At 45.1% G+C, this 115,343-nt stretch carries 112 protein-coding genes, 1 tRNA gene and 1 pseudogene; 60 read left to right on the top strand and 54 right to left on the bottom strand.

Annotated elements, in window-relative coordinates; genetic code table 11:
- Positions 1–96: 96 nt before the first annotated feature.
- Entirely contained in the window at positions 97–771 is a 675-nt protein-coding gene (gene radC / locus A9E74_RS00575; RefSeq protein ID WP_069294730.1) for a RadC family protein, read from the bottom strand.
- A gap of 326 nt (positions 772–1,097) precedes the next feature.
- Here radC and A9E74_RS00570 point away from each other — a divergent pair, with 326 nt between their 5' ends.
- The 3 genes from A9E74_RS00570 (at position 1,098) to A9E74_RS00555 (ending at position 4,534) form a co-directional block, all read left to right on the top strand.
- A complete protein-coding gene (locus A9E74_RS00570) occupies positions 1,098–1,811 on the top strand; it encodes a hypothetical protein (protein ID WP_069294729.1) in 714 nt (237 codons plus the stop codon).
- 77 nt (positions 1,812–1,888) lie between these two features.
- Positions 1,889–2,950 (top strand): hypothetical protein, encoded by a 1,062-nt coding sequence (locus A9E74_RS00565; protein ID WP_069294728.1) that lies wholly within the window; start codon positions 1,889–1,891, stop codon positions 2,948–2,950.
- 576 nt (positions 2,951–3,526) lie between these two features.
- Positions 3,527–4,534, top strand: a complete 1,008-nt coding sequence (locus tag A9E74_RS00555) for a YihY/virulence factor BrkB family protein (protein ID WP_069294726.1) — start codon at positions 3,527–3,529, stop codon at positions 4,532–4,534.
- Between the two features lie 97 nt (positions 4,535–4,631).
- Here the strand turns inward: A9E74_RS00555 and A9E74_RS00550 are convergent, their stop codons facing one another.
- Both A9E74_RS00550 and A9E74_RS00545 read right to left on the bottom strand, forming a co-directional pair.
- The gene (locus A9E74_RS00550) at positions 4,632–4,952 is read right to left on the bottom strand and encodes a YdhR family protein (RefSeq protein WP_069294725.1); all 321 of its coding nucleotides are present in this window, start codon (positions 4,950–4,952) and stop codon (positions 4,632–4,634) included.
- A 112-nt stretch (positions 4,953–5,064) separates the two neighbouring features.
- Entirely contained in the window at positions 5,065–5,832 is a 768-nt protein-coding gene (locus A9E74_RS00545; protein ID WP_069294724.1) for an SDR family NAD(P)-dependent oxidoreductase, read from the bottom strand.
- A gap of 167 nt (positions 5,833–5,999) precedes the next feature.
- On the opposite strand from A9E74_RS00545, the gene A9E74_RS00540 reads away from it, so the two are divergent.
- Positions 6,000–6,284, top strand: a complete 285-nt coding sequence (locus tag A9E74_RS00540) for a winged helix-turn-helix transcriptional regulator (RefSeq protein WP_218104266.1) — start codon at positions 6,000–6,002, stop codon at positions 6,282–6,284.
- Positions 6,285–6,367: 83 nt separating this feature from the next.
- Here the strand turns inward: A9E74_RS00540 and A9E74_RS00535 are convergent, their stop codons facing one another.
- From A9E74_RS00535 to A9E74_RS00505, 7 genes are read right to left on the bottom strand one after another with little or no spacing between them, the layout of a single operon-like run.
- On the bottom strand, positions 6,368–6,634 hold the full coding sequence (locus tag A9E74_RS00535; RefSeq protein ID WP_069294722.1) for a TonB-dependent receptor: 267 nt from the start codon (positions 6,632–6,634) through the stop codon (positions 6,368–6,370).
- A 55-nt stretch (positions 6,635–6,689) separates the two neighbouring features.
- Entirely contained in the window at positions 6,690–7,175 is a 486-nt protein-coding gene (locus A9E74_RS14460; RefSeq protein WP_218104265.1) for a c-type cytochrome, read from the bottom strand.
- Positions 7,153–7,611 (bottom strand): c-type cytochrome, encoded by a 459-nt coding sequence (locus A9E74_RS00525; protein ID WP_069294721.1) that lies wholly within the window; start codon positions 7,609–7,611, stop codon positions 7,153–7,155. The genes A9E74_RS14460 and A9E74_RS00525 overlap by 23 nt, the downstream gene beginning before the upstream one ends.
- Entirely contained in the window at positions 7,604–8,146 is a 543-nt protein-coding gene (locus tag A9E74_RS00520) for a methylamine dehydrogenase light chain (RefSeq protein WP_069294720.1), read from the bottom strand. The genes A9E74_RS00525 and A9E74_RS00520 overlap by 8 nt, the downstream gene beginning before the upstream one ends.
- Positions 8,147–8,176: 30 nt before the next feature.
- On the bottom strand, positions 8,177–8,773 hold the full coding sequence (gene mauD / locus A9E74_RS00515; protein WP_069294719.1) for a methylamine dehydrogenase accessory protein MauD: 597 nt from the start codon (positions 8,771–8,773) through the stop codon (positions 8,177–8,179).
- 7 nt (positions 8,774–8,780) lie between these two features.
- Positions 8,781–9,317, bottom strand: coding sequence for a MauE/DoxX family redox-associated membrane protein (locus A9E74_RS00510; protein ID WP_069294718.1), 537 nt, complete (start codon positions 9,315–9,317; stop codon positions 8,781–8,783).
- Positions 9,314–10,486: an amine dehydrogenase large subunit gene (locus tag A9E74_RS00505; protein ID WP_069294717.1), complete on the bottom strand. Its 1,173-nt coding sequence runs from the start codon at positions 10,484–10,486 to the stop codon at positions 9,314–9,316. Before A9E74_RS00505 ends, A9E74_RS00510 begins: the two co-directional genes overlap by 4 nt.
- 392 nt (positions 10,487–10,878) lie before the next feature.
- On the opposite strand from A9E74_RS00505, the gene A9E74_RS00500 reads away from it, so the two are divergent.
- The 4 genes from A9E74_RS00500 to A9E74_RS00485 all read left to right on the top strand — a co-directional run bounded on the left by A9E74_RS00500 (position 10,879) and on the right by A9E74_RS00485 (position 13,791).
- Complete coding sequence (locus A9E74_RS00500) at positions 10,879–11,433, top strand: LysE family transporter (RefSeq protein WP_084002784.1); 555 nt, start codon at positions 10,879–10,881, stop codon at positions 11,431–11,433.
- 64 nt (positions 11,434–11,497) lie between these two features.
- Entirely contained in the window at positions 11,498–12,961 is a 1,464-nt protein-coding gene (locus tag A9E74_RS00495; protein ID WP_069294715.1) for a phospholipase D family protein, read from the top strand.
- Positions 12,962–13,099: 138 nt separating this feature from the next.
- The gene (locus A9E74_RS00490) at positions 13,100–13,357 is read left to right on the top strand and encodes a DUF1488 family protein (RefSeq protein ID WP_069294714.1); all 258 of its coding nucleotides are present in this window, start codon (positions 13,100–13,102) and stop codon (positions 13,355–13,357) included.
- A 161-nt stretch (positions 13,358–13,518) separates the two neighbouring features.
- The gene (locus tag A9E74_RS00485; RefSeq protein ID WP_069294713.1) at positions 13,519–13,791 is read left to right on the top strand and encodes a TehB family protein; all 273 of its coding nucleotides are present in this window, start codon (positions 13,519–13,521) and stop codon (positions 13,789–13,791) included.
- 20 nt (positions 13,792–13,811) lie between these two features.
- Here the strand turns inward: A9E74_RS00485 and A9E74_RS00480 are convergent, their stop codons facing one another.
- From A9E74_RS00480 to A9E74_RS00465, 4 genes are all read right to left on the bottom strand, one after another.
- Positions 13,812–14,978 carry an ABC transporter ATP-binding protein gene (locus tag A9E74_RS00480; RefSeq protein ID WP_069294712.1) on the bottom strand — a complete coding sequence of 389 codons (1,167 nt, stop codon included), beginning with the start codon at positions 14,976–14,978 and terminating at the stop codon, positions 13,812–13,814.
- Complete coding sequence (gene modB / locus A9E74_RS00475) at positions 14,975–15,640, bottom strand: molybdate ABC transporter permease subunit (protein ID WP_069294711.1); 666 nt, start codon at positions 15,638–15,640, stop codon at positions 14,975–14,977. The genes A9E74_RS00480 and modB overlap by 4 nt, the downstream gene beginning before the upstream one ends.
- 17 nt (positions 15,641–15,657) lie before the next feature.
- On the bottom strand, positions 15,658–16,425 hold the full coding sequence (gene modA / locus A9E74_RS00470) for a molybdate ABC transporter substrate-binding protein (protein WP_069294710.1): 768 nt from the start codon (positions 16,423–16,425) through the stop codon (positions 15,658–15,660).
- Positions 16,426–16,525: 100 nt separating this feature from the next.
- On the bottom strand, positions 16,526–16,888 hold the full coding sequence (locus A9E74_RS00465; RefSeq protein ID WP_069294709.1) for a winged helix-turn-helix domain-containing protein: 363 nt from the start codon (positions 16,886–16,888) through the stop codon (positions 16,526–16,528).
- Between the two features lie 224 nt (positions 16,889–17,112).
- Here A9E74_RS00465 and A9E74_RS00460 point away from each other — a divergent pair, with 224 nt between their 5' ends.
- The 4 genes from A9E74_RS00460 (at position 17,113) to A9E74_RS00445 (ending at position 21,122) form a co-directional block, all read left to right on the top strand.
- Positions 17,113–17,433 carry a hypothetical protein gene (locus A9E74_RS00460; protein WP_069294708.1) on the top strand — a complete coding sequence of 107 codons (321 nt, stop codon included), beginning with the start codon at positions 17,113–17,115 and terminating at the stop codon, positions 17,431–17,433.
- Positions 17,434–17,651: 218 nt separating this feature from the next.
- Positions 17,652–18,971, top strand: coding sequence for a ferredoxin reductase family protein (locus A9E74_RS00455; RefSeq protein WP_069294707.1), 1,320 nt, complete (start codon positions 17,652–17,654; stop codon positions 18,969–18,971).
- A gap of 121 nt (positions 18,972–19,092) precedes the next feature.
- A complete protein-coding gene (locus A9E74_RS00450; protein ID WP_069294706.1) occupies positions 19,093–19,389 on the top strand; it encodes a DUF1840 domain-containing protein in 297 nt (98 codons plus the stop codon).
- A gap of 167 nt (positions 19,390–19,556) precedes the next feature.
- The gene (locus tag A9E74_RS00445; RefSeq protein ID WP_069294928.1) at positions 19,557–21,122 is read left to right on the top strand and encodes a cation:proton antiporter family protein; all 1,566 of its coding nucleotides are present in this window, start codon (positions 19,557–19,559) and stop codon (positions 21,120–21,122) included.
- Positions 21,123–21,265: 143 nt separating this feature from the next.
- Here the strand turns inward: A9E74_RS00445 and A9E74_RS00440 are convergent, their stop codons facing one another.
- Together A9E74_RS00440 and A9E74_RS00435 are read right to left on the bottom strand one after the other, a co-directional pair.
- A complete protein-coding gene (locus A9E74_RS00440) occupies positions 21,266–24,382 on the bottom strand; it encodes an efflux RND transporter permease subunit (RefSeq protein WP_069294705.1) in 3,117 nt (1,038 codons plus the stop codon).
- A 32-nt stretch (positions 24,383–24,414) separates the two neighbouring features.
- Positions 24,415–25,584, bottom strand: a complete 1,170-nt coding sequence (locus A9E74_RS00435) for an efflux RND transporter periplasmic adaptor subunit (RefSeq protein ID WP_218104264.1) — start codon at positions 25,582–25,584, stop codon at positions 24,415–24,417.
- Positions 25,585–25,751: 167 nt separating this feature from the next.
- Here A9E74_RS00435 and A9E74_RS00430 point away from each other — a divergent pair, with 167 nt between their 5' ends.
- On the top strand, positions 25,752–26,339 hold the full coding sequence (locus A9E74_RS00430) for a TetR/AcrR family transcriptional regulator (protein WP_069294704.1): 588 nt from the start codon (positions 25,752–25,754) through the stop codon (positions 26,337–26,339).
- A gap of 114 nt (positions 26,340–26,453) precedes the next feature.
- Here the strand turns inward: A9E74_RS00430 and ycaO are convergent, their stop codons facing one another.
- The 3 genes from ycaO to A9E74_RS00415 all read right to left on the bottom strand — a co-directional run bounded on the left by ycaO (position 26,454) and on the right by A9E74_RS00415 (position 29,009).
- Positions 26,454–28,196, bottom strand: a complete 1,743-nt coding sequence (ycaO, locus tag A9E74_RS00425; RefSeq protein WP_069294703.1) for a 30S ribosomal protein S12 methylthiotransferase accessory factor YcaO — start codon at positions 28,194–28,196, stop codon at positions 26,454–26,456.
- A 148-nt stretch (positions 28,197–28,344) separates the two neighbouring features.
- Positions 28,345–28,545: a DUF3185 family protein gene (locus A9E74_RS00420; RefSeq protein WP_069294702.1), complete on the bottom strand. Its 201-nt coding sequence runs from the start codon at positions 28,543–28,545 to the stop codon at positions 28,345–28,347.
- Positions 28,546–28,574: 29 nt separating this feature from the next.
- A complete protein-coding gene (locus A9E74_RS00415; protein WP_069294701.1) occupies positions 28,575–29,009 on the bottom strand; it encodes a GlcG/HbpS family heme-binding protein in 435 nt (144 codons plus the stop codon).
- A gap of 223 nt (positions 29,010–29,232) precedes the next feature.
- On the opposite strand from A9E74_RS00415, the gene A9E74_RS00410 reads away from it, so the two are divergent.
- From A9E74_RS00410 to A9E74_RS00355, 12 genes are all read left to right on the top strand, one after another.
- Positions 29,233–29,544 (top strand): hypothetical protein, encoded by a 312-nt coding sequence (locus tag A9E74_RS00410; RefSeq protein WP_069294700.1) that lies wholly within the window; start codon positions 29,233–29,235, stop codon positions 29,542–29,544.
- Between the two features lie 95 nt (positions 29,545–29,639).
- Entirely contained in the window at positions 29,640–30,902 is a 1,263-nt protein-coding gene (locus tag A9E74_RS00405) for an acyltransferase family protein (protein WP_069294699.1), read from the top strand.
- Positions 30,903–30,976: 74 nt separating this feature from the next.
- Positions 30,977–32,566 carry a glucan biosynthesis protein G gene (locus tag A9E74_RS00400; protein ID WP_069294698.1) on the top strand — a complete coding sequence of 530 codons (1,590 nt, stop codon included), beginning with the start codon at positions 30,977–30,979 and terminating at the stop codon, positions 32,564–32,566.
- A gap of 143 nt (positions 32,567–32,709) precedes the next feature.
- Positions 32,710–34,050: a tRNA (N6-isopentenyl adenosine(37)-C2)-methylthiotransferase MiaB gene (gene miaB, locus A9E74_RS00395; RefSeq protein WP_069294926.1), complete on the top strand. Its 1,341-nt coding sequence runs from the start codon at positions 32,710–32,712 to the stop codon at positions 34,048–34,050.
- A gap of 21 nt (positions 34,051–34,071) precedes the next feature.
- Positions 34,072–35,046, top strand: a complete 975-nt coding sequence (locus A9E74_RS00390) for a PhoH family protein (RefSeq protein WP_069294697.1) — start codon at positions 34,072–34,074, stop codon at positions 35,044–35,046.
- Complete coding sequence (gene ybeY / locus A9E74_RS00385) at positions 35,043–35,507, top strand: rRNA maturation RNase YbeY (protein WP_069294696.1); 465 nt, start codon at positions 35,043–35,045, stop codon at positions 35,505–35,507. The genes A9E74_RS00390 and ybeY overlap by 4 nt, the downstream gene beginning before the upstream one ends.
- Complete coding sequence (locus A9E74_RS00380; RefSeq protein WP_069294695.1) at positions 35,504–36,373, top strand: CorC family transporter; 870 nt, start codon at positions 35,504–35,506, stop codon at positions 36,371–36,373. The genes ybeY and A9E74_RS00380 overlap by 4 nt, the downstream gene beginning before the upstream one ends.
- Positions 36,373–37,884: an apolipoprotein N-acyltransferase gene (lnt, locus tag A9E74_RS00375; RefSeq protein WP_069294694.1), complete on the top strand. Its 1,512-nt coding sequence runs from the start codon at positions 36,373–36,375 to the stop codon at positions 37,882–37,884. Before A9E74_RS00380 ends, lnt begins: the two co-directional genes overlap by 1 nt.
- A 6-nt stretch (positions 37,885–37,890) precedes the next feature.
- Positions 37,891–39,342: a TrkH family potassium uptake protein gene (locus tag A9E74_RS00370; protein WP_069294693.1), complete on the top strand. Its 1,452-nt coding sequence runs from the start codon at positions 37,891–37,893 to the stop codon at positions 39,340–39,342.
- The gene (locus A9E74_RS00365; RefSeq protein ID WP_069294692.1) at positions 39,343–39,918 is read left to right on the top strand and encodes a class I SAM-dependent methyltransferase; all 576 of its coding nucleotides are present in this window, start codon (positions 39,343–39,345) and stop codon (positions 39,916–39,918) included. It abuts the gene before it with no gap.
- A gap of 124 nt (positions 39,919–40,042) precedes the next feature.
- The gene (rpmE, locus tag A9E74_RS00360) at positions 40,043–40,243 is read left to right on the top strand and encodes a 50S ribosomal protein L31 (RefSeq protein WP_014705308.1); all 201 of its coding nucleotides are present in this window, start codon (positions 40,043–40,045) and stop codon (positions 40,241–40,243) included.
- Between the two features lie 28 nt (positions 40,244–40,271).
- Positions 40,272–41,747 (top strand): M48 family metalloprotease, encoded by a 1,476-nt coding sequence (locus A9E74_RS00355; RefSeq protein ID WP_084002782.1) that lies wholly within the window; start codon positions 40,272–40,274, stop codon positions 41,745–41,747.
- Positions 41,748–42,034: 287 nt separating this feature from the next.
- Here the strand turns inward: A9E74_RS00355 and A9E74_RS00350 are convergent, their stop codons facing one another.
- Entirely contained in the window at positions 42,035–44,431 is a 2,397-nt protein-coding gene (locus A9E74_RS00350) for a penicillin-binding protein 1A (RefSeq protein WP_069294691.1), read from the bottom strand.
- 188 nt (positions 44,432–44,619) lie between these two features.
- On the opposite strand from A9E74_RS00350, the gene A9E74_RS00345 reads away from it, so the two are divergent.
- From A9E74_RS00345 to A9E74_RS00310, 8 genes are all read left to right on the top strand, one after another.
- Positions 44,620–45,678: a pilus assembly protein PilM gene (locus A9E74_RS00345; RefSeq protein ID WP_069294690.1), complete on the top strand. Its 1,059-nt coding sequence runs from the start codon at positions 44,620–44,622 to the stop codon at positions 45,676–45,678.
- Entirely contained in the window at positions 45,678–46,238 is a 561-nt protein-coding gene (locus A9E74_RS00340) for a PilN domain-containing protein (protein WP_069294689.1), read from the top strand. Before A9E74_RS00345 ends, A9E74_RS00340 begins: the two co-directional genes overlap by 1 nt.
- Positions 46,239–46,240: 2 nt before the next feature.
- Entirely contained in the window at positions 46,241–46,828 is a 588-nt protein-coding gene (locus A9E74_RS00335; protein WP_069294688.1) for a type IV pilus inner membrane component PilO, read from the top strand.
- On the top strand, positions 46,825–47,385 hold the full coding sequence (locus A9E74_RS00330; protein ID WP_069294687.1) for a pilus assembly protein PilP: 561 nt from the start codon (positions 46,825–46,827) through the stop codon (positions 47,383–47,385). The genes A9E74_RS00335 and A9E74_RS00330 overlap by 4 nt, the downstream gene beginning before the upstream one ends.
- Before the next feature lie 53 nt (positions 47,386–47,438).
- Positions 47,439–49,541, top strand: coding sequence for a type IV pilus secretin PilQ (locus A9E74_RS00325; RefSeq protein WP_084002780.1), 2,103 nt, complete (start codon positions 47,439–47,441; stop codon positions 49,539–49,541).
- Positions 49,542–49,625: 84 nt separating this feature from the next.
- On the top strand, positions 49,626–50,159 hold the full coding sequence (gene aroK / locus A9E74_RS00320; protein ID WP_069294685.1) for a shikimate kinase AroK: 534 nt from the start codon (positions 49,626–49,628) through the stop codon (positions 50,157–50,159).
- A complete protein-coding gene (gene aroB / locus A9E74_RS00315; protein ID WP_069294684.1) occupies positions 50,159–51,244 on the top strand; it encodes a 3-dehydroquinate synthase in 1,086 nt (361 codons plus the stop codon). Before aroK ends, aroB begins: the two co-directional genes overlap by 1 nt.
- Before the next feature lie 8 nt (positions 51,245–51,252).
- Positions 51,253–52,920 (top strand): SPOR domain-containing protein, encoded by a 1,668-nt coding sequence (locus A9E74_RS00310; protein WP_069294683.1) that lies wholly within the window; start codon positions 51,253–51,255, stop codon positions 52,918–52,920.
- Here the strand turns inward: A9E74_RS00310 and A9E74_RS00305 are convergent.
- From A9E74_RS00305 to A9E74_RS00285, 5 genes are read right to left on the bottom strand one after another with little or no spacing between them, the layout of a single operon-like run.
- A complete protein-coding gene (locus tag A9E74_RS00305; protein ID WP_069294682.1) occupies positions 52,895–54,073 on the bottom strand; it encodes a pyridoxal phosphate-dependent decarboxylase family protein in 1,179 nt (392 codons plus the stop codon). The genes A9E74_RS00310 and A9E74_RS00305 overlap by 26 nt on opposite strands.
- On the bottom strand, positions 54,070–54,645 hold the full coding sequence (locus tag A9E74_RS00300; protein WP_069294681.1) for an amino acid kinase family protein: 576 nt from the start codon (positions 54,643–54,645) through the stop codon (positions 54,070–54,072). The genes A9E74_RS00305 and A9E74_RS00300 overlap by 4 nt, the downstream gene beginning before the upstream one ends.
- Positions 54,646–56,034, bottom strand: coding sequence for an aminodeoxychorismate synthase component I (pabB, locus tag A9E74_RS00295; RefSeq protein WP_342670152.1), 1,389 nt, complete (start codon positions 56,032–56,034; stop codon positions 54,646–54,648).
- Between the two features lie 6 nt (positions 56,035–56,040).
- The gene (locus A9E74_RS00290; RefSeq protein WP_069294680.1) at positions 56,041–57,084 is read right to left on the bottom strand and encodes a hydantoinase/oxoprolinase family protein; all 1,044 of its coding nucleotides are present in this window, start codon (positions 57,082–57,084) and stop codon (positions 56,041–56,043) included.
- Positions 57,077–58,075, bottom strand: coding sequence for an ATP-grasp domain-containing protein (locus A9E74_RS00285; RefSeq protein WP_176718887.1), 999 nt, complete (start codon positions 58,073–58,075; stop codon positions 57,077–57,079). Before A9E74_RS00285 ends, A9E74_RS00290 begins: the two co-directional genes overlap by 8 nt.
- 22 nt (positions 58,076–58,097) lie before the next feature.
- Here A9E74_RS00285 and A9E74_RS00280 point away from each other — a divergent pair, with 22 nt between their 5' ends.
- A complete protein-coding gene (locus tag A9E74_RS00280; protein WP_069294678.1) occupies positions 58,098–58,793 on the top strand; it encodes a HisA/HisF-related TIM barrel protein in 696 nt (231 codons plus the stop codon).
- Between the two features lie 41 nt (positions 58,794–58,834).
- Here the strand turns inward: A9E74_RS00280 and fae are convergent, their stop codons facing one another.
- From fae to pilG, 14 genes and pseudogenes are all read right to left on the bottom strand, one after another.
- Complete coding sequence (gene fae / locus A9E74_RS00275) at positions 58,835–59,353, bottom strand: formaldehyde-activating enzyme (RefSeq protein ID WP_069294677.1); 519 nt, start codon at positions 59,351–59,353, stop codon at positions 58,835–58,837.
- Positions 59,354–59,470: 117 nt separating this feature from the next.
- Positions 59,471–60,348 (bottom strand): annotated as a pseudogene (locus A9E74_RS00270) (triphosphoribosyl-dephospho-CoA synthase).
- Positions 60,338–61,264 (bottom strand): RimK family alpha-L-glutamate ligase, encoded by a 927-nt coding sequence (locus A9E74_RS00265; RefSeq protein WP_069294676.1) that lies wholly within the window; start codon positions 61,262–61,264, stop codon positions 60,338–60,340. The pseudogene A9E74_RS00270 and the gene A9E74_RS00265 overlap by 11 nt, the downstream one beginning before the upstream one ends.
- Before the next feature lie 9 nt (positions 61,265–61,273).
- On the bottom strand, positions 61,274–62,257 hold the full coding sequence (mch, locus tag A9E74_RS00260; RefSeq protein ID WP_069294675.1) for a methenyltetrahydromethanopterin cyclohydrolase: 984 nt from the start codon (positions 62,255–62,257) through the stop codon (positions 61,274–61,276).
- Between the two features lie 78 nt (positions 62,258–62,335).
- Positions 62,336–63,562, bottom strand: coding sequence for a multifunctional CCA addition/repair protein (locus A9E74_RS00255; protein WP_069294674.1), 1,227 nt, complete (start codon positions 63,560–63,562; stop codon positions 62,336–62,338).
- Positions 63,563–63,571: 9 nt separating this feature from the next.
- Entirely contained in the window at positions 63,572–65,512 is a 1,941-nt protein-coding gene (locus A9E74_RS00250; RefSeq protein ID WP_069294673.1) for a transglycosylase SLT domain-containing protein, read from the bottom strand.
- 9 nt (positions 65,513–65,521) lie between these two features.
- Complete coding sequence (locus A9E74_RS00245) at positions 65,522–66,007, bottom strand: chemotaxis protein CheW (protein WP_069294672.1); 486 nt, start codon at positions 66,005–66,007, stop codon at positions 65,522–65,524.
- Between the two features lie 17 nt (positions 66,008–66,024).
- Positions 66,025–68,883, bottom strand: coding sequence for a hybrid sensor histidine kinase/response regulator (locus A9E74_RS00240; RefSeq protein WP_069294671.1), 2,859 nt, complete (start codon positions 68,881–68,883; stop codon positions 66,025–66,027).
- 92 nt (positions 68,884–68,975) lie between these two features.
- The gene (locus tag A9E74_RS00235) at positions 68,976–71,513 is read right to left on the bottom strand and encodes a FimL-related protein (protein WP_069294670.1); all 2,538 of its coding nucleotides are present in this window, start codon (positions 71,511–71,513) and stop codon (positions 68,976–68,978) included.
- A 28-nt stretch (positions 71,514–71,541) separates the two neighbouring features.
- On the bottom strand, positions 71,542–72,153 hold the full coding sequence (locus tag A9E74_RS14855; protein ID WP_281198072.1) for a methyl-accepting chemotaxis protein: 612 nt from the start codon (positions 72,151–72,153) through the stop codon (positions 71,542–71,544).
- Between the two features lie 26 nt (positions 72,154–72,179).
- Complete coding sequence (locus A9E74_RS14850) at positions 72,180–72,803, bottom strand: methyl-accepting chemotaxis protein (RefSeq protein WP_281198071.1); 624 nt, start codon at positions 72,801–72,803, stop codon at positions 72,180–72,182.
- Between the two features lie 24 nt (positions 72,804–72,827).
- Positions 72,828–73,376, bottom strand: a complete 549-nt coding sequence (locus A9E74_RS00225; RefSeq protein WP_069294669.1) for a chemotaxis protein CheW — start codon at positions 73,374–73,376, stop codon at positions 72,828–72,830.
- Complete coding sequence (gene pilH, locus A9E74_RS00220) at positions 73,373–73,744, bottom strand: twitching motility response regulator PilH (RefSeq protein WP_069294668.1); 372 nt, start codon at positions 73,742–73,744, stop codon at positions 73,373–73,375. The genes A9E74_RS00225 and pilH overlap by 4 nt, the downstream gene beginning before the upstream one ends.
- A gap of 7 nt (positions 73,745–73,751) precedes the next feature.
- Positions 73,752–74,159 carry a twitching motility response regulator PilG gene (gene pilG / locus A9E74_RS00215; RefSeq protein WP_281198070.1) on the bottom strand — a complete coding sequence of 136 codons (408 nt, stop codon included), beginning with the start codon at positions 74,157–74,159 and terminating at the stop codon, positions 73,752–73,754.
- A 280-nt stretch (positions 74,160–74,439) separates the two neighbouring features.
- Between pilG and gshA the strand changes: the two genes are divergently transcribed.
- Positions 74,440–75,714: a glutamate--cysteine ligase gene (gene gshA / locus A9E74_RS00210; RefSeq protein ID WP_069294666.1), complete on the top strand. Its 1,275-nt coding sequence runs from the start codon at positions 74,440–74,442 to the stop codon at positions 75,712–75,714.
- A 23-nt stretch (positions 75,715–75,737) separates the two neighbouring features.
- On the opposite strand, the gene A9E74_RS00205 is transcribed toward gshA, so the two are convergent.
- The 3 genes from A9E74_RS00205 to A9E74_RS00195 all read right to left on the bottom strand — a co-directional run bounded on the left by A9E74_RS00205 (position 75,738) and on the right by A9E74_RS00195 (position 79,232).
- Positions 75,738–76,880 carry an FIST signal transduction protein gene (locus A9E74_RS00205; protein ID WP_069294665.1) on the bottom strand — a complete coding sequence of 381 codons (1,143 nt, stop codon included), beginning with the start codon at positions 76,878–76,880 and terminating at the stop codon, positions 75,738–75,740.
- A gap of 206 nt (positions 76,881–77,086) precedes the next feature.
- Entirely contained in the window at positions 77,087–78,529 is a 1,443-nt protein-coding gene (gatB, locus tag A9E74_RS00200) for an Asp-tRNA(Asn)/Glu-tRNA(Gln) amidotransferase subunit GatB (protein ID WP_069294664.1), read from the bottom strand.
- A gap of 46 nt (positions 78,530–78,575) precedes the next feature.
- A complete protein-coding gene (locus A9E74_RS00195; protein WP_069294663.1) occupies positions 78,576–79,232 on the bottom strand; it encodes a histidinol-phosphatase in 657 nt (218 codons plus the stop codon).
- A 147-nt stretch (positions 79,233–79,379) separates the two neighbouring features.
- Between A9E74_RS00195 and A9E74_RS00190 the strand changes: the two genes are divergently transcribed.
- Positions 79,380–79,892 carry an RNA pyrophosphohydrolase gene (locus tag A9E74_RS00190; RefSeq protein ID WP_084002776.1) on the top strand — a complete coding sequence of 171 codons (513 nt, stop codon included), beginning with the start codon at positions 79,380–79,382 and terminating at the stop codon, positions 79,890–79,892.
- On the opposite strand, the gene argA is transcribed toward A9E74_RS00190, so the two are convergent.
- Entirely contained in the window at positions 79,889–81,184 is a 1,296-nt protein-coding gene (argA, locus tag A9E74_RS00185; protein ID WP_069294661.1) for an amino-acid N-acetyltransferase, read from the bottom strand. The genes A9E74_RS00190 and argA overlap by 4 nt on opposite strands.
- A 121-nt stretch (positions 81,185–81,305) precedes the next feature.
- On the opposite strand from argA, the gene ilvD reads away from it, so the two are divergent.
- Positions 81,306–83,159, top strand: coding sequence for a dihydroxy-acid dehydratase (gene ilvD, locus A9E74_RS00180; protein ID WP_069294660.1), 1,854 nt, complete (start codon positions 81,306–81,308; stop codon positions 83,157–83,159).
- A gap of 72 nt (positions 83,160–83,231) precedes the next feature.
- Here ilvD and A9E74_RS00175 read toward each other — a convergent pair whose 3' ends face one another.
- From A9E74_RS00175 to A9E74_RS00160, 4 genes are read right to left on the bottom strand one after another with little or no spacing between them, the layout of a single operon-like run.
- Positions 83,232–85,016, bottom strand: coding sequence for an ABC transporter ATP-binding protein (locus A9E74_RS00175; RefSeq protein WP_069294659.1), 1,785 nt, complete (start codon positions 85,014–85,016; stop codon positions 83,232–83,234).
- Between the two features lie 60 nt (positions 85,017–85,076).
- Positions 85,077–85,838 carry a heme ABC transporter ATP-binding protein gene (locus tag A9E74_RS00170; RefSeq protein WP_069294658.1) on the bottom strand — a complete coding sequence of 254 codons (762 nt, stop codon included), beginning with the start codon at positions 85,836–85,838 and terminating at the stop codon, positions 85,077–85,079.
- 8 nt (positions 85,839–85,846) lie between these two features.
- Positions 85,847–86,908 carry a FecCD family ABC transporter permease gene (locus A9E74_RS00165; protein ID WP_069294657.1) on the bottom strand — a complete coding sequence of 354 codons (1,062 nt, stop codon included), beginning with the start codon at positions 86,906–86,908 and terminating at the stop codon, positions 85,847–85,849.
- Positions 86,905–87,777, bottom strand: a complete 873-nt coding sequence (locus A9E74_RS00160; RefSeq protein WP_069294656.1) for a heme/hemin ABC transporter substrate-binding protein — start codon at positions 87,775–87,777, stop codon at positions 86,905–86,907. The genes A9E74_RS00165 and A9E74_RS00160 overlap by 4 nt, the downstream gene beginning before the upstream one ends.
- A 226-nt stretch (positions 87,778–88,003) precedes the next feature.
- Between A9E74_RS00160 and A9E74_RS00155 the strand changes: the two genes are divergently transcribed.
- Genes A9E74_RS00155 through A9E74_RS00145 form a run of 3 tightly spaced genes read left to right on the top strand, consistent with a single transcriptional unit; the run spans position 88,004 to position 90,986 of the window.
- Positions 88,004–90,016, top strand: a complete 2,013-nt coding sequence (locus A9E74_RS00155) for a TonB-dependent hemoglobin/transferrin/lactoferrin family receptor (protein WP_069294655.1) — start codon at positions 88,004–88,006, stop codon at positions 90,014–90,016.
- 14 nt (positions 90,017–90,030) lie between these two features.
- A complete protein-coding gene (gene hutX, locus A9E74_RS00150) occupies positions 90,031–90,432 on the top strand; it encodes a heme utilization cystosolic carrier protein HutX (RefSeq protein ID WP_069294654.1) in 402 nt (133 codons plus the stop codon).
- Between the two features lie 8 nt (positions 90,433–90,440).
- A complete protein-coding gene (locus A9E74_RS00145; protein ID WP_069294653.1) occupies positions 90,441–90,986 on the top strand; it encodes a HugZ family pyridoxamine 5'-phosphate oxidase in 546 nt (181 codons plus the stop codon).
- Between the two features lie 45 nt (positions 90,987–91,031).
- On the opposite strand, the gene A9E74_RS00140 is transcribed toward A9E74_RS00145, so the two are convergent.
- The gene (locus A9E74_RS00140; protein WP_069294652.1) at positions 91,032–91,709 is read right to left on the bottom strand and encodes a TIGR04211 family SH3 domain-containing protein; all 678 of its coding nucleotides are present in this window, start codon (positions 91,707–91,709) and stop codon (positions 91,032–91,034) included.
- A 154-nt stretch (positions 91,710–91,863) separates the two neighbouring features.
- Here A9E74_RS00140 and A9E74_RS00135 point away from each other — a divergent pair, with 154 nt between their 5' ends.
- Positions 91,864–92,304, top strand: a complete 441-nt coding sequence (locus A9E74_RS00135) for an arsenate reductase ArsC (protein WP_256369469.1) — start codon at positions 91,864–91,866, stop codon at positions 92,302–92,304.
- A gap of 1 nt (position 92,305) precedes the next feature.
- Here A9E74_RS00135 and A9E74_RS00130 read toward each other — a convergent pair whose 3' ends face one another.
- From A9E74_RS00130 to A9E74_RS00115, 4 genes are all read right to left on the bottom strand, one after another.
- Positions 92,306–94,096: a GGDEF domain-containing protein gene (locus A9E74_RS00130; RefSeq protein ID WP_069294651.1), complete on the bottom strand. Its 1,791-nt coding sequence runs from the start codon at positions 94,094–94,096 to the stop codon at positions 92,306–92,308.
- A 137-nt stretch (positions 94,097–94,233) separates the two neighbouring features.
- Complete coding sequence (locus A9E74_RS00125; RefSeq protein ID WP_218104263.1) at positions 94,234–94,827, bottom strand: inorganic diphosphatase; 594 nt, start codon at positions 94,825–94,827, stop codon at positions 94,234–94,236.
- Between the two features lie 25 nt (positions 94,828–94,852).
- Positions 94,853–95,803: a ParB/Srx family N-terminal domain-containing protein gene (locus A9E74_RS00120; RefSeq protein ID WP_069294649.1), complete on the bottom strand. Its 951-nt coding sequence runs from the start codon at positions 95,801–95,803 to the stop codon at positions 94,853–94,855.
- Between the two features lie 105 nt (positions 95,804–95,908).
- A complete protein-coding gene (locus tag A9E74_RS00115) occupies positions 95,909–97,363 on the bottom strand; it encodes an OprO/OprP family phosphate-selective porin (protein ID WP_069294648.1) in 1,455 nt (484 codons plus the stop codon).
- Between the two features lie 228 nt (positions 97,364–97,591).
- Between A9E74_RS00115 and A9E74_RS00110 the strand changes: the two genes are divergently transcribed.
- The 3 genes from A9E74_RS00110 to groL all read left to right on the top strand — a co-directional run bounded on the left by A9E74_RS00110 (position 97,592) and on the right by groL (position 100,171).
- A complete protein-coding gene (locus A9E74_RS00110) occupies positions 97,592–98,047 on the top strand; it encodes an FxsA family protein (RefSeq protein WP_069294647.1) in 456 nt (151 codons plus the stop codon).
- Between the two features lie 147 nt (positions 98,048–98,194).
- Positions 98,195–98,485 (top strand): co-chaperone GroES, encoded by a 291-nt coding sequence (groES, locus tag A9E74_RS00105; RefSeq protein ID WP_069294646.1) that lies wholly within the window; start codon positions 98,195–98,197, stop codon positions 98,483–98,485.
- 57 nt (positions 98,486–98,542) lie between these two features.
- Positions 98,543–100,171, top strand: a complete 1,629-nt coding sequence (gene groL, locus A9E74_RS00100; RefSeq protein ID WP_069294645.1) for a chaperonin GroEL — start codon at positions 98,543–98,545, stop codon at positions 100,169–100,171.
- An 82-nt stretch (positions 100,172–100,253) separates the two neighbouring features.
- On the opposite strand, the gene A9E74_RS00095 is transcribed toward groL, so the two are convergent.
- Both A9E74_RS00095 and A9E74_RS00090 read right to left on the bottom strand, forming a co-directional pair.
- Positions 100,254–100,622 (bottom strand): DUF6164 family protein, encoded by a 369-nt coding sequence (locus tag A9E74_RS00095; RefSeq protein WP_069294644.1) that lies wholly within the window; start codon positions 100,620–100,622, stop codon positions 100,254–100,256.
- Between the two features lie 65 nt (positions 100,623–100,687).
- Complete coding sequence (locus A9E74_RS00090; protein WP_069294643.1) at positions 100,688–101,311, bottom strand: alternative oxidase; 624 nt, start codon at positions 101,309–101,311, stop codon at positions 100,688–100,690.
- Between the two features lie 156 nt (positions 101,312–101,467).
- On the opposite strand from A9E74_RS00090, the gene glnE reads away from it, so the two are divergent.
- From glnE to A9E74_RS00010, 16 genes are all read left to right on the top strand, one after another.
- On the top strand, positions 101,468–104,281 hold the full coding sequence (glnE, locus tag A9E74_RS00085) for a bifunctional [glutamate--ammonia ligase]-adenylyl-L-tyrosine phosphorylase/[glutamate--ammonia-ligase] adenylyltransferase (RefSeq protein WP_069294642.1): 2,814 nt from the start codon (positions 101,468–101,470) through the stop codon (positions 104,279–104,281).
- Positions 104,282–104,313: 32 nt separating this feature from the next.
- On the top strand, positions 104,314–105,243 hold the full coding sequence (locus A9E74_RS00080; RefSeq protein ID WP_069294641.1) for a branched-chain amino acid transaminase: 930 nt from the start codon (positions 104,314–104,316) through the stop codon (positions 105,241–105,243).
- Between the two features lie 46 nt (positions 105,244–105,289).
- Positions 105,290–106,039, top strand: coding sequence for a YebC/PmpR family DNA-binding transcriptional regulator (locus A9E74_RS00075; RefSeq protein WP_069294640.1), 750 nt, complete (start codon positions 105,290–105,292; stop codon positions 106,037–106,039).
- A 12-nt stretch (positions 106,040–106,051) separates the two neighbouring features.
- Complete coding sequence (gene ruvC, locus A9E74_RS00070; protein WP_069294639.1) at positions 106,052–106,591, top strand: crossover junction endodeoxyribonuclease RuvC; 540 nt, start codon at positions 106,052–106,054, stop codon at positions 106,589–106,591.
- Positions 106,588–107,184, top strand: a complete 597-nt coding sequence (ruvA, locus tag A9E74_RS00065; protein ID WP_069294638.1) for a Holliday junction branch migration protein RuvA — start codon at positions 106,588–106,590, stop codon at positions 107,182–107,184. Before ruvC ends, ruvA begins: the two co-directional genes overlap by 4 nt.
- A 2-nt stretch (positions 107,185–107,186) precedes the next feature.
- Entirely contained in the window at positions 107,187–108,200 is a 1,014-nt protein-coding gene (ruvB, locus tag A9E74_RS00060) for a Holliday junction branch migration DNA helicase RuvB (RefSeq protein WP_069294637.1), read from the top strand.
- Entirely contained in the window at positions 108,200–108,604 is a 405-nt protein-coding gene (ybgC, locus tag A9E74_RS00055; protein ID WP_069294636.1) for a tol-pal system-associated acyl-CoA thioesterase, read from the top strand. Before ruvB ends, ybgC begins: the two co-directional genes overlap by 1 nt.
- Positions 108,594–109,262: a protein TolQ gene (gene tolQ / locus A9E74_RS00050; protein WP_069294635.1), complete on the top strand. Its 669-nt coding sequence runs from the start codon at positions 108,594–108,596 to the stop codon at positions 109,260–109,262. Before ybgC ends, tolQ begins: the two co-directional genes overlap by 11 nt.
- Before the next feature lie 15 nt (positions 109,263–109,277).
- Complete coding sequence (gene tolR, locus A9E74_RS00045; RefSeq protein WP_069294634.1) at positions 109,278–109,724, top strand: protein TolR; 447 nt, start codon at positions 109,278–109,280, stop codon at positions 109,722–109,724.
- 5 nt (positions 109,725–109,729) lie between these two features.
- Positions 109,730–110,857 carry a cell envelope integrity protein TolA gene (tolA, locus tag A9E74_RS00040; protein ID WP_069294633.1) on the top strand — a complete coding sequence of 376 codons (1,128 nt, stop codon included), beginning with the start codon at positions 109,730–109,732 and terminating at the stop codon, positions 110,855–110,857.
- Between the two features lie 12 nt (positions 110,858–110,869).
- Positions 110,870–112,168 (top strand): Tol-Pal system beta propeller repeat protein TolB, encoded by a 1,299-nt coding sequence (tolB, locus tag A9E74_RS00035; RefSeq protein ID WP_069294632.1) that lies wholly within the window; start codon positions 110,870–110,872, stop codon positions 112,166–112,168.
- Positions 112,169–112,189: 21 nt separating this feature from the next.
- Positions 112,190–112,756, top strand: coding sequence for a peptidoglycan-associated lipoprotein Pal (gene pal / locus A9E74_RS00030; protein ID WP_069294631.1), 567 nt, complete (start codon positions 112,190–112,192; stop codon positions 112,754–112,756).
- Between the two features lies 1 nt (position 112,757).
- A complete protein-coding gene (ybgF, locus tag A9E74_RS00025; protein ID WP_069294630.1) occupies positions 112,758–113,585 on the top strand; it encodes a tol-pal system protein YbgF in 828 nt (275 codons plus the stop codon).
- 22 nt (positions 113,586–113,607) lie between these two features.
- Positions 113,608–114,249: a 7-carboxy-7-deazaguanine synthase QueE gene (gene queE, locus A9E74_RS00020; protein WP_069294629.1), complete on the top strand. Its 642-nt coding sequence runs from the start codon at positions 113,608–113,610 to the stop codon at positions 114,247–114,249.
- Entirely contained in the window at positions 114,246–114,914 is a 669-nt protein-coding gene (queC, locus tag A9E74_RS00015; RefSeq protein WP_136555357.1) for a 7-cyano-7-deazaguanine synthase QueC, read from the top strand. The genes queE and queC overlap by 4 nt, the downstream gene beginning before the upstream one ends.
- Positions 114,915–115,054: 140 nt before the next feature.
- Positions 115,055–115,130: transfer RNA gene (locus A9E74_RS00010), tRNA-Lys, on the top strand.
- Positions 115,131–115,343: the final 213 nt, after the last annotated feature.

Genomic DNA, 115,343 nt, shown 5'->3' with positions numbered 1-115,343 from the left:
TTTTACAATTTCAAAAGCATAACGATCTGTGTGCCAACAAAAATGGGTGATATGCATTAATGGTGTGGCAAAAGCCTTATTTTCAATCGACTTGCTCTAACAATGTCCCAATTCAGCCAGTGAAGTGGTTTCAGCATCACCAACAATAATATGATCCAGAACCCGAATATCCACCAGCTCCAAAGCACTGCGTAAACGCTTGGTGATTTGAATATCCGACTGACTCGGCTCCGCCACACCAGAAGGATGGTTATGAGCAAAAATCACTGCAGCAGCATTATGTTTTAACGCCTGCTTCACCACTTCACGCGGATACACACTAGCCCCATCAATCGTGCCACGAAACAATGGCTCAAAACTGATCAGCCGATGCCGAGTATCGAGAAACAAACAGGCAAATACTTCATGGGGAAAATGCCGTAACTGACGTTGCAGATAAAGTCGGGTGGTAGCAGCATCGGTAAAGGCATTGCCCCGAGTCAGAGTTGACTCAAGATGCCGACGACTCATTTCCAACACGGCCTGTAACTGTACAAACTTCGCTGTCCCCAAACCATGTTGCTGACAAAAGGTGTGATGGTCTGCCTCCAGCAATGCTCTTAAGCCACCAAAATCAGCAAGCAGTTTTCGAGCTAAATCCACAGCCGAAATTCCGGTAACACCCGTTCGAAGAAAGATAGCCAACAACTCAGCATCCGATAATGCTGCCGCCCCAGCTTGAAGAAGTTTTTCACGCGGCCGTTCATCTGCCGGCCAGTCCTTAATTGCCATGATTCGCTCCCTGCGATTTTGGATTTTAATGAAGCTTAAATTTAACGATGGCGAATCATAAATACAAAACGAGATTTGTGATTCTGTGACTGGTGCGAGTAGTTGTGATGATTGGAATAAAGCAAGTATCTGCTCCAAATCACTAATAATTAATCGTGAATGATTCACGATTAATTTTTTCGGGTATAGTCGGAGAAAATAAGATATTTGATTTCAATTAGTTAATAAAGTCAGATGAAATTGAAAAAATAATTATGATTCACGTTAAATTATTATGTCGCAGACATCATTAACTGACTGTTATTTTTCCTTGAGAATTCGCTACGGTGACTGAAGATTTCAAATCACAGGCCCATAAATACGAGGTGACCAGAGAAGCTTTTCGCTCTAAGGCGAGGCATGATTTCCTGTCTCTGCACGAAAGTGCAAATGAGCTCATCATAACGCTCAATGAGACCGTTGCGAGGCATATGTTCTTTGTAAGCGGCAAATCTTGGAGTCATATAGAGAACGGCGACTATTTCAGCAAACTAATCGTCTCTTTTACCAGAACACATTTCATTCTATATGATTTAATAGTTTGCAATGAGCTTGTGGATGCGTCAGTACTATTCAGAAAGCAGCTTGAGCTTGTAAGCAGACTGGTGGAATTGGATAGTAAAATTGAGCTCTCAAAGCTTCTTAAGAAAACTCCAAAAGTAAAACATTTAGAATTTGATCTTAACAGGCTCTATACAGACTATACGGAACTGGCTCACTCATCGGTTTCTGACAAAATGGAACTACTTGGGAGAAAAGAGTTTGAGAACGGTTGGTTCACTACAGTCTTCCCAGAGTTCAGTGAAAACAGCTATGTTAGCTTCTACCACCTGTTTCTATTAGTTTCTCAGTACCACTATTGGATTGCAGAGAAATATTCAGTCTGGTTCGATGACTACAAAAAAGAAGACGATTGTGCCATTTACACTAAATGCTACGAAGCATTTAATGAGGTTTACTATGAAAATCCAAAGTTTAGTAGCATTGGCCGCAGGAATTAAAAACATAACAAATAAAGCAAGCCGACGCATATATGCGGCTTCTTTAGGCGTTAGAGAAAGGCACAGGCATCATTAATATGGCAGCCAGAGACCCGAATGTTACGGCTAGGAATAAGTCGATACAGGCGATGAAAGAACAGCTACGTTCTATATTGCCAGAAGCGCTCGCTGAGTCCGAGAAAGAAAGTGAAGCTTCGATAAATGCGTTTATCGGCCACAGAGCTGACGATTTTTTAGATCTGAAACATGACGTAATTACTACTCCAGAGGATTACATCCATAAGTGGCTACAAGGGATGAAATCGTTTGAAAATCCTTTCAAATCAGACATTCAAAAGCTACTTGAAAATTCCAAGAATAAGAACTTTAGAAAGTATGTACATATATTTTTAAAGAGAAGTTTTCTCAAACATTATAATGAACTGCATAGAGCTCGGCCGCATGTCGACGATTCAGAAATTTGGTTTGGCGTAAACGATGCGCATTATGGGCTTTTCGTCACTCCGCGTTGGAATGGAAGCGAATGGGAAAATGATAAATCAGAAATCAGAACCGTATCTTTCAAATATTGGACCATCGGCCATGTTTTGAAAACAGGGCTATGTGCACCTGATGATCCTGAAATATATGTGTTTGATAGCGTTAATGAATACCTTAATTTTTTCAAAGCGCAGGTCAGGCTTACGAAATCTAGTTATCAAAAAGCTATAGCATCAAATTACATAGAGTATGTTAAAGCGTCTAAAAAACCAGAAGATGTTCCTCTTCTTATACCAGAGCTCCGTTATGACGGATCAGGGAGAAAGCACGTATATAGACTGGATTTTTTTACTGTCAATCCATTCACTATGGAAAAAATTGGATTCGAGATATCCCCATGGTCAACTCACGGGAAGCTTACTGGAAAGGACAAGACTCTAATCAAGCTTAACAAAGAAGCGCTAGCTAATTTTGAGCGCGAAATGAAAAAGATCCGTGATTATTTCAAGAAGTTTAAGATTCCGATTTTTCATTTTACAGACTCTGATTTGGTTGATATAGACAAAGTATGGAGCGAAATCAAAGAACATTTGAATCCTGGATCTCCTCCTTTGCAGTTAGAGATGAGTATGTTTTCAGAGTATTTTGGTGATCTCTGACAATCGGTTCCTGTGAGGGATCAAAAGGGTCAGATCAAATTGAAATTTTATCTGACCCTTTTGGTTTCTTTTAACAGACTGTTATGGGTATATTCATGAAAGATCCAATAGCAATAGATAAAGTATTCGTACAGTTGCCAAACGAACCTCTGCGTGAGGTCACCATTCAGATTGGGCGCCCTTTTAAGGATTCCGAATATCCGGACGAATGGCTTTGCCCGGCCTCGCTGGAGCCTCTTCACTCGAACTTACTGCCTGCACGCTCCAATTCGGCTTTTCAATCACTGTGCCTGGCTAACGCTCGGATATTAAATTTATTACATGAAGTCTTGGGGCAAGGTGGTTCGGTTTGGCTGGAGCCAGACGCACCTTTTCCATTTGAGGCTTACGCTTTCGGTGTAGCCGTAAGCTTACCTAATAGATATAGTCGATGAGGGATGGACAGTAGTCTACCCAGTCAAGGATGCAAACTTGATTTTCATTCGGCCACTATCAAGGGGTCAGCCAACTTGATTTAACAAGGTAGAAGTAAATAATCACTACCAATCTATAAGATGTCAGCAAAAAAGGAGCGTTATGCCAAAAGATGACATCACGCCGCATCAAGCAGAAACATCGTCTGACGATAAACGCGGGCGACGAGCCAGCAACCCGACTGAAATCTCTTGGCGAGGATGGTGGGAAATTAGCCGCCGAGTCATCAACAATGTGAATCAACACGATATTTCACTTCTCGCAGCTGGCGTAGCGTTATTTATGATGTTGTCAGTCTTTCCGGCGTTGAATGTAGCCGTTTCGCTTTTTGGACTTTTTTCGTCACCTGTAAACATCATTTCCCAAGTGGAACCGTTTCGGCAACTATTGCCCGAACAGGCATTTGATATCTTTACCGATCAACTTACCAAGCTAACGGATACTGATGGAGCTGCCTTTAACTTAACGCTGGTCGTATCGCTGCTAGTGTGGCTTTGGGTGGCGCGCAAAGCCGCGATGGCGCTCATTAAGGCGTGCAATATTATTTACAAAGAACATGAAAAGCGCCCGTTTTGGAACCTGATGCTGGTGTCGCTTTTATTTACGGTGGTAGGTATTTTCAGTGTTGTGGTTTTAGCGTTACTCGCCATTTTGTTGCCCATCCTTCTTAGCATGATCCCCTTGGGCGAAACGTTGGAAACCTTGTTGAGAACATTACGTTGGCCAATTCTGGCGATGATATTCATTCTCGTACTTGAGTGCATTTACCGCTACGCACCCAATAGAAAAAATGCAAAATGGCGCTGGGTCAGTGTAGGCGCGGTCATTGCGACCATGCTATGGCTTTTGGCTTCTTTCGGTTTTACTGTCTATGTGCAGAATTTTTCTAATTACAATGAAACCTACGGTGCTATTGGCAGCGTGATCGTTCTCATCTTGTGGTTTTATATCACGGCCTTTGTCGTGCTGCTGGGAGCCGAGATAAATGCCGAGATGGAACATCAAACAGAAGTCGACTCCACGGTCGGTGAAGACAAGCCAATGGGCAAACGCGGTGCATACGTAGCGGACACTGCCGGAGCAGAACCTTCAGAAGAGAAGCAGCAATAAACGACAGTGATATTTAGGGCAGAGCGAAACTCAATTATCTTAGAACGGATATGAATTATTACTCTGTCCCCAGGTTTTCGATTGACCGACATGTCTGTCAGCTAATGAAGAAGGGTGAGTTCATATCTTTGCTCGCCTCGGCCACCACATCCCCATCAAACAGTTTGACGCTTAAGCTGGTGTTTGCAGTCTTGGCAAAGTCAGCCAACATGCCTTGCGCATAGGCACGGGCGCTCTCAACAGAATCGAATTCGTAGAAACCACCGACGGAATGGTTATTGATACCGCTTAACCAGGTTTTGCTTCGCATTCCCGGTACGGTATGCATAGCTTGATTGATCTCCTGCCACAGCTCCTCGGTGAAAGGTGCGGATAATTGAAGCTCGGCATATAGAAAAACACGGCTTGGCTGGGTCATAGTTGGCTCCTTGGTTAACTATTTGGGTCCAGGTTAAAACGCAAAATCACCTTAGAATGAATTTGAATTATTACGCTGAACCCACATTTTTCGCTCATTTTTCATACTGGAGTTAGTTTCGTCCAGCAATTACACCACCATCCACATCCCAAATGGCACCGGTTACCCAGCTTGCATCACTGCTGAGCAGGAAGCTAATCGCATGAGCAACATCTTCGGCAGTGCCGATCCTGCCAATCGGATGAAAGCTATCGAATGTAGCAAGCGTTTCATCGATTTCACTCGGTTCAATGAAGGATTCATAAATTGGAGTCTTTACAACTGCAGGTGAAACCGCATTGACCCGGATATTCTTATCAGCCAGTTCCATCGCCATATGTTGTGTCAATGCATGTAAACCGGCTTTAGCCATGGAATAAGCTGATGACGGCGTGGCTTTGATAGCTTGTTTTGCCCACATTGAACCAACATGCACAATAGAACCGCCACCATTTGCGACCATGTTTTTGGCGACAGCCTGAGAGATGAAGAATGTCGCACGGTTTAGCTCAAGATAAGTGTCGTAATCCTTACTCTCATGTTCAAGAAAGGATGTTGGTTTGAACTTGCCCGCTGCATTTACAAAATATTGAATATGGCGGTCGTGATTTGCCACAAAATCAATTATGCGTTGAACATCGCTGGCTTCGTACAAGTCTGCCTGTAGGGTTTTAATGTGGCCCATTCCAAAGAGATCATGCTTGGCCGCCTCCAATTTCGAAGATGAGCTACCAATAATTAGTGTATGAATGCCGCGTTTGAGCAATTGCTTTGCAGTTGCTAAACCCATTCCACTTGAGCCGCCTACGATCAAAGCCAAAGGACTGGTCATGTTTTCCATCTGATTACCTCCACGGGTAAATATTAAGGTGTGGACATAGGTTATGAAATTCGTAGACTATTGAAAATTAGGCACAAATTGGTGCCTTAGGTACTTTTTGGTACATCTTTATGAAAGCAAAGGGAAAAATATTTTTGAGGAAATCAGCCCCCGAAAAAAGTGCTCGTATGGTTGAGACCATTTACGGTTGCAAGTGGTCTCTGACGGTTTATCAACTACTGGCTAATGGCATCAACCGGCCTGGTGCAATGGTTCGTAACGTTGAGGGCTTAACAACCAAGGTGCTCAATGAATGCCTGAGAAAGAATGCAGAGTTTGGTATTTTGGAGCGTGTTAACTACAACGAAACGCCACCCCGTGTTGAATATAAGGTCACCGAGTTCGGCACCAAATTTCTACGTATTCTTGATGAGCTTGAAAAACTCCAAAGCGAAATTGAATGTGACATATAACAAGGCAGTGTGGCCGCCAGTTTGATTTTTGTGATTTAGAAATAACCCACGAACACGTTAATGTCCGCGGGCGCTGTTTAAAATTAAAACCCTGCTCTCAGATTAAGTGAAACACTACGGGGTTCACCATAAATGTTGTAGCTGTTTAGCCCGCGGATACGTTCATAATAGTGACGATCTGTAAAGTTATTTACAGCAAGTGTCAGGCCGGTCTTCTGAGTGATGTCATAACCCAGCTGAGCATTAAAGACAGCGTAGCAACTACCTTCCTTCACCTCTTTGACTTCAACTTCTCCAGCAGCCAGAGAAAAACCGGGATTGGCGAGATCGTTGAAGGCACGGTGTGACATCACGGGTACGGAACATCACTTATTTCTGAGGCTGAACTTGAGTTTTTAACAGCAGTTACGGCCAAGGATAGTCAGCTACTGTTTTACCTTCTTGTTTGTATTGATCAGCAATTTCCCGGCGGTAGCTGACCACATCAGCAATATCTACTGCACGGAGTTGGTTAACTTCTTCTTTGGTGAAGGGTGTGTAATCGGCGGTTTTATCGCCCCAAAGCTCGACGATGTAATTCATCACTTCGGCGATTTCTGTTGAGTTTAAGCCAGAGCTGACTACGCCCGGCACATGCATAAGATAGGTACGGCCTTTGGTGTCAGAGGTGAAAACGTTTATTAACTGTAACGGCGGGATTCCGCCTGCTGCTGAGCCTGTGCCATCCATCGCATGACATCCGGCACACTTTAAAATATAGCTTGTGGTGGCATTGTAACGAGCCGATTCGGCAAGCACGGGTGAAATTGAAGGAATGGCTGTTAACGCCATTAACCACCATAACAACCTGATGCGTTTGCCCGTCATATTACTTTTGTTCGCGTATCGCACGCAGCTCTTTGTGCGACAGCGGTGTGGCTTTCAATTTATCGATAAGGACAACATCCGGTAATGCGTCGCTGCCGTTTAAGGTGGTGAGAACATACTCCGCTATTTTGACCAATTCCTCACTTTCAACCATCGATTGGGGCGGCATGACCATGGCTTGATATTTGATACCGTCAACCGTAATAGTCCCGCTCAATCCTGCTGTCATGACGCCAGCAATATATTCATTACCTTTTGAACCTAGCCGTTGCCATAACTCAGCGTTTTGCAGTGGCGGTGCCAATCCCGGTATGCCGACGCCAGCATCGCCATGGCATGCAGCGCAGGTATTCGTAAACAAGTCTGCACCGCTTACTTCTGCTGCCCAAATGTTTGGCGTAGTAGTGAGCAGTACCAATGCTGAAGCAACAACATGCCGAAAGTGTTTTCTGTTATTCATCGACGATACCCACCAGCAGGGCGACTGTGCAGTAATAGCCTTTGTTGTCATTGGCCATACACCAGTTAATATCGTTATGCAGGCCCATCCGATATCCCGGCCGTTCATCTTGGCTGGTAAAGCAGAAGGTGCTACCGACTAGAGCCGCTTTACCACAGCAATCATTGTAAGAAACCAGGTAATCCTTGCCGTCATCCGGGTTAAGACAAGTGCCTACCCAGGCGACTTTTGAGGCATCTGAGCCGGGAGGGCATGAGGTGTTGGTGCCACCGGAGTCATTACACAACGTGCCATCTAACGCGCAGTAACGCCAATAATCGCAGGAAGTTTCATCAAATACCGAGGAGCCATCCGAGGCATAAGCCTTACCCATTGAGCGATCAAACGGTAATACAGGAAACAGCGCACTGGCTACCATTAAACCGCCGACCTTCGACAAAAAACCTCTTCGGCCATGCGTCTCTGCACTTTTACGGGCTTGCTTTTCTGCACGGCTATCCAGGATTTGGAGCATTTTTTCAAGTTTAGTGAACATGGATGTCTCCTTGGTCTAAATGGTTATTTCTTAACTAATCGTGTGTTGCTTAGCTAACTCTTGAATAGAAGCAAAGCCCGTTTCTGCTGCATTAAATAAGCTGTCGAGTTGTTCGCGGGTGTTGACCAAACCTTTGGCGAGCACCACACCTTCACTGTTAAGCAACACAGCGAACGGCAGGCGTGAAACACGATAGGTCGTGCCTAACGGCTGAGACAGCACGTATGGGAAATTGGTAATAGCGTGTTTTTCAATGAACTCAAGGTGTTTGGTGGCTTCACCGTCGCTGGCTAACACGATATTGAGCCAGCTACCTTCAGCACTCTGAATCGATTTAATTGCCGGTAACAGCTTGTTACAGATCGGACAGGTCGGTGATAAGAAAAACACCAGGGTGCTTTTATCACCTTTATAGCCAATCTTAACGTCACCGCCATTTAAGCTGGTTAAATCAAAGCTCGGGCTGGCAGCACCAATTTGTGGGCCAGAATCGTTAATCATCGCGCCGATAGGCGAGATCCGTTCAAACAAAATGCCGATTTGTCGAGCCATGGCAAACACCATAATCGTTAGCACAATCACGATGATGGAGAGAAGCGCGACGAGGAAAATGAGTGTATTAATCATGATGTTGTTACCGATTTAAAGTTTGTGAGTGGTGGAAGTTGGCCAGCAGTTTTTCAGCGATGATGAACATGAGAAACAGCAAGGCACCACAACTAACCGATACGAAGGTATCGATCATGTTTATGTCGGTGGGGTGGGCGAACAGCGCCGGTAACGCTATCAATATAATCAGGCCGTTCCGGAGCACCAGGTCATAAGATAAAAACATCACTGGACCACCACAGCCACACTCAATCTGCGTATTGCCGCGGCGGATATTAATCAGCATTGCCAGGGCGTAGATGGATAACAGAGCAATGGCTGCCACAGTGGCAATTCCATTAAAGGCAGGAATGATTAAGCCCAAACTAATGGCAATCTCCAGGCCAATCAGGCCGTAAGTTGTGGCTTTAACCGATTGTTCTGGGACGAGGTCGTAATTGTTTACGTAACCGGAAAAGCGATCTACATCCAATAATTTGTGCAATACGGAAATAACAAACAGCAGCACCAGAAAGGTGGTGCCGGTTATCGCCATCAGATGCACTAGCTGATCGACATTCATTTGTCAGCAATCCAGACGATGTCGTAATGGCCAACATCTTCGGCAATGTCTTCTTGCAGAGTGGCTGCAAAGTCGGCTTTAGGATCGATGGTGAAGCGATAGACCACGCCAAGTTCAGAGTCATGGGCAAATAAAATAGGATCTTTACCATCGGTAACGGCAAGTGAAGAGATACCGGAGTCTTCTATATCAACCGGCATACGTGAAACCACTTTTTTACTATCGAGGCTTATAGTCCAGATTTCTTCAGCACCATTTTTATGACTGCCGTTATAAGCCTTAGAATGCATTGTCATAAAGACCACATTATTGGCTTTGTTATACGTCATAACCGCAACGCCACCCGGAGCCCATTCACCTTCAACGCCTTCTACATAAGAAAATTTATCAACCAGACTAGGTTTTTCATCAGCATCAGAAACGCGGTACAGATTACCGTTGAAAGAGGTGAGAACAAGATCGTTATCTACACGTAAAACATGCACATAAACCGGGTCATCATCTGCATCAAATACTTTGGCACTTTTAACCGGATTATTGACCTTGCCATCTGCAGAAAAAGAATAGCTGGTGACCGTACCATCCCCACATAAACTGCTAAAGCGGTTACCTTTTAATGCAGGATAAATGCCCACACAACCAGGATGTGGGATTTCAGTTAGAACTTCGCCTGCTTCCATATCCACCACAGTGACAGAGGTTGCTGGCGTGGCATTTTGCACATAGGCATATTTACCATCAGCTGAAAATTCAAGGTAACTCAGCTGTGGAGCTGACTGAGCCATTTTCGGTGACAGGATGATTTCACGTTTTTTGACTAAGCTCTTGGCATCAAACTCTTCCAAAACCGATTCTGTCGGGCCGGACATAATTCGTTTGGCATACACCGAAGCTGTGTAAGCCGACTTACCATCTTTACTCATGGCAAATTGAGAGACTACGCCAGCGCTCAAGCTGCCTTTAATCGATGTGAGATCTTCTGCGGATCGAATATGCACCCAGCTGGCACCATCCCAACTTTGATCCAAAACAAAGATACTTGGGCCGGGGGCAATGCTCGGTTCCACGGTTAATACTTCAGGGACGAACTCATCTTCTGCATAACTAAACGTGGTGCTTATTGAGCCGAGTAAGCCCAAGCTAAGCATCAACACACTTTTATAGCGCATGATTTATCTCCCAATTAACTGAAAATGATGATTTTTATTGGGATGAGCACTAAATATGCCAATGTGTTCAGCTGGATTTTCTTAAGATGAAATATCTATAACAAACTGATTTTTAATAAGATAATTTATATTTTGGTTTGCATATTGTTTTTTCCTGCAAGGACGGAGGACATTTTTATGCTTTATTAATGTGCATCAAGCGAAAGTCATGCACTTTTTTTGGTGGCAGGAACTGCACTAAATGCAGTTTGAACACTAAACTGTCGAGAGCGGGACCCATTTAAAGATAGGAACTGTAAATGATTACCTGTTATCTCAATTATTTTTGAGTAACTTCTTAATACAGAATGCTCCTGCTGATTTATCATGTGAAAGATGACTAGCCCACTTTTATTTCTATTTGCCACTGTAATTCTGTTGTTACGCCCGGCCCGACCAATACTTTGTTATGGGCTTCCGGGGCAGTGGTGGGCGTACGTCAATCCTTGCCATTGTTGATGGGGGAGTTATTGGGTTATCTCAGCGCAATTCTGCTGATTCTGATTATTTTTGAACCGATCATTGAGCAGTTTCCTTTGTTTCAGCCGCTGCTAGCTGTGATCCTTGGCCTCTATATTATTTATTTGGCTATCAGCATGTGGCGCCGAGCCGACCATATCAGTGCTACAGCTGAACTGATCACCTTTAAAAAAATCTTTCTAGTGACGTTTTTAAACCCAAAAGCCTTTGTGTTTGCCTTAACGCTTATCCCTATTGGCCATAATCAGATGCATTGGTATTTTGTCGCTTTGGCGGCAAGCATCATGTTTATTGGCTTGAGCTGGGTAGTGTTTGGCTACCTTGTGGGATCAGTCGCTGGGCAACACAACTTAAAGCTGTTCAATCGGTTCTCAAGCGTCATTTTGACCGGGTTTGCAGGATTTATCGTGATATCGGCGTGGCAATAAACTTGGTTTAACACGCAATTAAAATGGATTTAGGTAAGCGAGTGGCAAAAAGGAGCACCACCCCATGACAGAGTTAAATTCCAACGAAGGAACACATCGCCATCATCGGTTAGGAGCGAGGCTGCTCGCTCTAATAGTGCTCTGGTTATTGGTTATTGCGATTTACCAAGTTTATAAACCGTTGCCACAAGGTTTGGATTTTTCGCCCGCGGAGCGATCTGCTACTGAAGTTCAGTTTCTGGCTGACCGGACATATACCAATGCTGATGGCGAACGCCAGATGGATCAGCAAATATTTGATGCCGTGCTGGAGATGATTGCCGGTGCCCGTCGTTTGGTGCTGGTGGATATGTTCCTATTCAATGATTTTCAGGGGCAAGTAGCTGAGACGCATCGTAATCTATCTGACGAATTAACCGATACACTAATCGCCCAGAAACAACGCTACCCGGAACTGGATATCTGGGTGATCACTGATCCGCTTAACAGTGTTTATGGCGGGCTTCCTTCCCGGCATTTTGAGCAACTGGAAGCGGCCGGTATTCCAGTTACTTTGACCGATTTGACTCGTTTGCGTGATAGCAACCCGGCATATTCTGCTTTCTGGCGTTTATTTATCCAGCCCTTTGGCAATAGCGAGGGTAAGCTGTTGCCCAATCCTTTTGGCGAGGGTCGAGTTTCACTGCGTAGCTATCTTGCGATGCTTAATTTTAAAGCCAACCATCGCAAACTGATCATTGCTGATGACGCTCATGAACTGACGGCGTTGGTTACCTCAGCTAACCCTCATGATGGCAGCAGTGCGCACGGCAATGTGGCGTTACGTTTTCATGGCGATGCAGCCTGGGATTTGTTTGAAAGCGAAGCGGCCGTGTTGAAGTTTTCTGGCGAACTGGTTCCGATACCGGAGTTAGTGCAAATATCCAATTCGGCAACCAACGGGCTTACTGTTCAAGTGGTCACTGAACGGGCTGTTGAGCGGGCGGCCTTAGATCTGATTGATAAAGCCAAACCCGGAGAGCAACTGGATATGGCGATGTTTTATTTGTCTGACCGACAGATTGTGAAAGCTCTGAAACGAGCAGCTGAGCGGGGCGTGAAATTACGGGTATTGCTTGATCCAAATAAGGACGCTTTTGGTCGGGAGAAAAATGGTGTGCCCAATCGTCCGGTAGCACATGAATTGATGCAAGCCGGCGTGACCGTCCGGTGGTGCGATACTCATGGCGAGCAATGTCATGCCAAATGGTTGATGCATCGTGATGTTGATGACCAAACAACGATGTTGCTTGGCTCTACCAACTTTACTCGACGAAATCTGCATAACCTTAATTTGGAAACCAACGTGATCCTGCGCGGTTCTGCTGATGCTGAACCTATACAACAAGCTGAGCAGTGGTTTGAAGAGCGTTGGAACAATCTGAACGATCGTAACTACAGTGTCGACTACACCACCTATGCCGATGAAAGGCTTTGGCCGCGTATGCTTTATCGCTTTATGGAAGCGACTGGCCTAAGCACTTTTTAACGTGATTTTAGAATGCATGCGAAAAATCATCGTGATTAACATCAGTTAACGCGTCGGTTGGAACAATCTGTCACTTTTATTCTCTATGTTTTATGTCGAAATAATTTTCAGAAACCTTAATTAACCCAAGGAGACGTTATGGATATCGACTTTACGAGTGATTATGTGGTGAATGACAACGATGTGACGTTTTTTGCCATTGTGGATAATCAAACGGTGGCATGTATTGTTTCAAAAGCAGCTTTACTTGAGCTGACTAACCCTGACGATGAAGATGAAGCTGAGACGTTATTTCTGGATCATCAATATAAGTTCGAAGAGATTGCTGAAGGCATGATTCGCAATCATCAAGCGGTGGATGGTGAAGTGCATATTACGAGTACCGAGCTTTTATAAGGCTTGGCTAAACCCTTCTTTCATCGGCGTTGTTGACTCTCACAGCTTATAAATGCAGCTTTATATAAATGAAAGTTATATAGTGGCTATGAAATCGCGCCTGATTGAATTTACCGTTCAATAGACTTTTCAGGCTCCATCCGAACAATGAGAGGCTGACGATGAAATCACTACCAGACACTGTTGTTTCCTATAAACGCACCCCTGAGTTTGATGAGGAGTCAATTCCTGAAGGTTTGTTAAAGAATCATCAAACTAAAGCTGATGTTTGGGGAAAAATCGTCGTATTGAGCGGACATCTGCTTTACACCATTCATGAGCCATTTGAAGAAATTACTTTGGATATCAATACCTTTGGTGTGGTTGAGCCAACTGTTTTACATCAGGTGAAACCTGTTGGTTCCGTGCGGTTTTATGTAGAGTTTTATCAGTAACACAAGTTAGATAGGGGCTTTCAGGCTTTGTTTATTTTGAGCCTGTTTTTGCCCTGACCATCCGCTCGAATCGGCATGACATGTACCAAACTTAAATCCAAGCGGATCCCCAGCTTGGTTCCAACAGGCAGGTTTTTGCGAAAGGAACCCGATAAGGTCAACACAAATTCAGCTCCGGGTACTTCTTCAATAGTTAATGTCAGCAGGTTGATTTCACCTAAATGTCTGGATTCCGTCACTTCGGCATGAAAGTCATTCTGTTGAGAAATTTCATTTTTTTTAATCAAGCTGATGCCATCACTTGGAATTACCCAGTTGACCGGCTGACCTTCAGGTAATCGACCCTTATCACGCACTTGTAAAACAGGTTGTTGGGCAACGCTTAAACCTTGCCCTTTCCAACGCAATAACCCTTGCCCGGATTGCTCTGATGGTCCAATCCATTCCCCCAGAAAACGATTATGTATACCGACCAGATCAGCCACTCGAGCATTACGTGGTGCATTGTAAATATCCGACGGCGTGCCTTGCTGCAGAATTTGGCCGTTATCGATCACAACTAATTGATCAGCCAACATTCGCGCTTCGTTTAAATCATGGGTGACTAAAATAATCGGAATGGCTAATTCACGACGTAAATCTGCCAGCAATCGATAAAGACTTTGACGATTCATCTGATCTACTGCTGAAAAGGGTTCATCCAATAGCATCAATTTGGGTTCACGGGCTAATGCTCGGGCAACGGCGACACGTTGTTGCTGACCGCCCGATAAATCTGCTGGTTTACGGTGTTGTTCTGCATCAGTTAACCCCACGTGATCCAGCCAGCGTTTAGCTTGTTTTATCCGTTCAGCTTTGGGCAAATGCAACAGGGGTAATGACACATTTTCAATCGCATCAAAATGCGGCATCAGCGCGTAGTTTTGAAACACCATGCCGACATGACGACTTTGAGGAGAAAGACAAATATTCTGCTCGGTATCGCACCAGACTTCGTCGCCGACAATTACTTTGCCCTGCTGCGGTTGCATTAAACCTGACAACATCCGTATTAATGAGGTTTTGCCTGCTCCTGACGGGCCGACCAATGCTAATAACTGCCCGGATTCACATTGAAAGTAGCCTTTTATCGGCATCGGCAATGTTTGTTCAATCGAAACCTGCAGGGCCGGAGAATGTTGCGTCATCGTTTAACCGCCAATCGTGCCGAAGCAAAAAATGACGCGACTACTGCGGTCAACGACAAGAGCAATAACATCATCGCCATTTGATTTGCCCCGTCGAGATCAAATGACTGCACTCGATCATAAATCGATATGGCGATGGTTTTGGTTTCACCGGGAATACTGCCACCGACCATTAAAACCACACCAAACTCGCCCATGGTGTGTACAAAGGTTAAAACCATGCCGGATAAAATACCGGGCCAGGCCAATAGCACTTCAATACGCCAGAAGCTTTGCCATTTGCTTAAGCCACTGACCGCAGCAGCTTCGCCTAATTCCCTAGGGATAGATTCAAAGGCACGTTGAATTGGTTGTACCAGGAATGGGATATTAAAAATCACCGAAGCAATCACCAAACCTAAAAAATTAAAGGTCAGTTGAAAGCCAAAAGTCTCGGCGAACCATTGGCCGAACGGCGAGCCACCTCCCATAGAAACCAGCAGGTAATAGCCTAAAACCGTCGGGGGTAATACCAATGGCAAAACCACCAGGCCTTCTATCCAGGCTTTATAACGAACCTCGGTATGCGCCAGCCAGCGACCTAGTAACAGCCCAAACGGCAGCAAAATCAGCAAGGTTACAAAAGCCAGTTGCAGCGAGAGTATTAACGCCTGCCAATCCATCTTATAAAAGTCCGCAATTAGGCATCGGGCATCGCAAAGCCATAACGCACCATGATGTCTTGTGCTGGTGGTGTGGCGAGAAAGTCATAGAACTGTTGTGCCATTGGCGGGGCATCTTTTATCACCACCATGCGTTGAATAAGTGGCTGATGCCAGTGCTCGGGGATCAATTCAAACTCACCTAATTTGGCAACTTGTGGGGCAAGTGCAAGAGATAACGCAATAATGCCGCCTTGGGTGGATCCAGAAGTGGCAAACTGGGCGGCCTGAGAAATGTTTTCTCCATAAACCAGCTTTGGTTGAATGCTCTGCCACAGCTCGGCATATTGCAAAGCTTCCATTGCCCGCGTTCCATAGGGAGCATGTTCAGGGTTAGCGATAGCGAATTTCTTTAATCGACCATCTGTTATAGCCTTGGTTAAATCAGTCAGTTCGCCATCGGCTTTTAACGGAGATTGATGCGGCACCATAATGCCAATGCGGCCAATAGCGTAGATGCGACCTTGATCTTGAGTTTTACCGGCTTTAGCTAATTCAAATACAAAATTTTCATCTGCTGACATAAACACATGAAATGGCGCGCCTTGCAGGATCTGGGTTTTGAAGTTGCCGGACGAACCGAACACTAAACGTAGTTGCTGACCGGTTTGCTGCTCAAATAAAGCGGCGACTTCTTCGATTGCAAATTTGAGATCGGATGCCGCTGCTACGGTAGCTCTTTCAGCCATAGCCTGGGTCGAAAGCAGCACGATAAAAAAACTGGCAATTAATTTAAAAGACTTCATGGTGTCCTGATTAATGGGGCTGCTTTCGTTAGGCCTGTTGAGACATAACGCTCAATATAATGCATGTGATTTATGACAACAACTTTGCGAAGGATTGAGACTAATCGGCTAAGGCGCGAACGGCGGCTAATTCTTCGGTGGCTTGTGCATTAAGGCGTATTTCAAGAGCATCATATTTCTCCACCAGCTGCTGGCCGAGAAGGGTTAACGAAGTGCCACCGCCACCTTTGCCACCACTGGTGGTTTCAACCACCGGTTTACCAAAACCCTGATTCAGCGAATCAATCAGCGCCCAGGCTCTTTTATAAGGAATACTGAGTTTTCTTGCTGCTGCAGCAATCGATTTCAGTTCCGCGATAGCTCGTAATAAATCGATCTTGCCAGGACCAATAGCCAAGCCTTTGCCCAGATATATTCTGGGACGTACTAGAATGACATTATTTGTTTTGGGTGTTGATTGCATAGCGCTAGCCTAAACAAAAGCGTAGGTGAAGGCCAGAGCCTTTGTCACTCTCTAACCAGAGCTAAATGTATGTTAAAGCCAAGCTGATTTTTCTGGTCTTTAATAGACATTGTTGTTGGGTGGTAAACCGCTGATAATGGCGACATGGGGCTTGTTTATCTTTTAGCGCCACAACAAAGGCGGCTTTAAAAAATAACCAAGCCCTCATTAACATGGAGATAACAATGAAAATAATTGCTTTGATCGTTAGTTTGTCAGTAGTCGCTTTAGTTTCCGGCTGTGCAGTCAAAACTACAGGAATAAAAAAAGTCGGCCCGGATACCTATACGGTTTCTGCTGACCATGTGAACGCAACACCCGCTAAAGCTTCTGTATTGGATCAAGCTGGTGAATATTGTGCCAGTCAGGGTAAAGAACTGTTGGTCACTAAAATCTTAAAACGTCAAAAAGTAAAATATTTTTACGATGCAACGTTCCTGTGTCTGGATAAAGGTGACCCACGTCTGGTCAGCCCAGAATATGAAACAACAGTTGAGCCTAGATAATTACCTAAATCGTTGATCAAAACTAAACCCGGTAGTGAAGTGACTGCCGGGTTTAGTTATTTAAAAACCTGAGTTTGATGTCTGTTAACGACGGCTATTAGCAATATGCTTTAGAGTTGTTTAAGGTTGATTGAAGCAAATCCCTCTATTGCCTCTTCATTTACATTTCTTCATGCCGGTCCGCTTGCATCCACTCACCCTGAATCGGAGTGTTTTATATGCCGATAAACCCCATCAATATTGTTCTTTGGCTAGTGCTTTATTTGGTGATCGCTTTGCTGCCGATGATGATCGCCATGGGCATTGATCGCCCGGAGCCACGAGATCTCATGGTTGAAATGGGATCAATGCTCGGCTTATTAGGACTGGGCATGCTGGCAACTCAATTAATTATTTCGGGTAGACATCGCTGGTTTGCCGGCAATGTCGGGCAAGACAATTTGCTGCAGTTTCATCGACGCACCGGCATTGCTGCGTGGTTATTTATCCTGGCACATCCGGTGTTATTAATTGCTGGTGATCAGCAGTTTATTGCCTGGTTAGATCCGCGAGAAGACTGGCTCCGTGCAAGTGGTGTGATTGCATTAGCTTTGGCAGTGACGGCATTAATTATCAGTTCGTTATGGCGAAAAGAACTTGGTTTGCAATATGAAACATGGCGAACCGTTCATGCGAGTTTGTCGTTATTTGTTGTCGCAGGTGGGTTAGGTCATGCCTTGATGGGCAAGCACCATACCGAAGGTTTATTAACTCAAGCCTTGATTATTGCTGTGATCGCGATTCCGTTATTACTATTACTGGAAACACGTTTATGGCGACCTTATCAGTTACAAAAACGACCTTGGCGGGTGGTTAAGTCTGATGAAATGAGAGCGGATTCGAACGACTTGATTTTAGTCGCTGACGGTCATTCGGGAATGAAATTTACCCCCGGCCAATTTGTCTGGCTGACGATGGGGGATTCACCGTTTTCGACACAACAACATCCGTTTTCAATGGCATCAAGTGCAACAAATCCAGAAAGATTGGAGTTTGTCATTAAAGAAGTCGGTGATTTCACCCATCATTTATCCAAAGTTAAAGCCGGAGATAAAGCTTTTCTGGAAGGACCATACGGAGTGTTTTCGTTAGATCCTAATGCGAAACGCCGTGCTGTTTTTGTGGTGGGTGGCATTGGCATCACCCCCGTGTTGTCGATGATTCGCAGTCGATTGGCAAAGGAGAATTACACTCCGATGTGGCTGATTTATGCTAATAAGTCAGAAGATGAAATCATTATGCGAGAAACGCTGGAGGCATTTACCCAAAAACTTCCATTTACATTCGCTCATGTGCTGTCAGATCCTTCTGATGATTGGATGGGAGAAACGGGGTATGTAGATGGTGATTTGCTAGATGAATACCTGCCGGAAGATGCTGACGATATAGATTATTTTGTCTGCGGACCACCACCGATGATGGATCTGGTGGAGCCTGAACTGCAAAAACGTGGTGTGAATGCTCGGCGCATTTATTCTGAACGCTTTGATTTAGTGTAAGGAAATTTTATGTTGCATATCTATGCTCGACGAATCGGTAGTGTGGTTTCCGTCGTTTTATTAATCATTACACTAGCAGTGGCCTGGCTGTTCGCAGGTTAAAAAAATAAGGAAGAAAACCATGATCGTAACGTTTAGTTCGAAAGCCTCAGCGAATATCACGATGTTAGGTGATGTAGCAAAAGATATGCTGAAAATAATGGGCCATAGCGGCACCGTTCCTGGCGCGTTTCAGCCTCAGGATTTGCCACGTGCATTAGAGAATCTACAAAAAGCCGTTGATTCCAGTGCAGCTGCAGATCAAGATCCTGAGGACGGCGAATTCAAACCAGGCCTGTCACAACGTGCATTGCCGTTAATTAATCTGTTAAAAGCAGCAATTGACGCCAATGTCGATGTGATGTGGGACGGTAAATAAGATCTGTCTTTGAATACGAGTTACATCAACTATATTTGCTGGTGGAGAAAGTAACAGATCTATCAAATAGTTTAGATTCGACTGAATTGGGATTTTGTACGGTATGATTCCCCTGAATAAATATGCCGATTGGCTTTCAATCGGCATTCAGACTGGGGAGTTATACAGTGGAACCGGCTTATTTTATTTACGCTTTTGCAGGTGGTTTGCTGGCAATGATTTTGCGCCTGCCACCACTGGCCGGTTTTCTTGCAGCAGGGTTTTTACTCAATTATTCAGGCTATGAACTGACCCCGACCCTCAATGCCATCGCCAATCTCGGCGTCACTTTATTACTATTTACCATCGGCCTTAAACTCAATATCCGCACTCTGCTGCAGTCCGAAGTATGGGGCGTGGCCAGTTTGCATATCACCCTGTCCAGCCTGTTATTTGTATTGATCATCGGCTTGCTCAAGTTTGGTGGCATTGTGCTCATGCAATCTACCGATTGGACCGCCATTCTCATTTTGGCCTTTGCCTTGTCGTTTTCCAGTACCGTATTTGCCGTCAAACTGCTTGAAGAACGCAGTGAAACCCAATCGTTTTATGGTCGGGTGGCGATAGGTATCTTGATTATGCAGGATATTTTTGCGGTGGTTTTCCTGTCTGCCACCACCGGCAGTCTGCCATCCGTATGGGCTCTGGGTTTATTTCTGCTGATTCCTGCAGCGCCATTTTTACGGAAAATTTTGGACCGCTTAGGTCATGGTGAGATGCAGGTATTGTTTGGCTTTGTCTTAGCATTGGTGCTGGGTTACAAACTGTTTGAGATGGTGGGGCTGAAAGGCGATCTGGGTGCGTTGATTATGGGGATTCTGCTGGCACCGCATAAAACCTCGGCCAGTCTGGCGCGTTCATTATTCAATATTAAAGAACTGTTTCTGGTTGGTTTTTTCCTGTCAATTGGGCTGACCGCATTACCTAGTTGGGAACATGTAGCTTTGGCCCTGTTTTTACTAGTGTTGCTTCCATTGAAAACGGTGTTGTTTGTGCTGATGTTCCCACGTTTTAAATTACGAGTACGTACCTCGGTGTTAACCTCAATGACGCTGACCAATTACTCAGAATTCGGGTTGATTGTGGCAGCTCTCGCGATGACGCAAGGTTGGTTGAGCAGTGACTGGCTGGTGATTTTGTCGTTATCAGTTGCGATGAGTTTTGTGGTGGCAGCTATTTTGAATAACTATAACGAGCGTCTGTATCAATTAAGCCGAGGTCGATTAGATGAAGTGCCTGCTGCGGATTTACATCCGCATGACAAACCGATTGAGCTGAATGGTGCTCAGGCTGTCATTTTGGGTATGGGCAAGATTGGTCGGGGTACCTATCAACGGTTGCAGGATAAATATAATTTAAATGTGTTGGGTATCGATAACGATCAAAACAAAGTTGAACGTTTAAGCGAGCATTATCAAATCGTTGAAGGCGATGCGGTAGATTCGGATTTCTGGGACAAATTATTGGTGAGCGATCAAGTTCAACTGGTGGTGTTGGCGATGCCACATCATGCCGGGAATGTGTATGCACTTGAACAACTGCGAGGCCGCGATTTTAAAGGCCGTGTGGCGGCCATTGTCGAATATCCCGATGAAGTAGAGCGCTTAAAAGCCTTAGGGGCGGATGAAGTATTTGAAGTATACGAAGGTGCAGGTTTGTCGCTGGCAGACCGAGCGATGCAGGAGGTTTATTAGGTCGTTTTAAAGTTAGTAACATAGGAGAGGAAGTTTAAACTTCCTCTCCAGAATCTGAGCCAGGTTAAAGGCTCGTGTCATATCATTTGAACTGTTAGAAATTGTTTTAAGAACCAGCCAGTTTTTCGTCGAGATGAATTGGTTTATCTTTGTTTTTTTCGCTTCAGCTTAGACATAGTGGTTAAAACCCAAACAAAAAATATTGGCACAAACACCACGCCCAAAAATGTCGCACTTAACATTCCACCAATAACTCCGACGCCCAAAGCTTGTTGGCTGGCTGCACCAGCACCACTCGCTAATGCTAATGGCACGACACCTAATATGAATGCCAGCGAAGTCATAGTAATAGGACGAAAGCGGAGTTTTGCCGCTTCAACGGCTGATTCAATAATCGTATGACCCTCAGCCCGTAGCTCTTTGGCAAATTCCACAATCAAAATGGCATTTTTTGCTGACAAACCAATAATGGTGATGAGGCCGACTTTGAAATACACATCATTGGGCATGCCAAGGATTGTTACGGCAAGTACCGATCCTAATGCACCAATTGGCACAATTAACATCACTGAAATCGGTATGGACCAACTTTCGTATAGGGCCACCAGCAAGAGGAATACGACTAAAATCGCCAGTGAGAATAGAAAAGGTGCTTGAGCCCCAGCAGCTTTTTCTTGATAAGAAAGTCCAGTCCATTCAAAGCCAATCCCTTGAGGCATTTCAGAAACAATGCGTTCAATTTCAGCCATCGCTTGGCCTGAACTATAAGTTGGTGCAGCATCTCCAGCAATCTGGACAGATGGATAGCCATTGTAGCGGGCAACTTGTACCGCCCCATTTTCCCATTCTGTGGTGACAAAGGCGCTAAAAGGCACTTGCACACCATTGCTATTTTCTACATTTAGCCGGGAAACATGTTCTGGTGTCATGCGTGAGTTAATGTCCGCTTGAATGACGACGCGCTGTAGACGGCCTGTATTGGCAAAATCACTCACAGTGGCTGATCCAAAAGCAGTGGAGATGACATTGTGAATAGATTCTATTTTGATGCCCATGGATTGCGCTTTCTCACGATCGATGTTGATTCTCAATTGCGGAGATTCTGGTAACCCTTCCATCATGGCGTAGGCAATCGTGGGAGAGCTGTTTGCTTTTGCAAGTAATTCGTCTCGAGCGTTTAATAATGCTTCGCGTCCTAATCCTGCTCGATCCTGCAAGCGCAAAGAGAAGCCGCCGGAATTACCTAGTCCTTCAATTGCAGGTGCCATCACCGCCATGACGACACCATCACTCACATCGGCAAACTCCTGATTGACCGCGTCAGTTTCATTTTTGGCAGATTGCCATTTATCTCGCTCAGACCATTCTTTTAATGTGGGAAATAAAATGCCAGCGTTATCCCCCATGCCGGAGAAACTAAAGCCCATTACGGAGAACACATCCTGCATGGAATCTCGATCGATTAAAAAGTTTTCCAGTTGCTGAATGGTCGTATCAGTACGCGAATAAGTTGCGCCCGAGGGTAATTGAACATCCACGATAAAATAACCTTGATCTTCTTCTGGCAAAAAAGACTCTGGCAACTGGCTGTAAAAATAACCTAAGGTGAGAACCAGGCCGAGGTAAATGACCATATATCTTCCGGTTTTTTGTACAAAGTTACTGTTCAGCCAGACATATTTTTTAGTGAGCCAACCGAATGTGTTATTAAACCATCCAAAAAAGCCTTTCTTTTCTTCGTGATGTCCTTTTGGAATAGGTTTTAATAATGTGGCGCATAAGGCCGGTGTCAGGCTGAGCGCGAGAAAACCCGAAAACAAAATTGATACAGCAAGTGCTAGCGAGAACTGTTGGTAAATCACACCAACGGAGCCATCCATAAATGCAAGTGGTAAAAACACGGCTGAGAGTACAAGGGTGATCCCCACAATGGCGCCTGAAACCTGCTTCATCGCTTTTCTTGCTGCATCTTTAGGCGATAAGCCTTCTGTTGCCATCAGGCGTTCAACGTTCTCAACAACGACTATTGCGTCATCGACTAAGATACCAATCGCAAGGACCATACCGAACATGGTCATCATGTTTATGGAGAAACCTAAAAGCGACATCACCGCAAATGTGCCAAGCAAACATACCGGCACAACAATTGTCGGGATCATCGTATAGCGGATATTTTGAAGGAACAGGAACATTACCAGAAACACCAGAACCATGGCTTCAAGCAAGGTATGTATAACCTTTTCAATCGCGACCTTAACGAACAAGGATGTATCGTAGGGAACAGATGCTTCAATATCGCTTGGCAGATTTACCGAGAGCTCCTCAAGGCGCTTTTTTACCGCCTCTACCGTTGCAATTGCGTTTGCACCAGGCGCTAGCTGAACAGCACCGGCGACAGCTTGTTTACCATTCAAGCGGGTTTCAAAATTGTAATCTTGTCGACCGATTTCAAGCTTGGCAACATCAGATAATCGCACAATAGAACCATCTCTATTGGCTCTTAGGATAATTTGTCCAAACTCCTCTGGTGTGTCGAGAGTACCTTTAACGAGCAGTGTTCCAGTGAGCTCTTGTTCAGATAAGCTGGGTCGACCACCAAAACTACCGGCTGGAACTTGCGCGTTCTGTTCGGTGATAGCAGCGGTTATATCTGCCATGGAAATATTAAAGCCTCGCAATTTCTCAGGGTCGATCCATACCCGCATCGCTGCTTCTGAACCGAAATATTGGACCTTTCCGACCCCTGGTACTCGGCGTATTTCATTATTGATTTGGCGTGTTGCTACTTCGGCAAGACCGACAATATCTTTGTCAGTGTCATCACCTTTGTAAGTCAATGAATAGATCATTAAAAAACCGGCGTTCGCTTGCTCAACCTGTAGACCTTGGCGTATCACTTCAGCAGGTAAACGAGCCTCGGCGGTTTTGATTCGATTCTGCACATCAACTTGTGCCATGTCAGGGTCAGTGCCCGGTTCGAAGGTTACGCTTATTTCAGCCACACCATTTGAATTGCTAGCCGAATCGTAATAGAGCAAATTTTTTGCGCCATTGAGTTCTTCTTCAATGATATTGGTCACCGTCTCAACCAACACCTGTGCTGAAGCACCTGGATAAGTGGCAGTAATCATGATTTGTGGAGGCGCCACGACAGGAAACTGCGAAACAGGTAATGATGGAATTGCTAACAACCCAGCAAGAGCAATAAAGATGGCCACAACCCAGGCAAAGTTGGGACGTGAAATAAAGAAATTTGACATGGTTTATCCCAGGTAATCAGCTAAATATCAGTTCAGATTTTGGTGGAGGGTGTGGTGTTTCTTTCAGCTTTCGCCGTTTCTAGCCGGGGGATAACTGTATCGTTGGGCATAACGGCGCTTGCGCCGCCAACGATTATGCGTTCACCTGCATTCAGCCCATTTAAGATATGCCATTCACTACCATGCATTGCGCCAGTTTCCACTAAACGGGCTTCAACAATATTGTCCTGACCAACGACGAGTACCTGAGGTTTACCATCTGTACTGCGGCTGATGGATCGTTGCGGAATTAAAACAGCTTGAGGATAAATACCTTGCTCAATTTGAATGCGAACGTACATGCCGGGAAGCAGCACTTTGTCACTGTTAGAAAAACGACCGCGAAGTGAAACCTGATTACTTGTTTGATCTACACCAATATCTGAGAACAACAGATGACCTTCACGTGTTCGGGTGCTGCCATCTACCGTTAACGTGATAATGGCATCACCACTTTCATTTGTTGATAAACGGCCATCCTCAATCGCTTCACGGGTTTGAATAAGCTTTTCAATAGATTGAGTGAAATCGACAAAAATGGGATCAAGCTGCTGAATGGTTGCCATAGGTGTCGCTTCACCTTGACCAACCAACGCGCCTTCAGTGACAAAAGCACGCCCAATTCGACCGGAGATAGGCGCTCTTACGGTGGCATAGTCTAAATTCAGCTTAGCTGTTTCTATATCGGCTAATACGGATAATTTTGCGGCTTGAGCACTTTTATAGGCAGTTTGCGCCGTATCGAATTCTTGCTGACTGATGGCCTGCTGTTCGATTAACGATTTATATCGTTTGACGATAGTTTCTGCATTGAATAAATCTGCTTCTGCTTTTGCAAGCTCGGCCTCTGCGCGGGACAACACCGCTTTGAAAGGTGCTGGATCAATTCGGAATAAAACTTGTCCTGCTTTTACCTCCGCACCTTCTTCAAATTCCCTTTTCAAAACGATGCCGGCAATTCGAGCACGAACTTCTGCGACTCTAACTGGGATAACTCGACCAGCTAGTTCGTCTGTTTGAGACAATCGCACATGCTGTACTTCGACAACATCCACTTGTTTGGGCTCAACGACAACAATGACTTCGTCTTCTTTGCAGCCAACTAAAGTCATACTCACCAATATTAACGCGGGTAACGCTAGTTTTAACGGTGACATTTTCATCTTATTCCTAAAAAGTTGATCGTCGTAAAGTGTGGGAAAAAACAGATGATACCTAATTGATTCATTTGAATCAATTTTGATTCAAGCAGGGGCAAATGGTTTCTGTATACTTGAAAGTTAATAAAGTTTTATTAAGGTTGAATTATGACTAGAGAGGAAATTTACTGATGTCTGTTACTGAGCAGAGCCCCACAGAATATGACGACATGGAATTTCGCTTTCTGCCTGCATTAGCGCTTGCTTTGGTTAACCAGCCTCGTGCGACCTTGCAAGAATTAGCAAACTCAATAGGAGTCAGTAAAGCCACGCTTTACCGTTTCTGTCCGTCAAAAAAACAGTTGATTGATCGCTTGATATCGCATGTTGCGCTGTATTACATCAACGCGATAAAACGTGCAGAGCTGGATAAAGGCTCCCCACAAGAGGCGCTATCGAGATTAATAAATGCCTATCTGACCAACAAAGAATTTGGAATTTTTATGATGCACAACTGGCGGCCAGATTATTTGGATGAATCCCATCCAGATAAAAGCTGGATTAATGGCCAGGATGCATTAGATGCTTTTTTTCTCCGAGGACAAAAGGAAGGCGCATTCCGGTTAGATATTAGTGCGGCTGCGATGACCGAACTTTTCTATAACATATTGGCAGGATTGATTGATGCGGAACGAAGAGGGCGTATTCCCCGAAACAGTCTCTACCAGCTGATAGAGCTAAGCCTGAATAGCTGTCTTAGCCAACCCTCAAAAACATAGGTGTGCTCAAGTTTATTGGTTACTTGAAAGCCGCCGCTAGAACTAAGCAGCGACTAAGTCATCTATTTAATCGCTGCAGTGAAAGCTAAATTCAAGAACGTTATTGAGGAAAACCTACTTCCAATTAGTACGCTTGGCATGTTGGAGTTTTTCATAACCAGCCAGTAAGGCATTATGTCTTTCAAAACCTTCCAGGCTGAGGCCGGGGCAATGCAGGTTGTGGAATAGTTTTTTACCTTCAACGATTTGAATGCCATCGTCTACATTTTGTTGGCCGTACATTAATGCCAAGCCTTTAGTGTATTCAGCATAATCGCGTTCATCATCCCATTTGATTTCCAGCAATGCTTTTAAACAACGGTAATGCAGAATGGTTTTTTCGCTGGCCTGATCTAGTGCCAGACACCAGTCAATCCAGTCGATGGCTTCTTCGTCTTCCAGCGCCAGATACAACATGGCTTTCAGTTCGCCGAGACGAATCTCTGCCCATAAGGTACCAGGATCTGCAGCCAGGCCAATAAATGGGGCTACCGGGGTTTGGTCGTTATAACCACCTTCATCCAGACGATCCAGAATATCCTGCCATTGTTCAGCATCGCCATCTTTTAAGGTCAGGAAATCCTCGCGGAACAGGGCACCTTCATTATTGTTTTCCCAAACCAGTTCATCGACAGGGTAAATATCTGACATGCCCGGCACCAGAATTCTACAGGCGTAGACATCCAGGTGATTGTAATCGGCAATGTAGATATCAAAACCCAGGTTATGGATGGTATCGCTGAGGAATTTGAATTCATCGGCGGTGGCATCATCGAAGTCCCAATCGACGAAATCAAAATCAGGCGTTTCGCGGAAAAAATCATTGGAGATATAACCGCTGGAGTCGATAAAGTGCATTTCCAGATTGGCAGGTGAGGCGACTTCATCCAAATCAAAAGTCGGTGGATGAAATACATCCAGCTGGTCCAAACCACGGCCTTGTAATAATTCAGTGACAGTACGTTCCAATGCCACTTCAAAACTGGGATGGGCACCAAACGACGCAAACACCGAACCATCTTTTGGGTTAATTAACGTCACGGACATTACTGGAAACTGACCGCCCAGTGATGCATCAGCTACTCGCAGGTGATAACCGTGATCACGCAACTCTTGTAAGGCTTGTTGAATTTTAGGGAAACGGTTTAACACTTCATCAGGTACTTCCGGCAGGCAAAGTCCTTCGGCAATGATCTTGTTTTTCACATAACGTTCAAATACTTCAGACAAACCCTGAACACGGGCTTCATTCTGGGTGTTACCCGCTGACATGCCATTACTGACATAAATATTGCCAATCACATTGACTGGAATGTAACGGATTTCACCATCACGCAAACGTTGGTAAGGTACTGCACAGATACCGCGTTCGCCATCACCGGAGTTGGTGTCAAATAACATATCCGGCGTCAGTTCATTTTCCGGATCAAAGTATTTCCACAGCGATTCATCCATCAAGCCTTCAGGCATTTCATCGCCATCAATATCAAACCAGCGTTCATGGGGATAATGCACAAATTCGCTGTTGCTGTGATGCTCGCCCAGATAGAAATCAGCAAAGAAGTAATTGCAGCTGAGACGTTCAAAATATTCACCTAACGCGCTGGCCAAGCAGGCTTTTTCGCTGCTGCCTTTGCCGTTGGTAAACATCAAAGGGCAGGTTTTATCGCGGATGTGGACTGAATAAACATTACTGACTGGGTTCAACCAAGAGGCCTCTTCAATATCAAAACCAAACGATTTTAATTTGGCCTGCATAGTGGCGATGCTGGTTTCCAGGTCGCTATCTTTGCCTTTGATGAATGTTTGCTCAGTCATGATTGGATACTCGTTTAGATAAAAAAGCCCCCAGTAATGGGGGCTTTTTCAGTTAGCCTGCTTTGGCTTCACATCTTAACAGCTTTGCGGGTTGTGCTTTTTGCATAATTGCCATTACTCGATTTATGAGTCGAAGGCATCTTAATATTTATTTTTTGCCGAGTGCTAAAAAAGCACCCACTACTACAGCTACAGCGCCACCAATGATGAACCACATAGTTTCATCGGTAAAACGGCCGGTAATCGTTTCAGTGACTTGATCGCCTAAAGACTGTGAAGAATTCCAACCGAATACCAGCAGAATAACGCCAACAACTAACAAGATAATGCCTAAAAGTTTGGTGCTCATATTCTCTCTCCATTAATTATTTTATTTGTTTATGTTCTCCACGGATGTTCCGGTAAATCACATACGCCAATGGTTTCAACACCTGCACGGGCGACTAAATCATCGTTTTCAACCGAGCTACCACTGACGCCTATCGCGCCAGACATAAACCCTTCATCATCGACAATCGGTACACCCCCCGGAAAAGTAATCATGCCATCATTGGAGTGTTCAATGCCATACAATGGTTTTCCTGGTTGGGACAGTTGGCCGATTTCTCCGCTAGGCATGCCGAAATAAACAGCCGTACGGGCTTTTTTGATGGCAATATCGATGCTACCAACCCATGCATCATCCATACGATAGAAGGCTTTGAGTGCACCGCCGGAATCCACCACGGCAATGCACATGCGAGTACCTGTTTCTTCGGCTTTTTTGAGTGCGCCATCGATGGCTTTTTGAGCTGCTTCTGAAGTTACGTGCATGGTTATTTCCTTAATTGTTGCCGGATTAGAACTGCTGAGAGTGAAAATTTCTCAACAGATATATTTGTCATGAAATATGATCATGACAAAGATGATTCGTAACAAACTTACAAAAGTTGTTTAGTCGCATAACTAACGAAACATCCCCACTGTAGAACTCAGAGAAATAAGCGCATTAACCTAGAGCAAATGTATTGGTAGAGAATTGATAAAGGATCGTTATATGAAACTTGTTTTATCTTTACTGACCATGATGTTGGCTGGCTTTATGAGTCCGGCGATAGCTGAAGATCGTCGAGCTATTCAACAGCAACTCGATCAAGCTTGCGAGGCTGTGAGATTGGAAAAGCTGCGACCCATCAGAGAAAGGTATGCCGCGGAGTGTGTCGCTGAGTGGGATCGTAGTCAGGAATATTGCGAGCGCTTTTACAGTGACTATGGGAATCAGGGTGGGGATCAGCCGGTATTATTTTATGATTTGCCAGAGTGTGAAAAAGCCTGGAATTATCGGCAATCTTATCGAAATGCCAATTAAATCCAGATCACTGGAACGACTTGTAAAGTGTTTTATTTGAATGGTTTAAGATGCACTGTCTAATATCTTTTACAACAATTTCTCAAGGACACTGAGTGGAACGAGGTGGTAAGGAACATTTTATAGGTTTGGAATGGCTGCGCTTTTTGCTCGGTCTTTATATTGTTATTTTCCACACGCTGCACACTTATAAACTCAAAGAAAAAGTCCCCTGGTTGATGGATATGGTGGGTGTTGGCTTTTTTGCCACCAGCAGTTTCTTTGTGTTATCCGGTTTTCTATTAGCGCATGTATATTGCAGCAATGGCGAATTACGCGAAGCGGCGACCAGTTTTTGGGCCAAGCGATTTTCTAATTTATACCCGCTGCATATTTTTTCTCTGCTGTTAACCTTCACTGTATTAACCATTATCAGTTATCTGGGAATTCCACCGGATGATGTAAAAGCCACTGTGCGGTTTGTGGTGTATGACACCAATGTGGATTTAGGTGAAGCGGGCCGAGCGTCAATAGAGCATTACATGAGTAATGGGGAGTTATTGCTCAACTCGTTTTTACAAGTGTTTATGTTGCAGGCGTGGAATCCTTTTTACCTGACTTTTAATGCGCCGTTATGGTCGATTTCTACCTTGTTTTTCTTTTATCTGACCTTTCCCTTTGCCGCGCCGTATCTGATGCGGGTAAAGCATAAAGTGTTGTGGATTGCGGCATTAATGTTGGTTTATCTGATCCCGCCTTTATTGGTGATTTGGAATGGCGACTATGGAATGCCGTTTACTGGCATGTTGCATCGAATGCCGATTATTCGTATTCCAGAGTTTTTTGCCGGTATTGTCGGTTATGCCCTTTTTCGCCAGATGCGGGATAGTGGACGAGAGCCTACGCCAGTTATTCGAATGCTGATGATTATGTTTGTTTTGTTGTGCTTTTTCGGAGCAATCTGGCTACTTAAGAGTGAGCGTTACTGGTATTTCTTGCTACATAACGGTTTGCTATTACCTGCCCAACTGATGCTAATTTATTTGTGCGCTTTAGCAGGAACACCACGCAGTGAATGGTTTAATAACTGGTCACGTCGACTTGGTGCGGCATCTTTACCGTTGTTTGTCTTACATGTACCGGCTTTTATCTTATTTTCCCGCTCAGAAAAGATTTTCAATGTGATGTCAGTTGAGTGTTTGCAGGACTGGAAAAGCTGTGCGGTGCAGGCAAGTGAACAAACCTTGTCGATTTGGTTTTATCCATTGTTTCTGTTGCTGACCATTATCTTGTGTATCTGGATGATGGAGCGTGCGGTGGTGCCTACCCGTAAATGGATATTAAAACGTTTGCCATTGATGGCCACAAAACAATCTTGATGTTTTTATGCCAATGCCGGCCTAAATTTATACCTAAGTAATATCCATTTTCAGCTTTGATTTGAGGAAATAACATGTCTTATCCCTTAGCTAATCGCTCAGGTCGCTCGTTAAATTTTATCTCGAATGTAGTCGCAATCAGTTTGTTAGTGCTTTCAACCAGCAGCTTTGGTTTTTCGCTGGATGATGTGGCCGAAAAAGCCCAGGCATTGGTCAAACAGGACTACGTCAAACCGCAAAGCAATCTACCGGTTGAGTTCAGTCAGATGCAATTTGCCGATTACATGAAGATTCAGCCAATCGCTGAAAAATTTCACTGGAATGATCAGCAAACACCATTTCGTTTGGCGTTTTATCATCAAGGTATGCACTTTAAAGTGCCAGTAAAAATTAATGAAATCTTGCCCAATGGCATGACGGAAATTACCTATGATCCTGAGGATTTTGCGTTCGGTGATTTATCGTTTGATAAAGCTACGACGTCGAATCTTGGCTATGCCGGTTTCCGTGTTTTATATCCGATAAACAAAGCGGATAAATATGACGAAATCATGAGTGTTTTAGGTGCGAGTTATTTCCGAGTCATTGGTAAAGATCAAGTTTACGGGTTATCCGGACGCGGAATGAATATTGATACTGCGGTATCCGATGACATCGCCGAAGAGTTTCCGGAGTTTCGTGAGTTTTGGATTCAACATCCACAACCTGGCGAGGAAAATCTGGTGATTTACGCTTTGTTGGATTCACCCAGCGCAACCGGAGCTTATCGTTTTGATTTACAACCTGGCGCCAATACGGTGCTTGATGTTGAAGCCAAAGTGTATTTACGCAAACAGGTTAATGAGTTGGGTCTGGCAACCTTAACCAGTATGTTTTTATATGACGGCCGCCAACCACCTAGCCAGCATAATTTCCGTCCACAAATTCATGATTCAAATGGATTGTCGATCCACGCTGGGAATGGCGAATGGATTTGGCGTCCATTGAATAACCCTGATGGTGTATCAGTCAGTACCTGGCAGGTTGAAAGCCCGAAAGGTTTTGGTTTATTGCAGCGTGGCCGTGAATTTTCAAGGTTTCAGGATCTTGATGATTTATACCATTTACGACCTAGTGCTTGGGTTGAAACCAAAAGTGACTGGGGCAAAGGTCGTATCAAACTGATTGAATATCGCACTGCCGACGAAACCAATGATAATGTTGGTGCCTTCTGGATTCCGGATAACCTTCCAGCGTTTGGTGAACCGCTTGATCTAGCCTACCGAATCCATTGGACCTTGGATGAGCCATCACTGGCGGATCCAAATATTGCCTGGGTTGCACAAACCTTACGTTCAGCTGGCGAAGACAAACAGGCAAACCTGATCCGTGATTTAGATGAAACCATTTTATTGCAGGTGGATTTTCAAGGTCCGGTATTAACCGAGCGCGGTGAATATCAGATGCCTGCAACACAAATTAGTATCAGTGAACATGCTGAAATTTTAAGTAGCCACCTGCGGTATAACCAGGCCACAAAAGGCTGGCGTTTGATTATGCGGACGCGAATTCACGATCCTACTAAGGTGGTTGAAATGCGCGCCGCATTGGTAGATGAAAACCAACAGCCCTTATCTGAAACATGGAGTTATCAGATTCCTGTTGGCTATGCTGTAACCCGCTGAAAAACTAATAGAAGGTTCGGCTAAGCATAGACGAGTGATTTGTTTTACGTTGGCATAATTTTGCGTCAACAAAAACAATCACTTGTCTGTACTCTGCGCGCTAAAAAGCGTATGCTGTGCGCCCTTTATCAATAACTGATTTTATGGCCGGAAAACTTTTTATCAGAACCTTTGGCTGCCAGATGAACGAGTATGACTCGAACAAGATGGCCGAGGTGCTTGCTGCGTCGCATCAACTGGAAACAACCGATATCGCTGAAGAAGCGGATGTGTTGTTGCTCAATACCTGTTCGATCCGTGAAAAAGCCCAGGAAAAAGTCTTTCATCAATTAGGCCGCTGGAAACGCTGGAAAGATAAAAAACCACATCTGGTTATTGGCGTGGGCGGCTGTGTAGCCAGTCAGGAAGGTGAAGCAATCCGTAAACGCGCACCGTATGTCGATCTGATTTTTGGACCACAAACTCTGCATCGTCTGCCCACCATGCTGGACGACGTCAGAAAAAATAATAAACCGGAAATTGATATCTCATTCCCGGAAATCGAAAAGTTCGACAATCTGCCTGCACCGAAAGCCGATGGCCCAACAGCGTTTGTCTCTATCATGGAAGGTTGCAGCAAATACTGCACATTCTGCGTTGTACCGTATACCCGCGGTGAAGAAGTCAGTCGCCCTGTTGGTGCTGTGTTACGTGAGATTCGACAGCTGGCCGCTCAGGGCGTACGTGAAGTAAATCTGTTAGGACAAAACGTTAATTCGTATCGCGGCATTATCGAAGATGATGAAACTGCTGATTTAGCATTGTTGATTCATTATGTCGCAGCAATTGATGGCATTGAGCGTATTCGCTTTACTACTTCACATCCGGTGGAGTTTTCTGATTCGTTAATCGAAGCGTTTGCCGAAATTCCTGAATTAGTTAACCATCTGCATTTACCGGTACAGTCAGGTTCAGATCGCATTCTGGCGATGATGAAACGTGGTCATACCGTCGCGCAATATATTGAGAAAATTGAACGGGTGAAAAAAATTCGCCCTAATCTAAGTCTGTCGAGTGATTTCATTGTCGGTTTTCCCAATGAGACTGACGATGACTTTAATGCCACCATGGCACTGATCAATCAAATCGGTTTTGATCATTCATTCAGCTTTATTTATAGCGCGCGTCCGGGCACACCGGCAGCGATGTTTAATGATTCAGTGTCTGATGAAGAGAAAAAACAACGTCTGCAAATCATGCAAGATCGTTTGCGTGAACTGGAAGATGCAGTGAGTGATGCGATGCTTGGCACCGTACAACGGGTATTGGTAGAGCGTGCTGCACATCGTGATGCAGATGAAATCGCTGGCAGAACGGAAAATAATCGGGTGGTTAATTTCCCCGGTGATATGGCGCTGGTGGGCAAGTTTGTCGATGTGCGAATTACTGAAGCACACACCAATTCCTTGCGAGGAGAACTTCTTGCTGATAGCGTTATCCTCTAACTCCTTTTTGGAATCAAATTTGTGGTCACTCCAACTGTAACAGTTGACACGATAAGCTTTGAATTAAGTCCTTCGGACAACCCCCGTTTAGCCAATCTTTGCGGTCACCTGGATGAACATATCCGGATGATGGAGCGCGGATTTGGTGTTGAAATCAATAACCGAGGTGGCAAATTCCAGATCATTGGTAAGCCGGATATTCTCAGTGAAGTTCAGGATGTGATTCATGCCCTGTATGCCGATACGGCCCAATCTGTTTTAGAACCTGAGCAAGTGCACTTAGCGATTCGTGAATCAGGCGGCACCGAAATTACCGGTTTTGAAGAAGAAAAAGAAGTCACCATCAAAACCAAGCGCGGCCTGATCAAAGCGCGGGGTGAAAATCAACAAGCCTACTTACGTCGGGTGATGACTCATGACATCAACTTTGGTGTGGGTCCAGCCGGTACCGGTAAAACCTATCTAGCGGTTGCCTGTGCAGTAGAAGCGTTGGAACGTGATTTTGCCAGACGTATCGTGTTAGTCAGACCTGCAGTTGAAGCCGGTGAGCGACTCGGTTTTCTGCCGGGTGATTTAGCACAAAAAGTGGATCCGTACTTACGGCCATTGTTTGATGCACTCTATGAAATGCTTGGCTTTGAAAAAGTGGCCAAGTTGATTGAACGAAATGTCATTGAGATTGCACCACTGGCGTATATGCGTGGCCGTACTTTAAATGAATCATTTATCATTCTTGATGAAGCGCAGAACACGACTGTTGAGCAGATGAAAATGTTTCTGACCCGTCTTGGTTATAACTCCACTGCTGTAATTACCGGTGATATTACTCAGGTAGATTTACCGGGCTCAGTACGTTCTGGTTTACGTCATGCAATCGAAGTATTAAAAGATGTTGAAGGTATTGGTTTTACCTTCTTCCAGGCCAAAGACGTGGTCCGTCATTCTTTGGTACAAAAAGTTATCTTGGCTTATGAAAAGGCTGAAACAAAGTCGTGAACGTCATTATTGATTTGCAGCAGGCAACTGATGCAGATGTACCGTCTGAACAACAATTTCAACTCTGGGCCAGTGCTGCACTGGCCGAAGTCAACGAAGACTGTGAATTAAGTATTCGCTTGGTGGACGAGACCGAAAGTGCCGAATTGAATAACGATTATCGCGGCAAAAACTCTCCTACCAATGTTTTATCTTTTCCCTTTGAGTCACCTGTGCCGTTAGAGCCTATGTTATTAGGTGACTTGGTGTTGTGTGTACCGGTGGTGGAACGAGAAGCTACCGAACAAAATAAAGCCATTGATGATCATTGGGCACATTTGATTGTGCATGGTTGTTTACATTTACTTGGCTATGACCACATTGAAGACGATGAAGCCGAATTGATGGAATCATTGGAAATTAGTATTTTACAAAAACTTGCTATCAACAATCCTTATATAGAGCAGAGGGTTACATCATGAGTGAGGGACGACCGAGTCGCTCAGACAGTCCAGTTTCCTGGGTGCGAAAATTAAGTAATTTGTTCCTGGAGCCAAAAGATCAGGAACAGCTGATTGAATTGTTACGCAATGCGTCAGAACGGCATATTTTGGATGCCGAAGCCCTGTCGATTGTTGAAGGCGCTTTGAGCGTCTCACAAATGCAGGCCCGCGACATTATGATTCCGCGGTCTCAAGTGGTTATGGTTTCAAGAGATGCTCCGGCAGAAGAAACCCTCAAACTGGTTACCGAAACAGCCCATTCACGTTTTCCAGTGATTGATGATGATCGTGATGATGTCATTGGTATCCTGCTCGCCAAAGATTTACTGTCCGCAGTTGTTAGTTCTGGTGAATTTAATTTTGATTTACGTGAATTGTTACGACCAGCTGTGTTTATCCCTGAAAGTAAACGTTTAAACGTGTTACTCCGCGAATTTCGCGCCCGTCGCAATCATATGGCAATCGTTGTCGACGAGTATGGTGGTGTGGCCGGCATGATCACCATCGAAAATGTTTTAGAACAAATCGTTGGTGAAATTGAAGACGAGCACGATGTGGACGATGATGCGCCGATTCTGCAACGTGATGAAAACACTTTCACCATTAAAGCATTGACTCCCGTCGAAGACTTTAACGAGTATTTTGAAACAGAGTGGAGTGACGATGATTTTGATACCGTCGGTGGACATGTAGTGAATCAATTCGGTCATTTGCCCGGCCGGGGAGAGCAGGTCACCATTGGTCAGTTTGAGTTTACGGTGTTACGAGCAGATAAACGCCGCGTACATTTATTACGTATGGTGATATTACCCGAAGCAACTGATAGCGAAAGCGAAACAGAATAATGACAATCCCCGGGCATAAAGCTTGGCAAGGTGCGTTTGGTAGTTGGGCAGCATTAGTTGCTGGTGCCATTCTGCCGTTAAGCCTGTCACCTTTTCATTTTTATCCGCTAGCCATAATCAGCCTGCTGATCTTGTTTATGAGTTGGCAGCATGTCACACCAAGACAAGCATTTTGGCGTGGCAGTTTGTTTGGCGCCGGTATGTTCGGCGTTGGCGTTTCCTGGGTCTATGTAGCCATCCATGTGTTTGGCCAGGCGAGTGTTTTTCTCGCAGGGTTACTGACAGCCTTATTTGTGGTTGCCTTGGGTTTAATGATTGGCGGGTTGGGCTGGCTACTCAAACGTCTGACCGGACCATTCTTCTCCAGCAAAGATTTTCTGATTTTACTGCCTATAGGCTGGCTATTATTTGAGTGGTTTAAGGCCTGGTTTTTAACCGGTTTTCCCTGGTTGGAAGTGGGCACCGGACAAATTGAAGGTCCGCTTGCCGGCTTTATTCCGTTAATTGGTGTACATGGCGCATCCTGGTTAGTAGCTCTGACCGCTGGGTGTTTGGCTATCGTTATCAGCCAGCGTAAATGGCCACTAATATTGTTGCCCGTAGTCATTTGGGGCAGTGCTTATACTTTGCAATCTGTTGATTGGACACAACCTACTGGTGAGCCGCTCAAAGCAGCATTGATACAAGGCAATGTGCCGCAGGAAATTAAATGGGATCCGCAACAATTGCGTAATACCTTGCAGCTTTATGCTGATTTGAGTCGTCAGAACTGGGATGCTGACATTATTGTCTGGCCGGAAAATGCGGCAACAGCGTTTTACCATCAAATAGATGAAGGCTATCTTGCTCCCTTGGGGCGCGAAGCTCGTGGGCAAAATACTGATATTATTCTTGGCCTGCCGGTGCTGGATGAAAATGGTGACGATTATTACAACAGCATGGTCAGTCTGACCGAAACACCGGTGTTCTATCACAAACGTCACTTGGTGCCATTTGGTGATTATGTTCCTTTTGAAACGCTGCGTGGATTAATAAAGTTTTTTGATTTACCGATGTCAGCTTTTGTTCCAGGTTCTGTCAATCAACCGCAGATGACGCTTGCCGGACAGCCTGTGGGTATCTCAATTTGTTATGAAGATGCATTTTCCTCAGAGGTCCTCGATACCGTGCCGGTGGCAACGATGCTGATCAATGCTACCAATAATGCCTGGTATGGCGATTCGTTTGCCCCGCACCAGCATTTACAGATCTCGCGTAGTCGAGGACTGGAAACCGGCAGACCGATTTTACGGGTCACTACCAATGGTATTTCAGCGTTTATTGACTACAAGGGTAAAATCCAGAATCAAAGTCCTCAATTCGAACAAGCTGTGCTGACTGGGGAAATTCAACCACGAGATGGCAGCACTCCGTATGTTCGTTGGGGACAATGGCCATTGTTGATTAGTACTTTGTTGTTACTGGCCCTATGGGCGTATTATCTTCAACTTCACCGCCGTTTAGACCAATAATCTACTATGCAATTAATGACCATCCAGCGCATTCTGGGCATCTTGCTGAGTTTATTCAGTATTACCATGCTGCCACCTGTGCTGGTTTCCTGGTGGTTTGATGATGGTGCTGCAACAGCGTTTTTGACTGCGTTTGTCATCCTGGTTAGCGTTGGTTTGTTGTTATGGCTTCCTGCCAGAAAACATCGGAAAGAATTGAAGATCCGTGATGGTTTTATCGTCGTGGTGATGTTCTGGATTGCCTTGGGTTTTTCCGGGGCTTTGCCGTTTTATCTGACTGAATCACCACAGATGAGCATTACCGATGCGGTATTTGAGTCGATGTCGGGTTTAACCACGACCGGTGCCACGGTATTAGTCGGTTTGGATACGCTGCCGCAGGCTGTATTATTTTATCGACAGTTTCTGCAATGGTTAGGTGGTATGGGGATCGTGGTTTTAGCCGTGGCCATTCTGCCTTTATTAGGTGTTGGTGGTATGCAGCTGTATCGGGCGGAAACCCCTGGACCGATGAAAGATGCCAAATTAACCCCACGTATTACCGAAACCGCGAAAGCACTCTGGTATATCTATTTAAGTTTAACCGTTGCCTGTGCCATTGCTTATCGCTGGGCCGGAATGACTTGGTTTGATGCTATCGGACATAGTTTCTCTACTGTCGCTATCGGCGGTTTTTCCACACACGATGCCAGCATGGGCTTCTTTAACAGCGCGACTATTGAGATGATTGCGGTGGCATTTATGCTGATTTCGGCGATGAACTTTTCATTACATTTTCTAGCCTGGCGGCATCGTAGTTTGATGCATTATTTGCGTGATTCCGAGTTGAAAGTGTTTCTAAGCATTATGTTTATCATCTCGCTGATCACAAGCGTTTATCTATATTTTACCGGCACTTTTGATGATGGTTGGACCTCAGCTCATCACGGTATTTTTCAGGCTGTTTCAATCGGAACAACAGCCGGTTTTACCACGACAGACTATTATTTATGGCCGGGTTTTCTGCCAATATTATTGTTAATGACCAGCTATATCGGCGGCTGTGCTTTCTCGACCGGTGGTGGTATCAAGGTTATTCGAGCCATGTTGTTGTTCAAACAAGGCTATCGTGAAGTTTTACGTTTGATTCATCCCAATGCGGTATTTGCCATTAAGGTCAATGGTAAAGCGCTACCATCAAAAGTGGTTGGTGCCGTATGGGGTTTCTTTGCCTTATACGTGTTCTGTTTCAGCATCATGCATTTAATGCTGATGGCGACAGGTCTTGACGTGGTAACTTCTTTTTCTGCTGTTACGGCTTGCTTGAATAATTTGGGGCCAGGCCTTGGGGATGTTGGAGCGAATTTTGGGCAGATCAATGACACGTCAAAATGGATATTATGTGTTGCCATGTTGTTAGGCCGTCTGGAAATCTTCACCTTGTTAGTGGTGCTGACACCAGCATTCTGGCGTCGCTAAATGAGCGATATTCAAAATAAATGGGATGAACGCTACCGAGAAGCGGTAGTTAATTATCCAGAACCTGCATTAGTCTTAGAGCAAAATCAGCATTTATTACCCAAACATGGTCATGCTCTAGATCTCGCCTGTGGTTTGGGGGCAAATGCGCTATTGTTGGCCAAACATGGTTTACAAACCCAAGCCTGGGATATCAGCGGTGAGGCACTAACAAAACTAGCAGTCGAAGCAAAACGCCGTCAGCTGGATGTGCTGACCGAAAAGCGAGATGTGTCTGCTGCACCACCGGCAAAAAACAGGTTTGATGTAATTGTAGTCAGTCATTTTCTGGATCGTGTTTTGTGTGCACAACTTGTTGACGCATTAAAACCTAACGGTTTGGTGTTTTATCAGACCTTTTGTCGCAACAAAGTGGAAAACAAAGGCCCGCAAAATCCTGAATTTTTACTGGCTGATAATGAACTGTTGCATTTATTTGCTGGTCTCAAAATCAGAGCGTATCGTGAAGAGAATTTGCTGGGAGACATTACCCAAGGCTGGCGTAATCAGGCCCTGTTAGTGGCTCAAAAGTCTTAATAAAAATAAATACTTATTTAAGGCTTGCTGAAACGATGGCTGATCAGTAGAATTACGCGGTTCAGAAAGGGCAAACGTATTTTGTATGTTTGTCAGGCAAACATTATTATTGGCGAGAACAGATATGAAAGCGGATATCCATCCAGATTATAGCGAAATCAATGTTACCTGCAGCTGCGGTAACAGCTTCAAAACCCGTTCAACACGCGGCAATGACCTGACGCTGGATGTATGCTCAGAATGTCACCCGTTCTACACCGGCAAACAAAAAATGCTTGATAGCGCCGGTCGTGTTGATAAATTCCGTCAAAAATACGGAAAGTAAACTTCCGGGCAATAAGCCGAAGTTACTAATGAACACCATTAAAGCTACATACCAAAGCCTCTGTCGATTGACAGGGGCTTTGTTGTTTTTGGGATTTGTTACGGGTTGTGCGCAAAATCCAGTAACTGGCGGGCAAGACTTTGTGATGTTCAGTGAAAGCAAAGAGCTGGAGATGGGCCGTACTTATCATCCGCAGATCGTCAAAGAATACGGTCTGTATGAAGATGAAGCACTGCAAAGATATGTGCAGGAAGTAGGGCAAAGACTTGCTGTAGTCAGTCATCGTGATGATCTGGTTTATCGATTCACCGTGCTGGATTCGCCGGTTATCAATGCTTTTGCCTTACCTGGCGGCTATATCTATATCACCCGCGGCTTAATGTCTTATCTTAATTCCGAGGCTGAACTGGCCGCCGTTCTAGGGCATGAGATTGGCCATGTTACTGCAAGACACGGCGTCCGTCAGCAAAGTGCTGCTCAAGCGGCTAATCTAGGTTACACACTTGGTGCAATCCTGGTGCCGGGAATGCGTACTGCTGGCGCGCAGGACTTATTTAATATGTTCGGTGGCGCTTTGCTTAGTGGTTATGGTCGAGAACACGAATTAGAGTCGGATCGACTTGGTGCAGAATATCTGGCCCGTTCGGGCTATAACCCTCAGGCTATGATTAATGTGATCGGGGTGTTAAAAGATCAGGCTACCTTTGCTGAAGCAGAAGCTAAAAAGCAAGGACAGGACTACCAGGGTTATCACGGCCTGTTTGCCTCTCACCCGGACAACGATACGCGTTTGCAGGAAGTAGTTAAGGCGGCAGATCGTTATAAAACTTCTGCTCAGGGTGAAGAAGGTGTTGAGCGTTACCTGCAGCGGATTGACGGCATGGTGTTTGGCGATAGCGAGTCCCAGGGAATTCGGTCAGGCAGAAACTTTTATCATGGTGATATGCAGTTTGCTTTGAGCTTTCCAGTTAATTGGCATATCCAAAATAATCCAACCAGTTTGCGTGCGGTGGCTCCACAAGGTTTAGCGATTATTGAGATGGGTGTTTCCGATCTTAATCGTAAACAGACACCGGCGGAATTCATCCGTGACCGACTGAATATTAAAGATCTGAAGAGTGGTGAAGCGATTACCAGTCATGGCCTGCAGGGTTATACCGGTATTGCAGTGGCAGAAGGCAAAAATGTTCGTGTTGCGGTTTTATATCTGCGTGAGCAAGCCTTTATTTTCATCGCCACCACCAAAGCGGCTGGAGATTTTAGTAAGTTTGATGCCAGTTTCCGTGAAACAGTGATGAGCTTTCATGCCTTGCGAGATGACGAAAAACACTTAGCCAAAGCACAGCGTATAGAAGTCGTTAAGGTGGGAAATAATGATAGCTATGCAAACTGGGCGGCCACTACCCGGATCAGTAATAGTCCAATCCAACAATTGCGATTATTAAATGGTCATTATCCAAATGGTGAGTTGAAGCCGGGGCAAATGGCTAAACGTATTCGCTAGTTCAACATTGGTTGCTTTTAAGCTCCCAGAATGCATACAGTTAAAGCTTGATATTCCCCAACAAATACATTGCGAACATTTAGACAGTTGTCTTCACATTGCTGAGTTGAAACTCGCTTGATTGGAGCCAGTTATTCTCATAGTTAAGACCAGTTTATCTTCGCAAATGGTCTCATTGAATTCACTCAGGTTCATTTTTCAAGCAGATAGGCTAGGGCCTTTGAAATGTGAACAGTTAACCAGCTGATTTTCTTCCGGCAGGATGTTGCCGGAAGAAGGTAGGTTTGTCAGAACAAATCAATAAGTGAATCATCCTGGTCAGGTGTGGAACTGCTTCCACCGCGCATCGCAGGCACATTGTCCTTGTGAAAGGTTTCGTAGATGGCATCCGAATCCCCTGGACGAGCCAGTAATCCTGTTTGTGGATCAATCCGAACGGTCACCATATCTACGGGTTGCTCGAAAGCGTGTTGAGGCATATCAGCAAGAGCCACTCGCATAAAATCAATCCACATTGGTAATGCAGCGCGGCCACCAGTTTCGTATCGTCCCAATGTGCGAGGGTTGTCAAAACCCACCCAACCGACAGCGACTAAATCCGGGGTATAACCATTAAACCAAGCATCAAGTTGATCATTGGTCGTACCGGTTTTACCTGCCAAATCGTTTCGATTCAGGCTAAGTGCCTGCCTGCCGGTGCCGAATTTCACCACATCTCGCAACATGCTGTTAACAATGAATGCATTTTGCGGTGTGATGACTTGTTTGGCAGGATAGAAACCTAACAGTTCAGCCTGCATTAAAGCTTCTTCTTCGGATATTGCTTCAGTTGGAACAGCGCAGTTGTCACACACTTTGTGTGGTTTGGTCTGCATTATTACCTCACCCGCGGAGTTTTCTATACGGGAGATAATATAAGGATTCACCAAATGACCGCCATTTGCCAAAGTCGCATATGCACGAGCCATGTCTAACGGTGCAGCATTACCACTACCTAAGGCAACCGAAAGATTGGCCGGAACCTGCTCTGGTGTAAAACCAAAACGTTGCACGTAATCTACGGTGTAGGCAATGCCGATATCTCTAAGCAGACGAATTGAAACTAAGTTTCGCGAGTGAGTGAGTGCTTCCCTCAAGCGGGTTGGGCCGAAAAAACGACCACTATAATTTTCTGGGCGCCAGACATTTTCAAGCCCAGGATCATCAAATACCACTGGCGCATCGTTTACAACCGTTGCCGCGGTGTAGCCTTTCTCCAATGCAGCCGAATACACAAAGGGTTTAAAGCCGGAACCAGGCTGTCGTTTGGATTGGGTGACCCGATTAAATTTGCTGTGAAAGTAATCAAATCCACCTTGCAGTGAAGTAATGGCCCCATCCTCTGATGCTAGCGATACTAAAGCAGCTTGAGCTTCAGGAATTTGGGCCAATTGCCATGAATCTTCTTCTAAGGCGCGAAGATACACAATATCGCCAACTGCCAATACATCAGAGATAGTCTGCGGTCTTGGGCCCATGCTATTGGCACTCAATTGCGGTTGTGCCCAACTGACGGCTGAAAAAGGGAGTTCAATTTGGCCCAAGCGTTTTACAAATACCTGTGCAACATTATTTTCGATACTCAGTACCAAGGCGGGGCTGATAGAGCCAATTATTGAATAATCTTTCAGATGAAGTTCCGAGGCTGCTAAATCCGGTAATTCACTTAGATCAACCTTGGCAACGGCGCCTCGGTAGCCATGGCGTTTGTCATAGGCCAGAAGAGCATCCTGCAAAGCTTTTGTTGATGCTTGCTGATGTTTGGCTTTAATAGTTGTAAATACTCGCATGCCGTTTTCATAGGCTAGTTCGCCATATTCATCAACTATATATGTCCGTACCATTTCAGCAACATACGGGGCATAAACTTCAATTTCACGTCCATGATAGCGGGCACTCACTTCTTCTTTAAGTGCTTCCTGATATTCGGCCTGTGTTATATAGCCGACATCCAGCATTCTTCTCAGTACATAATTCCGCCGATTTAATGCTCTTTCAGGAGAGGTGATCGGATTGGTGGTGGAAGGAGCTTTGGGAAGACCGGCGAGCATGGCCATTTGAGCCAGTGTTAAATCTTCAAGTCTTTTGCCGTAATAAACATCGGCAGCTGCGCCAACTCCATATGAGCGGTGACCCAAGAAGATTTTATTAAGGTATAGAGCGAGGATTTCTTCCTTAGATAAAGTGTTTTCTATTTCAAGCGACAAAATAATTTCATTGATTTTGCGCAAATAGGTTTTTTCGTTACTTAAGAAGAAATTACGTGCTACCTGCATGGTGATTGTACTGCCACCTTGCGCTTTTTCACCGGTAAGCGCTAACGAATAAGCGGCTCGGATCAGGCCTTGATAATCCACTCCAGGATGCTGGAAAAAACGATCATCCTCTGCAGCCAGAAAGGCTTCGATAAGTTTGTACGGAATTTCATCGTAAGTGACTGGTATGCGACGTTTTTCGCCGAACTCAGCCATCAACAAGCCTTCCTCACTAAATACACGTAAAGGAATTTGTAATTGCACCGTGCGCAGTGATTCAGCACTAGGGAGTTTAGGTGACAGAAATAGATAGGCTACAGCGATAAACAGCAGACCAGCTATCAGAAGGGTAAAGCCCCATATTAAAAGGCGTGACACAAGTCGCGACATTGGATTATTTCGTTCGCAAAAAATAAAACCGTAGAGTATATATAAACGTCGTAATAATGCCAGTTAATGACTTTTCGGGAAAATGTCACACTTTTAGTTGTTGACATCCTAGTAATAGTTAATAAACTACTTTAACTTACAAAGGTAAGTGTACTTCACACATCATTTCGATGGAATTGGGGCGATGCATGTTTGGACCTAAAAAATCCCCGTTACTAGGGATAGATATCAGCTCTTCGGTGGTGAAGCTGTTGGAGCTAAATAAACGCGGGGATCGTTACACCGTAGAATCCTATGCCGTCGAACCATTACCTGTAAATGCTGTGGTGGAAGGCCGTATTGAGAATAGTGATGAAGTCGCCGGTGCCATAAAGCGAGCAGTTAAACGCTCGGGTACCAAATCCAAAGATGCGGCTGTTGCCGTCTCAGCCAACTCAGCAATCACCAAAGTGGTTTCCTTTCCTGCATCCATTTCAGAACGCGATATGGAAGAGAATGTGATGTTGGAAGCAGAAAATTATATTCCTTATCCGCTTGATGAAGTACGCCTTGATTTTGAGGTTTTAGGTCCTTCTGCCGCTGATGCTGATGCGGTTGATGTCTTACTGGCAGCCTCACGCCGTGAAAATGTTGATGCCCGAACCACAGTGCTGGAAAAAGCCGGGTTGAAGCCACGCCTGGTCGATGTTGAGGCTTATACAGTCGAAAATGCTTTTTCATTGATTGCCAGACAATTGCCCAATCAAGGTAATGGCTTAACGGTTGCTGTTGCAGATGTGGGTGCGAATGTCACCACCTTACACGTACTGGTTAATGGCAAAATTGTATTTACCCGTGAACAAACGTTTGGCGGCAGAATGCTTACGGAAGATATCGAGCGTTATTACGGGATGTCTTATCAAGAAGCCGGTCGTGCCAAAAAAGATGGCAGTTTGCCTGATGATTATCTCCCCAAAGTGCTTGAGCCGTTTAAACGATCGATGGCGGTTACCATCACTCGAGCACTGCAATTTTTCTTTTCCGCTTCAAGTCAATATCAGTCAATCGACCACATCATAATTGCTGGTGGTTGTGCATCAATAGATGGTGTTGATCAGATTGTCGAGGCTGAAACTGGCACATCTACATCGGTAGCGAACCCTTTTACCGATATGGCTTTAGGCTCCAGAGTTAAAGTCCAGGCTTTGAGTAATGATGCCCCGTCAATGATGATTGCTTGTGGGTTGGCCATGAGGAGCTTTGACTAATGGCACATATTAATCTTCTGCCATGGCGTGAAGAAAAGCGCCAGGAACGGCAAAAACAATTTTATATCGCAATGGGACTAACCCTAGGGTTTGCCATATTGGTTTTTTACTTTTTTACCAGCTATATGAACGGGCTCCTGAATGAGCAAACGCAACGTAATAGCTTCCTGCAACAAGAAATTAGCAAATTAGATATTCAAATCAGAGAAATTCAAGAACTGGAGAAACAACGCGATCAGCTGCTTGCTAGGATGCAAGTCATTCAAGATTTGCAGCAGAGTCGTCCGAAAGTTGTAAAAGTGTTTGATTCCCTAGTTAAAACGGTTCCTGAAGGAATTCATCTTCAAGTTTTAACCCGAGAGGGCGATAAGTTAATTGTGCAAGGTGTGGCGCAAACTAACGCCAGGGTATCGGTATTGATGAATCAACTTGATAAAGATCCGGAATTCACAGAGTCAAAACTCCGTATTGTGCAACGGACATCGTCTCGTGATGATGCCATCCGCCAATTCACCGTAGAAGTGAATGAATCCAAAGCCAGCACGGATGAGGAGCAATAGTCATGGATATACCTTCAATCAATGATATTGACTTCAATGAAAGCGGTGAATGGCCGCTGATAGGCAAAATTGTTGCAGCGATATTGATTTGTGCGGTGATTTGGGGCGCTGGATATTATTTTTTAATCAAAGACAAACGTAGTCAACTAGCGCGGCTGGAACAAACCGAAACTGAATTACGCATGAGCTTTGAAGTAAAACAGAGCAAAGCTGTCAATCTGGAAGCTTACAAAGAGCAAATGAAAGAAATGGAAGTATCGTTCGCTTCCATGTTGCAACAATTACCGAGAAAAAGTGAAGTGGCCGATTTACTGGTCGATATTTCACGCACTGGATTAGTTAACGGTTTGGAATTTGAATTATTTAAACCGGAAGAAGAGCGACCAATAGATTTCTATATTGAATTGCCAATTACCATGCGCGTGACTGGCTCGTATCATCAATTTGCCGAGTTTGTCAGCGGGATTGCTGCCTTACCACGAATTGTGACCTTACATAATTTCAAAATGGGGCCTTTGACGACCAGTGGCAATATGACGATGGATGTTACCGCCAAGACATATCGTTACTTTGATGAGCAAGGGAAATGATGCTGGTGATGAACTTTAATCTGACAATACAATCATTCATCGGTCGACTGTTACTGCTTTCACTGGCGTTAGTACTGACGGCCTGTGATTCAAAAAAAGATAACCTGCAAAATTATGTCGAAGAAGTTAAAGCACGCCAACAAGTAGATATTCCACCGATCCCGGTAATGAAACCATATGAGAAGTTCAGCTACTCGGCAGCTGGCTTACGTGATCCTTTTGTTCCAACCGTGATTGATGTTCCAGAACCTGAGCCTGAACAAGAAGTCCAGGGCGGTGGTGTTCAACCGAATGAAAATCGGATGAAAGAATTATTGGAAAGTTATTCGCTGTCTGATTTGCAATATGTCGGCACGCTGGAGCAAGAAAGTATTTGGGCACTGATTCGGGCACCCGATAGCACGATACATCGAGTTCAAATTGGCAATTACATGGGCATGAACCATGGTCAGATTGTCGAAATCAGTGAAACCTATATGACACTAAAAGAAATCGTAGCTGAAGGGAATGGCTATAACGAACGTGAAACGACAGTACCCGTCGTTGAGATAAATTAAAGGCCAGGATAATGATGAGTAAATACGCAATAAAATTCACACGGCGGCAAGTCATGGCACCCACAGACAAAACAATATTTGAACGGTGGCGGTCGAGCTTGGGTATGCTCTCATTATTGATAGTCAGTGGGTTTGCCTCAGCAAATGAATTACAGTCACTGGATTATTCAACCCTCTCCGGTAATAAAGGACTCATCACCCTGACGTTTTCTGAAGCTGTTGAGGCTCCTGAGAGTTTTGCTACTGATGAGCCGGCTCGAATTGTGCTCGACTTTCGAGGTGTCAGTAATAAATTAAGCGAAACAACGAAACAAATTAACAGCGGACAGACTCGTAGCATTGCTACCGTTGAAGCGGGTGAACGTACTCGCATGGTGATTAACCTGTTACGCAAACTGCCTTATCAAGTCGAGGTGGAAGGTAATGTGGTCAAAGTCATGTTGAATGACAATACTTCCGTTGCAAGTGCCCGCACTGGTTCAGCAGCTTCTGCCCCACAAACTGGCAATGCTGTTACGGACATTGATTTTCGCCGAGGAGAGCAGGGTGAAGCCAGACTGATGGTTGCTTTGCAAAATGAAAACACCTCTTTAGAAGTGCGTCGTGAACGTGGCGATTTAGTGGTCGACTTACCTGGTGTCAATTTGCCTGGCAAGTTGCAGCGTCGTTTGGATGTCATAGATTTTGCAACCCCCGTTCATTTAATTGACAGCATTCAAACCCCGGAAGGTACGCGATTAGTGTTGACCACTACCGGTAAATTCGAACATCTGGCATATCAGTCTGGCGATATGCTGGTTGTTGAAGTAAAACCAGTTGCAGAGCAAAGCTTAGCGGATACTGAGAGCGAGTTTGGTTTTGAAGGTGAAAAGCTCTCGTTAAATTTCCAAAATATTGAGGTTAGAGCGGTATTACAGTTACTGGCTGATTTTAATGGCATGAATCTCGTCACCAGTGACACGGTAACAGGCAATTTAACCTTACGTTTGAAAAATGTGCCTTGGGATCAAGCTCTGGATATCATCCTGAAAACTAAAGGTTTAGGGATGCGTCAGAATGGCAATGTGATGTTAATTGCACCAGCTGCGGAGATTGCAGCTCGTGAAAAACAGGAACTTGAAGCCAGAAAGCAATTAGTAGAACTGGAACCGCTTTATTCAGAAATATTTGAAGTCAACTTTGCTAAAGCAACTGAAATGGCGGCGATTTTAACCACTACTCAGGGACAAACTAGTGCAGGTGGCAGTGCCGGTGGTTTTCTGTCGAATCGTGGTAGCGTGGTGGTGGATCAACGGACCAATTCATTATTGCTGCGAGATACTGCAACAAACTTGGCCGATGTACGCAAATTGATTGAAAAACTCGATATTCCGGTACGTCAGGTGTTAATTGAGTCGCGAATTGTTATTGCGAATAATGATTTTGCCAAAGAGTTGGGTGTGCGTTTTGGGACTTCTGCACGAAGCGGCACTCTGGGTGCAGGTACGTCAGGCTCACTTGAAGGCCTGCAGGTTCCTGCCACCAATAACAACTCAGTAGTGCCAACGAATTCTACTGGTATACGAGGCCAGGATTTGAATGTGAATTTACCAGCCTCCAATCCTGCCGGTACCTTTGCTCTGGCCTTGGCTAAATTGCCTTTAGGTGCTGTATTGGAATTAGAATTGTCCGCGATGCAGGAAGAAGGTAAAGGTGAGATTGTCTCTAGCCCGCGAGTCATTACCTCTAATCAAAAACAGGCGACCATTGAACAAGGTACCGAAATTCCTTATCAAGAAGCTTCATCAAGTGGTGCCACATCGGTTTCATTTAAAGAAGCATTGTTAAAGTTGGATGTAACGCCACAGATAACTCCAGATGATCGCATTGTGATGGATCTGGAAGTTAATAAGGATGAAGTGGGTGCTATTTTCCTTGGGGTCCCGAGTATTGATACTCGAAGTGTTCGTACACAGGTATTGGTGGACAATGGCGAAACGGTTGTACTTGGGGGTATTTATGAACAAACCTCAACTCAATCTTCAACACGTGTCCCATTTTTTGGTGACTTACCGTATGTCGGTTTCTTATTCAAAACGGATTTGAATGAAAATCGTCAACGTGAGTTGCTGGTTTTTGTGACGCCAAAAATTATTAAGGAAGGTATGGATTATTAAATCCAGCTTTTTCAGTTAAGATAAAAAACCGGATCTACTACGATCCGGTTTTTTTTCACGATAAACAGTTGAGTCATTAGTCGCGTGATTTCAGGTAATATATTTCTGGTGGGACCGATGGGGTCTGGAAAGTCGACCATTGGTCGACAGCTTGCTAAGAAGCTGCACCTCAAGTTTTATGATAGCGATCGTGAGATTGAAAAACGCACAGGCGTGTCTATTTCCTGGATTTTTGAAATGGAAGGTGAGGCGGGTTTCAGAGAACGTGAACAAAAAATCATTGCTGAACTCACCGCTATGGAAAATATAGTGCTGGCAACGGGGGGGGGAGCTGTACTTGCTGAAGAAAACCGGCGTAATCTGAAACGCGGTAAGGTTGTTTATCTGGCTGCTTCGGCAGAGCAACTTTTCCGGCGCACCTCACGAGATACTAGTCGGCCCCTTTTGCAAGTAGGCGACCGTCGCCAGCAAATTAAGCTGTTAATGGCACAACGTGACCCTTTATATCGTGAAGTAGCTGATGTGGTTCTACAAACCGGTGATCAGTCTGTTACGCGAACCGTAAATGCAGTGATAAAACAGCTGCAGCAATTAAAAACAAAAGATAACGAATTATGATGAATACACTTCAAGTTGCGCTCGGTGAACGCAGTTATCCTATATACATTGGCGAAGATTTGCTTGCCGAAAGCAGCTTATTTAGTACGCATATCCGAGGCAAAGAAGTATTGATCGTCACTAATGAAACAGTGGCGCCGTTGTACTTGGATGTCGTGAAAACGGCTTTAATTGATTATCGTGTTGAAGTGGCCATATTACCGGACGGTGAACAATACAAAACGCTGGCAGTTATGCAGCAAATTTTTGATCGTTTATTGGAAGCACGTTTGTCCCGTCAGGTGACAATCATAGCGTTGGGAGGCGGTGTTATTGGTGATATGGCAGGCTTTGCCGCAGCATGTTATCAACGTGGGGTGCCGTTTATTCAGGTTCCCACTACATTGCTTTCGCAAGTAGATTCCTCTGTCGGCGGTAAAACGGCAGTAAATCATCCGCTTGGCAAAAATATGATTGGCGCGTTTTATCAGCCGCAGTGCGTGCTGGCTGATACCGCCACATTAAATACTTTGGATGATCGGCAGTTTTCTTCCGGCTTAGCTGAAGTCATTAAATATGGTTTGATTAATGACAGCGAGTTTTTTAACTGGCTGGAACAGAATATGTCATTGCTGATAGCGCGAGATCCGGCTGCACTAGCACAAGCGATTGCGCGATCCTGTCAGGATAAAGCCACGATAGTGGCCGATGATGAACGCGAGCAAGGCGTACGGGCTTTATTAAACCTTGGACACACTTTTGGTCATGCTATTGAGACCGGATGTGGTTATGGACACTGTCTGCATGGTGAAGCCATTGCAATTGGTATGGTGATGGCCGCAGATTTATCCCAACGCATGGGATGGCTCAGTGAAGATAAAGTCACTCGAATTCGGGAAATTATGCTTGCGGCTAATTTACCGGTCGCAGTTCCAGGAAATTTAACTTCGGCAGACTTTATGGACTTGATGTCAGTCGATAAAAAAGTTCAGGATGGACTGATTCGTCTAGTATTGCTGCGCGACATTGGTCAGGCGGTTATTTCCGATGATTATGATGCACCGGCTCTGGCCGAAACCCTGGCAAAATTTACTGCTGGATATTGAGTAATGCCATGAAGGCGGCGGCAGCTGAACCAAAATATATTTCGAGATTAGCGCTTCAGAGCAATCCATTTAAAGCTGAGGTGTCCGATGCTAGTTTGTATCTAGGGCCAGAAATAAAGCAGCGTCTTGATTTAGTGCTCCACCTGCTTAGAGCCAGCGATAAAATTCCGTTACTCTACGGTCCCAAAGGCTTGGGAAAAACGACCGCATTAAAAGCCTTAATGAATCTTGGTGGTGATGACCTGCGTTTTTGTTACATTCAGGCTGAACCGTCGCTAACCATTCAGTTTATGGTCAGCCGATGTCTTCAAGTCTTCGGTGCACCCCAAGAAAATACGCTAGGCAGCAATAATCTCCAGCTGTTACAGCAGCGATTACAACAGCTGCAAGCTTTACAAATTCGACCAATTTTGTTGATTGACGATGTTAGTAAACTGGCTGAACCATTACGTCAGCAATTAAAGATATGGCTTGACTGGCAGCATGCAGATAAATACCTGTGGAGGGCTGTGTTAACAGATGTCGCAGCAGATTCCATCGTGACGGATAATGATCGTTTGCAGTCGTTAATGCTCACCCCGATTCCGCTCGCCGAAACAGCTGCTTATTTGTTACAAAGGTTGCAGGGGGCCGGTTTCAATGGCGATAGTCCTTTTAATGAAAGAGCGTTAGCACGTATTCATCGCCAGTCAGCTGGTAATCCGGCGAAGTTAAATCAAGCGGCACATCAATTTTTATTAGGTCAAGGCAAATCCCGACAGCTGCAACTTCCGCTCAGTTTTAAGCTACCGAAGATCAGCCCTAAAATTAATAAAATCCGCTTTAAATGGAATAAATGGTTTGGTCTCGCTCCTGTGGGTGTTTTACTAGCAGTGGTTCTGATTTATCAGCAACAGATAAACGACTGGTTTGTATCGGATACAGATACCATACAGGATGATTTGTTCGTTAATGAGGATTTAACCGAAGAATTACCCATGGTGGTGGTTAATGAGCCAGAAGAATTAACCAGTGTTGCGGAAGCAGATCGTTTGGAATTACTGGAATTGCTTGATGAACTTGAGCAAACAGTTGAAGCACCTGCAGTAGAAATTCCAGAGTCTGAACTTGAGGCAGAGCTTGAGTCTGTTATACCAGAACCTGAGCTATCCGCAGAAATACTGGAGACAGAGATCATTCCTTCGGAATCAATTACGGCAATTAGTACTAACGATGCTGCACAGAACAATGTCGTAGAAGTCACGGAAGCTGAAACAGCTACGGACGAGCAACAATCAACTTCAAAAACTGAAGAAATTAAACCTGTCGAGTTGATTCCACCTCCTGCCCCAGTATCGAAACCCGACCCATCATTGGTTGATACGACAATAAAAGATAAAGACTGGATCCTACAACAATCCGGGAAGGCTTTTACATTTCAGCTAATGGGCTCATGGGATCGTACTGAAATTGAAAGGTTTGTGAAAAAGCATTCACTCACCGGTAATGTAGCGATTTTTGAGAGTATGCGTGACGATAAAGTCTGGTATGCATTGATTTATGGTGTGTATCCATCGAGAGATGTCGCGATGCGTTCCAGTAAACAGTGGCCATCACCGTTAAATAAAGTCAAACCTTGGTTGCGACGCTTTGATGATGTACAAAAACAGATTACAGAAAGGGCGCCAGATCGCTAATTAATGCATCAGAGCGTGTGGTATGACTGGCAAATACCGCTCGATATACCGATTTTCCAGCCAGTTCCGTTTGCGAAAAAATCCCTTTCTCAACCAAGCCCGACAACTGACTTTGTGGTGCCGTAAAACAGACGATGCCAGTCGGGGAGCCCTGTGCCCACCACCCAGATTGTTGATTGATAAAACTGGCAAATTGACAAGCCTCCTGAAGTTTCGCTTGAATTTGACTGGCTAAACCGGTTTTCCCTAGCGTTTTAATCGTTAACCACAAAGGCAGCAACAGCTCGCCACCATATGACCCCGGTAACACGTCACGAGGTGCTTGGCTTAAATATTGGGTTGAGAAGGGCGTTTTTTTTATCTGGTCTTGGTACATCAATAACCCGCTAGGACGCGGTTGACCTAAACTTTTATGTGGATCAAAACATACTGAATCTGCTTGCCCGAATTGTTGTGCGCTTAGAGGACTGCTGTCAATCAAGCTCAAAAATCCACCCCAGGCGGCATCAACATGAAGCCAGCAGGGTAGTTGCTTAGTGATCTGTTTGATGGCAATTATATCGTCTAGTTGCCCACTGCTGGTTGTGCCTGAGGTCGCCACAATCGCCATCGGCGGCTGTTGTTTACAGGCCATCTCTAGTGCAAGGATGTCAATTTGCTGCAGTGAATTGGATGCAATCAGTTGAAGATCCAACCCCAACATGTCGCAAGCCTTGGCGATAGAGTAATGCGACTGATCGCTGGCATAAACTCGTTTTGAATAATCACCGTATTTTTTCCGTGCCTGCCATAAGGCGTCCAAATTGCCATAGCTGCCTCCGTGTGTGACATGGCCTGATGTTTGTCCAAATAAAGGGCAGAAAAAAGCAAAGATATCGCTTTCAATCATGCTGAGTTCGGGATAGAGCTCTGGCGAGAGTAAATTACCTTGATGTAGACTCGCTAACAGCTGTCCCAATGCCGCAATTTCATCTACAGCAGTCGTCATATGTCCTGCCCAATTGGACTGGCTGTGGCGCTGTGCAGCGAACAAAATACTGTCAACCTGCTTGAGCAATTGCTGCTGTTGCTCAGCAGCCATATTAGTGCGATTTAAAGCTTGGCTTATTAAATCCTGCAACACAGTGGATAACGCAGTTTGTTGATCACTCATCCGAGTACAACACCACTCTTGGGGAAATTATTCAGCTGTTGATAATGAACAAGATAAGTCTCAACTGGATGTTGTTGAAACAGAGCTCTAAAACCCTGGTCGATAACGCCGTTTTCACTTAAAACATTCATCTCACCAGTTGTGACGGGCACGCACTTGATAAGTGCTAATTTGCTCTGAGCGTGTTGCTGGGCAAACCAAAGCGCAAGGCTATCTGAGGTGATGTCCCAGTTCTGCATTAATTCTTCAGCTTGCAATAACTGATCGTCTGGCAACCAGATAGCCAGTTGGCCGCTGGTGGGTGCTTGGGCTGGAGTATTGATGGTAATGGCAGACGGTTGCAATGCATGCAAAATCAGCCCGTATTGTGCCATCGCCAGCAGGGCCATATGGTGTGCATGTTGATCATCAAAGTCATGCAATGCCTGTGCTTCGCGAACCATATCGGCAAAAGGCCCGCCACCAGGAACAATCACTACTGACTCATGCTGCGCGTATTCAGCTAACAATGCTAACCAGGATTTAAGCTCTGCTGTGCGATATAGACTGCCGCCCAGTTTCACAATAAGCATCTAGCGTAAAGACTCCACCAGTGCGAGCATGGCAGCAGCTTTATCAGCCACTTCCTGATACTCAGCCTCAAGTTCAGAATCAGCAACAATGCCACCACCCGCCCAGAACCGCAGGCGATTATCGCTAAATACTAAAGTACGGATAGTGATATTGCTGTCCATATTGCCGTCAAAACCAATGTAAGCAATGCTCCCGCAATACACACCTCGACGTTGTGGTTCGAGTTCTTCGATAATTTCCATGGCGCGTAATTTTGGCGCGCCAGTTATCGAGCCCCCCGGAAAACAGGCGCGTAACAAACCAACGGTGTGTTGATCTGTGGCCAAAGTGCCAGTGATGGTACTGACCAGATGATGAACGGTGGCAAAAGATTCCAGTGCAAAAGGTGTAGGAACTGATATTGAGCCCGGTTCACAGACTTTACCCAGATCATTACGCAGTAAATCCACGATCATCAGGTTTTCTGCACGATCTTTAAGACTATCCTGTAATTGTCTACCAAGTAATCTGTCACGATCTGGATCGCTGAGATCGCGTGGACGTGTGCCTTTAATCGGTTTGGTTTCAACTTGCTTATCTTTAACGCGTAATAAGCGCTCAGGTGAAGAGCTCAATACGGTAGCTTCTGGTGTAGTTAAGAAAGCTGAAAAAGGTGCGGCATTCTGTTTACGTAATTGCTGATAGGCAATCCACGGATCGCCTTCGGCAGCTATTTCGTAGCGCTTCGCCAGATTGACCTGATAACAGTCACCTTCGGTGATGTAGTTTTTAATTTTTTCAAATGCTGTCTGATAAGCCGTTTGATTTAGATTACAGCGTAATTCACCCATAACATTAAAAATAGTTGAGTCTGGTTTTTTTGGCTGTTGCAGTCGGCTTAGTAAATTTGCCCAGTTACGATGAGTTTCAGGATCCAATCCATAACTGACCAACCAACAACGTTGTTGTTGATGATCATTGATAACCGCCCAATCGTAAATACCAACAGCCATTTCCGGGATTTGCTCCGAATCAATGGCAAGCTCAGGCAGCTTTTCAATTCTGCGTCCCAGATCATAACTGAAGTAGCCGATGGCACCGCCACAAAAAGGCAAGTCGCTCAAAGGTTGGGCGTATTGCTGCAGTATGCATTGCAGTAAACCAAAAGGATCATCACAGGATTGTTGACCAGCTGTATCTCGATATTCAATGGTCGTGGTTTGATCGCGGGTTTGCAGGGTAATAAATGGATCTGCTGCGATAATATCGAAGCGGCCATTTTCACCTTCAGTCATTGCACTATCTAGAAAAACTGCCCAGGGCAAATCGCGAATGGCTGCAAACAGAAGATCGCTATCTATTTGATAGGGTAGCTCAGCACATAAAGGCGGTGGTTGAGAAGTCATCATGGTATTTTACGTGAACTGCCTTTGGGCTAGAAGCGCAAGAGCACTGGCCGGTGCGTATGCTGCAGCATTTTCATGCGCTCCTAGCAGGGTATCAAAATCCACATAGGGACGGTGTAAACGGTTAGCTATTATTTTGGCGATAAACCGTCCGCTACCGGCGCCGATTATCGGCGCTTGTTGGTCAAAACCGCTCTGGACAGACAACACCTGTAAACAGGCATTGTGGATCTGCTGTAATTGTTGCTCAGTAAACCACACTGCGACATTGTGCCAGTCTGCTGCAGCAAATAAACCTGCATCGGTGCCCAGCATTCTGGCCAATCTACGTTGACAGTTTTCGAGTTGCCAATCGTTACCGTCAGCACTTTTATCATTTATTTGCGATGCGCTTAATTCTTCCAGAATGCGCCAGCAATCACCCGTGGTTGCAAACACTTCAGCGGTGATGTTTTGCCATTGGCCACGAAAAGGTAATTTCTGACTGACAGCCATCAACGGTGTGCGAATAACACCGGTATAGAGCAGTTCACCACTGCTTAAACGGCCTTGATCATCATAGGCGGTTAATTGAGGGGCAGAGTTTTCGAGAGCGATAATGTCAGTCGTAGTGCTGCCACAATCGATCAAAAGGGCTGTTGAATACTGGGTGGCGACTAATTGTGCACTGGCCAACCAGTTCATTGAGGCGACTTTATCCCAATGAGTTCGAGCTTCCTCCTGACTTATCCAGCCATCCTTACTGAAAACGGATAGCCGATCGGTAGGAAAGTATTCAGACATACAGGACAGAATTTCTGAGACACCGCTCGCTCTGTCAGCAAAGCAATCAGCCAGTTCCCCAGTCATCGTGATCAGTTGCTGATCCAATTCGTTGTTCAAGGTGTCGATGGCCAGCCGGATGTCTTTACGCAAAGCATCTTTACCTAACCACAGTGGACAAGGTAGCTCAATGGCTTGCAACAGTTGGCCATCAGTATCACAACGAACTACCTTTAAATGCGCCCCGCCAATATCCCAACCAGTGAAACAGCCTTTCTCTTGTCTATGCATATTGCGCTTCTTGTTGATCCAAACGTTGTAAATGCTGCCATAACGGCAGAGCAGGGTTGTGCAAACCATTAGCCGATAAATACACATAAGCCGTAGTCAGTCGTGGATTGATATCGACCACCACCGGGCCTTGCTTACTCAGGATAAAATCAATACCAACATAGCCTGATAATCCTGCAATAGCCTGATGGATGTTGATGGCAAGCTGCGTTGCCTCCTGCTGGCTGAATTGCCGCGTAACATCACTATTTATGGCACACCCATGAAAGACAAGTTGTGATGCGTGTTGTTCGATTAATTGTTCATTAATTGAAAGCAGTTGAATGTCTTCTCCATCGACATAAATGCTCAGACTTAATGTTGCGCCCTCAATATAAGGCTGAACAATCAATCTGTCCCGACGGTCCTGCGGTAAGGAGAACAAATACTCTCGAGATTGTATTACAGAATCAAATTTGAACGTCTCCAGACAGCCCGCCCCGTCCAGTGGCTTGACGATATATGGCTGGTTAATCAGGCACACATCCAAAAGAGCGTTGCTGGCGGAATAGCTGGTTGGTGTCGGAATATTTGCTGTTTGCATCAAATGATAGCAGCGGAGTTTGTCACTACACAGCATGGTTGCCTCCGATGAACATCCAAAGTAGGTTTTGTTCGCGGCGAGCACTTGTTGTTGTAATGCTAGGAGCGTGTGGTCAGTTTCTGGTGCAATCAGCAAAAAATATGCGTGTTCTCCTAGGCAGGTTTGCCATTGTTGTTCAAATTGCTGCTGATTGGCGCAACTATGTATAGTGATTCTTTTAGAGTTTATCAGCCACTCAGGGGGCGACAGACGTTTGTCTTGTAGGATAGTGATATGGATATCATTGAGCTGTAGCAGGTCCTGCACAATGGCATAAAGCATCATCTCGCCTTCGTGTGCGAGGGATGCGGGTAACTGCTCATCACACAATGCACCACTGGTGATATGCTCGTATACGACTAAGTTCATTTTTCTGAGGTTTATTAAAGAAGTGCTGATTATACCGGTCATTGATTTAATGGGGGGCAAGGTTGTGCATGCCCGTGGTGGTCAACGTGATCACTATCTTCCTTTGAAGTCACAGCTTACCTCCAGTGTTTATCCGAATGCAGTGATTAAACAATTATTAATTTGGTTTCCATTTACCGATCTTTATATAGCTGATCTTGATGCGATTGAAACCGGCAAAATAGATAAAGCCTTTTATCTGCAACTGCACCAGCTTTTTCCGCAATTAACCATTTGGCTGGATGCGGGAATACGCAACCTGGATGACTGGTTAATTTGGCACGATATCCCAAACCTCAAGCCAATATTAGGAAGTGAAAGTCTTAACGATCTGGATTTATTAAAACAGCTTCAGCCAACAGAATTTATCTTGTCCTTGGATTTTCGACAGGGAGGTTTATTGGGGAAATTTGAGTTACTCGAACAGATTGAGCTGTGGCCTGACACTATCATTGTCATGAGTTTGGATAGTGTGGGTAGAGATGATGGACCGGATAGGCAATTACTGAGAAAAATACAATTGCTCAAACCAAATGCGGAGATAGTCGCTGCGGGTGGAGTGAGAGGAAAAGAAGACTTAACAGATTTGGCGGAAGCAGGTATCAAAGCTGTACTAGTTGCCAGTGCATTGCACAAAGGCGAGCTTAGCGTCGATACGATACGCCAGATAATGAACTGAAAATGCCACCCCGAAGGGTGGCATTTGCATCAGTCTAAAACTTACTTAGCACCAAATGGGTGTTCAGAAGCTTTGTATTGTGCAACAACGTCAGCCGCTTTAGGCTCACGAGCTACTGCACGCTTGATAGCTTCTTTGGTTGCACGGTAGTTCCAGTCTTGGATTTTTGCATCGCTGTCAGCAGTTGGTGAAATAAATACACCAACGCAGATGAAGCAATCATCAGCTTCACTGGCAGGGATAGTGCCATCTTCAACACATTCAGCAACAGCAACAGAAACACCACGTTGTGCAGGGCCAAACATTTGCACAGCTTGTTTCATGTTTTTGATTGTTACTTTGTTGAACATAACGGTGGCTGGTTTGACCATCAGGTTAGGTGCAACTACAGCCAACAGGCCGTTAACACCTTGTTTCTGGTCGGTCATAGTGCGGCAGAAAGCATCTTCTGCTGCTGAACCACGTGGGCCCATTAATAAGTCAATGTGAGCAACGTTGTCTAAGTCACCATCTTCAATGACTAAGGATTCACCTACAAGTACGCGATCGATAACTGGCATGTTATATTTTCCTGTTCCAAAAAAATTGTCAAAAAGGCTCATTTTTTCCTCAACCGTTTTCGTGAGGTTGAGGTTTATACGTAATAAAGGAACGTATCACCTGCTCAGTGCCGCCCGCTATAAGCATCGTGCTACTGAAATTCGGTTCGAATCAAACGCCTGCTCAAACGCAAACAGCAGCAGTGCTGCTGCAGTCATATCTGCGGAGGTTCCGGGATTTATGGCGTGACGCTTTAATTCGTGATCCCAGACGGTCAGCTCAGCTGTTGAATTGCTTAGGGGTCTATTTTTATTCATTTTTAAAATAAATAACTGTGCCTTCTGTGCCACTGTCTGGGCGATATGCCGGGATTGCTTTCTTATAATTAAAGTATCCGGCACACGTGCTAGTAAGTAAAGATACGCGAATGTGGCTGCCCATTCAACCTTTTCCCCACATTTCAGCGCTTCTGTCAATTCTTTATAGCCGATATCCCATACTTGCTGGTAATTATTAACATATTGCAACGCATAGTATCCCGATGTTGCGCTAATGCCATGGCTTCTAGGAGAGTCACACTGGGTTGTTGATTAATGTCTTGCTCGGATTGCTCACCCATGCCACCCGCTTCGGCCAGACGAATAGCCTGATAACAAAGCTGAGCATCTTCCAATGTCAAATGGCTTAATGTTTTTTCGAGTTCAAAGGATAAGGTATCAAAACTGGAGCAGCGCTGAACTGCATCACACAGTGGGGCAAACAACAGCACAATGCCAAGATTGGTGTTGCAATTAACAACCTGACGCGTGGCCTCTATAGATTGCAGAATTCGTTGACCCACGCTCAGATTTGGTTGGGCCATGATGGGAGAAATAGCTTTGGCACTTAATAAAAAGTCCTGCACAGCCATATTGTGGCCATCGCTCCACACATTTACATTACCGGGTTTTGGGGCGTTAACCTCTTGTTCACAGGCCCAGCGTACGCATTCAGTAATCTGTTGTTCATCCAACATGTTCGGGAAATGATACCTGTCTGATGTGTTGAATATGTGAGGCCACCATTGAGGCAAGTCGACCGGCAATATCAATTCCGGTTGCCTGATACAAACCTTTCCAGGCCGGGACGCTATTTACTTCTAATACACTGAAACGACCTTGCTGATCCTGAATCAGATCGACTCCGGCATAAGGTGCCTCTACAATTGCTGTCGCCTGAATTGCAAGCTGCGCCATTTCATGTGTAACGGTGCTGGCAAAGCAACTTGCACCTTGTGCAAAGTTAGTGATCCAGTGATTAGAACGACGAGTCATGGCTGCAATGACTTCACCTTGAACCACCATCAGTCGCCAATCTTGCCATTGGCCGGTTTGAACTGGATCAACGTAATGTTGTAAGTAATAGGCCTCACCGACCACGGACAACTGATCCAGTTGCGATATATGTTCAATCCTTTGAATGCCTTTTCCTTGGCAACCAAACAGTGGTTTAACGACCAGACTATGGCCTTTCACAAGCTCTTCAACAGCGATTTGCAGAGCTTGTTGCCGATTTTCACAGGCCCAGGTGTGCGGTGAGGGAATATTGGCTAAATGAAGTTTTAGGGATGTTCTCGCTTTATCAACGGTCAGTTCAATAGCATGAGCGGGATTGAGAACGGGGACTCCTAATTCTGCCAGAGTATGCAAAACATCCATGCGCAAAGTAATTTGTTCGAGACTTCCTGGAGCAATGCCTCGAACCAGAACGGCATCTGGCAATGTTGTCTCAAACTTTGGAATGATCAATCCGGTCGGGCTTCGCGTATCGATCCGGCAATCCGCCAGATCGATAAGCACCGCCTCCATGCCTAGAGCTGACAAAGCCTCAGTTAACTGGACGCTGTGCCAACCATGAGTATCGTTAAAAATGGCAATGCGGGCATGGGGCATAGTCAAATATTAAAACCCGAAGGATTGTTTCAATAAGTCAGCATTCAACTCACCTGCAGTAAAGCTCTTGCCGGTTTGGGTGCTGGTAATAATGACTTTGGCCGGGCTGAACAGCATTGGGTCAATTTTGAAAAAGTCGTATTCATACGATTTAAAAATCTGGCCGAATGGGCGACCATAATCTGACGAAGTGTTACTAGGCATTTTTTCAGCCAGATCCTTTGCTTCATCGTTGCTGCTGTTCACAAACAGGTGCACAGTACCGCCATAAAGAATGGCGTCGTTGGTGCGGCCCATGCCAGTCATGAAGTCGCCACCCGGCGGTGCAACAGGCGTTGTACCAAAACCATCGACAATTTTATCCATAGGGAAATGCAGGGTATGTGCTTTATGCATAGCGACTTCGAGTACACGAATGGCAATTTGCATTACTCCCGCCAGACTGGTGGTTGGAGTCAGAATTAATGTCAGGTTTTCCGGTTTAATGGCGCAGTTGTCAGCAATTTTCTCGGCGATTTCAACTGGCGGCATGCTGTCGACTTCGAGCACAATGACAGTAGAATCCGCTTTATCCTGATAGCCAAATTCTTTGAATAATTCTTCACGAGCAGCCAACGCACGACCTGGCCCAGAACCCAGTGCATAGAATTTAACATCTTCACTTTTATGCGACAGGCTCCAACCAGCATATTGACTGCCCAGGCAGCTTAAGACCGGAGTTTTAGCATGCACATTAACTGACCAGGGCCATTCAGCAAAACCACTGTTACTGCCCAGTGTGGCTGTGCCTAATCCGCCCATACAGATTTCGCCAATCAAACGACCTGCTTCTAAACCACCATTGGCTTTGATGCCGGCATCAACTACGCGAGTACCGTTGGATAAATAGCTGATTTCTAATTGCAAGGCTTGAGCATTGTCGATTAATTTATCAACCAGAGGCTGACAGGCGGCGTTAACACTGGTCCAGTTGGCGGAGATTTGGCTGCTCATGAAAAGATCCTGTCTGATAAAAAATGAAAATAGTATACGTCATGCACTTAGCGCTGTAACAGTCAGCCTGCTGCTGTCTCAGTGTTTTTTACGAAACGGCTCAAGCTTTTCATCGATAATCTGACAACGTTTTTCCGCAATGGCGGCAGCGATTGCAGGGCCTTGTAAGCCTTTTGCTATAAACGGTGCGGCGTTCACTTCTCGGCAAGCATCAAAACAGGCTTGAAAAGCCGCTTTTTCAGGTAAATCCGCATCTTCGTATCCAGGGCGTCCTCGGAAATCGGCTTCACTGGCCAACAGATATTGTGAAAACCGTTGCGGTTTGCGAAACGCATCCAGACCTTCAAATACAGCTAACACTTCAGCGGCCGATAACTCGAATAGCAAATGGCTATGCGTATGAAATTCAGCTACTTTTATTGCTAAGCTGGTGATTTCTCGTGGCACCCGCAGGCGTTCACTCAGTTGTTGAGTCAAGGCTATACTGCGGGCTTCATGGCCTTTATGACTTGGCAGAATATCCTCTGGTGTCGTGCCTTTACCCAAATCATGGCATAACGCGGCAAAACGTACGGCCAGATCATCACTGAGTCTGGCCGCCTGATCCAATACCAGCATTACATGTACACCGGTATCCACTTCGGGATGCCATTTAGGGATTTGCGGGACACCAAACAGTCGATCAATTTCCGGAAAAAGAGTCTTCAAGGCTCCCACCTCACGCAGGCAGTAAAAAAACAACGATGGTTGTTCGCTCAACAGAGCTTTTTCTAATTCCTGCCATACGCGTTCTGCGACCAGGTGTTCCAGTTCGCCATTAGCGATCATTTGGGAAATTAACTGTTTGGTTTCATCGGCAACTTGAAAGTCGAAGCGAGCTGCAAAACGTGCCAGACGTAAGACACGCACGGGATCTTCAACAAAAGCCGGAGACACATGACGGAGAATTTTATTATGCAGATCGGCTTGTCCATCGAAAGGATCAATGACATTGTCATGGGCATCTTCTGCCATTGCATTGATGGTCAAATCCCGTCTGGCCAAATCTTCTTCTAAGGTGACTTCCGGGGAGGCATGAAATTCAAAGCCATGGTAACCAGGCGCAGTTTTGCGCTCAGTGCGTGCCATTGCATATTCTTCGTGCGTGTTTGGGTGCAGGAAAACCGGAAAATCTTTGCCCACCGGTCTGAATCCTTGAGCGAGCATTTCCTCAACATTGCTACCAACCACAACCCAGTCCCGGTCTTTTACCGGTAAACCCAGTAAGCGATCCCGAACACAGCCACCTACTTTAAATATTTGCATATTGATAGGTTAACGCGTTCTGGGGCGAACGGCAGGCATCCTTTCTGACATTCGCTTGATGGGAACTTCTAGCTGATAGTCGTAGGTTGCAGCAAAACTGAATACTGCACGGACATAACGGCGCGTTTCGGTAAACGGAATATTTTCTACCCAGATATCAGCAGGCATGGTTTGTTCCGGTAACCAGCGCGAAACACGATGCGGCCCGGCATTATAGGCGGCAGTTGCCAGCACGGGATTACTTTGAAATTGATCTTGCATACGGCGGATATAAAAACTGCCCATTTCAATGTTGCGGGCTGGGTTGTAGAGTTCAGAATCCTGTTTTAACGGCTTATTGAGCCAACCACCTATTTGTTTGCCGGTCGCTGGCATGACTTGCATCAAACCCATCGCACCAGCATGAGAACGTGCTTGAGGATTAAAGGCACTTTCCTGTCTGGCAATGGCAAGCAGCCATGACGCGTCAACACCGACATTGGCACTGGCTTGTCGCATTTCGTTGCCATAAAGCACCGGGAAACGTAAATCCAAGGCATCCCAATAGCGTGCAGTGCCCAGCAGCGCTATGGTTTGATTGTGCCAACCCCATTTGTGAGTTTCATTTGCGACAATCTGCAATTCACGTGATGTCAAAGTCTGCTGCAGAAAATAGGCTTCGCGGCGGGCATCCAGTAATTCATCCTGCAGATAAAACTCACGCATGCGTTTTACTGAAGCGGAATTCACAATGCCATTACTTTCCGAGGCTTCGGCGACAATCGGGTGATGATTCATTTCATATTCTGCGCCAACTTTATCAGCTGCGAGGAAAGCATAGAAATCACGTTCATCCACTAAGGTCCGCCATATGGCTTCAGCTTCAGTACGCTGGCCAAGTTCAGCCATGCTTCTGGCCAACCAATATTGCCAGCGGGTTTCCTGGCGAACATTTTCATCCAGACTGCCGATGGCTTTTTGTACTTCTTTCCAGTTTTGTTGCCATAAGGCTGCACGAACTCGCCATGGGTGATTGGGCGTGTCGCCATAAAAATAGAGCGCTCGCTCGTCTTTATTTAAGGCCGCCCACATGCCAATAGTGCCTTGCACATCATGGCGTTCATCAATTGAAAACAAATAGCTGTTTTGCAAACGTTTCCAGTGAAAATAGGCTTTCTCGAAATCTTGTCTTGCCAGACGTTTTAAACCATAAACAATGATCTCTCTGGCCATCGGCACATCCTGAGCCAGAGACACGCCTTGACTTGGCGCCGCTGCAGGTAACTGTGAAAGCAAGCTGACCGGATTGTTATGAATATCTTCCCAGCGCTTTGCCCAGGCTTGAGCAGTCCCACTCTGCTGGACAGTTTTAGCTAAATAATTGGCTAGCGGGAACTGTTGGTTACGTAATGCCAACATCATTCGTTGCCAGCGCAAATCATCGGTCAACCAGCCGCGTTGGGTTGCCGTCTGAAATACTGGATCACAGGCTTTATCTTGAGAAGTCGACACCAGCCAAAGTTTCTCAAATGCTTCAACAGCAGCTTGTGGTTGATTGGTGGCAATTAAAGCGCGTGCATAATGACATTCACGTGCTGCGGACTGGGAGCCTTGATAAAACTCCAGATATTGTTGCCATTGCTGATCTCTTGCCAGTTTATCCAGCCAGGCACTACGCAACCGGGCTTTGAAAAAACTTTCTTCCCGTGTCTGCAGGAAGCGTTTGATATTTGCGGCTTCTGAATCGTTTATCCGATGCTGCAGATATAAATAATCCAGATATTCTTGCAGCGGATAATCGCCCAGCTGCTCGCGTAACTGTCTGAACTGAGCAAGCTGATGCGTTTGCAGCGCTTTTTTGGCTTGCTGATAGATTTTGCGTTGTTGATTGATATCTGTTGCGGCAATGGCCTGAACAGGTAAAAAGGCTGCAAGCATTAGCAGCATAGCTATACGGATGTGATTTTTCATGCGGGTATCTTAAAGCAAATTGTCAGACGATGTATTACCGGACAAACTGTTTTGCAGATGAGTTTCAATATTGTCTAATTTTGGAATAAAAGCCACGTTGGAGCCGATCTTGATCTGACAATGTAGCCAGTCCGAATCAACAATATCGTGGGTAGGTTGCAGCGCAGTTTCATTGATTGTTATCAGTTGTGGGGCACCACAGCAGGCAACCGCATAATGTTTGATTTTTGCTTCATTATTAATGCCATTAATCACGCAAAGCTTATTTATTTGCCGAGTATTCTGTTGTCCACTGCCGATTAACATTTCGAGATCTATCACCTGTAATGGTAAATCACGCCAAAAAAACTGGCCGATATACCAGACAGAATCGATGTCACTATCCGTAAGCCGCGGTAATGGAATAACTTCGGCAATGGTTGGATTCGGCAGCAACAGATAATGTTGTCGCAGCGGAATCAACATGCAATGAATGAAATCAGATTCTTTGCTCATATTTGCCTTTGTTATGTTTATCGTTGCTCAGCAGGATAGCGGTTACCCAACTGTTGTTTCATTGAGATGATCAGCTCATCGTCCTGATAAGGCTTACCAAGATAGGCATTGACCCCGATAGTCATAGCGCGTTGACGATGTTTTTCGCCAGTACGCGAGGTAATCATCACAATCGGCAGGTGTTTAAACTGTACATCGTTACGAATAATCGAGGCGAATTCAAAACCGTCCATGCGCGGCATTTCCACATCTAATAAAACGATATCAGGAGTTTGCTCATAAAGTTGTGCCAGCGCCTCGACCCCATCTTTTGCGGTCACCACATCAAAGCCCAGGCGACCTAACAGGCTGCCAGTTGCCTTACGCATGGTAATTGAGTCATCAACAATCATCGCCAAAGGTTTACGGTCAGGCGCCACCTGTTGATAGCTTTCACTGGCCTGTTGCAGATTAGAGGTTCCGGTTGGCGTTTGATAGCTATCAATTAACGTCGGGATGTCGAGGATAAATACAACACGACCATCACCAAGAATAGTCGCACCATTTATCGCGTCAATCTGCCCCAGTTGTGCTCCGACGGATTTAATAACAATCTCACGATTACTATCGATATTATCAACAGCCAGTGCAACTTTGACATCGCCACTACGGAATAACAGCAACGGCATCTGTTGTCGCAGATTGTCGAGCAAATTCAGTGGCTGACCGAGCAGGTTGCTTAACGGCACAAAGTCATAATGTTCGCCATGGAAAGTGTAAGTTGGTTTTTCCTGAGCCATTAATTCGCGTATGCGTTGCAGGCTAATGCGTTCGCCCGCAGTAACCGCAGATAATGGAACCGCAAACTGCTGTTGATTTACCGAAATCAATAAGGCCTGCATCACTGACAGCGTTAATGGCAATCGCAGATGGAACTGGGTGCCTTTGCCAGGTTGAGAACTGATGGATAAACGACCTTTAAGGGCACGGATTTCGTTACTGACCACATCCATACCAACTCCACGGCCGGCAAGTTGTGAGATCTTGTCGGCTGTACTGAATCCTGAAGTCAGGATCAATTGAATCAGTGATTGCTCGTTAGGAATGTTAAACGGGTCAATTAAGTTTTGATCGATTGCACGCTGTTTGATTTTTTCAATATTCAGTCCCTGACCATCATCAGAAATGGTGATTAACACCTCAGAGCCTTCACGTTGCATGGTGATTTGCAATCGACCAACGGGATCTTTTCCATGTTGCCCACGTTCGTCAGCAGTTTCCAGACCATGGGCGATGGCATTACGCAGAATATGTTCAATCGGTGCTACCAGCCGGTCAAGGATGGTTCTATCCAATTCTAAATCGGCACCACTGACCAGTAATTGAGACTGTTTATCCAATTCACTGTTGGTTTGTCTGACGATTCTTTCCAGTCGAGGCACTATCGAATTAAATGGCAGCAAACGGGTGTGCATCAAGCCTTGTTGCAAGTCCGTATTTAACCGGGATTGCTGCAGTAATAAAATATCGGTCTCACGCATCAGATTACCCATCGAACGGCTGATGTTATTCAAGTCGTTAACGGTTTCGGTGAGGCTGCGTGATAGCTGTTGGATTGTCGAAAAACGATCCAGCTCTAATGGATCAAATTCGGCATTGGTATCTTGAACCGTATCTTCGTAACGGAACAGGATCTGGGTTTCAGTTTCTATTTCCAGTTTGCGTAATTGTTCATGCAAACGGGCAACGGTTTCTTCCATTTCTTCAAGCTGCAGATGCATCACACCATGCTGCTGGGTAACCTGGTCGCGGGTAATGCTGACTTCGCCGGCAAAGTTGCTCAGGTAATCCAACAAGTCGGCGCGAACCCTGATTTTTTCAGAACTCTGTGGGCTGGCTTTAGTTGTTGCCGGAGTAGCGCTGCTGATACTTTGCATATCCGGCATGGAATGTTCAATAAATGCAGGTGAATCTGCCAGCGTATCCATATTGTCGATATCAGCTGGCACATAACCAGAATATTGCTGGATATCCTGCAATAAGTCATTTGCCGCAGGAATAATGCTTCTGCTGGCGAGTTGTTCCTGCATTTCTGTCAGCCGATCCTGACAGCGTTGTAATAAATTAAAGAAACCTTCATCCGGATTTTCTGGGCGATCTGTTACCGACAGGACCAATGTCTCGGTTTGATGTGTCAGATCAGCCATTGCCATGGTAGCGGTAAGTCTGGCACCACCTTTTAGCGTATGTAAATCACGCTGTAACTGCATTGATCCTGCTGGGTTATTCGGTTCCGATTGCCATTGTTTGATGGCTCGGTCGGTGGATATCAATAATTCTGCGGCTTCTTCGGTGAAGGCTTCGAGAATTTCCGGATCGACTTCAACGGTCGACACGCTGTCTAAAGCCGTTAACGTAGAACGAATTTGCTCGCGGAAAGCTGTGAAATCAGCCGGTACTTTATGTTGGATTAGTGCTTCAATCTGGTCATTAACAATTTCTAACGCTTCATCAAGCAATGCTTTGAGATTATTGCTCCGACTTTGAGGATGCATGATCAATCGCTGCATCAATTGATAAAGCGCGGCAAGTTGCTGCAATGACGCGTTTTCAGCGTTCTCAGCAAGCGTATTTAATGTTTGGCGTAATGACAGTGGTGCTTCGTCATCTGTGTGCTGCCATTGTTCAAGTTGCTGACTGTAATCATTAAGTAAACCATCAGTTTCCTCAAGGAAGCTGACAAGCTGCTCGGGATCAAGCGGTGCACTATGAGAGTAATCGACTTTTTGTGGGCAAAGCTCAAAGATCCGGCGATCCAGTAAACGAATATCAGGTTCATCGGAACTGGTTTTGACTGCCTGCAGTAACTGACTCAGTTCAATAATGATGTCATTCAAATCACTGACAGATTCTTCAGTGAATTGCTGCTGCTGATGATAGAGATTACGAAATGTCTGATCCAGCTGGGTAGCGATAATAGCAACCGGTTTTACACCGGCAATATTGGCGCAGCTTTAAGTGAATGCGCTGCGCTGAGCATAGTTTTATTAATGACTTTACCGGCTTGCAAAATCGCGGTTTCGGCAAATAAGGTTTGCAGGTGTTGTTCTGCTTCCAGATAAAAAATATCCTGCAAAGCCTGGTCTTCTTCATCTTCATCAGCGACAGTTTCTGCTTGGAGGCCGTCCAGTACACTGTGTTGCTCATTAAGCTGTCTGGCTAGAATGGTTAGCGCTTCTGCTGATTGAGTAAAGTCAGATTGTGCTTGGGTAAATAACTGTAAACAGTCTTGTATTTCGGGTACTGCTTCCATGACTAACGCCATAATTTCATCCGAAACCTTCAACTCACCATCCAACACTTGATTTAATAAATGTTCGATCGCCTGTGCCATGTTGGCGATAGTTTCCGCCCCTGCCATCCGGCCACTACCTTTCAGGGTGTGGAAATGCCTTCTGATAGTGCTTAATTCACCGCCCTCCGGAGTTTCACACCAGGCCGGCAACAACAGTTGCAAATCATTTAAAACCTCATTGGCTTCTTCAACGAACACTTCAGCAATTTCACTATTAATGTGCGGGGCAAATCGCCAGCCATTAGTAGATTCGTTTTCAGTGGTTTGTTGTAGTTCAATGGATTCGATATTTTGTGGTGGTTGCACTTCGATATCAATGAAGTCCAGAGCTTGGTCCACAGTATCCGTTTCAGCATCATCCAGCTCAATTGGGGTGGGAACAAAATCGATCAATGGCAATGCTTCGGCTTCGGTTTCTTCCTCTGAGAAATCCTCAGCAACAGATAAATCAAAATCCAGTAACTCAATGGCTTCCGGCGAATATTCATCATTGCTATCAGCGGCGGTGACAGATATTTCTAGTGGTATTGTCGTGTTGGTTTCATTAGTTGGACTTTGCGCCGTCGGAATTTGACCGAAGTGTTGCATGCGTTGCAAGGCTGATTGCAGACTGTTTTCATCGGTTTGGCCGGTGCGATGCAGATTTTCCAGATAAATTTCTGCGGAGGTTAATATCTCGGCCAGATCCTGCTGGGATTGTTCGGACGATAATAATGACGTCTCATCAACAAATTTATTCGCTAGAAAAGTAAATAATTCGGCGGCTTTACCAATGTTCAAAATATCCAGACTACCCGCCAACATCCTTAAACTATTGGTAAAGTTTTCATTCACCGCATCGATATCGTCAGATGGCTGATTGGATTGCAGGATCAATAATTCTTTAATACTGGCTAATTCGTTAAGACATTCACTTAATACGGTTTTTTGAAGCTGGCGGTGAATGGCATCCGAGGCATCGGTTTGTCTGAGCCGTGCTTCGATTTGCAGCAGATCATCAGCCAGCAGGGCCAGTTGGTCATGGTAAGCCTTGTCTGTGGTCAGACATTTTTGCAGTGCGGTATGTTGGCTATGTAACAGATCACTTTGTTGTTGGTGCTGAAGCAGAGAAAGCGTATCCGCCATGCTCAGCAATTGCACACTGATATCGTTGACCGCTTCATCAGCCTGATCTTCAGCGGTATCAAACTGGCTAATCCGTTCTTTTAATTCTTCGAGTTGTTCAAGTAAGGCATTCTGAGCTTCTTGTAACGCAGAATCACTATGACCAATCAGTTGCGAAGCCTGATCATAAAACGTCAGTTCAAAGCTTTGTTTCACTCCGGTGACTAATGGGCCATAACTGGTTGCCCGGGCCACTACTAACAAAAGTTGTTTTAATAAAACGTCGGGATAGCCGGCAAGTAATGAGTTTTCATCACCCTCGCAAACCAGTCTGATGGGAGAGGCCATTTTGCCGATAAGCTGTTTAGCGAAGGCATCATCACGAATCCCACGATGAACCAGTCCTTCCAATAAAGCTTCTGCCACCCACCAGAATAAAGTGGTTTTTTGCTGTAAACACTGCAACCGTAAATGTCGCAAAATACCACGCATTTTACGCAGGCTTTTGTCATCTTGTTCACGCATCCACGTCAACAGCAGGTGTTGAAAGACATGAGCAATTTTATGTCTTTCCAGATCTAGCGGCGGAGCAATTCGAGCAGGATCCGGTGCAATTCCTTCAGGCAGTTCAACGGTGAGATCCGGCTGGAATATCTCGGTTTCTGCAATCGCTGGCTTATCACGCAACAGCCTCAATTCATTGATAGGGCTCAATACGCACAAAGCGTTATCTGGAAACTTCTCATTCAACTTATGTAAATACGTTGGCAATAAGATAAGACTGCGGGTTAATGTTTCCAAAGCAAGGTTTTGTTTATCTTCCGGAAACGAGCGCATATAGCCAGCAATGGATTGCATTTCAGCGGCAAGCATCTGGGCACCATCAAGATTAAGCATTTCCAGGGTGCCGTTAACCTGATAAAGATGCTCCACACAGCGGCTCAATGACTCTGATTGCTGAGGATCTTCGATATAGGTCTGAACCGATTGCAATGCTGCAGCGAGTGACTTCTGCAGTTCTTCCTGCAGCCATGTCAGGGCATTGTAGTTGCCTCTGGGTTGGGTCATATGCGCTTCTCCGCCGGCTCAGGCTGTATTAAGGTAATTTGAAACCAGAGACTGACTTACGTAATTCGTTTGTCAGTTCGAGCAGTCTACCGATCGCCGCCGCACTTTCATTGGTACCGGTTGAAGTCTGCATAGTGATTTCCTGAATCACACTCATGTTTTCGGATGTACTAATTGCCGCCGTAGCCTGTTGTTTCGCATTACTGGAAATATTGTTGATCAATTCCGCTAACTGTTGAGATACCGTTTCAATCTGCTCCAAAGAAGCACCGGCATCTTGTGATAAACGTGCTCCTGAAACCACTTCAGCGGTACTTTGCTCCATGGAGCTGATCGCTTCGCTGGTATCACTCTGGATGGTGCGAACTAAAGCATCAATTTGTCGGGTGGCACTGCCTGAACGTTCCGCAAGTCGTTGAACCTCGTCGGCAACAACCGCAAAACCTCGCCCGGCTTCACCGGCCATGGCAGCCTGAATGGCTGCATTCAGAGACAAAATATTGGTTTGTTCAGCGATGTCGTTAATCAGTTCAACGATTTCACCGATTTGCTGTGAGCTTTCACCCAAGCGTTTCATCCGTTTAGAGGTTTCCTGAATTTGTTCACGAATGGTATCCATACCATGGATAGCTTTTTTCACCGCTCCGTTACCCTGAACAGCAAGACTTACCGATGCTTCGCAACTTCAGAAGATTGGCTGGCATTTTCAGAAACCAGTTCGATAGAGGCGGCCATTTGGGTAATGGCCGAGCTGACTTCAGAAATCTGTTGTGCCTGATGCTCACTGGCATCGGTTAAATGTAAAGCAGTTGCCTGGGTTTCCTGCGCTGCAGAAGCAACCTGCAAGGTGGTGGAGTTGATTTGGGCCACCAGACTGCGTAACGCGTCAATGGTGTAGTTGACAGAGTCGGCAATGGCACCAGTGATATCTTCAGTCACGGTGGCGGTCACGGTCAGGTCACCATCAGCCAAATCGCCCATCTCATCCAGCAAGCGCAAAATCGCATCCTGGTTATGGCGGTTTTGTAGTTCCATTTCGTCCATAGAGCGTTTAATTTTGCTGAGTGGCTGATAAGCCACGATCAAGGCAAATAAGACCGCTAAAATGACACTCACTCCACTGATGCCGGCCGTGACCAAAGGATCGGGATAAATCAAAGCAGATTGGCCGGTTACAAGTAACCAAATCCCTGCAAGTGCTAAACCAGTAAAAATAATAATCAAGATGAGGTAAAACAGATTTTTGCCGCTGAGCAGCGAAGAAAAAAACAGTTTACTGGTGGCGTTCATAGGGCGAGTCCTGAAATAAAATCGTTAAGCGGCTGCATTCAAAAATCTGGGATCTTCAGCTAATTTAAGCAAACTGAAAACATGCCAATAGGTTTCCTGCTGATAAAGTCGACCTTGCAAATAAGGCTTCAGATGCATGTGTTGTCTGGCATCAGCCGGTTCCGGTTGGCGTTGGAAATGCTTCAGGCCGAACACTTCATCCACAATCAATCCGGTGAAAAACTCAGGATGATTCAAAACGATAACGCGTTTGCGTTTATCCGTCGGACTGCTATTGCCTTGGAGAAACAGGTTTAAGTCGATAAGTGGAAGTAAATCACCACGCAAGCTGGTCATGCCAACCACCCAGGGCTGTGATTTTGGTACAGGGGTGATCTGTTGGGGCAGTGGAAAAACTTCGCGTGATTGGCCGAGCGGAATAAGCAAATGCAAGTTGTCCAGACGAAAACCGATGGCGGTCCAGGCCCCTTCCATATTGTCTTGCTGTGATAAGCCGGCAATGCGCTGCTGGCTGCGACGTTCGATATCCTTGAGGATGGCAATGATATCTGCCGGATTATCCATTGTGGTCATGCTGACACTTCCACCAATTCATTTATTTGTAATATCAGATCGTCTTCGGCTACCGGCTTTCCAAGGTAACCTCGTGCGCCCTGGCGCATGCCCCACATTCGATCGGTTTCTTGGTGTTTAGATGAGACAATCACAATAGGGATATGTGCAGTGGCACTGTCTTTAGTCAGCCGACGAGTAGCCTGAAAACCATTTAAACCTGGCATAACTACATCCATCAAAATTAATTGAGGTAATTGGGATTGCGCCATTGCAACGGCCTGTTCGCCATCTGTGGCGACGATGACTTCATGACCGTTTTTTTCCAACATTTTCTGTAATACATACACTTCTGTTGGCGAGTCATCGGCTATCAAAATTAAAGCCATATAAAATCTACGCGTCCTTGTTTTTGTCGAGCAAATGCGTCCGTATCGCATCCAATAAATCGTCGCGGGTAAAAGGTTTTGTCAGATATTGTTCTGCTCCCACAACCCGTCCCTTTGCGCGGTCGAATAAACCATCTTTACTGGATAACATCACCACTGGAATATCCCGGTATTTGGGATTGTTTTTGACCAATGCACAGGTTTGATATCCATCAAGTCGCGGCATCATGATATCGATAAAAATAATATCGGGATGCTGTCCACTGATGATAGGCAATGCCTCAAAACCATTATCCGCGGTCAATACTTCACAACCTGCTTTCTGCAGCAGGGATTCAGCACTACGGCGAATCGTTTTGCTGTCATCGATGACCATCACCTTAAGGCCTGAAAATTCTGATAAAGTCTCACTCACGGTCATTAGTACCTACAGCCTGACACATTCGATTAAAATCAGCCTTGAAGATAACCCATTTTTGATCGTCAGGCTAGTGACTACTTTCGAGGTCGGGGACTGTTATTCCTTCATTTCTAAACGCATGGAAGAGTATGTATGACTTGAAATATCCAATCTGTGTCCCATATCACAGTAACTAGGGTCTATTTATCTTTCGTTACCATCACAGTGGCGACGATTAAAGTTAAATGCTCATAGCCCGGCCAGCCGCACTTAATATTGATTCAGAGAGTACAACATGACATCAGCCGTACCGCACCTAACTACTGCCCTTAATGGACCATTACTGGAATTAGAATCACATTTATTGGAGCGGCAGGCCGATGTTGAATGTTGGTTGCGTGAGCAATGGCTGAAAACGCCGGCGCCTTTTTATGCTTCAGTGGATCTGCGAAATTCCGGCTTTAAACTTGCCCCGGTCGATACCAATTTATTTCCAGCAGGATTTAATAATCTGAATCCGGCATTTATGCCTTTATGTGTCCAAGCGGCACAGGCTGCTGTGGAACGGCTATGCCCAAAAGCCCGCCGGGTATTGATCATTGCAGAAAACCATACTCGTAACCTGTTTTATATGGAAAGCGTCGAAACATTAAGAGACATTTTCGAAAAAGCCGGTTTGGAGGCGCGCATTGCCAGCTTGCGTGAAGATATCAGTGAGACCATACAAGTCGAATTGCCCTCAGGAAAAACATGTGAAATCTCGCCATTGGAACGCCAGGGTAATCGAGTAGCAATTGGCGATTTTTCGCCGTGTCTGGTGTTGTTGAATAATGATATGTCTGCGGGTCGCCCAGCGATCCTTGAAGGTTTGGAGCAGCAACTTGCGCCACCACTGAAAGCAGGTTGGTCGACGCGCAAGAAGTCGGATCATTTCACCCACTATTCGATGGTGGCACATGCTTTTGCTGAGCAGCTTGATATTGATCCATGGTTGGTCTCACCGCTGACATTGCAATGCGGCGAAGTAAATTTTATGGAACGCAGTGGCATGGAATGTTTGGCGCGCAATGTAAATACATTGCTCACTGCAATTCAGAATAAATACGATCAATACGGTATCGACCGCGAACCATTTGTGGTGGTGAAGGCTGATTCTGGAACCTACGGAATGGGTATTATGATGGTCAAAAGTGCTGATGAGCTTTTGAACCTGAATCGCAAACAACGCACTAAGATGTCCTCAGCCAAAGAAGGATTGGTTGTGGATAATGTTTTAGTTCAGGAAGGGGTTTATACCTTTGAAACGCTGGGTGAAGATCAAGCTGTTGCGGAACCCGTTATTTATATGATGGATCATTTTGTTATTGGTGGCTTTTATCGTGTGCATACCGGCCGCGGAATTGATGAAAATCTTAATGCGCCGGGAATGCACTTCGAGCCATTGGCATTTGCCCAATCCTGTATTACTCCAGACAAATTTGATAAACCGGATGCCGAACCTAACCGATTTTATGCTTATGGCGTAATTGCGCGGTTAGCCTTATTGGCCGCGGCAAGAGAGCTGGCATAGAAAGAAAGTATGCCAGCTGAATGTTAGGCGTTATGTTCGCTTAAATAAGCGATAGTCATGGTCTGGTTATGTAACTGACTGTGACTATCGTCCTCGCCGGAACAGATTTCTCCATTGGAGTAAAAGCCGGTGATACCCGTTTGCATTCCCAGCAGACGCTGCACTGCGTAAACCTCATCTGCAACCTGATCTTCCATCACCAGTTTACGACCCACACAACTGACACAGATGGCCAGGGCTTTATCGTTGATATCCACTTTCTTCAATAAAATCTGCCGTGCGGCGTCGCTGGCTCCGGCAACAAGTTGGTCGTGATCGGATTTTAGAAAACGTACTGTGGATCCCTCGGCGATATTGCCGGCGAACGTCATGCTGTTGTCTTTTTCATTAATTGACAGCAATGTCCGTATCACATTGACGTTTTTATCATCCATGATGGCGAACGGAAAATTTAGACCTGAAGAAGGCAATTCACTGGCGTAGTAGCCGATATACATTTTGTACAGTGGTAAAGCGGGTTTGTTATCCATTTCATAGACAACGTTCTTAATGGCTTTAGTAATACGTCTTGGAGGGCCGTAGGGTTTCCAGCCCCCTAATGCACCACTGGTCACAATAGCGTCTTTACCGTAAATACCCACAGCTATTACGATACGATCTTTGATTTGATCATTATTCAGTAACAATGTCTTGGTAAATTTGGCATCATCGCCGGCCAATCCGCCCGTTATGGGCGTGTTAGGTAGTACTTCCTGCAAACCTTCGACCAGCTCTGAACCATTAACATTGAGGCCGTCACTGAGTACAAACACACCTTTTAAATCCGGGGCAATTAATTCGTTGGCAATCTGAGCACCTAACGCATGAGACTGTTCCATGCTATTTACCGGTTTGCAGATAAAACGGAGCTGACTACGCTGCCAATGCATGGCGGTGATATGCACGCTATCATCAAACACCCCGTCTCCAGTGATTTCACCTGATGTGGTGCAACCAATAATTTGTGCATTGGGATAGCGTTTTTGTATCTGACTGGCAAAGTTGCGTTCGCTAAAACGGTTAACTGAGCCGAAAACTAATACCCAGTTCGCTTCACTCAACGTCGATGTTGAGGGGAGTTTGTTAAACCCACTTTTGGAGGGTAGATGTTCTTGTACAAACTTCATTTGCGTAAACCTAACATCCTGAAATTTAAATGAATCATTAGCGTCCTTGTTGAATGTGTTCAAAAACCTCAGCCGATACTACATCAGTTCACCGCATACTGGGAGTAGCTTAATTCAAAATGTGAACTGATTTGCACAAATCCGGGGCATAAAAAAGCCCTGAACACATCGTTGCGTCAGGGCTTTTTAAAAATTAAGCCAAAAAGCTAGCCAGCGAGTTTTTGTTTAAGGATGTCATTCACCTGACCTGGATTGGCTTTACCTTTCGAGGCTTTCATCACTTGTCCAACAAAAAAGCCGAATACTTGCTCTTTACCATCACGATATTGTTGTACTTGCTCTGGATTAGCGGCAATCACTTCATCGATCATTGCCTCAATTGCACCGGTATCAGTCACTTGTTTAAGACCTTTGGATTCGATAACGGCATCGGCATCGGCACCTTCACCGTTCCAGATAGCTTCAAATACCTGCTTGGCGATCTTGCCAGAGATGGTGTTGTCCTGAATACGTAACAACACACTGCCAAGCTGCTGGGCAGAAACTGGAGATTCAGTGATCTCCAAGCCAGCTTTATTCAACGCACCGGAAAGATCACCGATAACCCAGTTGGCACATTGCTTTGGATCTTTATTGCCAGTGGCGGCCAATACGGCTTCAAAATAATCAGCTAGTTCGCGACTGCTGGTCAACACACTGGCATCATATTTTGATAAACCCATGTCATTGACGAAACGATCGCGTTTTTCATTCGGCAGTTCTGGCAACGTGGCACGGACCTGTTCGAGCAGTCCTTCATCCAAAACTAATGGCAATAAGTCAGGATCCGGGAAGTAACGGTAGTCGTTTGCTTCTTCCTTGCTGCGCATCGACCGGGTTTCATTTTTATCAGCGTCATACAAGCGAGTTTCCTGGACGACGGTGCCGCCAGATTCAATCACATCGATCTGCCGTTCAACTTCGATATTGATGGCACGTTCGACGTTACGGAATGAATTGATGTTTTTCAGCTCAGCACGGGTGCCAAATTTTTCCTGACCTTTAGGGCGTACGGAAACGTTGGCATCACAGCGGAAAGAACCTTCCTGCATATTGCCGTCACAAATTTCCAGATAGCGCACCAATGAGTGGATTTTTCTCATATAGGCAACGGCTTCTTTAGCACTGCGCATATCAGGCTCGGAAACAATTTCCAGTAATGGCGTACCGGCACGATTTAAATCAATACCGGTTTGACCGTGAAAATCTTCATGTAAGGATTTACCTGCATCTTCTTCGAGGTGGGCGCGAGTGATGCCGACAATTTTCTCGCTGCCATCTTCCATTTCTATCGTGATTTGGCCTTTGCCAACTACTGGCAATTCAAACTGGCTGATTTGATAGCCTTTAGGTAAGTCTGGATAGAAATAGTTTTTACGGGCAAACACCGAGCGATCAGCAATTTCAGCATCAACGGCTAGACCAAATTTAACCGCCATTCGTACGGCTTCTTTGTTCAACACCGGCAGCACGCCCGGCAAGCCCAGATCAACTGCACATGCCTGAGTGTTGGGTGCCGCACCGTAAGCAGTGGCTGCTCCGGAGAAAATTTTTGTTTTGGTTGCAAGTTGGGCGTGGATCTCTAACCCGATAACAACTTCCCATTCCATAATTGCCGGCCTGAATTTAAGTGATTAAAACCCCGAATTGTAGCAATTATTCACGCAGACTGAGAATTTTCCAGTCGCGTTGACGTGCAACTTCCGCCAATTTGTCATCCGGATCTACCGCTATAGGCGTGTCGACCTGCTCCAGTAATGGCAGATCATTATGTGAATCGCTGTAGAAGTAACTGCCATCCAGGTTGTACTCATGTTCAGCCAACCAATGTTGCAAGCGGGTTACCTTGCCATGTTGGAATGACGGCACACCCCGCACTTGACCGGTATAGCGCCCATCGATCATTTCAGGATCAGTGGCAATCAGGTTGTCGATACCTAACAGTTCAGCAATGGGCGTGGTCAAAAAACTATTAGTCGCGGTGATGATTAGCAGAATGTCATCTTGCTGGCGGTGATGTTCAATTAATTCACGACCTTTTGGCAGAATGATCGGCAGGATTTTCTGCTGCAGGTAATCAGCGCGCCAGTTGAGCAAATCTTGCATGCTGTTATTGGCTAGCGGTTCAAACACAAACTGCAGAAAGGCATTAATATCCAGCTGTCCTGACTGATAGTCATGATAAAAAGCCAGATTGGTGTCGTGATAGCTCTGCGGATCAACGATGCTATTTTCCGCCAAATAGCGCCCCCACAAATAATCACTGTCTCCACCAAGTAAGGTATTGTCTAAATCAAATATTGCTAAAGCCATTGTAACTGGTCATGTCCCGATAAAATGAGTGCGTATTGTAAGACAAAATGCGTTGCATCCTCATGTCTCATTCACTAATCTAAACTTATTATAAATAATTATGCTGGCGGCCCGTACTTACCGTTGCCCCCGGCGAGAGATTGAACCGTGATAGACAAAGATGGCTTTAGAGCCAATGTGGGGATAATCCTCTGCAATGAACTCAACCAGGTGTTGTGGGCACAACGTGCTCAACATGACTCATGGCAGTTTCCCCAGGGCGGCATTAAATTTAATGAAACGCCAGAGCAGGCTGCCTTCCGTGAATTGACGGAAGAAATCGGCTTGGGGCGTGAACATGTTGAGTTATTGGCCACTACTCGTGGCTGGTTGCGTTACCGCCTGCCTAAACGTTATCTGCGTTATGGCAACAAACCATTGTGTATCGGTCAGAAACAACGCTGGTTTTTAATGCGTTTTACTGGTGATGAAACCGATGTGCGGTTGGATCTGCATGAAAAACCCGAGTTTGATGATTGGCGCTGGGTCGATTATTGGACCCCGGTCGAGGAAATCGTATTTTTCAAACGTCGGGTGTATGAAAAAGCCCTTCACGAGTTTGCCCCATTATTGTTTCCCGAATATCGAAAACGCGCCGGTAAGCCGGATTCTAAAAGTTAAGTCAGCAATTTTTTAAATACGCTGGAATTACGTTGATAATTGTATAAAGCCTGCTTTTGCATCGGTAATTCACTGATAGCAGACGGTTGAAATCCATGTTCAATAAACCAATGAGCAGTCTGAGTCGTCAGTACATACAGGCTGGTCCAGCCAGACGCTTTGGCTTGTTTTTCCAACATGGACAATAACTGTTTGCCACGACCTTGATGACGATAATCTGGTGAAATCGCCATACATGCCAATTCTGCAGCATTATTTTCAGGGTACGGATATAACGCGGCGCAGGCGACTACCGTGCCATCACGTTCCATCACGGTGAAATGTTCAATTTCCCGTTCCAGCAATTCCCGAGAACGTTTGACCAACACACCGCTCTGTTCCAGTGGTTGTAATAATTCCAGAATGCCGCCGACATCCTCAATAGTGGCCTGACGAGTGGTTTCAAAGGATGTCGCACTAATCAATGTGCCTACACCGTCACGACTGAATAATTCCTGTAACAACGCGCCATCAACAGATCTATCAAGTAAATGCACCCGGCAGACTCCGGCTTCACAGGCAGTGACCGCAGCATTTAGCGATGGATGATCATAATCTTTGACTTGCTGCAGAGTAATTTCACGCGGCAAATCGGCATTGCTTTGGCCAATAAAAATCAGTTTATCAGCCTGCAATCTGCTGGCTACCGCAGTAGCAATGGCTTCAGCTGATAAATTAAAGATCTCTCCAGTAAGCGAATAGCCTAAAGGCGGCAGCAACACTAAATTGCCATTGCTTAATTGTTGTTGAATACCTTCAGCATCAATACGTCTGACCTCGCCGGTATGTCCCAGATCGATACCATCAATAATGCCGGCAGGGCGTGCGGTCACAAGATTGCCACTGACACAACGGATCCGTGAATCGGCCATCGGTGTGTGTGGTAAACCAAAAGAAAGTTTGGATTCAATGGCGATGCGTAAATCACCTACGACAGCACGAGCAACTTGCAGACTGGCATCATCGGTTATACGCAAGCCGCGATGATATTTCACAGCTATATCAAGCTTTTCACATTTCGCTTCAATTTGAGGGCGGGCTCCGAAAACCAGTACTAGTCGGATATCCAGGCTATTGAGTATCGCCAGATCGTGAATCAGATGATCAAAGTTATCCGCTGCGATAGTTTCACCATCAAAAGCAATAACAAATGTCGCACCACTGTGCGCATGAATATAGGGCGCAGCGGCCCTGAACCACGAAGTTGTGGTGGCGAAATGCGCGTCAGTCGGTTGTTGTGATGATGAATTCATAGTGCCTTTTTATCGTAGTCTCAACATGCTTGCCAAGTTGCGTGTAAAATCTCTCGAATAATCTGGTAAATGTCTATTGTTTTATAGTGAACGCCAGTCTGAATTTTGTTGGAGAGAATCAATGCCTGAATATCGTTCAAAAACTTCTACAGCCGGCCGGAATATGGCGGGCGCTCGTGCTTTATGGCGGGCCACCGGCATGAAGGATGATGATTTCAGCAAACCTATTATAGCGATTGCGAACTCATTCACACAGTTTGTGCCAGGTCATGTTCACCTAAAAGATCTCGGTCAGTTAGTCGCGCGTGAAATTGAACGGGTTGGCGGTGTTGCGAAAGAATTCAACACCATTGCTGTCGATGACGGTATCGCCATGGGTCATAGCGGCATGCTTTACAGCTTACCGTCGCGTGAAATTATCGCCGACTCGGTTGAGTATATGGTTAATGCTCATTGCGCCGATGCGCTGGTGTGTATTTCCAACTGTGACAAAATCACTCCAGGCATGTTGATGGCGGCATTGCGTCTAAATATCCCGGTGGTATTTGTTTCCGGTGGCCCGATGGAGGCCGGTAAAACCAAATTGGCAGGTCTGGATGTAAAACTCGATTTGGTCGACGCTATGGTTCAGGCAGCAGATGACAGTGTCAGTGATGAAGATGTTGCCCAAGTTGAGCGCAGTGCTTGCCCAACCTGTGGTTCTTGCTCTGGTATGTTCACAGCCAACTCAATGAATTGTCTGACCGAAGCTTTGGGCTTGTCGCTTCCTGGCAATGGTTCTCTACTGGCAACACATGCTGATCGCCGCGAACTGTTTCTGGAAGCGGGTCGTCGTATCGTCGATTTGGCCAAACGTTACTACGAAAATAATGAAGAAGATGTGTTACCGCGTTCAATCGCCAGCAAGGCCGCATTTGAAAACGCCATTGCCTTGGATATTGCTATGGGCGGTTCAACCAACACCGTTCTACATTTATTGGCTGCCGCGCATGAAGGTGAAGTAGATTTCACCATGGCGGACATTGATCGTATGTCGCGCAAGATCCCCAATCTTTGCAAAGTTGCTCCAGCCACCAATAAATACCATATGGAAGACGTACACCGTGCCGGTGGTGTTGTGGGCATTCTGTCAGAGTTGGCAGCGGGCGGTTTATTGCATACCGACGTTCCAACTGTTCACAGTAAAACGCTCGCTGAAGGTTTAGCGTTATGGGATGTCGCTCGCACTGATCATGAACCAGCTTTACAACGATATCTGGCAGGTCCTGCAGGTATTCCTACCCAAACAGCTTTCAGTCAAGACTGCCGTTGGCCGTCATTAGATGTAGATCGTGAAAATGGCTGTATCCGCAATATTGAAAATGCTTACAGTAAAGACGGCGGTTTGGCTGTTTTGTACGGTAATTTGGCGGAAGAGGGCTGCATTGTTAAAACCGCCGGTGTGGATGAATCGATTTTGAAATTCTCCGGTCCAGCGCGAATTTTTGAATCTCAGGATCACGCGGTGACGGCCATTTTGACTGAACAGATCCAAGCCGGTGATGTGGTATTGATTCGTTATGAAGGCCCGAAAGGCGGGCCGGGTATGCAGGAAATGTTGTACCCGACCAGTTATTTGAAATCCAAAGGACTTGGCAAACTTTGTGCGTTGCTAACTGATGGACGATTCTCCGGTGGTACGTCCGGTTTATCCATTGGACATGCTTCTCCCGAAGCTGCGGAAGGCGGCAACATCGGCCTGGTCGATGAAGGCGATATTATTCATATCGATATTCCTGGCCGCAGCATCAATGTTGAATTGACTGATGCCCAGTTGGCAGACAGACGTATCCATATGGAACAGCGTGGAGAAATGGCCTGGAAACCGGTTAATCGCGATCGTAAAGTGAGTGTTGCTCTGCAGGCTTATGCGGCCCTGACCACCTCCGCGGCCAGAGGCGCAGTGCGTGACGTTGAGCAGTTAAAACGTCGCTAAGGGATTAAAACAATAACCACAGAGACACAGATATATTATTTAACCCTGTGTCTTTGTGGTTAATTCTAAAACTTAAATCTGCTGAGCGTAGAGTTTCTGATAAATGCCATGTTGCTGAATCAGACTGTCATGATCACCATCAGCAATGATTTCACCGCCATCAAACACCACAATACGATCTGCCTGGCGAACAGCACTTAACCTATGCGCGATTATTATGGTTGTGCGGTTTTTCAGATAATCCGCCAAGGCAATATGCAGATGATGTTCGGTATTGCTATCGAGTGCTGACGTGGCTTCATCCAGAACTACTACACTTGGATTCATTAATGCCATGCGTGCCACAGCAAGTCGTTGACGTTGTCCGCCTGAGAGTTTGACACCTGAACGTCCAATTAGGGTATCCAGACCTTTCGGCATAGCTTGAATGACATCCTCAATCTGTGCGGTTTGAATCGCCTGCCAGATAGCCTCATCAGAATAATGACGTCCCAGCGTAATATTTTCCCGCACTGAATCGTTAAATAGCGCCGGATGTTGTAACACTGTTGCCACATGTTCGCGCACACCTTCCAAGCCAATATCACTGACCGGCACATCATTGAAATACACCATGCCCTTATCAGCCGGATACAGCCCCAGTAACACATTGACCAGTGTGGATTTACCGGCACCGCTAGCCCCAACCAGAGCCACTTTCTCTCCAGCTTTGATTTCCAATGATACCCCACTTAACACCGGATTATTTTCGTCATAACTAAAATGCAGATTTTCAATCCGAATACTGCTGGCTTGGCCATCAACAAACGGATTGGTTTTGGCCGGATAAACTACTTCCTGCTTTAAAGAAAATAATTTGTTCAATCTGGAGACTGCGGCGCCAGCAGCGTAATAAGCATACTGAATATTCAACACTTCCTGCACTGGTCCCATCATGAACCACAGATAGCCAAACACCGCAAACATCTGGCCGATACTCAGATCGGAAAACACCACCATCCACATGCTGACAGCGCGAAACACATCAAAACCAAACAGAAAAATAACGAAGGAAATACGATTTGCCGCATCACTTTTCCATGCGTAACTGGTGGCATGTACTCGCACTCCTCGAGCACGATCGATAACCCGCAGAAAGTAATGCTTTTCACGATTGGCGGCACGGATCTGCTGAATGGCATCAAGTGTTTCGGTCAGACTTTGCTGAAAAATCTCTACGGCGGTGTTTTCATTTTTCTTCAGGTCTTTAACTTGTTTGCCCACTCGCATAGTGAAATAAATCACCAGCGGATTCATAAACAGAATCAGTAAAGCCAGTTGCCAGTGTAGAAACAGCAGAATCACCGCAGTACCGATAATACTCAGCACCGCCACGATAAAACGGCTGATAGTGTTGCCGATAAAGTTATCAATGACCTCGATATCAGTAACAAAATGCGAGGAGATACCACCACTGCCGCGGGTTTCGTATTCACTAATGGCGATTTTGCCCAGCCGTTTGATCAGCTGGCGGCGAATTCGAAAGGTAATGCGTTTGGCAATGATAGTGAAATAGCGTGATTGCAACACGTTTAAAACCAATGAGGCCAAACGTAATACCAGCGTCAGAATTAACATGGCGCTGATAAACAGAATTGGCCCGTGCCACTCTTCAGGTGTGAATGAGGAAATAAATGCGACGGCAGCGCCTGGCTGATTTAGCAACACTTCATCGACCATTATGGGGAGCAATAATGGCACTGGAACCGCACAGATGGTGGCAATAAATGCGATCAAGTTGGCTTTGATCAGATGCTTTTTGTAACTCAACGCTTGTTTGAGTATGCCTTTAAGCTGATAGCTGGTTTCTGTGCTCATGGATGTTAATCAATTCTTTACGGTCGGTAGGCAGCAATGCAACGGGATCTTGTGCCGGCATTAGACCAGTATTTGCTGGCCCTGGCTGTTGAAAAACAGCTCCGGCTGATAACCCCATATTTTCATTACTGTTTCAGGTTGAAGCACCTGCGGTGGTGATCCTTGGGCGACGAGTTCACCCTGATGTAAAAGCCACACTTTGTCAGCATACCGACTCGCTTGGTTCAGATCATGCAAAATACTGATCACTGCGAAGCCATTTTGCTGACAAAGCGATTTTACCAAATTCAATAACTGATGTTGCTGACCAAGATCTTGGGCTGAAGTCGGTTCATCAAGTAATAACAATGGCGCATGTTCCGCCTGAGACAATTGCAATAACACTCGGGCCAATTGTACCCGTTGTCGTTCACCGCCAGATAAGCTGGTGTAAATTCTGTCGGCAAATTGCCAGGTATCGGTGGCCTGCATCCATTTTTGAACGGCATTCTCAATATCACGACGCTTTAAGCTGAGTGGCGTAGCGCCAATCGCGACAACTTCTTGAGCTTTAAATGGAAACGATAACTGACTGGCCTGCGGTAATACGCCAAGATGTTTGGCCAGTTGTTGTCTGGACCATTGCTGTAACGATTTATCATGCAGATATATCTGGCCTTGATTGGCAGGCCACTCTCCACAGATAGTTTTGATTAAACTGGATTTACCTGCCCCATTGGGACCTAAAACTGCCACCAGCTCGCCGGAAACCAAACTGGCTTTTGGCAAACTCAGAATTTGTCGATGGTCCTGAGTGACAAGTAGATTTTCGATAAAGAGCATAGGCAGGCTTATAAAGTACTGAGTCGTTTACGTTGTTGGATCAGCAAAAAAGCAAAGAAAGGCGCACCGATTAATGCGGTTACTAAACCTACCGGTAATTCTGCTGGTGGTAATATCACCCTGGCGCCAATATCTGCCATCAGTAATAAAACCGCCCCAGTGAGCGCCGATAATGGCAGTAATACTCGGTGGTCTGGGCCCATGGTCATACGCACCAGATGTGGCACCACCAGACTGATAAAGCCGATAATGCCGGTGGCTGAAACGGCAATGCCAATGCCGATTGCGGTGACCACAATCAATTGCAGTTTTAATTTTTCGACATTAATTCCTAGATGGCGGGCTTCGGCTTCCCCCAACAGAAAGGCATTTAATGCCGGTGCTTGAGTTTGGTAAAACATCAATAGACCAAGACAGGTCAGTGCCGACAGCCAAATAGATATGCTGTTTGCACCATTCAACGAGCCCATGCCCCACAAAGTCAGCTCTCGTAATGCCATATCATTGGCAATATAGGTCATAAAACCAATAATCGCCCCGCTGAAAGCCGCAATGGCTACCCCTGCCAACAACAGAATTAATACCGATGTGCCACCATTCTGCGATTGTGCCAATCGATACACCAGCAAAGTAGTTATCAAACCGCCAAGAAATGCTGCTATGGGAGTCGTTAGATAGCTGAGTGAAGCAGGTAACAGCACAATGGCAATGGCAGCGCCCAGTCCCGCACCCGATGACACGCCGATAATGCCAGGATCGGCCAGGGGGTTACGAAATAACCCCTGAGTGACGGCACCACAAAGCGCTAATAAAGCTCCGATAAAGATAGCGAGCAGGGTTCTTGGCCAGCGTAATTCCCAAATAATAGCTGTTTGGAAGGCATTAAGCTGACTGAAATCACTACCGAATAATTTGTCTAGAATGCTCAATAAACTTTGTTTGGCAGGTAACGTCATTGGCCCAAGCATGATTGATAGCAACACACTTACCATCAACAACAGACTCATCATTAGCCAGATGCTCCGCCGCCAGCCATTCAGGCTGGCAGGTAAATATTTGGCATAACTCATTTTGCTGAGGAGTAAATGATGGTTGCCAACTTATCGGCTTGTTGCACGGCGGTTATGCTGAGTCCAGCAATTAACTTACTGGCATCAATACTGATAATGCGGTTTGTTTGACCGGCAGAGGTGTTGTTAAGCAAAGGATAACGTGTCAATAATTGTTCCGTTTCAGGGGCGCCATTACCACGCCTGCCAACCATAATGACATCAGGATTCATAGCCAGAATAGATTCCAACGAGACTGACTGATAACCATTAAATTCGCTGATATTTTGACCATCAAGTACATTGATGAGGGCATGGCCAACAGTGTCACGTCCAGCCTGTGATAACCCCCGATCATTCAAATCCAGCAGAAACACCATTTTTAAATTTGTTCCATTGAGATGATCGGTGATGGCGGTTTCCATTCGTTGAATATCGTCAATTAATTGCTGACCGGTTTTTTCACGATCCAGTGCTCTGGCTAAGTGCTGAATATTACTGCGCAGGTCCGCAATGGTTTGCGGACTGTTGAGCTGGATAAAGTTAATCTTTGCATTTTGAATGGCTTTTACAGTGGGGGCGGGCCCGGTATGGTCGCTGCCCACAATCAAATCTGGTTGTAACGATAAAATCGCTTCGGCCGACAACGCACGGTGATAGCCGAGTTGTTTAACATTCTGACTTGTGAGTAATGGCTCACTGGTGATATCAGTGGCGATAATTTTGGATCCGGCACCCAAGGCCAGCAAAATTTCTGTGGCATTGCTATCGACACTGATGATTCTCTCGGTATGAACCGGCTCAGCCAAAGTAATTTGAGCAGTTAATAGTAATAAAACGCCGTAAAATAGTTTTCTCGTATTAAGACGAGAAAATTTAGATTGAGACATGAACAACTCCAAGCAGGGTAAATCAGTTTCGGGCTCGTTATTTAAGAGCGCCATTAGCAAGTGCAGAAGTTTAACCACAAATAAATAATTTGTTAAGTTAAATCTAAATGATAATTGTTATTATTTACATGTTGTGTAGGGTGTGATAATTTCCCCAGCCTGATGCAGTAATTCTTATCTGCAAATCAATTTTTTGAACGTTAAGGCGATCTTTACTGAGGAAATAATGAACACACAACGTAAAACCCTCCCTACCCTGATTCAGTCTGTGCTTTTGCTTAGTCCACTATTGGTATCAACAAGCCACGCCCAAACGCCTCTGGAAATGGAAGAAATCAAGATCACTGCAACACGTAATGCAGAGCAATCTGTAACACCGAGTCGTAATATCACAGTGATTGATAAAGCTGAATTGGAACAAATTCAGGCGACTTCTGTGCCCCAAACAGTTGCCCATCTGCCCAATGTCACGCTGAGTGGTGGCCCAAGAGATGATGTGCAGAATGTGAATATCCGTGGCTTGGGAGATACTCAGGTGTTACAGCTGGTGGATGGGGTCAGACAAAACTTTATGTCAGGCCATCGCCCGACCTATTTTCTGGACCCGGAATTAATCAAAAGTGTTGAAGTAGTGAAAGGGCCGAGCAGTGCGTTATGGGGCTCTGGCGCGCTTGGCGGCGTGATTTCACAAAACACGATTCATGCAGCTGATTTGTTGGGAACAAAGGATTTTGGCGGTTTTATCAAGCAGGGCTATCACAGCAACAGTGATAAATGGTTGACCACAGCGGCACTGGCTGGACGCTTTGAGAATCTCGACTGGCTAGTTTCCAGTTTTTATCGTGATGGTAATGATATAGAACTGGGCAATGGTAAGAATCTGGAGGGATCTGCAGCACGTGATAAAGGCGTGATGGCCAAAGTTGACTGGTTTATTGATGATGCTCAAACAGCGACATTTAACATTCGTAGTTCTGAAGTGGCTGGAGAAGTTCCCTCAAATGGATCGGCCAATATCGATTCCCGAAACGTTATGATTAACCGAGAAAACCAGACCGATCATGCTTCGGTTGATTATCGTCTGAATCCAGGCAGTGACTGGCTTAATGCCCAGTTGATGTTGTACTGGAATAATACCGAAATGCAGGAATATCGTTTATCAGATCGTCGAGCTGATAATACTGAAATTGAAACATTGGGCTTGAATCTGAATAACCGAACTGAGCTGGGCAATATCAGTTTTATCTATGGTGTTGATGGCTATCAGGATAAATTGTCTACAGCGCGTAGTGGTATTAATCGACCAACTCCGATGAATGCAACAACTGAAGTTTGGGGTGCGTTTACTGAAGTACATGTTCCTCTTGCAGAAGCCTGGCGACTGGAGTTGGGAGGGCGATATGACTACTTCAGTACTGAAGCCAGTAATAGTGATGAAGATCGTAGTAATAATGCCTTTTCACCTTCGGCAGCTATGGTGTGGCAAACCACGGAGAAGTTGAATCTGACATTACGTTACGACGAAGCTTTTCGGGCTCCAAGTGTAGAAGAGCTTTACACTTCAGGTACTCACTTTTGTTATTTTGGCAACATTTGTAACACGTATATCCCGGATCCCAATTTAAAGCCTGAAGAATCACGCAATTGGGAGTTTTCAGCGGATTACAACTTGCAAGCTGTCTTTAGAGAAAATGATCGACTTAATTTAAGAGCAGATATTTTTTATAACGAAGTAGATAATTTTATCGAACAAGAGTTGACCAATTATGCAGTGATATTTGGAAGCCCGTTCGCTTTGAATACTGAATATAGCAACGTTGACGAAGCTCGATTAAAGGGCTTTGAGCTGACATTTAATTATGGTCTAAATGATTTTAATGCTGCCTTGTCTTACGGACAGACTCGTGGTGAAGATAAACAAACAGGTGAGAAAATCAGTGGTATTCCGGCAGATAAATGGGTATTGGATCTGAGCCAGCGTTTTGTTAATCGCAGTGTAAAAACCGGGCTGAGGGTCAGTCATATCGAGGCGCAGAATCGTACCCCGTCCGCAGATAGTCGTGATTATGATCGTTATACCCTGGCCGATATCTATGCGACATGGGAGCCGGTCACTATGCCCAACCTTAAGTTGGATCTCAGCCTCAATAACCTGACTGATCAATATTACCGAGTGGCGTTTCAAGAGCTGTATATGCCGGGACGTGATGTAAGATTAGCCGTACGCTATCAGTTCTAATGCGGAGTAGATTTATGCAACAGGAACCAGCAGTAACACCAGTCTCAATAATGCCGGGACAAAATGCCCAACAATTACTGGAACAGATCTGTGATTGGGGGCCGATGACTACTATCGTTATTCATGGTGGTAGCGTGTTTGAGTTTGGCGGTCCTTTTCCCCGTGGCAGTGTGGCCGAAGGTTTCTATAACCTGCAGGCGGATGGTCATGGCTTTCATGGGCATTTGAATCTGCAGAAAGTTGAGCAAATCAGCTTCCAGACCAAACCCCATCGAGGTCGCGAAAGTTATGCCTTTGTGTTTGAAGATGCCAATGGGGATGTGATCTTCAAAGTGTTTCTCGGTCGTGATGAACAAGGTGAATTAATCACCTCACAACGCGAAAAGTTTTATCAGTTAATGCAGCAATTTCAATAGGCACTAAGATGAAAAATAAAGGTTTGGAACAACAAATCAGTGATGAAATCATGATGATGGTTAACAGTCGTAAAACGCTGATGCTGTCGACTCTTGATGAAAATAATCACCCCTATGCATCTTATGCGGCATTTGCGGTAGGGCGTGATTGTCTCTATGTATTACTTAGTGATATTGCTGTGCATGGAGTGAATCTACGGATTCATCCACAAGCATCGGTGCTGATTATTGAAGATGAAGATTCAGCTATCGAGTTATTTGCCCGCTTACGTGTGACTTATCAAGTTGAAGCTGAATGGATTGAAGTCGATTCAGATGCGTGGCATGTGGGAATTGCTTTGTTAACGGAACGTCATGGACAACGCATTACCAATTTGAGCCAGTTAAGTGATTTTCGTTTATTTAAACTGAAGCCGAAAGGGGGACGTTATGTGAAAGGTTTTGGTAAGGCCTATCAGATTGATGGCGGAACCTTGGCGGGTGAAAATCTGCAACATTTACGTGATGGTCATACAAAACGTGAAGTAATCATCACGCAAAACGAATCTTCATAATCAACAAAGCGCCGCGGTTTATCGCGGCGCTTTTGTAATGAGGGTTTAGAAATTACCCCACGAGCTTTTCTTACGCATTCTCAGGCTAGGCATTACCAGACCAATCAGCATGCCTCCAAATAACACTGCTGCACCAATCAAAAACCAGTTTTTTGCATCATTGTCTTTCAGGGTGTTGTTTTCGATAACGATGGATTGAATTTCATGATCAATTTGTTGCAGACGTTCTTTTAACTGACGATTTTCATTTTCCAACGCTACTGCATTAGAGGCGGTACGACGTAAATCATCCAGCTCTTTACTGAGGCGTTGCGCCGTTTCTTTAAGTGACATATTTTGATCATCAGCTTCTGAAGTTTGTGAGCTGAGTTGAGCTAATTCTTCTTTATAACTGGTGACTTCCAGTTCAAGGTTGGCAATACGCTGTTCTTTAGCGGCTAATTGTTCACGCGCGCTTGGATTATTGTTTAAGTAACGTGATAACACCCAGCCTTCCACACCGTCACTGGTACGAACTTTTGAATACCCGGAAGGATCATTTTCCAACACTGTAAGCTCTGTGCCGGATTTCAGCATTTTTCGAATACCAAATTCCAAGCCCTGACCATTGCGCATAGTGATTTCAAGTTCATCAGAAACGTAGCGAGTTGTTTGCGCGGCACTGATCGACGGTAATAACATTGGAGCGGCAATTAGCAACAAGCTGAAAATAATTTTTTTCACGTGTGGATCCGGTAATAAATTAAAGCGACATTCTAGCAGAAGGCGTGCAGCTGATTTCAAGTGCAGTTAAGAATCATTAGCAAGCTTTAATGCGTGTTAATCGCTTTGTCATAAAAGCTTGCTAGGCTGGGCGGTGAAATAAAAGAGGTAGGTTATGGAAACGTTCAGAATCATGTTTTTATGTACGGGAAATTCGTGTCGATCGCAAATGGCAGAAGGCTGGGCTAGATTTTTAACTGGCGATGATATTGAGATACGTTCTGCCGGTATTGAAGCTCATGGTCAGAACGCTCAGGCCATCAAGGTGATGGCGGAGGTCGGTATTGATATTTCGCAACAGGAATCTATTCGGGTCAATGGCGAAATGTTGGAGTGGGCAGATCTATTGGTCATCCTCTGTGAAAATGCCGATGAACAATGTCCTATCGTCAGTCCGCATACTTTGCGTTTACATTTGCCACTGACTGATCCAGCGAAATATCGTGGAACGGAAGAGGAAATCCTGGCTGAATTTCGACTTACCCGTGAAAAAATCAAACAACGCGTCAATTATGTGTTGCAGCAATTAAACAAATCTGTGGTGAATGGCCGATAAATCAGCTCACCTGAGCGAGTGGCTGACAATCTGACAGTTTGAGTTGATACAAACTGTTGCCGGAAATCTTCTTCGCCTTGGACTTCGCTTTGGTGGCATGTTCCGCCAAGTCTGTCTCATCTCTTAGATAATCAAAATCACTGATGGTTACTGCACCGATTGATAAGCTCAACAGCGGGTAGAACAACTGATGTCCATGCCGATCTTGAGCATGAATACCGCCTTGTTGCAGATGTTCTGCGGTATAAAGTTCAACATATAGTGATTCAAATGCACTCAGCATTTTCTTGCAACGGCTCCGCCAATCCTGACTGTCAAAAATTACAATAAAATCATCACCGCCTACGTGACCCAGAAAATCTATTTCTTGATCAATATGTTGGCTCAATATTTTGGCCGTTTTATTAATGACTTTATCGCCTTTGTTATAGCCATAGGTGTCGTTATAGGGTTTGAAATTATCCAAGTCAAAATAACATACCGTGGAATGACGTTTCTGTTGTATGGCTTGTTGTATATGTTCATTGAGTGGCACGTTACCTGGCAATCCACTGAGAGGATTGGCATGACGGGCAATGGTTAGTTGCAAGTCGGTAATTTGTCGCAGCAAATCCATCAAACTACCAACACCTCGATAATATCCTTGCTCACAAATGATAAAGACACTGTGCTGCTGTGAAGAATCCTGACTGGTGATTTGCTGACTTAGGTTTTTTAACGGCATCGAGGTTTCGGCGATGATCGGTTTTCTGTCCATAAACAAATGAATGGGTTTTCGACCATGCAGATCCCGACCATAACGGCTGGCATATAGCGTCATAAATTCATCCCGCCACACCATGCCGGCAATGCTGTCGTTATCGTTTAATACCGGTAAAGACGCTAATTTCACCGCATTCTGAAAACGTTCACCGACATGATTTACATCATGATAAGTTCGAACCGGAGTGAGTTGGGTCAAAAGACTACCCACTAATGAATCTGAGCGCGGTACGCCAGATGGAATGTTTTCTCGGGTTTGCCGTTTCGCAAATAACGCTGGTGGCAGTTCTCGTTTAGGTGTGGTCGTTGGCCTGGCAAAGTAATAGCCTTGGGCAAAATGCATTTCCATCGATTGCGCCACCAGATATTCTTCACGCACTTCAACGCCTTCGCCTATTACCCGGCAATTACTGCTGAGGGCAATATCAATCATTGATTGCACAAATTGTTTTTTCTGCTGATCTTCATGGATATTCTGCATGAAGTGCCGATCCAACTTAACGTAATCGGGCTTTAATTCTGACCAGGTCCGTAGCCCGGAATAACCTGCGCCTAAATCATCAATCGCGATAGAAAATCCCATATCACGATAGTGTGCGGTGGCTTCACGCATCAGATCGTAATCATCAATCGGATATTGTTCAGTTAATTCTATAACCACTTGTTCAGCAGGAATTCGGGCTTTTTTCAGAAATTTTGCCGTCAATCCATGCGGGTAATCTGGTTGTAACAACGCTGCCGGAATCGTGTTAATAAATAATTTGGCGTTTAGGTTTAACTCACCAAAGCGGTAAATGGCGACTTCTCTACACAGCAGATCCAGTTCGGCCAGACGCCCATGACGACTAGCTGCATCGAAAAGGTTTATCGGTGAATGTAAAACACTGTCAGATGGACCGCGGATCAGAGCCTCATAGCCATATATTTGATGGCTCTTTAATGAAACAATCGGTTGGAAAATAGGTGTGAGTGCCACCGTGGCGAGAATGTCTTCCAATGACTTAAATTGTAATAGTTCTTCTTGAGTCATATTGAATCCGGAAAATATTTTGCCAAGGACTCATCAATTAATGAGATCTTTAAAAGGGGATAACAAAGAAAAATGACGGCGTAACAGAATCCTGATATTTGCTGGGAGTCAGCGTTACGCCATCATCAGTCTAAAAATTAGTTCAAGCTGTTTTGATAAGCATTCATCGCTTGTTTCAAGACATCCATTGCTTCCTGGTGATCAGCAAAACCTTGTGCTTCCATGCCGCCATTTGGGCCTTTATAGTTTTCAAACCAGAGACGAACGATTTCTGAAACTGCCGGAAATTCTTCATCCAGTTGTTTCATTGATTCGATGTTAGCGAAAGGGCTATCCTCTGTGATAACAGCAATCAGTTTGTCATCCTGTTCACCACCATCCAACATTTTTAATACACCAATCAGACGCACTGACAAGACTTCGCCACGCGGGATGGACTGACCCAGTACCAAAACATCTAATGGGTCGCCGTCACCACCCAATTCTTTAGGCATCGCTGTACCGGGGATGGTGCCGTAATTACCTGGATAACCCAAGTAATTCACAATACGTGGTTTGTCATTTTTTAATTCCCAGATAACTTCCTGAGTATTATCTTTATTCATTTCCCATTTGGCTGAAGTTCCTGTTGGAATTTCAATCAGAGCATTCACTTCACCCTCGACATTAATGGCGGGAACCGCCATTAAGTCTTGAGTTGAAGATAAGGTGAACGAATCAGTAAGTTGCATGATATGGCTGTAATTAACTGCTTTATCAAAACTCAGACCAGCACCAGTCATTTGTTTTTTTATAGCGCAGCATATAATCCACTTTCTTATTCGCACGGAACAGTTTTTCAAATTCCTTTTTATCAAAACCTTCGTACTGACCCATGTGGCTAGGCGATTTTGCCAGACCACCTACACTATTACCTTTCACTGCCAGAATGGCTTCGGCAACATCTTTAACGGCCTTTTTATAGCCTTTCATCGAGTTCAGATCATATTGGCTTAAATCAACCTTTGAATAGATCTCTTTACCCCAATAAAACTCCACAAAGTTGATGGCTGGCTTAGGTTTATCCCAGGCAATTTCACGGGCAAAGTAAACCAGTGAGCGATAAAGATTGTTGTGAAAGTTCTCCAAACCCAGACTCTCTGGGAGGGCGCTGTGCTCCATTGCTTCAAACTTATCGTCATACAACCATAAGTTGTTTTCCGCTTGCATCTTGCTCCAGAAATCATCCATCGACGCTAAATCACGATAATCGTCAGCGACTACTACGTGGACTTCAAAGTTGGCCCCACCATCCGGCATATGCCAGAACACATTGAACGTATGATGACCATCGGTCAGATACAAACCGTTATCTGGTCCAATCACCACGGTTTTCATATCTTTAGTGGCTGTACCAACTGGATCAGTACATTCGAATGAGCCTGCGATAGCTACATTAGATTTTGCTGAAAATTCTTTAATGGCTTTCTGGCCATTGGCTTCACAAATTTCATCAAATTTCTTTTCGGTATCGCCTTCATAACGGCCCAGTTTGTAAAAAACCTGGTCATAACCGACAGACGCTTGCGTCGGTTTAAGTTGATGTAATTGAACTGGAATAACATCACCTTTTTTGACTTGAGCGAGATGATCGTCAGCAAACACCAAGCTGCTGAATAAACTCAGGCCGGTTATCGATAACATCACTAAACGTGACATAGCATTCATAAAACACTCCGCTTAAAAGAGTAGTTGAACAAGTTGATTTTAAAAAAAAGCCCCACCTTAAAAATCCAAGGTGAGGCTTTTTCTCAGGAGATATCTTGCTTCAAATTAGAACGCAACCTGACCGCGTAATAAGAACGCTTTGATATCGCCTTCTGCATTGTTAGCTGCATCAGATTTGATATCGGCATCAACATAGTTCGCCATAAAACGAATATTGTCGTTCACATACCAGTTCACACCGATAGTCCAGATTTCACTCTTAGTGCCACGGAGATTGTTGAAGTTATTATTCGTGCTACCAGAATGTACCAATAAACCTTCTTGGGCTGCACTGCTATCCCAAACATCCAGTTCGTCGTAACGAGCAACCAGTTCCCAAGCTCCGAAGCCGCCTTTACCAACAGCATTCTTTGGTGAAATAGTACGCATTACACCGTCACGGTAACCACGAGTTTCGCCAGTCAATGTATAAGTGGCTAAAGCATACCAACCATCAACATCCGCATCTTTAAATTCTTTACGGTTCAATTCACGCTTGAAATATTCAGCTTGTAATGAGAATGGACCTTGAATTGTTGCCGCTTCTAATCCATAAGTATCTGCACTTTCAGTACCTTGATAAATTACTTGTACTGGGCGCTCATCAAAGAAATTGTTATTTGGGCGAGCTCTTAAACGACCGTTGTTGTTTGCTAAAGAATCACTTGAGAAAGTATCTTCATACTTAATATGGTTATAGCTAAGACCTAAGTGAACAATGGAGTCCTTTTCTTGAATCGGTGCAAATGTCGCACGACCGGCATAACCGTAATCAGAATCTTTGTCCGAGTTTTCACCAGCGCTAACACCATCACCTAACCATGTACCACCGGTTGCAGTCCAGTTAGAACCTTTTGTTGCAACTGTCAGGCCATTGTAACGACCCAAAGCAAATGTGTTAGTTGGGTTAGAACGTTCCATAGTTGAAATACGGTTTGAGCTGGTCAATTCTTCTAAGCCAGAAGGCATTTTGTGGCGACCCAGTTTGATTGTGGTGTTTTCAAAACCTTGGTAACCAATAATAACATCGGTGAACTCGGTGCTACTATTAGAGCCAAAGTTAACTTCCACACCATACAACCAGTTTGTGAACATGGTGCCTTCCATACCAAGACGGGCGCGACGGAATTTAGAGGCATTGCCAACTTCATTAACGTTTGCAACATTGCGGTCAAAATAATCATCACTGATGAAGCCATAGTCAGCATGAATACGACCACCGATATTGGCAGTAAATGATTTATCAGCTGATTGGAAATTCAAGCCTTTGCTGTCCAGAGTAACCAAAGAAGATTTTTTCTCGGTTTCTTTAACAATGCTGACCATTTCTTCTTTTTCAGCAGCAACTTTTTCTTCTTTTGCTTTAGCGGCATTAGCCAGCAAGCTGTAATCTTCAGCGCTGATAGTGCCCTTGTCACGCAATACTTTAAGCAGGTCGACCATCGGGTCTGCTTGAACAGGTAAAACGGCTGCGCCCATCAGTGCACCAGCGATTAATAGGGATGTAGGTTTCAGTTTCAAGGGACTATCCTCATAGTTAGTAAATCGAATCGGTCTTAAGTCCGAAGACCCGCACACCATAAGGCTGGAATATTTCAGGGTGATGATGTTTCTATGACAGTTGTGTTACAAAGCAACAAAACTGATTTTTTGTTGTTAATTGGCTACAGAGCTCGTCTCGCAATAAAGCTTGAAAAATCAAGATACGCCCCAACATAAATAAACATTGATGTCCGTTAAGGAAAGAAAATGTTCAAGTGGCTGTTTTTGCTATTTCTACTGGTCCCTATCGCTGAAATTTACGTTTTAATTGAAGTTGGCGAAGTCATTGGCGCGGGTTGGACCATTCTGTTTGTTATCGCCACGGCTGTATTAGGGGCATGGTTAGTGAAATTGCAGGGGCTTGTGACCATGCAGCGTGCTCAGGAATCCATTCGTCGAGGTGAAACGCCTGCTTTGGAAATGCTGGAAGGCATGACGCTATTTATAAGTGGTTTTCTCTTATTGATTCCTGGTTTTGTGACTGATGCAGTGGGCTTCTTGCTACTCATTCCAACGTTACGCCGCGCTTTACTTATGAAATTAATTCGTAACAGCAATGTGATATTCCGTCAGCAATGGTCAGCACGTGGTCGTTATTCGCAAAATGACGACGTCATTGAAGGCGAAGTCATCAAGGATGACGATCAGCGCCATATTCGTTAATGCTGCAGTAGTAAGCCTTAATCTATCGAACTGACTTTTTTTCAGAAATTTTTAACTCAGGCACTTGAAGTTTGTTCAGGCAGCCCCATTAAAGGGGTTCCTGGAATTTTCTTGGTCATTTTTTGTTACTTTTGGAGGATAAAACTAATGAACCTTCGTCCCCTTCATGATCGTGTGATTGTACGTCGCATGGAAGAAGAAACTACCTCTGCTGGTGGTATTGTCATTCCTGACAATGCAGCAGAAAAACCATCTCGTGGCGAGATTCTCGCAGCGGGTAACGGCAAAATTACCGATTCTGGTGAAGTTCGTCCCCTGGCTGTTAAAGTCGGTGACAAAGTGCTGTTTGGCAAATATGCCGGCACCGAAGTCAAAGTGGAAGGCGAAGAACTGCTGGTCATGCGTGAAGACGATATCGTTGCTGTGATCGAAGCGTAAGCTTCCCGACGATTTCACATCTGGTTACGTTAAACATAGCTATAAAGAGGAATTAAAATGGCTGCTAAAGAAGTCAAATTTGGCGCTGACGCGCGCCAGCTGATGGTCAAAGGCGTTAACACGCTGGCCAATGCGGTAAAAGTAACATTAGGACCCAAGGGTCGTAATGTTATTTTGGATAAAAGCTACGGCGCACCAACTATTACTAAAGATGGTGTTTCAGTTGCGAAAGAAATCGAATTAGAAAATAAATTTGAAAACATGGGCGCACAAATGGTGAAAGAAGTTGCTTCGCAAACTTCTGACGCTGCTGGTGACGGCACCACCACTGCAACCGTGCTTGCTCAAGCCATCTTACGCGAAGGCATGAAATCAGTAACTGCGGGTATGAACCCAATGGATCTGAAACGCGGTATCGATAAAGCAGTATCTGCTGCGGTTGAAGAGCTGAAAAGAATGTCTTCACCTTGTGACGATGATAAAGCTATCGCTCAAGTAGGTACTATTTCTGCCAACTCTGACAAATCAGTCGGTGACATCATCGCTGAAGCAATGAAAAAAGTGGGTAAAGAAGGTGTTATCACTGTTGAAGACGGTCGCGGTTTTGAAAATGAACTCGACGTTGTTGAAGGTATGCAGTTTGACCGTGGTTACCTGTCTCCATACTTCGTGAATGAACAGCAAACTATGTCAGCCAATCTGGATGACCCTTACGTTCTGTTGTACGACAAAAAAATCTCTAACATCCGTGAACTGCTGCCAACACTGGAAGCGGTTGCTAAATCTAGCCGTCCATTGCTGATCGTTTCAGAAGATGTTGAAGGCGAAGCGTTAGCTACGCTGGTTGTTAACAACATGCGCGGTATCGTTAAAGTCTGTGCGGTTAAAGCGCCTGGCTTTGGTGACCGTCGTAAAGCCATGCTGGAAGATATCGCTGTACTAACTGGCGGTACTGTTATTTCTGAAGAAGTTGGTTTGAACCTGGAAAAAGTCACTCTTGATGACTTAGGTCAAGCGAAGAAAATCTCTGTCAGCAAAGAAAACACCACTATTATTGATGGTGCGGGTCGTGCTGATGAAATCACTGCACGTGTTGAACAGATCCGTGCACAAATCGCTGATTCATCTTCAGACTACGACAAAGAAAAACTGCAAGAACGCGTGGCTAAATTAGCCGGTGGTGTTGCGGTAATTCGTGTTGGTGCTGGCTCTGAAATTGAAATGAAAGAGAAAAAAGCCCGTGTTGAAGACGCATTACATGCGACTCGCGCTGCCGTTGAAGAAGGCGTAGTTGCTGGTGGTGGTGTGGCTCTGGTACGTGCAGAAGTCAGCTTGGGTGACCTGAAAGGTGACAATTTAGACCAAGACGCTGGTATTGCTATCGCTCGTCGTGCAATGCAAGAGCCTTTACGTCAAATCGTTACTAACTCTGGCGATGAAGCATCTGTTGTCTTAAATGAAGTGGTTGGTGGTAAAGGTAACTACGGTTACAACGCAGCAACTGGTGAATATGGCGACATGATTGAAATGGGTATTCTGGATCCAACTAAAGTCACGCGTACGGCATTGCAAAATGCAGGTTCAGTTGCGGGTCTGATGTTGACTACAGAAGCTATGATTGCTGAATTGCCTAAAGATGATGCTCCTGCAATGCCTGATATGGGCGGTATGGGCGGCATGATGTAATTCGTTACATCTAGCACCTATAAAAAAGCCCCGTCTTGCAAAAGGCGGGGCTTTTTTTATTCATGTATTTAATGAAGAGAGCTTAGGGATGTAATGTTTTCCAGAAAGGGATGAGCATCAAACTTAATACAAAGGCGATTAAAAATAAAACGCCGATAAAGCGTACAGGATGTTGCCAAATCGATTGTAAAAAGCCGGGAATCTCGCCGCTGGCTCGCAGAGTTTCATACTGCTGTCGTTGATCAATAGCGCGTTTGGCTTGATATTCATCAACAATAGCTTTGGCCAGAGGTAACTGTTGATCATTAACCAACCAGATTGCAGCTACGCCCAGGCCAAAAAATCCGGCCTGAGTTTCATAAAAGGCCAAGCCTTTGTCATCCAGCAATTGACGAATATCTTCCGCTTCGTCTTCGGGCACATTATTAAGTCTATAAAGTAGAGTCGCCATAGTCGTCCTTGTCTGTCATCGCGGCCTGGGGTTAGCTAATTTTGAGTAATTCAGGCTGCAGCAGGTTATGCATTTTGCAATTGATTGGCAAAGTCATGATTCACATCCCGATGTTTTGCCTCATCGTCTCTCACTACCAATACGACGTCACGCAACCTGGCATCAGCCGGGAGTTTCCAATATTCAATGGCTATTTGTGGGGCTGCAACGTTCTCATAAGTACCTGCATCAATTCCAGCCAAATATTCTGTGTAGCTATATACCGCTTCTTCTTCGAGATAGCCGACAATGCGATGGGCAATGCGTGAAGAGAACAGATACAAAATAAAAAACAGATTATAAAACACACCTTGGGCGATGATGATCAACACACGCTCGAACCAGCTGGGTTGGGCAATATGCACAAAGGTCAAAAGGTGCATGCGCTCGTTATCAGCCTCTTCGAGCAGAGTGCTGATCCAGCCATCATCATCCTGCATACGACGTAATGAACGAAGATGTTGCAATGCGCCGCCTACCATGCCGGGAACTGCGGCGACCGTCTCCAGGACTACAGCACGATGTCCGTAGCGACCAGAGAAAAAGACATCGGCAAAAAAACGCATAAATTTAACGATGGCCAGAGCCACTCGATCTGAAACGCATTTGGGTTTGTGATGTGGTGCGTTGTTTTTTGTGCTGTCCATCATTGTCTCCTTTGACGAGACGGAAGTTTATCTGGTTAAAACAATACATCAGCCAATGTGAAAATTTCGTGGTTGATTCATCGCGATAAGCTATATGTTCTGTTAGTTTAGACACATTTTCAATGACTGTGCATTTTGAATAGAGTTAATGAGGCAAGCATGATACCGACACCACTCAGTGAACACTGGCAATTGATTTTGCAGCATAAGCAAAATCTACTTGATTCTGCTATGACAGTATTAACTGCTAGCGAATATGTGTTCAATCAGGGGGAACGCCAACCACAACGAATGACGGAGCTGATTGAAAGTGGCGATTTAGAGAAAGCATACAGTCAAAATGATTATCAGCAACGGTTGCAACAACGACTTGTCAACGTTAAAGATGAAGCCACCCTGCATCAGCAACTACGTTTTTTTCGTCAACGAGAAATGGTACGAATTATCTGGCGAGATTTAGCCGGCTGGGCGGAACTGGCTGAAACGATTCGTGAGTTGACAGCCTTGGCCGACTGCTGCGTTGAACAGGCATTAGATAAGCTTTATCAGTGGCAAACAGAATTTTTGGGTACACCCACAAATAAGCTTGGCGAACCTCAGCAGTTGATTGTATTGGGAATGGGCAAAATGGGCGCTGGGGAGCTCAACCTGTCTTCCGATATTGATTTGATTTTCACTTATCCTGACGAAGGTGAAACCCAAGGTGCTAGAAAAAGCCTGACTAACGAGGAATTTTTTACCCGATTAGGACGCAAGCTGATACAGGCGTTGGATAGCGTCACCGTCGATGGTTTTGTGTTTCGTGTCGATATGCGTTTACGTCCATTTGGTGACAGTGGCGCATTAGTGGCCAGTTTCGATGCAATAGAGGATTACTACCAAACACAAGGACGGGAATGGGAGCGCTACGCGATGATCAAGGCAAGACCTGTTAACGGTAGCGAACAGGATAAAAAAGCCATTAGCGAGCTGCTGCGTCCTTTTATATATAGACGCTATCTTGATTACGGTATGTTTGATTCATTGCGCGAAATGAAATCAATGATTGCCGGTCAACTGCATCTCAAAGGCATGGAAGACAATATCAAATTGGGAGCTGGAGGCATTCGCGAGATAGAGTTTATCGGCCAGGTATTTCAGTTGATTTATGGCGGACGGGATCTCTCGTTACAGCAACGACCAATTCTGACGATTCTGCATGTGTTGGCCGAACGAAAATTATTGTCAGGTTATGCGGTAACCGCATTAAAAAATGCCTATGAATTTTTACGTCGCACTGAGCATCGAATTCAAGCTTGGGCAGATCAACAAACTCATGTTCTGCCAAAAGATGAGGCTGCACAGACTCGATTGGCAAATAGTATGGGGTTCGAAAACTGGCAAGATTTTGTCAAAAAACTTAATGAACATCGGCAACAAGTGCATGAGCATTTTGAGCAAATACTCACTGCCCCACAGGCAGGTGATGAAACAACAGACACCGTAGCTTTGCTCACTGCCAGTGAAGCGGAAATTGTGGAATATCTTGAAAAGTGGGGCTATCACGATCCGCAACTGTCACAACAAACCATTGAAAAATTACTAGACCAAAGCCCGGTAAAAAATCTCAGTCAAACTGGGCGGGATCGATTAAAAAAACTGCTGCCTTTGTTGGTGCAGGCGGCAGCGGGAACGGAGCAACCGGATAACTGTTTGCAGCGGATGATGCCACTGCTTGAATCCATCATGCGGCGATCAGCCTATATGTCACTACTGGTTGAAAATACGCTGGCATTATCTCAGTTGGTGAAGCTATGTGCGGCAAGTCCGCTGATTAGTCATCAGTTAGCCCGATATCCGGTGTTGTTGGATGAATTACTTGATCCTCGTTCGCTTTATGAAGTGCCCGGCCGTGAACAGCAAAAAGCACTATTGCATCAATTCTTATCTGTTGCCGATGATACTGATCTCGAACAACAAATGAACTTAATGCGAGAATTTCGGCAGATTGCCACCCTGCATGTTGCAGCGGCGGATGTGACGGAAGTGCTGCCCTTAATGCGCGTTGGTGATCAGTTAAGCGAATTAGCAGAGATTCAGCTAGAGCGAGCATTACAGCTTGCATGGTTATATTTAAGTAGTCGTCATGGTTTACCTCCGGCAGCCGACGCAACTGATATGACGCAATGTGGTTTTAGCGTGATTGCTTATGGCAAATTAGGTGGACTGGAGTTGGGCTATGGCTCCGATTTGGATCTGGTCTTTGTGTTTGATGATACGCGTGAGGGCATGACCGATGGTGAGAAGCCGGTTGATGTCATGGTGTTTTACACACGATTGGCTCAGCGGATGATTCATATTTTAAATACTGTGACTTCGGGTGGCGTTTTATATGAAGTCGATATGCGTCTGCGACCCATGGGAAATTCAGGTTTGTTAGTCAGTCCGATATCAGGTTTTGCGGATTATCAGCAGCAGGAAGCCTGGACTTGGGAACACCAAGCCTTAGTTCGAGCGCGTTGCGTTGCTGGTGATCAAAAATTGGCTGAACAGTTCAGTAATATTCGCCAACAAGTTTTGTCCAAAGCACGGACCGCAGACGAGCTGGCGAGAGAAGTCAGCGAAATGCGGCAGAAAATGCGACAGCAACTGGATAAGTCTGTTGATGATTCGTTTGACCTTAAGCAGGGCATTGGTGGTATCACTGATATTGAATTTATGGTGCAATACGCAGTGCTAGCTTGGTCATCAAGCTTGCCTGATTTGATGGTTTACACCGATAATATCCGCATTTTGGATGCACTGGTTGCGACTGGTAAGCTCACCCAGCAGCAAGGAACTATGCTGGCGGATGCTTATCGTTATTATCGTAGCGAGGCAAATCATTGTGTTCTGCAGGAACAACCGGCAGTGGTGCCGGTGGCCAAAGTGGCCGATTTTCAGCAACAAGTAAACGCAATTTGGCAACACTGGTTATGCGAACAACCAGTTTGAAATCAATTTTAAGTATCTTAAAGTAGGTAATTATGGCAGCAGTAACAATGGCAGATCGTGATGGCGTTATCTGGTTGGATGGCGAATTTGTGCCTTGGCGCGAAGCTAAAGTCCATGTGCTGACGCATACTTTGCACTATGGAATGGGGGTTTTTGAAGGCGTCCGCGCCTATAAAACAGATGCTGGAACAGCTATTTTCCGTATGCAAGAGCATACTGACCGCTTATTCCGTAGCGCCAAGATTCTTGGTATGAAAATGCCTTTTGACAAAGCGACTTTAAACGAAGCTCAGCGCTCAGTAGTTCGTGAAAACAAACTGGATTCAGCCTACATTCGTCCAATGTGCTTTTATGGTTCTGAAGGCATGGGTATTCGTGCAGACAATCTGAAAACTCACGTTATGGTTGCAGCCTGGAGTTGGGGCTCCTACTTAGGTGAAGAAAACATGACCCGCGGCATTCGCATCAAAACCTCTTCATTTACGCGTCACCACGTCAATATCACCATGTGTAAAGCCAAGGCCAACGGCAATTACATGAATTCAATGATGGCTTTGCAAGAAGCAGTAAATGATGGCTATGACGAAGCGTTATTATTAGATGCCAATGGTTTTGTTACCGAAGGGAGTGGTGAGAACTTCTTCATGGTTCGTGATGGGGTGCTTTACACGCCTGAACTGACCTCAGCACTTGAAGGCATTACTCGTGACACAGTTATGCGCTTGGCTAACGATATCGGCCTGAAAGTAGTTGAAAAACGTATTACCCGTGATGAGGTGTATATTTGTGATGAAGCATTCTTCACTGGAACTGCAGCTGAAGTTACACCGATTCGCGAATTGGATAATCGCCCAATTGGTGAAGGAAAACGTGGCCCGATAACTGAACAGTTACAAAGCATGTATTTCGATCAGGTGTATGGTCGTAGCCAATATTACCGCGACTGGAATACTTTGGTTTAATTGCATAAAACTCGTATAGACGTAATAACAAAGAGGTTAGTACTAAATGGCAGGTCATAGTAAATGGGCGAATATTCAGCATAGGAAAGGTGCACAAGATGCCAAACGCGGCAAACTGTTCACCCGGTTGATTCGTGAAATTACTGTTGCTGCCAGAATGGGCGGCAGTGACCCTGCCACTAACCCGCGGTTACGCGCTGCTATCGATAAAGCTTTGGGTAGTAATATGACCAAAGATGTTATTGAGCGCGCTTCAAAACGTGGTGCTGGTGAACTGGAAGGTGCCGCTTATGAAGAAATCCGTTATGAAGGTTATGGCCCTAATGGTATCGCCATTATGGTTGACTGCATGACAGATAATCGTAACCGAACTGTTGCCGAAGTACGTCATGTTTTCAGTAAGCGCGGCGGCAATATGGGTACTGATGGTTCAGTTGCCTACCTGTTTAATCAGAAAGGTATTATCAGTTTCGGCAATGACATCTCTGAAGATGATGTCATGGAAGTCGCGCTAGAAGCGGGTGCGGAAGATATTGTGACAAATGCCGATGGTTCAGTTGATGTGTTCACTTCGCCGGAAGACTATTCAGCAGTCAAAGACGCTTTGGACGCTGCGGGATTAGAATCACAATCTGCTGAAGTTACCATGCACCCGGATACCACTGTCAGTCTCGAGTTGGACGATGCACAAAAAGCCATCGCGATGATTGAGGCTTTTGAAGAGCTGGATGATGTGCAACAGGTTTACAGTAACGCAGACTTCTCTGATGAGGTGATGGCGCAGCTGGAGAGCTAGCGGCCAACCCTTATGGCGCGCATTCTTGGTGTGGATCCTGGTTCTCGTAAAACCGGCTTTGGCATCATTGAGCTAGATGGTAAGCAAATCAAACATGTTATTAGTGGCAGACTGCTGGTGGGCGATGGCGATTTCGCCAATCGTTTAAAGCAGATATTTGAAGGGCTGACCGATATTATTCAGCGTTATCAGCCCGATATTATGGCTATCGAACAAGTATTCCTGCATAAAAATGCCGATTCGGCTTTAAAACTTGGCCAGGCACGTGGTGCCGCCATCTGTGCCGCTGTCAGCCAGCAGCTACTGGTCCATGAATATTCTGCAACCCAAATAAAAAAAGCTGTAGTTGGCAATGGACATGCCAAAAAAGAGCAAGTCCAGTATATGATGACGGTCATGTTGCAGCTTAAAGAAGCACCACTGGAAGATGCCGCAGATGCTTTGGCCTGTGCGGTAACCCATGCCAATCATGCCGCACTGGATAGTCTCACCAATAAACTTCCCGCAGGAATGCGGCTCAGTCGCCGTCGAGGAGGACGCTATAGCCGATGATAGGTCGACTTACTGGAATAATTATTGAAAAACAGCCGCCAGAAATGGTGTTAGATGTGCATGGCGTAGGTTATGAAGTCTCCGCACCCATGTCGACTTTTGTGAATTTGCCGCCACTTAATGAAAAAGTGAGTCTTTATACGCATCTGGTTGTGCGGGAAGATGCTCAATTATTGTATGGTTTTGCCACTCAACGAGAACGATTATTATTTCGCAGTTTACTTAAGGTAAATGGGGTTGGAGCAAAACTGGCACTGACGATTTTATCGGGTAGTGATGTCGATAGTTTTGCGCGAAGTGTACTGGAAGGTGACGCCGCAAGTTTGACTCGACTGCCAGGTGTCGGTAAAAAGACAGCTGATCGCCTTATTATTGAAATGCGCGATAGACTCAAAGAAGTAGGCTCAGCGATGGGGCTTGATGATCAAATTACCACGAATATGCCGAGCAGCAGCGGTGCGCGAAAAGAAGCACTGGAAGCTTTGATTGCTTTAGGGTATAAAGCCGCCGAAGCAGACAGAATGATCCGTAGTTTTGATGCACAGGATATGACAACCGAGCAAATCATCAGACAGGCATTGCAGCGAAATTAACCATGGATGAACGTTTCATTTCACCGCAAACTGTAAATGATGATGAACGGGTGGATCGTGCTATCAGGCCGCTCAGTTTGCAGGATTATATTGGCCAGCCAGTAGTGCGTGAACAGATGGAATTGTTTGTGTCGGCTGCCCGGAAACGTAAAGAGGCCTTAGATCACACCCTTATTTTTGGCCCTCCCGGTCTTGGGAAAACCACGTTGGCACATATTATCGCCAATGAAATGGGAGTGAATTTAAGGCAAACATCAGGACCGGTGTTAGAACGTCCAGGCGATTTAGCTGCATTACTGACGAATCTTGAACCCAATGATGTATTGTTTGTTGATGAAATTCATCGACTGAGTCCGGTGGTTGAAGAAGTGTTGTACCCGGCAATGGAAGATTACCAAATCGATATCATGATTGGTGAAGGTCCGGCAGCACGTTCAATCAAGTTGGATCTCGAGCCTTTCACCTTGGTCGGAGCGACAACACGGGCGGGATCATTGACCTCGCCATTGCGGGATCGCTTTGGCATTGTGCAGCGATTAGAGTTTTACAATGTTGCTGATTTAAGTACGATTGTGCAGCGAAGCGCACGCATATTAGGTGTGACATTGGACATAAGCGGAGCAGGTGAAATTGCGCATCGTTCACGGGGTACCCCGAGGATTGCCAATCGGTTACTGCGCCGAGTTAGAGATTATGCAGAAGTCCGTTTTGATGGTGTTGTTACAGCAGAAATTGCTCGACAGGCACTGGATTTACTGGATGTTGATAAGTTCGGTTTTGATATGTTGGACCGTAAACTGTTGCTGGCAATAATTGAAAAGTTCTCCGGCGGACCGGTGGGCTTGGACAATCTGGCTGCAGCTATCGGTGAAGAACGTGGCACGATTGAAGATGTAATAGAGCCTTTCCTGATACAGGAGGGTTTTATTATGCGAACGCCACGTGGACGGATTGCTACCAAAAGAGCATTTCTGCATTTGGGGCTGACACCAGATCTCGATCTTACAGGTGATTAATGCAGTCTTTTGATTGGCCGGTAAGAGTGTATTACGAAGATACAGATAGTGGTGGCGTGGTCTATCACGCAAATTATCTGAAGTTTATGGAGCGGGCGCGAACCGAATGGTTACGCCAGCTTGGCTTTGAACAAAATGTTTTAAAAGACGAATACAATTGCCTGTTTGCAGTCCATTCGATGCAAATCAATTTTCGTCGCCCGGCACGATTTAATGATGCCTTATTGATTCGATCTGAAATGACACAAACGAGCGGTGCAAGCATGCAGTTTGAACAATCAGTGCTGCGTGATGACGAACTGTTGTGCAGTGCGTCTGTCAGAGTGGCTTGTTTGGATGCAAAGCGATTTAAACCGTGCCCGATACCTTTTTTTATTTTGACGGAGATGCAATGTGAATGCTGATCTATCCTTGATGGCCCTGATATCTGAAGCCAGTTTGCTAGTACAACTAGTAATGCTGATTTTGCTGCTGATATCAGTGTATTCCTGGACCATTATTTTCAAAAAACGCACTGAGCTGGTAGCAGCAAAACGTGATGCGGATTTATTTGAAGATAAGTTCTGGTCTGGCAATGAATTGAACCGACTCTACGAGGATATTACCTCCAGACCGCACTCCGGGCGTGGCATGGAAGGCATTTTCGAAGCTGGATTCAAAGAATTTGTTCGGCTTAAAAAGACTTCTACCGATTCGGCCTACATTCTTGAAGGCACTCAACGGGTAATGCGTATCTCTTTATCCAGAGAGATGGATGAATTAGAGCTCTCCTTGCCGTTTCTAGCCACCGCAGGATCAACCAGTCCATACATTGGTCTGTTTGGAACAGTCTGGGGTATCATGAATTCATTTCGGGCATTGGGTGAAGTGCAGCAAGCGACACTCGCGATGGTGGCGCCAGGTATTGCGGAAGCCTTGATAGCCACAGCAATGGGTTTATTTGCAGCTATCCCGGCGGTTGTTGCCTATAACCGCTACTCAAATGAAGTTGAAAGACTGATTAGTCGCTATGACAATTTCGTTGAAGAGTTCTCTTCAATTTTGCAACGGCAACAAGGTTAATAACGGAGCCTAACTATGGCGCTTTATAAACAACAACGCCAACGTCGCAAGCCTATGGCAGAAATTAACGTCGTCCCTTATATCGACGTTATGTTGGTGTTGTTAATCATATTCATGATTACAGCACCAATGTTGACTCAAGGGGTGCAAGTAGATTTGCCGCAAGCTGATGCTAACCCGGTTGATGCCCCTGAAAATCTTGATCCATTGGTGATTTCTGTTGATGCTGAAGGTTATTACTATGCGTCTGTTGGAGACAATCAGGATCAAAGTATTGGTGCTCAGGAATTAATAGCTCGGGTATCAGCAGTATTACGGCGCAACCCTCAAACACCAGTTATGGTCAAAGGAGACAGTTCAGCTAGTTATGGACAAGTGGTAGGTGCTATGGCCTTGTTACAAAAAGCTGGTGTGCCTAATGTTGGTTTGATTACACAGCGTCCGGAAACGGCAACACAGTAATTACGATGAAGCAATCTATTTTGCAAAATTTACTTGCCGGGGGTGCGTCAACAGTACTGCATCTATTTCTGATCATATTGCTACTATTCAGTTTTGATATGCCAACGGAAATTCGCCAGTTTGGCCAGCCGGAAGTGGAAATTGTTCAAGCGACTGTAATCGATGAAGATTTAGTGTTGGAAGAGATGGCACGTTTACAAGAAGCCGAAGATAGTAAACGAGTGGCTGAGGAAGAACGTCAGCAAAAGCTTGATGAGCAACTTGAAAAATCGCAGCAAGAATTGGCACGCCAAGAACAAGAGCTGCTGGATATGCAGGAGCGTGCAAAACTTGACGCTGAAAAACGCAAACAGGAAGCAGAGCTTGAACAGCAACGTCTGAAAGAATTAGAACAGCAACGCATTGAACAGGAAGAAGCACGTAAACAAGCTGAACTTGAACGACAGAAAGCGGAAGAAGCTAAATTAAAAGCCGAAGCAGAACGCAAAACGGCTGAAGAAGCTAAACAAAAAGCTGAAGCAGAACGGGTTGCAGCTGAAAAAGCTAGAGAAGAGGCTGAAATCAAACGTAAAGCCGAAGAAGAAGCCAAACGCAAAGCTGAAGAAGAGGCTAAGCGCAAAGCTGAGGAAGATGCTAAACGTAAGGCAGAGGAAGAAGCAAAACGTAAAGCAGAAGAGGAAGCTAAGCTTAAAGCCGAGGAAGAAGCTAAACGCAAAGCTGAAGAAGAAGCCAAGCGTAAAGCCGCTGAAGATGCCAAACGTAAAGCAGAAGAAGATGCGCGACGTCAGGCTGAGTCTGACTTACAACGTCAATTGGAAGCAGAACAATCTGAACGTGAGGGCCGCCGTGTAAGAGGTGTGGTTGACGAATATTCACAGATCATTCAACAACGGGTAAAACGCTTTTGGATTAAACCGCCTAATGCTGACCGAGGTTTGGAAGTCACCTTACGAATTAGAACATTACCTGGTGGTGATGTTGGTGAAGTAACTATTGTTAGAAGTAGTGGTAACGCGATTTTTGATCGATCAGCAGAAAGTGCTGTGTATAAATCCTCTCCCTTGCCACTACCAAGTGATGCGAAAGCAGCAGCGGAATTTAGAAGTTTTAATTTTGTATTCAGACCAGAATAAGAGGCGAACGTGATGATCAAGAAATGGTTGTTAAAGCTAGGCATTTTCCTTGCTTTGTTACCCTTGCAAGCACAAGCCTTACTCACGATCGAGATAACGGGTGGATCGGATGGAGCGTTACCGATTGCAATCGTCCCGTTTGGAAGTGAAGGACTCAGACCACCAGAAGACATTACAAAAATTATTCGTAATGATTTAGAGAGCAGCGGCCGCTTTGCTCCGCTTGAAGATCAGGATTTGGTCTCTCGTCCAACTGAACAGTCACAAGTTAACTTCGCCGACTGGCGTTTATTGAGATCGGAAGGTCTTGTAATCGGTAAAATCAGCAGCCAGGATGGTGAAAACTACCAAGTGCAGTTTCAGTTATTTGATGTATATCGAGGTCAACAACTAGCTGGTAAACGTTATCAAGTACCTGCATCAGGCTTACGAGGTCTTGGACATCAGATAGCCGATGTGATTTATGAAACACTTACTGGTGAGAAAGGAATCTTTTCAACGAGATTGGCCTTTGTTACACAAGTTACAGCAGGCGATGGAAAAAAACGCTATGCATTACAAATATCGGATGCTGATGGAGCAAACCCACGCACTATATTACAATCAACACAACCCATTATGTCGCCTGCTTGGGCACCTGATGGTGATCAGCTTGCCTATGTGTCTTTTGAAAATGGTAAAAGTGAAGTTTTCGTTCAACAGCTGCAAAGTGGTCAACGTAAATCGGTCGCTGCATTCGAAGGCATAAACAGTGCCCCATCGTGGTCACCTGATGGAAGAAAACTGGCATTAACCCTGTCAAGAAATGGCAACCCAGAAATATATGTGCTTGAGCTGGCGAGTGGTGATTTGATAAGGGTGACAAATAATGCTCAGGCCATTGATACTGAAGCCGTCTGGTCGCCGAATGGAAACGAAATTTATTTCACATCGGATCGTGGTGGTCGACCACAAATCTATAGAGTTTCTGCTAATGGTGGTCGAGCTGAACGGGTGAGTTTCGAGGGTAATTACAATGCGTCTCCTGATATCTCACCAGATGGACGTAAATTAGCCATGGTGCATGGCGCCAATGGTAATTTCTATATTGCAGTACAAGATCTTAAAACTGGAGCGATGCAAATACTGACGGATTCGAGAAGAGCCGAATCACCGAGTTTTGCGCCGAATGGCCAAATGATCCTGTATGCTACTGAGCAAAAAGGTAGCGGTGTATTAGCTGCTGTCTCTGTTGATGGCCGGATCCATCAACGTTTGAGCGAATCCGGAATTGTCGTGCGTGAACCAGCATGGTCTCCGCTGAAAAAATAAATTTTGTCAGGAGTGTTTTTTATGAATTGTTATAAATTCTCGGCGTTGTTACTTGCCTTGTTCTTTCTTAATGCATGTAGCAGTAACGCAACTAAAGATGGTACAGACGATGTATTGGTAGAAGAGCGCAATGGCGCATCAACTTCAGGTGTTTCAGGTCGAGGTGTAGATGGCAGTGACTTAGGTGCTGAAGCCAGTGTAATTGTTGGTGAAAATGGTTATGGCGGGAATCAGTTTGATCCTTCTAACCCTTTATCTAATCGTGTCATTTACTTTGATTACGACAGCGCCAGTGTCAGACAACAAGACCAAGCAATTGTTGAAGCGCACGCGGCATATTTAGGTAAAAACCCTAATTTGACAGTGCGTTTGGAAGGTCATACTGACGAACGTGGTTCACGCGAATATAACCTTGCATTAGGCGAGCGACGTGCTTTGTCAATTCGCCAGTTACTGATGTTGCAAGGTGCCAGTGCACAACAGTTCAGAGTTGCCAGTTTTGGTGAAGAACGTCCTGCAGTAGATGGTAGTGATGAATCTGCATGGTCACAAAATCGCCGAGTTGAAATAATTTATATTGGTCGTTGATATGCCTTTTAAAAAGCAAAAACAACTTGCAATAGCAATAATGGTGGGCGCTTTCTTAGCGCCCTCTGTTTCTATGGCTGAGCAAGAATCGATGCAAGCTCGTATGGATCGACTTGAGCGTATTATCCAGGGGCAAGGGTTGACTTCTTTGCTTACACAAGTCGATCAGCTGCAACGTGAGATTCAACGTTTAAACGGTACGAACGAAGAACTCAGTCATAAAATTGATCAAATGCAGCAACGCCAGCGGGAACAATATCTGGATCTGGATCAGCGGATAACGGAGTTACAGCAACAACCTGCAGCAACACAGCCTCCAGTTCGAAATGATTCAGCTTCTATGGTTAATGATTCCATTGATTCAGAATTAGTGGATAGTGAATTGCAACCACCACCTGCTGATCAGATGGATGGTGCAATCGATACGCTTGCTCCAGTAGCAGTAGAAAGTGGTGAAGCGGCCTATCAAGCTGCCTTGCAAGATCTACGCGGTGGACGTTATCAAGAAGCTTTAACAGCGTTAGGTGCTTTTCCCCAAAACTACCCAAACAGTAGTTATTTGCCGAATGTTTACTATTGGCAGGGTGAAGCACATTATGTAGTGCGTGAATTTGATAAGGCGATAGTTGCTTTTGATAAAGTGCTTTCCAGTTATCCTGACAGTAATAAAGTTTCTGATGCGTTATTGAAACGCGGCTTCAGTGAATTTGAAACTGGTGATACCACTAAAGCTCAAGCAACTTTGAATCAGGTGATTCAACAATATCCTGATACATCGGCTGCTCGTTTGGCTAGAGTGCGTCTGGATCGTATCCAGCAAACACCATAAAGAATTTTTGTAGAACACACCGATGGCTCAATGTCGTATCACCGAGATTTTCTATTCATTGCAAGGTGAAACACGTACGGTAGGATTGCCAACAGTCTTTGTAAGATTGACCGGTTGCCCATTACGCTGTGACTATTGTGATACCGCTTATGCTTTTCATGGCGGAAAAAAGATGGAAATCAGCGACATTGTTGCCGAAGTAAAAAGTTACAACCCGCGATATGTCACTGTCACCGGTGGCGAGCCGTTAGCGCAAAGCACTTGTCGGGAATTATTAACTGCCTTGTGTGATCTGGGCGTTGAAGTATCTTTGGAAACGAGTGGAGCGATGGATATCAGTGACATTGATCCACGTGTGGTTCGGGTTGTGGATATAAAAACACCCGCTTCGGGTGAGGTTTCGAAAAATCGCTACAGTAATATTGATCTATTAAACCATCAGGATCAGGTCAAATTCGTTATCTGTAATCGTGACGATTATGATTGGGCGCGAGAGCAACTAGCAGTATTTAATCTGGTAAGCCGCTGTGAAATCTTATTTTCCCCTGTACATGGTGATTTAACACCAACCGATTTAGCGGAATGGATTATTGCTGATAATCTTCCCGTGAGAATGCAAATTCAATTGCATAAATATTTATGGAACGATGCTCAAGGCCGATGACTAAACGTGCTGTCGTATTACTTTCTGGTGGATTAGATTCTGTAACAGCGTTAGCTATTGCAAAGTCCGAAGGATACGCTTGCCACACTATCAGTTTTGATTATGGACAGCGTCATCGAACTGAACTTGATGCAGCAGAAAATCTAGCCCGAAAAGCTGGCGTTGTTACTCACAAAGTAATACAGATTGATCTTCGTGCCATTGGCGGATCAGCATTGACTGATGACATAGCTGTACCTGAGACAGAGCAACAGGGAATACCGGTTACCTATGTCCCCGCCAGAAATACTATTTTCCTGTCAATTGCTCTTGGGTGGGCAGAAGTACTTAATGCTGAGGCTATTTTTGTCGGTGTAAATGCCGTCGATTACTCAGGATACCCCGATTGTCGCCCTGAATTTATAGATGCATTCGAAAGATTGGCCAATCTGGCCACTAAATCGGCAGTGGAAGGTAGCGCTATATATATAAGAGCACCGTTAATGATGTTCACAAAATCACAAATCATCAAATGCGGAACAGAGCTTGGCATTGATTACAGCGAAACTGTGTCATGTTACCAAGCAGATGCGCAAGGCCGCGCTTGTGGACAATGTGATTCTTGCAGGTTAAGGCGGCAAGGTTTTCATGATGCTGGAGTGGCAGACCCAACACATTATCAATAAGTGATTGTTTCTTGGTAAGAATCAGCGCCTACAAATTTCCTGTGCGACTTCCTACGGTATTGATTAGCTTTAAAATAGAAAAATATTAGCAACTAGGGTTGTCATTTTTATCAACTATAGTATTATGTCGCGCTTGGTTTGGGCCGTTAGCTCAGTTGGTAGAGCACCGGACTTTTAATCCGATGGTCCTGCGTTCGAGTCGCAGACGGCCCACCAAATTTTCTGCAAAATTTCAGTTTTATTCTAGTTTCATAATTCTGTAATAATTGTTGTTGACAGCCCGGCGAGTGGCTGTATAATTCTCGCTTCTTTGCAGGGCGTTATTATCTGCAAGCTCTTTAAAAAACTGGTATCAAGTAATTTGTGTGGGTACTTGCGTTGTATATTTCTGAGAAGAAAAACGACGTGAGCTATTCGCAAGAATGCAAT

The organism is Methylophaga muralis, assembly GCF_001720165.1.
Taxonomy (GTDB): domain Bacteria; phylum Pseudomonadota; class Gammaproteobacteria; order Nitrosococcales; family Methylophagaceae; genus Methylophaga; species Methylophaga muralis.
Note: the sequence above shows the minus strand (reverse complement) of the source record. Positions and strands in the feature narration are given on the sequence as shown.

What these genes read in the sequence shown, in the direction of transcription:
- A9E74_RS00310 (WP_069294683.1), top strand. Translation starts at nt 51,253, where the DNA reads ATGAAGGCGGCGGCAGCTGAACCAAAATATATTTCGAGATTAGCGCTT.
- A9E74_RS00125 (WP_218104263.1), bottom strand. Translation starts at nt 94,827, where the DNA reads ATGCAACTTACTGATTCGTTCACCTTATCTTCAACTCAAGACTTAATG.
- A9E74_RS00325 (WP_084002780.1), top strand. Translation starts at nt 47,439, where the DNA reads ATGGCACCCACAGACAAAACAATATTTGAACGGTGGCGGTCGAGCTTG.
- ruvC (WP_069294639.1), top strand. Translation starts at nt 106,052, where the DNA reads ATGGCGCGCATTCTTGGTGTGGATCCTGGTTCTCGTAAAACCGGCTTT.
- A9E74_RS00130 (WP_069294651.1), bottom strand. Translation starts at nt 94,096, where the DNA reads ATGACTCAAGAAGAACTATTACAATTTAAGTCATTGGAAGACATTCTC.
- A9E74_RS00075 (WP_069294640.1), top strand. Translation starts at nt 105,290, where the DNA reads ATGGCAGGTCATAGTAAATGGGCGAATATTCAGCATAGGAAAGGTGCA.
- A9E74_RS00490 (WP_069294714.1), top strand. Translation starts at nt 13,100, where the DNA reads ATGGATATCGACTTTACGAGTGATTATGTGGTGAATGACAACGATGTG.
- radC (WP_069294730.1), bottom strand. Translation starts at nt 771, where the DNA reads ATGGCAATTAAGGACTGGCCGGCAGATGAACGGCCGCGTGAAAAACTT.
- A9E74_RS14850 (WP_281198071.1), bottom strand. Translation starts at nt 72,803, where the DNA reads ATGAACGCCACCAGTAAACTGTTTTTTTCTTCGCTGCTCAGCGGCAAA.
- A9E74_RS00300 (WP_069294681.1), bottom strand. Translation starts at nt 54,645, where the DNA reads ATGCTTATTGTGAAACTGGGCGGCAGTCTATATCGCACAGCAGAGCTT.
- ycaO (WP_069294703.1), bottom strand. Translation starts at nt 28,196, where the DNA reads ATGACTGAGCAAACATTCATCAAAGGCAAAGATAGCGACCTGGAAACC.
- A9E74_RS00550 (WP_069294725.1), bottom strand. Translation starts at nt 4,952, where the DNA reads ATGACCCAGCCAAGCCGTGTTTTTCTATATGCCGAGCTTCAATTATCC.
- A9E74_RS00080 (WP_069294641.1), top strand. Translation starts at nt 104,314, where the DNA reads ATGGCAGCAGTAACAATGGCAGATCGTGATGGCGTTATCTGGTTGGAT.
- ybgF (WP_069294630.1), top strand. Translation starts at nt 112,758, where the DNA reads ATGCCTTTTAAAAAGCAAAAACAACTTGCAATAGCAATAATGGTGGGC.
- A9E74_RS00510 (WP_069294718.1), bottom strand. Translation starts at nt 9,317, where the DNA reads ATGAATGTCGATCAGCTAGTGCATCTGATGGCGATAACCGGCACCACC.
- tolA (WP_069294633.1), top strand. Translation starts at nt 109,730, where the DNA reads ATGAAGCAATCTATTTTGCAAAATTTACTTGCCGGGGGTGCGTCAACA.
- A9E74_RS00350 (WP_069294691.1), bottom strand. Translation starts at nt 44,431, where the DNA reads ATGTCGCGACTTGTGTCACGCCTTTTAATATGGGGCTTTACCCTTCTG.
- miaB (WP_069294926.1), top strand. Translation starts at nt 32,710, where the DNA reads ATGGCCGGAAAACTTTTTATCAGAACCTTTGGCTGCCAGATGAACGAG.
- ilvD (WP_069294660.1), top strand. Translation starts at nt 81,306, where the DNA reads ATGCCTGAATATCGTTCAAAAACTTCTACAGCCGGCCGGAATATGGCG.
- A9E74_RS00540 (WP_218104266.1), top strand. Translation starts at nt 6,000, where the DNA reads ATGGTTGAGACCATTTACGGTTGCAAGTGGTCTCTGACGGTTTATCAA.
- A9E74_RS00505 (WP_069294717.1), bottom strand. Translation starts at nt 10,486, where the DNA reads ATGCGCTATAAAAGTGTGTTGATGCTTAGCTTGGGCTTACTCGGCTCA.
- A9E74_RS00565 (WP_069294728.1), top strand. Translation starts at nt 1,889, where the DNA reads ATGGCAGCCAGAGACCCGAATGTTACGGCTAGGAATAAGTCGATACAG.
- A9E74_RS00250 (WP_069294673.1), bottom strand. Translation starts at nt 65,512, where the DNA reads ATGAAAAATCACATCCGTATAGCTATGCTGCTAATGCTTGCAGCCTTT.
- groES (WP_069294646.1), top strand. Translation starts at nt 98,195, where the DNA reads ATGAACCTTCGTCCCCTTCATGATCGTGTGATTGTACGTCGCATGGAA.
- mauD (WP_069294719.1), bottom strand. Translation starts at nt 8,773, where the DNA reads ATGATTAATACACTCATTTTCCTCGTCGCGCTTCTCTCCATCATCGTG.
- A9E74_RS00340 (WP_069294689.1), top strand. Translation starts at nt 45,678, where the DNA reads ATGGCACATATTAATCTTCTGCCATGGCGTGAAGAAAAGCGCCAGGAA.
- A9E74_RS00165 (WP_069294657.1), bottom strand. Translation starts at nt 86,908, where the DNA reads ATGAGTTATGCCAAATATTTACCTGCCAGCCTGAATGGCTGGCGGCGG.
- A9E74_RS00235 (WP_069294670.1), bottom strand. Translation starts at nt 71,513, where the DNA reads ATGACCCAACCCAGAGGCAACTACAATGCCCTGACATGGCTGCAGGAA.
- A9E74_RS00155 (WP_069294655.1), top strand. Translation starts at nt 88,004, where the DNA reads ATGAACACACAACGTAAAACCCTCCCTACCCTGATTCAGTCTGTGCTT.
- A9E74_RS00440 (WP_069294705.1), bottom strand. Translation starts at nt 24,382, where the DNA reads ATGTCAAATTTCTTTATTTCACGTCCCAACTTTGCCTGGGTTGTGGCC.
- lnt (WP_069294694.1), top strand. Translation starts at nt 36,373, where the DNA reads ATGACAATCCCCGGGCATAAAGCTTGGCAAGGTGCGTTTGGTAGTTGG.
- ruvA (WP_069294638.1), top strand. Translation starts at nt 106,588, where the DNA reads ATGATAGGTCGACTTACTGGAATAATTATTGAAAAACAGCCGCCAGAA.
- A9E74_RS00110 (WP_069294647.1), top strand. Translation starts at nt 97,592, where the DNA reads ATGTTCAAGTGGCTGTTTTTGCTATTTCTACTGGTCCCTATCGCTGAA.
- A9E74_RS00545 (WP_069294724.1), bottom strand. Translation starts at nt 5,832, where the DNA reads ATGGAAAACATGACCAGTCCTTTGGCTTTGATCGTAGGCGGCTCAAGT.
- A9E74_RS00145 (WP_069294653.1), top strand. Translation starts at nt 90,441, where the DNA reads ATGAAAAATAAAGGTTTGGAACAACAAATCAGTGATGAAATCATGATG.
- A9E74_RS00330 (WP_069294687.1), top strand. Translation starts at nt 46,825, where the DNA reads ATGATGCTGGTGATGAACTTTAATCTGACAATACAATCATTCATCGGT.
- A9E74_RS00090 (WP_069294643.1), bottom strand. Translation starts at nt 101,311, where the DNA reads ATGATGGACAGCACAAAAAACAACGCACCACATCACAAACCCAAATGC.
- A9E74_RS00460 (WP_069294708.1), top strand. Translation starts at nt 17,113, where the DNA reads ATGAAAATAATTGCTTTGATCGTTAGTTTGTCAGTAGTCGCTTTAGTT.
- A9E74_RS00335 (WP_069294688.1), top strand. Translation starts at nt 46,241, where the DNA reads ATGGATATACCTTCAATCAATGATATTGACTTCAATGAAAGCGGTGAA.
- A9E74_RS00420 (WP_069294702.1), bottom strand. Translation starts at nt 28,545, where the DNA reads ATGAGCACCAAACTTTTAGGCATTATCTTGTTAGTTGTTGGCGTTATT.
- A9E74_RS00355 (WP_084002782.1), top strand. Translation starts at nt 40,272, where the DNA reads ATGAACACCATTAAAGCTACATACCAAAGCCTCTGTCGATTGACAGGG.
- mch (WP_069294675.1), bottom strand. Translation starts at nt 62,257, where the DNA reads ATGAGCAGCCAAATCTCCGCCAACTGGACCAGTGTTAACGCCGCCTGT.
- A9E74_RS00135 (WP_256369469.1), top strand. Translation starts at nt 91,864, where the DNA reads ATGGAAACGTTCAGAATCATGTTTTTATGTACGGGAAATTCGTGTCGA.
- A9E74_RS00525 (WP_069294721.1), bottom strand. Translation starts at nt 7,611, where the DNA reads ATGAATAACAGAAAACACTTTCGGCATGTTGTTGCTTCAGCATTGGTA.
- A9E74_RS00520 (WP_069294720.1), bottom strand. Translation starts at nt 8,146, where the DNA reads ATGTTCACTAAACTTGAAAAAATGCTCCAAATCCTGGATAGCCGTGCA.
- A9E74_RS00415 (WP_069294701.1), bottom strand. Translation starts at nt 29,009, where the DNA reads ATGCACGTAACTTCAGAAGCAGCTCAAAAAGCCATCGATGGCGCACTC.
- A9E74_RS00380 (WP_069294695.1), top strand. Translation starts at nt 35,504, where the DNA reads ATGAGTGAGGGACGACCGAGTCGCTCAGACAGTCCAGTTTCCTGGGTG.
- A9E74_RS00285 (WP_176718887.1), bottom strand. Translation starts at nt 58,075, where the DNA reads ATGAACTTAGTCGTATACGAGCATATCACCAGTGGTGCATTGTGTGAT.
- A9E74_RS00450 (WP_069294706.1), top strand. Translation starts at nt 19,093, where the DNA reads ATGATCGTAACGTTTAGTTCGAAAGCCTCAGCGAATATCACGATGTTA.
- A9E74_RS00290 (WP_069294680.1), bottom strand. Translation starts at nt 57,084, where the DNA reads ATGCATAGACAAGAGAAAGGCTGTTTCACTGGTTGGGATATTGGCGGG.
- pal (WP_069294631.1), top strand. Translation starts at nt 112,190, where the DNA reads ATGAATTGTTATAAATTCTCGGCGTTGTTACTTGCCTTGTTCTTTCTT.
- modA (WP_069294710.1), bottom strand. Translation starts at nt 16,425, where the DNA reads ATGAAGTCTTTTAAATTAATTGCCAGTTTTTTTATCGTGCTGCTTTCG.
- gatB (WP_069294664.1), bottom strand. Translation starts at nt 78,529, where the DNA reads ATGGAATGGGAAGTTGTTATCGGGTTAGAGATCCACGCCCAACTTGCA.
- hutX (WP_069294654.1), top strand. Translation starts at nt 90,031, where the DNA reads ATGCAACAGGAACCAGCAGTAACACCAGTCTCAATAATGCCGGGACAA.
- A9E74_RS00480 (WP_069294712.1), bottom strand. Translation starts at nt 14,978, where the DNA reads ATGACGCAACATTCTCCGGCCCTGCAGGTTTCGATTGAACAAACATTG.
- A9E74_RS00120 (WP_069294649.1), bottom strand. Translation starts at nt 95,803, where the DNA reads ATGAATGCTATGTCACGTTTAGTGATGTTATCGATAACCGGCCTGAGT.
- A9E74_RS00400 (WP_069294698.1), top strand. Translation starts at nt 30,977, where the DNA reads ATGTCTTATCCCTTAGCTAATCGCTCAGGTCGCTCGTTAAATTTTATC.
- pilH (WP_069294668.1), bottom strand. Translation starts at nt 73,744, where the DNA reads ATGGCTTTAATTTTGATAGCCGATGACTCGCCAACAGAAGTGTATGTA.
- queC (WP_136555357.1), top strand. Translation starts at nt 114,246, where the DNA reads ATGACTAAACGTGCTGTCGTATTACTTTCTGGTGGATTAGATTCTGTA.
- pabB (WP_342670152.1), bottom strand. Translation starts at nt 56,034, where the DNA reads ATGATGACTTCTCAACCACCGCCTTTATGTGCTGAGCTACCCTATCAA.
- groL (WP_069294645.1), top strand. Translation starts at nt 98,543, where the DNA reads ATGGCTGCTAAAGAAGTCAAATTTGGCGCTGACGCGCGCCAGCTGATG.
- aroB (WP_069294684.1), top strand. Translation starts at nt 50,159, where the DNA reads ATGAATACACTTCAAGTTGCGCTCGGTGAACGCAGTTATCCTATATAC.
- A9E74_RS00265 (WP_069294676.1), bottom strand. Translation starts at nt 61,264, where the DNA reads ATGCCCCATGCCCGCATTGCCATTTTTAACGATACTCATGGTTGGCAC.
- A9E74_RS00205 (WP_069294665.1), bottom strand. Translation starts at nt 76,880, where the DNA reads ATGAAGTTTGTACAAGAACATCTACCCTCCAAAAGTGGGTTTAACAAA.
- tolR (WP_069294634.1), top strand. Translation starts at nt 109,278, where the DNA reads ATGGCGCTTTATAAACAACAACGCCAACGTCGCAAGCCTATGGCAGAA.
- A9E74_RS00175 (WP_069294659.1), bottom strand. Translation starts at nt 85,016, where the DNA reads ATGAGCACAGAAACCAGCTATCAGCTTAAAGGCATACTCAAACAAGCG.
- A9E74_RS00485 (WP_069294713.1), top strand. Translation starts at nt 13,519, where the DNA reads ATGAAATCACTACCAGACACTGTTGTTTCCTATAAACGCACCCCTGAG.
- A9E74_RS00245 (WP_069294672.1), bottom strand. Translation starts at nt 66,007, where the DNA reads ATGAGCAAAGAATCTGATTTCATTCATTGCATGTTGATTCCGCTGCGA.
- A9E74_RS00305 (WP_069294682.1), bottom strand. Translation starts at nt 54,073, where the DNA reads ATGAGTGATCAACAAACTGCGTTATCCACTGTGTTGCAGGATTTAATA.
- A9E74_RS00095 (WP_069294644.1), bottom strand. Translation starts at nt 100,622, where the DNA reads ATGGCGACTCTACTTTATAGACTTAATAATGTGCCCGAAGACGAAGCG.
- A9E74_RS00370 (WP_069294693.1), top strand. Translation starts at nt 37,891, where the DNA reads ATGCAATTAATGACCATCCAGCGCATTCTGGGCATCTTGCTGAGTTTA.
- A9E74_RS00255 (WP_069294674.1), bottom strand. Translation starts at nt 63,562, where the DNA reads ATGCAAATATTTAAAGTAGGTGGCTGTGTTCGGGATCGCTTACTGGGT.
- modB (WP_069294711.1), bottom strand. Translation starts at nt 15,640, where the DNA reads ATGGATTGGCAGGCGTTAATACTCTCGCTGCAACTGGCTTTTGTAACC.
- argA (WP_069294661.1), bottom strand. Translation starts at nt 81,184, where the DNA reads ATGAATTCATCATCACAACAACCGACTGACGCGCATTTCGCCACCACA.
- A9E74_RS00455 (WP_069294707.1), top strand. Translation starts at nt 17,652, where the DNA reads ATGCCGATAAACCCCATCAATATTGTTCTTTGGCTAGTGCTTTATTTG.
- tolB (WP_069294632.1), top strand. Translation starts at nt 110,870, where the DNA reads ATGATCAAGAAATGGTTGTTAAAGCTAGGCATTTTCCTTGCTTTGTTA.
- A9E74_RS00365 (WP_069294692.1), top strand. Translation starts at nt 39,343, where the DNA reads ATGAGCGATATTCAAAATAAATGGGATGAACGCTACCGAGAAGCGGTA.
- gshA (WP_069294666.1), top strand. Translation starts at nt 74,440, where the DNA reads ATGACATCAGCCGTACCGCACCTAACTACTGCCCTTAATGGACCATTA.
- glnE (WP_069294642.1), top strand. Translation starts at nt 101,468, where the DNA reads ATGATACCGACACCACTCAGTGAACACTGGCAATTGATTTTGCAGCAT.
- A9E74_RS00410 (WP_069294700.1), top strand. Translation starts at nt 29,233, where the DNA reads ATGAAACTTGTTTTATCTTTACTGACCATGATGTTGGCTGGCTTTATG.
- A9E74_RS00435 (WP_218104264.1), bottom strand. Translation starts at nt 25,584, where the DNA reads ATGAAAATGTCACCGTTAAAACTAGCGTTACCCGCGTTAATATTGGTG.
- queE (WP_069294629.1), top strand. Translation starts at nt 113,608, where the DNA reads ATGGCTCAATGTCGTATCACCGAGATTTTCTATTCATTGCAAGGTGAA.
- A9E74_RS00160 (WP_069294656.1), bottom strand. Translation starts at nt 87,777, where the DNA reads ATGTCTCAATCTAAATTTTCTCGTCTTAATACGAGAAAACTATTTTAC.
- rpmE (WP_014705308.1), top strand. Translation starts at nt 40,043, where the DNA reads ATGAAAGCGGATATCCATCCAGATTATAGCGAAATCAATGTTACCTGC.
- A9E74_RS00345 (WP_069294690.1), top strand. Translation starts at nt 44,620, where the DNA reads ATGTTTGGACCTAAAAAATCCCCGTTACTAGGGATAGATATCAGCTCT.
- ruvB (WP_069294637.1), top strand. Translation starts at nt 107,187, where the DNA reads ATGGATGAACGTTTCATTTCACCGCAAACTGTAAATGATGATGAACGG.
- A9E74_RS00170 (WP_069294658.1), bottom strand. Translation starts at nt 85,838, where the DNA reads ATGCTCTTTATCGAAAATCTACTTGTCACTCAGGACCATCGACAAATT.
- A9E74_RS00225 (WP_069294669.1), bottom strand. Translation starts at nt 73,376, where the DNA reads ATGACCACAATGGATAATCCGGCAGATATCATTGCCATCCTCAAGGAT.
- A9E74_RS00555 (WP_069294726.1), top strand. Translation starts at nt 3,527, where the DNA reads ATGCCAAAAGATGACATCACGCCGCATCAAGCAGAAACATCGTCTGAC.
- ybgC (WP_069294636.1), top strand. Translation starts at nt 108,200, where the DNA reads ATGCAGTCTTTTGATTGGCCGGTAAGAGTGTATTACGAAGATACAGAT.
- fae (WP_069294677.1), bottom strand. Translation starts at nt 59,353, where the DNA reads ATGCCAGTTATCGATCGCGTACTTGTAGGTGAATCCTTAGTCATTGAA.
- A9E74_RS00495 (WP_069294715.1), top strand. Translation starts at nt 11,498, where the DNA reads ATGACAGAGTTAAATTCCAACGAAGGAACACATCGCCATCATCGGTTA.
- A9E74_RS00430 (WP_069294704.1), top strand. Translation starts at nt 25,752, where the DNA reads ATGTCTGTTACTGAGCAGAGCCCCACAGAATATGACGACATGGAATTT.
- A9E74_RS00465 (WP_069294709.1), bottom strand. Translation starts at nt 16,888, where the DNA reads ATGCAATCAACACCCAAAACAAATAATGTCATTCTAGTACGTCCCAGA.
- A9E74_RS00195 (WP_069294663.1), bottom strand. Translation starts at nt 79,232, where the DNA reads ATGGCTTTAGCAATATTTGATTTAGACAATACCTTACTTGGTGGAGAC.
- A9E74_RS00535 (WP_069294722.1), bottom strand. Translation starts at nt 6,634, where the DNA reads ATGTCACACCGTGCCTTCAACGATCTCGCCAATCCCGGTTTTTCTCTG.